This is a genomic window from Pseudomonas nitroreducens TX1 (genome assembly GCF_000313755.1).
Classification (GTDB): Bacteria; Pseudomonadota; Gammaproteobacteria; order Pseudomonadales; family Pseudomonadaceae; genus Pseudomonas; species Pseudomonas nitroreducens_A.
Genome location: NZ_AMZB01000122.1, coordinates 1 through 112,356, shown reverse-complemented (window position 1 = coordinate 112,356; position 112,356 = coordinate 1). Strand labels below are relative to the sequence as shown.

Genomic DNA, 112,356 nt, shown 5'->3' with positions numbered 1-112,356 from the left:
TTCGTCGCTGACGCCGAGCTGGCCGGTCAAGGCGCCGAGCAGGCCGCTGGTCTGCGGGGTAGAGGCAACGCGCGAGGTGTCGGAGCCGGTCGCGCCGGAAACCGCCTTGGCGGCATCGCCCAGGTTGAAGGCAAACGCCGAGGAAGCCGCCAGCAGGGCGGCCAGTGCGAGGGTGACGCGGGGCTTGACGGACATCGCTGGCTCCAGGTAGTTGCAACCGCCATATCGACCCAGCCAGGCGGGCATCGTTCCGCCGCCACAGCCGGCGCAATCGGAAAGCGCGGGCCGATCACGCCACGGTAAAGAACGGGAGCCAGCGCAGCGGCCAATGGAACCTTCCGCTCGATCCTCCGCCTCACTCGCAGGCCACTCGTACAATCCTTTGCGTCGGCCCCGAGCAAGAATGGCCCCACCGTCATTGCGGCGTTTTCTCCCGCGATTGGCAAAGATTCCCTAAGCTAGACGCATTCACGTCCAATGGACCGACCATGAGCGAACCCTTCATCCTCACGCCCCGCGTGGCCCGCCTCCTGCCCTGGCTGGTGGCCATCGCCTTCTTCATGCAGGCCCTGGACGGCACCATTCTCAACACCGCGCTGCCGAGCATGGCTCGCTCGCTGGCAGAGGACCCGCTGCGCATGCAGGGCGTGGTGATCGCCTACCTGCTCACCGTGGCGCTGCTGATTCCCTCCTCCGGCTGGATATCCGACCGCTTCGGCACGCGCCGGGTGTTCCTCTTCGCGATCTTCCTGTTCAGCCTCGGTTCGCTGCTCTGCGCCCTCTCGCCGAGTCTTGGCACCCTGATCGGCGCCCGCGTGGTGCAGGGCATCGGCGGTGCGCTGATGATGCCGGTGGGGCGGCTGGTGATCCTGCGCGTGTACCCGCGCACGGAGCTGGTGCGCATCCTCAGCTTCGTCACCATCCCCGGCCTGCTCGGCCCGCTGGCCGGCCCGACCCTGGGGGGCTGGCTGGTGGAATACGCCAGTTGGCACTGGATCTTCCTGATCAACCTGCCGGTGGGCCTGCTCGGCTTCATCGTCGCCCTGAGGCTGATGCCGGACCTGCGTGGAGTGCGCGCAACCCGCTTCGACTCGATCGGTTTCCTGCTGTTCGGCGGCGCCATGGTGCTGATCACCATCGCCCTGGAAGGCCTGGGCGAGTTGCACATGCCCCACGTGCGCGTGGTCCTGCTGCTGGTGGGCGGGCTGGTGCTGCTGGCGGCCTATTGGCTGCGCGCCCTGCGCATCGAGTCGCCATTGTTCCCGCCATCGCTGTTCACTACGCGCACCTTCGCCGTGGGCGTGCTTGGCAACCTGTTCGCGCGCCTGGGCAGCGGCTCCCTGCCCTTCCTCACGCCGCTGCTGCTGCAGGTCGGCCTGGGCTTCTCGCCTTCGCGGGCGGGCATGACCATGATCCCCATGGCGCTGGCGGCCATGGGGATCAAGTCACTGGCGCGCCCGCTGCTGGACCTGTTCGGTTACCGCAGGCTGCTGGTCGGCAACACGCTATTGCTGGGGGCGTTGATCGCCAGCCTCGGCCTGGTGGACCAGGACACCCCCTACGCGCTGCTGCTGGTTCAACTGGCGATACTGGGCGGGATCAACTCGCTGCAGTTCACCGCGATGAACACCCTTTCCCTGATCGACCTGCGTGATGACAACGCCAGCGCCGGCAACAGCCTGCTCTCGGTGGTCATGCAGTTGTCCATCGGCATGGGTATCGCCTGCGCAGCGGCGCTGCTGGGCGGTTTCAACGGCGATCAGGAAAGCGCCCAGGGCGACGTGCTGTCGGCCTTCCACGCGACCTACTTCAGTGTCGGCATCCTCTCCATGCTGGCGGCGGCGATCTTCTTCCAGCTCAACTCCGACGATGGCCGCACCACGCCACGACGGGTCGATCCGGAGCATGGTGTGGAGGAGCACTGATCAGGGCTTGCAGGTGGGCGCGACGGTCTGGGTCTTCGACGCGTCCACCGCGCCCAGGTGTTCCAGGGTGCGACGCCCCAGCAGTACCGGGTAGTCCAGGGTCTGGCGGTCACGCAGGGTGAACTGCTCGCGGTAGACCTTGCCGCCCAGGCACACGTCCATCAGCACCACCGGGCTGCGCTCGACGCCGCCGTCAGTCTTGAACTTGAGCACACGCTCGACGCGCCGCTCGAAGGGCAGGCGCTCTTCCTTGCCGGTGGCCGGGTCGGTGAGCATCACGTCGTACTGCACCCAGCGCTCGCCGTTCTTCTTGATCCGGACGATGTTGCGCGCATCCATCACCGACGTCTGCGCACCGGTATCCAGCTTCGCCTTGAGCGGCGCCTGTTCGGGCATCAGCGTGAGCGTTTCCACCCAGCCCCAGGTGGTGGGGGGCGCAGGCGCGTCGGCGGCGAGGGCGCTGCCCGAGGCGAGCAGGCCGGCGAACAGCAGGCGGAAGGCGGGCGATGGCATGGATGGCGGCTCCGGTTGTCATAGGCGGCACTGTAGGCAATAAAAAACCCCGGATGTTTCCACCCGGGGCTCTTTTGGCTGACGCCAGGGGATCTTAGATCACCTGTACGCGCTCGGCCTGCATGCCTTTCTGGCCCTGCACGACTTCGAAGCTGACTTTCTGGCCTTCGGCCAGGGTCTTGAAGCCGTTACCTTCGATAGCGCGGAAGTGTACGAACACGTCCGGACCGCTTTCCGGGGTAATGAAGCCGTAGCCTTTGGTCTCGTTGAACCACTTGACGGTGCCGTTCTGACGATTCGACATGGTGTTCTCCTTGGAACGTACTTTTTGAAATTAGCCACGAATGGCCAGGAACTGAGTTGCAAGGAGTTACAAGGAGTCGAGCAGGACGGGGTGGAATAACCGACCGCATCAGGTCACGATCGACGGCGACCCATGCAAACACAGTCCGGAAACTCTACGACAAAAATCTGCGGAAAGCGAATCTCTTGGAAAAACCGTTTATCGCGGCCTCGGCAAATTCGGACGAGTGGCCTCAAACCCTTGCCATATCGGCTTCTCAGCCCTGCTGAGGGTGCTCTCCTGCTACACTGCGCGGCCATATGGATTCACCCGGGCTCCCTTCGTGACCACCTCCGCATTTTCCAGCCTCGCGCTGTCGGCCGACCTGCTGGCCAACCTCGACTCTCTCGGCTATCGCGAGATGACGCCGATCCAGGCCGCCGCCCTGCCGGCGATCCTCAAGGGCCGCGATCTGATCGCCCAGGCCAAGACCGGCAGCGGCAAGACCGCTGCCTTCGGCATCGGCCTGCTGAGCCCGCTGAATCCGCGCTACTTCGGCTGCCAGGCACTGGTGTTGTGCCCGACCCGCGAGCTGGCCGACCAGGTGGCCAAGGAGATCCGCCGCCTGGCCCGCGCGGCCGATAACATCAAGGTGCTGACCCTGTGCGGCGGCACGCCCTTCGGCCCGCAGATCGGCTCGCTGGAGCATGGCGCCCACGTCGTGGTCGGCACGCCGGGACGTATCCAGGAACACCTGCGCCGCGGCACCCTCAAGCTCGACGGCCTCAACACCCTGGTGCTCGACGAGGCCGATCGCATGCTCGACATGGGTTTCTACGACAGCATCGCCGACATCATCGGCCAGGCGCCGGCGCGCCGGCAGACTCTGCTGTTCTCCGCTACCTATCCCGATGGCATCGACCAGCTCGCGGCGAAGTTCCTGAAGAACCCCGAGCGCATCGAAGTGGAAGCGCTGCACGACGACAGTCAGATCGAGCAGCACTTCTACGAGATCGACGCGAAGCAGCGCCTGGATGCCGTCGTCCGCCTGCTTCAGCATTTCCGCCCGCAATCCTGCGTCGCTTTCTGTCATACCCGCCAGCAGTGCATGGAAGTGGTGGAGCAGCTCAACGCCCGCAAGATTTCCGCGCTGGCCCTGCACGGAGACCTGGAACAGCGCGAGCGCGACCAGGTGCTGACGATGTTCGCCAACCGCAGCTGCAGCGTGCTGGTGGCCACCGACGTGGCCGCGCGCGGGCTGGATATCGCCGCGTTGGAAGCGGTGATCAACGTCGAGCTGTCGCGCGATGCGCAGGTCCACGTGCACCGCATCGGCCGCAGCGGCCGCGCCGGCGAGAAGGGCCTGGCGTTGTCGCTGGTGACTCCCGCCGAGGCCAGCCGCGCCCAGGCCATCGAGGACCTGCAGGGCGCGCCGCTGAACTGGGAGCGCATCGATTTCCTCAAGGCCAACGACACCCCGCTGCTCCCACCCATGACTACCCTGGCGATTGCCGGCGGGCGCAAGGACAAGCTGCGCCCCGGCGACATCCTCGGCGCACTGACCGGCGACGCCGGTCTCAAGGGCACGCAGGTCGGCAAGATCGCCATCTTCGACTTCCAGGCCTTCGTCGCGGTAGAGCGCGATGTGGCCAAGCAGGCGCTGAAGCATTTCAACGAAGGCAAGATCAAGGGCCGCTCCTTCAAGGCGCGCATCCTCTGAACTGATCTTCTGTAGGAGCGAGCTTGCTCGCGAACGGTGTTTGCCGGCGATACCGATGCCGTGCGGTTCGCGAGCAAGCTCGCTCCTACGAAAAGCCCCTCTGCGCAGCCAAGACAGCTGCGTGTCGCGCTCGCGATAGCAGCGCGGCAGACGTTCCGCTAGTCTGAGCGGCAGACATTCGGAAGTCCCGCACGCGCATGCTCTCCTCCCCACTGCTCCAGTCTCTGCGGCGCCTCTGGGCGCTGGACAAGTTCGCCTACAGCCTGCGGGTGTTCGTCGCCCTCAGCGGGGTCATGCTCGCGTGCTGGTTGCAGGGCCGCCCGGAGCTGGTGATCCCATTGTTCCTCGGCGTCATCGCCAGCGCCCTGGCGGAAACCGACGACCATTGGCTGGGCCGCCTGCAGGCGCTGCTGGTGACCCTGGCCTGCTTCACCATTGCCTCGCTGGCGGTGGAGTTGCTGTTCCCCTACCCGCTCGTCTTCGTCACCGGCCTTGCGCTCTCGACCTTCGCCATGACCCTGCTCGGCGCCCTGGGCGAACGCTATGCGGCGATTGCCTCGGCCACACTGATCCTGTCGATCTACACCATGATCGGCGTCGACCAGCGCGGCGGCACGCCCACCGACTTCTGGCGCGAACCGCTGCTCCTGGTGGCCGGCGCGGCTTGGTACGGATTGCTCTCGGTACTGTGGAACGCGCTGTTCGCCAACCAGCCGGTGCAGCAGAGCCTGGCGAAGCTGTTCCTCGAGCTGGGCGAGTACCTGAAGATCAAGTCGACGCTGCTGGAGCCGCTGCGCCAGCTCGACGTCGAGGCCCAGCGCCTGGCGCTGGCGCGGCAGAACGGGCGGGTCGTGGTGGCGCTCAACCAGGCCAAGGAAACCATCCTCGCGCGGTTGTCCCACGGCAGGGCGAGTCCGAAGATCAGCCGCTACCTGAAGCTCTATTTCATCGCCCAGGACGTCCATGAGCGCGCCAGCTCCTCGCACTATCCGTACAACCAGCTGGCCGAAGCCTTCTTCCATAGCGACGTGCTGTTCCGCTGCCAGCGCCTGCTGAACCAGCAAGGCAAGGCGTGCAAGGCTTTGGCAAAAGCGATCCAGCTGCGCCATTCGTTCGACTACAACGATAGCGAGCTGGCCCTGGCCGACCTCAACGCCTCGCTGGACTACCTGCGCCAGCAGGGCAACCCGTCCTGGCGCGGTCTGCTGCGCTCACTCGGCGCGCTGGCGGCCAACCTCACCACCCTGGATCGCAAGCTCAGCGGCGCGAGCAACCCCGACGCACTGGACGACGAGCAGGACAGCACCCTGCTGGACCGTTCCCCGCGCTCGTTCAAGGACGCCCTGGAGCGCATCCGCCTGCAGGTCTCACCGACCTCGCTGCTGTTCCGCCACGCCCTGCGCCTGTCGCTGGCGCTGGCCGCCGGCTACGGCATGCTGCACCTGATCCACCCGACCCAGGGCTACTGGATCATGCTCACCACGGTGTTCGTCTGCCAGCCGAACTACGGCGCCACGCGCATCCGCATGGTGCAGCGGATCCTCGGCACGCTGGTCGGCCTGGTGGCCGGCTGGGCGCTGATCGACCTGTTCCCCAATCCGCTGATCCAGTCGCTGCTGGCGGTGGTCGCCGGGGTCGCCTTCTTCGCCACGCGGAGCACGCGCTACACCCTGGCGACGGCGGCCATCACCCTGCTGGTGCTGTTCTGCTTCAACCAGGTGGGCGACGGCTACGGGCTGATCCTGCCGCGGCTGTTCGATACCCTGCTCGGCGCGCTGATTGCCGGCATCGCGGTGTTCCTGATACTGCCCGACTGGCACGGGCGCAGCCTGCACCGCCTGGTCGGCGGCACCCTGGCGTGCAACAGTCGCTACCTGCGGGAAATCATGCAGCAGTACGCCAACGGCAAGCGCGACGACCTCGCCTACCGCACCGCCCGGCGCAACGCACACAACGCTGATGCGACGCTCTCGACCACCCTGTCGAACATGCTGCTGGAGCCCGGCCACTTCCGTAAGGACGCCGAGATCGGCTTCCGCTTCCTGGTGCTGTCGCACACCTTGCTCAGCTACCTTTCCGCCCTCGGCGCGCACCGCAACCAGCTGCCGCCGGACGTCAACGACGACCTTATCGCCGAGGCTGCCGAGCGACTGACCAGCAGCCTCGACGACATCGCCACGCGCCTCAATGAACGACGCCCGGTGGCTATCTACAGCGACGAGGAGGACGCACTGGCCAAGCGCCTGGAAGAGCTCCCGGAGGAACAGGACGATGCCCACCGTCTGGTGCAGACCCAGCTGGCACTCATTTGCCGGCAGCTCACCCCGCTGCGCACCCTGGCGGCGCACCTGCTGAAGAAGGACATCGGCGCGGAGCAGGCCGAAGCCGCCTGATGCCTGGGTAGGAGCGAGCTTGCTCGCGAACGCATTGCACCGGATGGTCTGGCGTGAAACGGAGTTCGCGAGCAAGCTCGCTTCTACATAAAGCCCCAAACCCCGTCAAAGACCATGCTCGCGCATCAGCTCGTCGTAGCTGCCGTCTTCGCGCATCTCGCGGATCGCCTTGTTGAACGCCGCGACTATTTCGGCGTGGTTGCGCACATGCCGGCCGACCAGGATGTGCAGGCCATTCTCGGTCAGCGGCAGCGGCAGGAATTCCAGTTGCCCCTTGAGTTCGGCCAGATCGCCATTGAAGTGCATGCGCGCGGTGATCTCGTCTTCCAGCGTCAGGTCCACGCGGCCGGCCTGCAGCATGAGCGCCGCGTTGACGAAGCTGAACACCGGCACCCGCTGCAGTTTCGGGTCGTTGTTGAAGGCCTCGGAATAGGCATAGCCGCGCACCATGGCGATGCGGTACGGGTAGAGATCGGCCAGCTTGCCGAAGGTGATGGGTGAGCCCTGGCGCTTGATCAGGCGCACGCGGTTGACCAGGTAGGGCTCGGAATACTCAGCGAAGGCTTCGCGCTCCGGCGAATACCAGGCGTCCGCCACCAGGTCATATTCGCCGTTTGCCACGCCATGCAGCACCCGAGGCCAGGGCACTTCGACGTATTCGCTGGCATACCCGGCGCGCTTGAGCGCTGTCTGCACCAGGTGCACTGCCACCCCGTTGCCGGGCAACTGGCGGTCCGCATAGGGCGGCCAGCGGTCAGCTGCAACGCGCAGCACTTCCCCGGCCCGCGCCGCGCTGGCAGCGCACAGGAACAAGAGGATCAGCAGCAGGCGCAGCGGCATCGGCGATGTCGTCCAGGGAGAAGCCTTCAAGACTAGACGCTCCCCCCTGCGCCGCGCCAACTCAGAACAGCATCGCCGCGCGCAAACTCATGCCACCGCCGGTTTCCGGCACCACCGTGACGTTGTAGCGCTGGCTCGGCGGCCCTTCGAGGAACAGGTTGTAGGTGAAGTTGGCGAAGAAGTTGCCCACCGCCATCCCCACCAGTACGTCGGTGGGGTAGTGCTTGTCCCCTTCCACGCGCGACAGTGCAGTCAGCCCGTCGAGGGTATAGAGCCCGGCCTTGGCCGTGTAGCGCCAGGTCGGGTCCATGTCGATGTAGTCCAGATTGCGGCGGGTGAAGCTGGTGTGCACGGCCGTTACGGCGGTGTGCTTGGACGGGAAGGAGTCATCGGGAATCCCGTCCGGCCGTTCGCGCCCGGACCATTCCTTGGCTTCTTCGACGAAGCCGGTCACCGCGTAGCGGTCCGCCGCCAGCAGCGTCAGGTTGCGCCCCCGCCAGCTCCACTTCTCCTCGCTGCTCACGTCCTTGGGCGAGGCCACCAGGGCGGTGACGACGCTCAGGCCGGTGGCGAGGTTGAGCATGCGGTCGGCGGCCTGGTTGGCGTCGCCGCCGAAGAACCAGTCATGGTTGCTCGCCGACTTCTGCCACTTGTGGTCCCAGTTGCCCGCCGCGATCACCGCAGCGCCGGCCACCGGTCCCCAGACGTCGGCGCTGGTGACGGCGCGCTGCGCCGAATCCCCCACGCGGTCCCAACTCATTTGCGGTGCTCCTGCGCAACCGCTGAGCGCGGCGCCGGCCGCCAGGGTGGCGGCTACCTGCAAAGTCCGATTCATGACGTTCCCCCCATGCGCCCGGCCCGCTCCAGGGCAACGGACGCGTCAATGCATGAGCGGGGAAGGATAGTCCGGTGCGCTCTGAAGGCTCGTGCCTTCAGTCATTAATGGGTAACTCTTCGTTTCGTACATCGAAAAAAGAAAAACCCCGCCGAGGCGGGGTTTTCAGGTCAGACGGAATCAGCCCTTGAAGACGTCTTCGACCGACTGCAGCGGATAGTGCTTCGGATACGGCAGGGTCGCCACGCCGGTCTCGATGGCGGCCTTGGCCACGGCGTCGGAAACGACGGTGATCAGGCGCTTGTCCATCGGCTTCGGAATGATGTATTCGCGACCGAACTCGATGGCGCTGACGCCGTAGGCGTCGCACACGTCCTTGGGTACCGGCAGCTTGGCCAGGTCGCGCAGGGCCAGGGCGGCGGCGATCTTCATCTCTTCGTTGATGCGGGTGGCGCGCACGTCCAGGGCACCGCGGAAGATGAAGGGGAAGCCCAGCACGTTGTTGACCTGGTTCGGGTAGTCCGAACGGCCGGTGGCCATGATCACGTCGTCGCGGGTGGCGTGGGCCAGTTCCGGTTTGATTTCCGGATCCGGGTTGGAGCAGGCGAAGACGATCGGGTTCGGCGCCATGCGCTTGAGGTCTTCGGCGCTCAGCAGGTTGGCGCCGGACAGGCCGACGAATACGTCGGCGCCTTCCAGGGCGTCAGCCAGGGTGCGCTTGTCGGTCTCGGTGGCGAACACGGCCTTGTACTGGTTCAGGTCGTTGCGGCCGGCGTGAATCACGCCCTGGCGGTCGATCATGTAGATGTTCTCGACCTTGGCGCCCATGCTCACCAGCAGCTTCATGCAGGAGATGGCGGCAGCGCCGGCGCCCAGGCAGACGATCTTCGCGGTCTCCAGCTTCTTGCCGGCGATTTCCAGCGCGTTGAGCATGCCGGCGGCGGTCACGATGGCGGTGCCGTGCTGGTCATCGTGGAAGACCGGGATGTCGCACTGCTCGATCAGCGCGCGCTCGATCTCGAAGCACTCGGGTGCCTTGATGTCTTCCAGGTTGATGCCGCCGAAGGTGATGGAGATGCGCTTGACGGTATCGATGAAGGCCTGCGGGCTTTCGGCGTCGACTTCGATGTCGAACACATCGACACCGGCGAAGCGCTTGAACAGCACGCCCTTGCCTTCCATGACCGGCTTGGAGGCCAGCGGGCCGAGGTTGCCCAGGCCGAGGATGGCGGTGCCGTCGGAAATGACCGCGACCAGGTTGCCCTTGCCGGTGTACTTGAAGGCCAGTTCCGGATCACGCGCGATTTCGCGTACCGGTTCGGCGACGCCGGGGCTGTACGCCAGCGACAGGTCGCGGGCGGTGGCGGTCGGCTTGGTCAGCTCGACGCTCAGTTTACCGGGGCGGGGTTGGGCGTGATATTCGAGGGCAGCGGTCTTGAGATCAGACATTTGGGCACTTCCGCTTTTGTTGCTTGTTGGACAGACGGGGGTCCGAGCATACGCACAAACCCCGCACCTGCCAAGGTAGCCCAAGCCCCTGCTGTCAAGACCTCTAGCGTACGACTTTCAGCCAGCCGCCAGGTTTTGGCTGACCTGTTGGATACAAGTCATTCAATAAACGTATACGATTTATCGAGTCAGATTCCGGACCGGATTCGGCCTTCGCGAACTGTTCGACAGTCTGCCCGGATTGAACCTGAACAACGGCGATCCGGCGCGGTTGTGCGTATTTCTGTTCGTCAGCACGCATGGGTCGGAAGCTGCGGATGACCTGCATGAATTCGTCGTCCACGCTCTCCAGGGAGGCGCGGCCTTTGACCGCACCCACGAAGAGGTAGGCGCGGTCCTTCTGGTAGACCACCGCGACACGCCGCGCCGGTGACCCCGGCACCACACCGGTGGCCACCTGCAGGCCGGCCTGCTGGAAGCTTTCTTCGTTCGATAGCCGCCCACCGGTGCCCTTGCGCAGGTATTCCGCCGGGGTCAGCTGGCCTTCGCGCTGCACCAGCTTCATGCCGATGTAGGCCTGCTCGTCGGCGGTGAAGCCCACCAGCGCGGTCGGCTGGTTGAGGATGCCCCAGCCCGACGGGTAGGTCAGGGTGAAGTCCAGTTCGGAATGGTAGAAGCTCTGCCCGCGACGCACGCCGCTGGAGGCGGAGTCGCCGAAGGGCATGCCGTCGATGGCCTTGAGGTAGCGCTCGGCGCCGACCTCGTGCTGACTGTTGGCGGCCAGGGTCTGCGCGGGACCGATGACCTGCTTGAGGCGCTGGTCGTTGTCCGGGTGGGTATCGAACAGGCCGTGGTAGCCGACCGGCTGAGCGGCCTGGCCCTTGCGCGCGGCCTCGTCGCGGGCGAAGTCTTCCTGGTTCTTCAGCACCCGCACCACCTGGATCATGGCGGTCGGGTCGTAGCCGGCGCGGGCCAGGTACTTGGCGCCGAGGCCGTCGGCCTCCAGTTCCATGTCGCGGCCGTAGCCGCGCACGAACGCGGTGCCGAGCACGTTGGTGAGATCGGCGGCGGCGTTCACCCCGGTGCCAATAGCAACGGCCTGGCCGAGGATGTTCCAGGCACTGGACTGGCTCTGCTGGCGCACGCTGTGGCGCGCGGTGACGTGGCCGACCTCGTGGCCGAGCACCGCGGCGAGCTCCGCTTCGGAGCCCAGGTAGGCCATCAGCCCGCGGTGGATATAGATGTAGCCGCCGGGCAAGGCGAAGGCGTTGATGTCCGGAGTGTCGATGACCGTGAAGTGATATTGCAGGTTGGGCCGGTCGCTGGCGCGGGCGACGCGCTCGCCGACCTGCTGCACATAGGCCTGCAGCTTGCCGTCTTCGTAGCGCGGATACTGCTGGGCGATCTGCTGGCTGTACTTCTGCCCCATTTCCAGCTCGCTCTGCTCGCTCATCATCACGAAGTCGGACTTGCCGGTGGCCGGGTTGGTGGCGCAGCCGCCGAGGACGCTCAGCAGCGCCAGCAGGGCCAGGATTCCGAACGAGCGCATGCTCATGGCAATACCTCCATCATCGCCGGATCGGTCACAGGCAGCATCCAGCGCGCCTGTCCGGGTTTCACGCCACCACGCTCGGCGCGGTCGATGACCCAGCCGCGCGCCTCCACCTGTCGACCCTTGAGATCGCGCAGGGTTGCATCGTCGAAGCGCTTCACGAGTTTCGCCTCGATCCGCAGCACCAGCGGGCCGTCGAGATCGATCCACAGGCCGCCGCGATTGCGCTGTACCTGCTCGATGCGCCCGCGAACCACTGCGAATCCGCTTTCGTGAAGCTGTTCTGCCGTCTGTACCGGCGAGCGCTTCCACAAACCGAGCCCGGCGCTGCGCGCTTGCCGCTCGGCGGCCTGCTGGCAGGCGGTGAGGTCGGTATTCGGTGCGATAGCTACAAGGTAGCCCAGGCCTTCGGCGAGCAGGCGGGATTCGAGGTTGTTGCCCTGGGCGTCATAGGCATGGGCCAGGGTACGCCCGTACTTGTCCTTGCCCTGCTGGCCGGCGACCAGGCCGACCTCGCCGTCATTGGCTGCCACCAGTTCCTGCAGGCGACGCTGGGCGGCCACCGCGAAGGCTTCTTCGGAACGGCCGTGATGGGCCAGCTCCGGGGCGTTGACGCCGATCAGGCGGACGCTGCGGCCATCGGCCAGCTTGAGCGTGTCGCCGTCCACCACCCGAGCCACGCGCACCGTTTCGGGCGACGGAGGTTTCGGACAGGCAGCCGCGCTGGCCTCCAGGGAAAAAAGGACGGCCATAAAAAAGGCGCCCACAAGGGACGCCTTTTTCGAATTACCGTGAAAAACCATCGTCGGCCTTTCCCGGAAATCGATCTTACTTCTTGCCGCCGAACATGGCGAAGCGCTGGTTGAAGCGATCGATACGGCCGCCGGTGTCCAGGACTTTCTGCTTGCCGGTGTAGAACGGGTGGCATTCGGAGCAGACGTCCAGGTGGATAGCCTTGCACAGGGTCGAACGGGTCTTGATCACGTTGCCGCAGCTGCAGGTGGCTTCGATTTCTTCGTACGCGGGATGGATTTCCGGTTTCATGCTCTTTTCCTCTCGGTGGTGTGCCGCCACCCAGTCTCTGGCAGAAGCCGAGCCACGGCCATCAAGGACCGCGGGCGGGATCTTTTACCGGGCACCGCACGAAATTAAGGGCGTGGATCATATCAGAGATCGCTTTCAACGCAAGATCGGGCATGACCGACCGTCGCGTCGCCCATGCTACCATCCGACGCTCCTCGCCGCCCCGGAATCCGTCGCGTGCCGTCACCTGCCATCCTGCGTCTCGCCCTGCCCTCGCCGCTGCGCCGTCTGTTCGATTACCTGCCTCCCCGCGGGGTCGACGTGGCACGCCTGCAGCCAGGCGTACGCCTGCGCGTGCCGTTCGGCCGCCGCGAGATGGTCGGCGTGCTGGTGGACAAGGTGGAGACTTCCGACGTGCCGGCGGACAAGCTGCGCCCGGCGCTGGCCGTGCTCGACCGCGAACCGCCGATGCCGGCGCACCTGCTGGAGCTGTGCCGCTGGACGGCGCAGTACTACCAGCACAGCCTGGGCGACACCTTTTCCTGGGCGCTGCCCAACCTGCTGCGCCAGGGCGACCCGGCCGAGGCGCGCCAGCAGCGTTTCTGGCACGCCGAACCCGGCGCCCGCGAGGAAGACCCGCGCCTGGCCCGCGCGCCGCGCCAGCGCGAGACGCTGAGGATACTCAAGCAGCACCCGCACGGGGTCGCCCACGACCTGCTGAGCCAGTTGCAGATCAACAAGGACAGCCTCGACCTGCTGCAGGAAAAGGGACTGGTCACCCTGGAGGTGCGCGAACACCGTGTGTCGCCGCACCAGGGCCCGTGGCTGGCTCAGGCGGAACTGCCGCTCAACGCCGAGCAACGGGCCGCCTTCGAGGCCGTGCGCGCCGGCTTTGGCAGTTTCCACGGCTTCCTCCTGGCGGGCGTCACCGGCAGCGGCAAGACCGAGGTCTACCTGCAACTGATCCGCGAGACCCTGGAAGCCGGCAAGCAGGCGCTGGTGCTGATCCCCGAGATCAACCTGGGCCCGCAAACCCTTTCCCGCTTCGAGCGCCGTTTCAACGCACGTATCGCCCTGCTGCACTCCGCGCTGACCGACCGCGAGCGCCTCGACGCCTGGCTGGCCGCCCGCGATGGCGAGGCGGACATCGTCATCGGCACCCGCTCGGCGCTGTTCACCCCGCTGAAGAACCCGGGGCTGATCATCATCGACGAGGAGCACGATGCTTCCTATAAACAGCAGGAAGGCCTGCGCTACCACGCCCGCGACCTGGCCATGGTGCGCGCGCGCCTGGAAAACGTGCCGATCCTGCTGGGATCGGCCACCCCCGCGCTGGAAAGCCTGCACAACGCCCAGAACGGCCGCTATGGCCTGCTGCGCCTCACCCAGCGCGCTGGCGGCGCGCACCAGCCGACGTTCCACCGCCTGGACGTGAAGAGCCTGCCGCTGGATTCGGGTATCTCGATGCCGCTGCAGCGCTCGATCAAGGAAACCCTGGCCGCCGGCCAGCAGGTGCTGGTCTACCTGAACCGCCGCGGATTCGCGCCGACCCTGCTGTGCCACGACTGCGGCTGGATCAGCCAGTGCCCGCGCTGCGACGCGCGGATGACGGTGCACCAGGGCAGCGGCGAGCTGCGCTGCCACCACTGCGACCACCGCGAGCGGCCACCGCGCAACTGCCCGAAATGCGGCACGGTGGACCTGCGCCCGGTGGGCGCCGGCACCGAGCGCGCCGAGGAGCGCCTGCGCATCCTCTTCCCGGATTACCCGGTGCTGCGCATCGACCGCGACAGCACCTCGCGCAAGCACGCCATGCGTGACCTGTTCGCCACCATCAATAAAGGCGAGCCGTGCATCCTGGTGGGCACCCAGATGCTCGCCAAGGGGCATCACTTCCCGCGCGTCACACTGGTGGCCATTCTCGATGCCGACGGCGGGCTGTTCTCCGCCGACTTCCGCGCCAGCGAGCGCATGGCCCAGCAGATCGTCCAGGTCGCCGGCCGCGCCGGACGCGCCGAAGAGCCGGGCCGCGTGTTGATCCAGACCCACCTGGCCGACCACCCGCTGCTGGTACAACTCACCGAACAAGGCTACTTCGCCTTCGCCGACCAGGCCCTCACCGAGCGCCGCTCCGCCGGCCTGCCGCCCTTCTCGCACCTCGCCCTGCTGCGTGCCGAAGCGCACAAGCCGGGGCAGGCCGAAGGTTTCCTCGACGAAGCCTGCGCCGAGGCCGAGCGCTTGCAAGCCACGCTCGGCCACGACGTGGAACTCCTCGGCCCGGTACCGGCTCCCATGGAACGCCGCGCCGGCCGCTACCGCGCGCAGCTGCTATTGATGAGTGCCGCCCGCGCCCCCTTGCACCGCCTGCTGACACCCTGGCTGCAGACCCTCGAAGGCATGCCCAGCGGACGCCAGGTGCGTTGGTCGCTGGACGTCGACCCCATCGATCTGTTCTGACAAATCCCGCTGCGGCGACGGAACCGTCCTACATTGACTTCCATCAGCCGCGACGGATGGCACAGCGGCGAGACTGAACTTGGAGCGCTCCGCGGTTGGCAAGCCATGCCCGGCCACGGATAATGCGCGGTTCTGAGCCCGATAACCGGTCGCGCGCGCCGGATGCACGCGAGCACGGAGAAAACCATGAAAGACACGATTCGCCACCTGATCCAGCAAGCCCTTGTCCGCCTCACCGAAGACGGCACCCTGCCGGCCGGCCTGACGCCCGACATCCAGGTGGAGAACACCAAGGACCGAACCCACGGTGATTTCGCCAGCAACATCGCCATGATGCTGGCCAAGCCGGCCGGGATGAAGCCGCGCGACCTGGCGACCCATCTGGTCGCGGCGCTGCCGCAGAGCCCGGAAGTGGCCAAGGTCGAGATCGCCGGTCCTGGCTTCCTGAACTTCTTCCAGGACCAGGCCTGGCTCGCCGCCAGCCTCGACAAGGCCCTGGCCGACAGCCACATCGGCGTGCGCAAGGCCGGCCCCGCGCAGCGCGTGGTGGTGGACCTGTCGTCGCCGAACCTGGCGAAAGAGATGCACGTCGGCCACCTGCGCTCGACCATCATCGGCGACGGCGTCAGCCGCGTGCTGGAATTCCTCGGCGACACGGTGATTCGCCAGAATCACGTGGGCGACTGGGGCACCCAGTTCGGCATGCTGCTGGCCTACCTGGAAGAACAACCGGTGGACGCCCAGGCCGAGCTGCACGACCTGGAAGTCTTCTACCGCGCCGCCAAGAAGCGCTTCGACGAATCCCCCGAGTTCGCCGACCGCGCCCGCGAGCTGGTGGTCAAGCTGCAGGCCAACGATCCCAAGTGCATCGCCCTGTGGACCCGCTTCAACGACATCTCCCTGTCGCACTGCCAGAAGGTCTACGACCTGCTGGGCGTGAAGCTGACCATGGCCGACGTGAAGGGCGAGAGCGCCTACAACGACGACCTCGCACAGGTGGTGGCCGACCTCACCGCCAAGGGCCTGCTGGTCGAGAGCGACGGCGCCCTGTGCGTGTTCCTCGACGAATTCAAGAACGCCGAGGGCGAACCGCTGCCGGTCATCGTGCAGAAGGCCGGCGGCGGCTACCTCTACGCCACCACCGACCTCGCCGCCATGCGCTACCGCCACAAGGTGCTGCACGCCGACCGCGTGCTGTACTTCGTCGACCAGCGCCAGGCCCTGCACTTCCAGCAGGTGTTCGAAGTGGCCCGCCGCGCCGGTTTCGTCCCGGCCAGCATGGACCTGGAGCACATGGGCTTCGGCACCATGAACGGCGCCGACGGCAAGCCGTTCAAGACCCGCGACGGCGGCACTGTGAAGCTGATCGACCTGCTGATCGAAGCCGAGGAGCGCGCCTACACCCTGGTCAAAGGCCTCAACGAGAAGCGCATCGAGAAAGGCGAAACGCCCTTCGACGAGGAAGAACTGCGCCGCATCGGCCACGTGGTGGGCATCGACTCGGTGAAGTACGCCGACCTGTCCAAGCACCGTACCAGTGACTACAGCTTCAACTTCGAGCTGATGCTGAGCTTCGAGGGCAACACCGCCCCCTACCTGCTCTATGCCTACACCCGTGTGGCCGGCGTATTCCGCAAGCTGGGCAAGGGTTACGACGAGGTGGGCGGCAAGATCGTCCTGCAGCAGCCCCAGGAAATTGCCCTGGCCGCGCAGCTGGCGCAGTTCGCCGATGTGCTCAACAACGTCGCGGTGAAGGGTGTCCCGCACATCCTCTGCGCCTACCTGTACGAGCTGGCCGGCCTGTTCTCCAGCTTCTACGAGCACTGCCCGATCCTCACCGCCGAAGACCCGGCGCAACAGGAAAGCCGCCTGCGCCTCGCCGCGCTGACCGGCCGCACCCTCAAGCAGGGCCTGGAGCTGCTGGGCCTGGAAACCCTGGAGCGCATGTAAGCACCCATGGCGAAGAAGAAACCCGCTCCCAAGCGCGGCGCCAGCCGCTACCAGGCCCCGGCCAAGAAGAGTTCGGTCCCCGGCTGGGTCTGGCTGGTCGCCGGCCTGGCCATCGGCGGCTTCATCATGTTCCTGATGAAGCTGGAGCCGGGTCGCAACGACGTCAAACGCGAGAAGCCGGAGGCGCCCAGGACCGTGGTCGGCTCCAACAAGCCGTCCGGCACCGTGCAGCCGCAACAACCGGCCACCCCCACCGGGGTGAAGCCCAAGTACGACTTCTACACCCTGCTGCCCGGCTCGGAAGTCGCCGTGCCGCCGGAAGCCGTGCCGCCGCCAACCAAGCCGCAGCAGCCGGCGACCGTGGTCGCGACCAAGGAAGAAGCCGAGAAGATCGACACCCAGCGCGCCCTGGCGGCGCTGAGCGGGCAGAATCCGCCGCCGCCCGCGGTGGTCAAACCGGCGACACCCGCCACACCGCCTGCGACCCAGGTCGCCGGCGCGCAGAAGCAGGCGCTGCCGCAGGCTCCGGCCAGCGACACCGCGCCAGCCAAGCCAACACCGCCCCCCGCCGTGGCTGCGACCCAGTACTACCTGCAGGCCGGCTCGTTCCGCAAGCAGACCGACGCCGACCACCTGCGCGCGCAGATCATCATGATGGGCCAGAACGCCCGCGTGGAATCCGGCACCGTGCGTGACGAAACCTGGTACCGCGTGATGGTCGGCCCCTACGGCGACCGCGCCAAGGCCTCCGCCGCGCAGAAACAACTGGCCGGCAACGGTTTCAGCAACCTGCTGTTACAGCAGCGCCAGACCCGCTGAACCCCGGTCACTCCAAGGCTTGCGCCGACGGGCGGCGCGCGAAATGCGCGCTACTCGTCCGGCGCAGGACTTGAACCCCGCCGACCGAGTCCCCATCTGACTCTGCATTCGGGCACATCGCCCCGCTAGTGTGGAGTAAGACCCTTGACCACCATCGTATCTGTCCGCCGTAACGGCAAAGTCGTCATGGGCGGCGACGGCCAGGTTTCCCTGGGCAACACCGTGATGAAAGGCAACGCGAAGAAAGTCCGTCGCCTGTACCACGGTGAAGTGCTGGCCGGCTTCGCCGGCGCCACCGCCGATGCCTTCACCCTCTTCGAACGCTTCGAACAGCAGCTGGAAAAACACCAGGGCCACCTGGTGCGCGCCGCGGTCGAACTGGCCAAGGACTGGCGTACCGACCGCTCCCTGAGCCGCCTGGAAGCCATGCTGGCCGTAGCCAACAAGGACGCCTCGCTGATCATCACCGGCAACGGTGACGTGGTCGAACCCGAGCACGGCCTGATCGCCATGGGCTCGGGCGGCGGCTTCGCCCAGGCAGCAGCCCTGGCCCTGCTGCAGAAAGGCAGCGACGACATGAGCGCCCGCGAGATCGCCGAGACCGCGCTGAACATTGCCGGCTCCATCTGCGTGTTCACCAACCAGAACTTGACCCTTGAGGAGCTCGACAGCGCCGTCTGAGCGCTGTCGTTCCGGAGTAGCCCGTCCAATGTCCATGACTCCCCGCGAGATCGTCCACGAACTCAACCGCCACATCATCGGCCAGGACGACGCCAAGCGCGCCGTCGCCATCGCCCTGCGCAACCGCTGGCGGCGCATGCAACTGCCGGCAGAGCTGCGCGCCGAGGTAACGCCGAAGAACATTCTGATGATCGGCCCGACCGGCGTCGGCAAGACCGAGATTGCCCGGCGCCTGGCCAAGCTGGCCAACGCACCGTTCATCAAGGTGGAAGCGACCAAGTTCACCGAAGTCGGCTATGTCGGCCGTGACGTCGAGTCGATCATCCGCGACCTCGCCGATGCCGCGATCAAGATGCTCCGCGAGCAGGAAGTGCAGAAGGTGAAGTACCGCGCCGAAGACGCCGCCGAAGAGCGCATCCTCGATGCACTGCTGCCGCCGGCGCGCACCACCGGCTTCGGTGACGAGCCGCCGCGCGAGGATTCCAACACCCGCCAGCTGTTCCGCAAGCGCCTTCGCGAAGGCCAGCTGGACGACAAGGAAATCGACATCGAGGTCGCCGACATCCCCTCGGGCGTGGAAATCATGGCCCCGCCCGGCATGGAAGAGATGACCAATCAGTTGCAGAACCTGTTCTCCAACATGGGCAAGGGCAAGCGCAAGAGCCGCAAGCTGAAGGTCGCCGAGGCCATGAAGCTGATCCGCGACGAGGAAGCGCAGCGCCTGGTCAACGAAGAAGACCTCAAGGCCCGCGCCCTGGAAGCGGTCGAGCAGAACGGCATCGTCTTCATCGACGAGATCGACAAGATCGCCAAGCGTGGCAACGTCGGCGGCGCCGATGTCTCCCGCGAGGGTGTGCAGCGTGACCTGCTGCCGCTGATCGAGGGCTGCACGGTGAACACCAAGCTCGGCATGGTGAAGACCGACCACATCCTGTTCATCGCCTCGGGCGCGTTCCACCTGTCCAAGCCCAGCGATCTGGTACCCGAACTGCAGGGTCGCCTGCCGATCCGCGTCGAGCTCAAGGCCCTGAGCCCGAGCGATTTCGAGCGCATCCTGAGCGAACCGCACGCCTCGCTGACCGAGCAGTACACCGCGCTGCTGAAAACCGAAGGCCTGGACATCGAGTTCGCCGCCGACGGCATCAAGCGCCTCGCGGAGATCGCCTTTCAGGTCAACGAGAAGACCGAGAACATCGGTGCCCGTCGCCTGCACACCCTGCTCGAGCGCCTGCTCGAAGAAGTGTCCTTCGACGCCGCCGACCTCGCCAGCGAGCACAGCGACAAGGCCATCGTGATCGACGCGGCCTACGTCAACGGCCACCTGGGCGAACTGGCCCAGGACGAAGACCTGTCGCGCTACATCCTCTGAGCGATCCACATCGCTGCGACGGGGCGCCTCAGGGCGCCCCGCTGTTTTTCCGCCGGCGCTACAATGCCGGAATCGCCGTTCAGGAGACGTCCATGCGCATTCCTTCCGCCATCAAGCTGCACAAGGCCTCGAAGAAGCTTTCGCTGACTTATGGAGAGCAATCCTACGAGCTGTCCGCTGAGTTCCTGCGTGTGCATTCACCATCGGCGGAAGTCCAGGGCCACGGCAACCCGGTGTTGCAAGTGGGCAAGCTGAACGTCGGCCTGAACAACCTGGAGCCGGCCGGGCAGTATGCGCTCAAGCTGACCTTCGACGACGGCCACGACAGCGGCCTGTTCACCTGGGATTACCTGTACGAACTCTGCGTGCGCCACGACGAAATGTGGGCCGACTACCTGGCGCAGCTGGAGAAGGCCGGTAAGTCGCGCGACCCGTCGGAGTCCGTGGTCAAACTCATGCTGTAAGTTCATTTCGTAGGAGCGAGCTGGCTCGCGGACCGGTCCAGCGACTGCGCCGCCGGAAAGCTCGTTCGCGAGCCAGCTCGCTCCTACAAAAGCCCCCGCACCGCTCCTACAACTCCTTCGATCTATCCCTCCAGCTCGTCCTGCGCACCAACCTTCGTCGGGCACTCGCTCCAGGGCACGCCATTTGCAACATTCCCGATGCAGACTGCTGCCTGCGTGTTCGCCGTCAGGGAACTGGCGAGATGCCCCCGCTCTAGGGCGCGTTTTCTAACTTTTCCCGACATACTCCTAGGAGAAGGCCCACGCTGCACCAGCTTGCGCGGCGAAGGAAACTCGGGTAACCAAGGCAGTGCAATGTACGGAGTTACAGTGCACCGAGCGTGGTCACCTGAAGTTCCAGTGATGCCGCCAAGTAGATGAATCGCGTGGAGCTGTCTCCACGTTCCGCAACCCCGAGCAGTACTTGGCCTTACGTCACCCAGGTGAGCCCCGCCAGTATGCGTCTCAGGACAATGGAGCGTCGCCGATGACCCAGAAGAACAACAGCGATCTACCCCAGCAAGCCGCGGAAAATACCCTCGCCCTGAACCCGGTGATCGGCATTCGCGGCAAGGACCTGCTCACCTCTGCCCGGATGGTGCTGCTGCAAGCGATCAAGCAGCCCTTCCACAGCGCCAAGCACGTGACCCACTTCGGCCTGGAGCTGAAGAATGTCCTGCTCGGCAAATCCGAATTGAAGCCCTCGGATGACGACCGCCGCTTCAACGATCCGGCCTGGAGCCAGAACCCGCTCTACCGCCGCTACCTGCAGACGTACCTGGCCTGGCGCAAGGAGTTGCACGCGTGGATCGGCGACAGCGACCTTTCCGCCCAGGACATCAGCCGCGGCCAGTTCGTCATCAACCTGATGACCGAGGCCATGGCGCCGACCAACACGCTGTCCAACCCGGCGGCGGTCAAACGCTTCTTCGAGACCGGCGGCAAGAGCCTGCTCGACGGCCTGACCCACCTGGCCAAGGACCTGGTGAACAACGGCGGCATGCCCAGCCAGGTCAACATGGATGCCTTCGAGGTCGGCAAGAACCTCGCCCTGACCGAAGGCGCGGTGGTGTTCCGCAACGATGTGCTGGAACTGATCCAGTACAAGCCGATCACCGAGAGCGTGCATGAGCGCCCCCTGCTGGTGGTGCCGCCGCAGATCAACAAGTTCTATGTCTTCGACCTGTCGCCGGAAAAGAGCCTGGCGCGCTTTTGCCTGCGCAATCAGGTGCAGACCTTCATCGTCAGCTGGCGCAACCCGACCAAGGCGCAGCGCGAGTGGGGCCTGACCACCTATATCGAGGCGCTCAAGGAAGCCATCGATGTGGTCCTGGCCATCACCGGCGCCAAGGACCTGAACATGCTCGGCGCGTGCTCCGGCGGCATCACGACCGTCACCCTGCTGGGCCACTACGCGGCCCTGGGCGAGCACAAGGTCAATGCGTTCACCCAGATGGTCAGCGTGCTGGACTTCGAACTGGATACCCAGATCGCCCTGTTCGCCGACGAGAAGACCCTGGAAGCCGCCAAGCGCCGCTCGTACCAGTCCGGCGTGCTCGAAGGCAAGGACATGGCCAAGGTGTTCGCCTGGATGCGGCCCAACGACCTGATCTGGAACTACTGGGTCAACAACTACCTGCTGGGCAACGAGCCGCCAGCCTTCGACATCCTGTTCTGGAACAACGACACCACGCGCCTGCCAGCCGCCCTGCACGGCGAGTTGGTGGAGATGTTCAAGACCAACCCGCTGGGTCGCCCCGGCGCGCTGGAAGTCGGCGGCACGCCGATCGACCTCAAGCAGGTCACCTGCGATTTCTACTGCGTGGCCGGCCTCTCCGACCACATCACGCCCTGGGAGGCCTGCTACCGCTCCGCGCGCCTGCTGGGCGGCAAGTGTGAGTTCATCCTGTCCAACAGCGGTCACATCCAGAGCATCCTCAACCCGCCAGGCAACCCCAAGGCACGTTTCATGACCGGCCCGGAACTCTCGGCCGATCCGAAGACCTGGCAGGAAAACGCCAGCAAGCACGCCGACTCCTGGTGGCTGCACTGGCAGAACTGGCTGGCCGAGCGCTCGGGCAAGACGCGCAAGGCGCCGACCGTGCTGGGCAGCAAGGCCCATCCGGCTGGTGAAGCCGCTCCCGGAACCTACGTGCACGAACGATGAAAACAGAACTCCTCCCACAAGCCGGCGCCGTGGACGACGCCAACCCTCCTGAATCGCCGCAGGCCGTGGAAGTGGCCGCGCCGACGAGCCGGCGCGCGCGCAGCAAACGCAGCGCGGAGGAGATCCTGCCGAGCAAGGCGCCGGCGGCGCAGCCCTTCGAGTTCCGCACCATCGAACTCGACGGGCAGACCATCCGCACCGCCGTGCGTCCGGGCAAGAAGCACATGACGCCGCTGCTGATCTTCAACGGCATCGGCGCCAACCTGGAACTGGTGTTCCCCTTCGTCGCCGCGCTGGACCCGGATCTGGAGGTGATTGCCTTCGACGTTCCCGGCGTCGGCGGCTCGTCCACGCCCAGCACGCCGTACCGTTTCCCCGGCCTGGCCAAGCTGGCCGCGCGGATGCTCGACTACCTGGACTACGGCCAGGTGACGGCCATCGGCGTGTCCTGGGGCGGCGCGCTGGCGCAGCAGTTCGCCCATGACTACCCCGAGCGCTGCAAGAAGCTGATCCTCGCCGCCACCGCCGCCGGCGCGGTGATGGTGCCGGGCAAGCCGAGGGTGCTCTGGCGCATGGCCAGCCCGCGGCGCTACATCCAGCCGTCCTATGGTGTGCACATCGCCCCGGACATCTACGGCGGCGCCTTCCGCCGCGACCCGAAGCTGGCCATGGCCTTCGCCAGCAAGGTCCGCTCGTCCGGCAAGATGGGCTACTACTGGCAGCTGTTCGCCGGCCTCGGCTGGACCAGCATCCACTGGCTGCACAAGATCCGTCAGCCGACGCTGATCCTGGCCGGCGACGACGATCCGATCATCCCGCTGATCAACATGCGCATGATCGCCTGGCGCATCCCCAACTCCGAGCTGCACGTAATCGACGACGGCCACCTGTTCCTGGTGACCCGCGCGGAAACCGTGGCGCCGATCATCATGAAGTTCCTCCAGGAAGAACGGCAGCGCGCGGTCATTCACCCACGGCCTTTCGCCCCGAAGGCCAGCTGAAGCATCACAGCTTCGTCACAGTCGGCGGGCATCCTGCCTTGACCGATCGCTGCGCAGGCACTTTTTTATACAGAGCCGAACAACAAACAGGCGTGTTCACGGGTATCGACACGTAGCGCCTGATTCGGGACCGCCGCGGCCACCTTCGCAGGTGACCGCAGGGCAACCCGGCTGCTGATCCACTGCCCTGTTTTCGTGCAGTAGCCCTCTCGCGTCGATACCCGTGCACACCCTCGAACCGGCGACAAGCGTCTGGACCGGGCTCCTCCCGACTCCGGTACAGCCCTTGCTTCCGCCTTTGGCAGGTCGGACCCTTTACGGAGTGCTGTTCATGCGAGAGAAAGCTGAACCGGGTAGCGTCCCCGTCCCCACCCAATACATGAATGCGCAGAGCGCGATGGTCGGCCTGCGCGGCAAGGACATGCTGTCCACCCTGCACATGCTGGCGCTGCAGGGCGTGCGCCATCCGGTCCATTCGGCCAGGCACCTGGCGGCCTTCGGCAAGCAGGTGGGCAAGGTGCTGATCGGCGATTCACCGCTGCAGCCCAACCCGCAGGATGCGCGCTTCCAGGACCCGTCCTGGCGCCTGAATCCCTTCTACCGGCGCACCGTGCAGGCCTACCTGGCCTGGCAGAAGCAGTTGCTGGCCTGGGTCGACGAGAGCGACCTGAACAACGACGACCGCGCCCGCGCGCGCTTCCTGCTGTCGATTCTCTCCGACGCCGCCTCGCCATCGAATACCCTGCTCAACCCGCTGGCGGTGAAGGAGCTGTTCAACACCGGCGGACAGAGCCTGCTCAAAGGCGCGCAGCACCTGCTCGACGACCTCATGCACAACGGCGGCATGCCCAGCCAGGTCAACCGCAGCGCCTTCGAGATCGGCCAGAACCTGGCCACCACGCCCGGCGCGGTAGTGTTCCGCAACGAGGTACTGGAACTCATCCAGTACAAGCCGATGGGCGAGCACCTGCATGCCAGGCCGCTGCTGATCGTGCCGCCGCAGATCAACAAGTTCTACATCTTCGACCTGACGGCCGAAAAGAGCTTCGTCCAGTACGCCCTGAAAAATAACCTGCAATTGTTCATGGTGAGCTGGCGCAACCCCGACGCGCGCCATCGGGAGTGGGGCCTGTCGACTTATGTCACCGCGCTGGACGAGGCCATCGACGTGTGCCGCTCCATCAGCGGCAGCCGCAGCGTCAACCTGCTGGGCGCCTGCTCCGGCGGCCTGACCATTGCCGCGCTGCAAGGCCACCTGCAAGCGCGCCGGCAGTTGCGCAAGATTGCCAGCGCCACCTACCTGGTAAGCCTGCTGGATAGCCAGGTGGAAACTCCCGCCGCGCTGTTCGCCGACGAGCAGACACTGGAAACCAGCAAGCGCCGCTCCTACCAGCACGGCGTGCTGGATGGACGCGACATGGCAAAGATATTCGCCTGGATGCGCCCCAACGACCTGATCTGGAACTACTGGGTGAACAACTACCTGCTGGGCAGGCAACCCCCGGCCTTCGACATCCTCTACTGGAACAACGACAACACCCGCCTGCCCGCCGCGCTGCACGGCGACTTCCTCGACTTCTTCAAGCACAACCCGCTGGCCCGCCCCGGCGCGATGGAAGTCAACGGCACGGCCATCGACCTGAAGAAGGTGGCAGTGGACAACTTCCACGTGGCCGGCATCACTGACCACATCACGCCTTGGGACGCGGTGTACCGCTCGGCCCAACTGCTGGGCGGCGATACCCGCTTCGTGCTGTCCAACAGCGGCCACATCCAGAGCATCCTCAACCCGCCAGGCAACCCCAAGGCGTGCTACTTCGAGAACGGCAAGATCAGCTCCGACCCACGCGCCTGGTACTACGACACCAAGCGCCAGGAGGGCAGCTGGTGGCCGCTGTGGCTGGAATGGATCCAGGAACGATCGGGCGAACGCCGCCCGGTGAGTTTCGAGCTGGGCAACGCCGAATACCCGCCGAAAGAAGCCGCGCCAGGGACTTACGTGCACGTGCGTTGAGCCGTGATATCGGAGCTTTTGTAGGAGCGAGCAAGCTCGCTCCTACAGGCACGCCATGCGGAAGTTTGCCGCGAAACCATTGGCAGCCAACTCCCCCTGCGGCTATCGTCGGCCCACTGCGGCTGGAACAAGAGCACGGATGAAAACGCGCGACCGGATTCTCGAATGCGCCCTGCAGTTGTTCAACGAGCAGGGCGAGCCCAACGTTTCAACGCTGGAGATCGCCACCGAACTGGGCATCAGCCCCGGCAATCTCTACTACCACTTCCATGGCAAGGAGCCTCTGGTACTCGCGCTGTTCGAGCGCTTCCAGGACGAGCTGGCGCCGCTGCTCGACCCACCGGAAGACGTTCGCCTGGACGCCGAGGATTATTGGCTGTTCCTGCACCTGATCGTCGAGCGCCTGGCGCACTACCGCTTTCTCTTCCAGGACCTCTCCAACCTTGCCGGGCGTCTGCCCAGGCTAGCCCGCGGCGTGCGCGCCTGGCTCAACCAGCTCAAGCGCACACTGGCCACCCTGTTGGCGCAGCTCAAGGCGCAGGGCGAATTGCTCAGCGACACCGACTCCCTCGGCCAACTGGTGGAACAGATCACCCTGACCCTGCTGTTCTCCCTCGACTACCAGCGCATCCTCGGCCACGCCGGCGACGTCCGCCAGGTGGTGTTCCAGGTGATGATGCTGGTGGCACCGCACCTGCGACCGGACTCGCAGCTGATCGCCGAACGGCTCGCCAAACGCTACCTCACGCCCTGACGCCCCCGCGAGAGCTTTTTCCCAGGGAGAATGAAAACGCCCGGCGCAAGGCCGGGCGTGGGTATTGCAGCAGACCGATCAGGCCTGGGACGGCGGCGGCGTTGCCGGAGCAGCGGCGGACGGCGTCACGGCCGGCGCGGCGGCGGGAGCCGACGGTGCCGGAGTGGCGGCCGGAGCGGCTGCCGGTTTCGCAGCGGCCGGCTTGGCAGCGGCCTTGGTTGCAGCGGGTTTCTTCACGGCAGGCTTCTTCGCCGCGGCCGGCTTGGCTGCAGGTTTCGCAGCGGCAGGCTTGGCGGCAGCAGCCGGTTTTGCAGCCGGTTTTGCAGCGGGCTTGGCGGCAGGCTTCGCAGCAGTTTTCGCAGCAGCGGGCTTGGCAGCCGCTTTCGCGGCAGGCTTGGCCGCAGCCTTGGCAACCGGCTTCGCGGCAGCCTTGGCAACCGGTTTGGCGGCGGCTTTAGCGGCAGGCTTGGCGGCCGGTTTCGCAGCGGGCTTGGCGGCGGTTCTGGCAGCCGGTTTGGACGCCGCAGTCTTCACAGCGGGTTTCGCAGCCGGTTTGGCGGCGGCTTTCGCTGCGGGCTTGGCGGCCGGTTTGGCAGCAGTCTTGACGCTGACGCCAGTGAGTTTCTCGATCTGCTTGGTGAGGCTGTCGACCTTGCTGTGCAGGTCTTTCACTTCACGGCTGCTCGGTACCCCCAGGCGCGAGATCGCGCTGTTCAGGCGCTTGTCGAAAGCTTCCTCCAGCTCGCCCCACTTGCCGATCGCGGCGCCCTTGACGGCATCGACGCGCGCCTTCGCGGAACGGGTGGAGGTTTTCACCGCACCCTCGACTTCGGTCTTGGCCAGTTTCTCGGCCTTCTCGCCGTCCTTGACCAGGGTCTCGAACACCTTGCTGCCGTCCTTGCTGACCTTCGAGTAGGCCCCCAAGCCAGCCAGCCAGATCTGCCGCGAGTATTTCTCGATCTCGCCGATCCAACTGGACTCTTTTTTATCGGTAGTTTTTTTGCCAGCCATCCTGCTCTCCTTATTGGGTTCTCGCGACACGCTCGAGCACTGCGCTCAGCTCATCCAGCTTAGCAGAGAGCGCCTCCACATCACGCCTGGAGGGAATTCCGATTCGGTTGAGGGCAGAGGCGACACGCGCATCGAACACCGCTTCGATCTTCTCGAAGTTCAGCTTGGCCTTCACGCTGTGCAGGCGACCCTTGACGCTGTCGTTGGCGGCGTCGATCTGGGTACTCACCAGGTCGCGTCCCTTCTTCTCCACGGACTCGCCGGACTTGACCAGTTCCTTGAAGTATTCGCTGCCTTCGGCGCCCACGCGGGCATAGGTTCCCAGGCCTGCCAGCCAGATCTGCCGCGCATAGTGCTTGGCATCGGAATAGAGAGAGGATTCGAGTTCTACGACTTTCTTCTTGCTGACGGCCTTGGCCATGGTGGCACCTCACAGGGTTCAGATTCGATGATGTCGAACGCTGCCCGCATCCGGCGGGACTGTGAGCCAAGGTATCGGGGAAAATTAGAAAACACATACCAGGCTTTGCAGGAAAGCCGGCGCCGCCTGAAAACGGCATGGCCCCGCGGGGAGCGGGGCCGCAGGGAATCAGGCGAGGGCCTTGTCCAGCGCGCGTTCGATCTCGCCCTTGAGCAGGCCGCCCATGGCCGAGAGCATCAGGCCCAGCTTCACGTCCACCGCGACCTTGTCCGCGCCCACCTCGATGCGCCCGTCGACGCCACTGCGCTTGAACAGCAGGGTATCGCCCTGCCACTCGCTGTTCACACCGTGCTCGCGGGTGAGCTTGTCGGCGAGCTTCTGCGCCTTGGCGCGGGCGGCTTCCAGGCCCAGCGAGTGATGACGTTCGACGTGGATACGGGACATTCTTGAACTCCGCGAGTGACTGACTTGCCAAATGATACGCGCCGCGCCGTATCGCCGCACCCCGGCGGCGCCCTGACCAAGGCGGCGTTTTCTCTGCTTCCTGTTAGAATGCCCGCCACTGACTTCCAGGGTAGAAATGCCATGAGCGAACCGCGCAAGCCCCAAGCCGGCCAGGACAGCGCCGATCCCACCACGCACTTCGGCTACAAGACCGTGCGTGAGAGCGAGAAGGCCGAGAAGGTCGCCGAGGTATTCCACTCGGTCGCCGCCAAGTACGACCTGATGAACGACCTGATGTCCGGCGGCATCCACCGTCTGTGGAAGCGCTTCACCATCGAGCTGTCCGGCGTGCGCGCCGGCAACCGGGTGCTGGACATCGCCGGCGGCACCGGCGACCTGACCCGCCAGTTCTCCCGCCTGGTCGGCCCGACCGGCGAAGTGGTGCTGGCCGACATCAACGCCTCGATGCTCAAGGTCGGTCGCGACAAGCTGCTCGACAGCGGTGTCGCCGGCAACGTCAGCTTCGTCCAGGCCGACGCCGAGAAGCTGCCGTTCCCCGACAACCACTTCGACGCGGTGACCATCGCCTTCGGCCTGCGCAACGTCACCCACAAGGACGAAGCCATCCGTTCCATGCTGCGGGTGCTCAAGCCCGGCGGCCGCCTGCTCGTGCTGGAATTCTCCAAACCCACCAGCAGCCTGCTGTCCAAGGCCTACGACGCCTACTCCTTCACCCTGCTGCCGCTGATGGGCAAGCTGGTGACCAACGATTCCGAAAGCTATCGCTACCTCGCCGAATCGATCCGCATGCACCCCGACCAGGAAACGCTGAAGTCGATGATGGTGGAGGCCGGCTTCGACCGCGTCACCTACCACAACATGACCGGCGGCGTGGTCGCCCTGCACCGCGGCATCAAGCCCTGATGACCCTGCTCCTGCAGGCCGCCCTGGCCGGCGCCGAGGCAACCGTCAATCGCGTACTGCGGCTTGACGGCGTGGCGCTGAAACGCCTGGGCCGGCTTGCCGGCAAGGTGCTGGAGGTGGACTGCCAGGCGCCCGCGCTCAGGCTGTTCATCCTGCCCGACGCCGACGGCCTGCACCTGGCCGCGCACCATGAGGCGCCGGCGGACTGCACCCTCGTCGCCCCCGCCGGCAGCCTGTTGCAACTGGCCCTGGCCAAGGACAAGACCCGCGTCCTTCACAGCCCCGAAGTGACCATGGGTGGCGACAGCGCGATGCTGCTGGAGCTGGCTGACATCCTCCAGAGCCTGGAGCTGGACTGGGAATACGAAGTCTCCCGCTGGCTCGGCCCGGTGCCTGCGCACCTGCTCGGCGCACGCCTGCGCGGCGGCATGGCCTGGGCCGGCGACAGCCTGGAAAGCCTGCGCCTGAGCCTCGCCGACTACCTCGCCGAGGAAAGCCGCAGCCTGGTCGGCCAGCAAGAAGCCGAAGCCCGCTTCGCCGAGCTGGACCAGTTGAAGATTTCCCTCGACCGCCTCGACGCGCGGATCAACCGCCTGACCCAGAAGATCAAGCCCGACGCATGAAGCTGCTCGCCATCCGCCGCCTGCTGCGCATCCAGCGCATAGCCATCCGCTACCGACTGGACGACATGGTCCTCGACCTGCCCTTCCTGCCCTGGTGGCTGCGCCTGGCCGGCGGCCTGCTGCCGTGGCGCTGGTTGCCGCGCAAGCCGCTGGCGCTCAGCCGTGGCGCACGCCTGCGCCTGGCGCTGGAGGACCTGGGACCGATCTTCATCAAGTTCGGCCAGATTCTTTCCACCCGCCGCGACCTGCTGCCCGACGACATCGCCCTGGAGCTGGCCTTCCTGCAGGACAAGGTGCCGCCCTTCCCGCCGGAACTGGCCGTCGCGCTCATCGAGCAGCAGCTGGGCGCCAAGATCGAGCAGGTGTTCGCCCGCTTCGAACGCGAACCGCTGGCCTCCGCCTCGGTGGCACAGGTGCACACCGCGCAGCTGAAGACCGGCGAGGAAGTGGTGGTGAAAGTCATCCGGCCGAACCTGGAACCGGTGATCCGCTCCGACATCGCCTGGCTGCACATCCTCGCGCGCACCGCCGAGCGTATCTCCGCCGATGCCCGCCGCCTGCACCCGGCCGAAGTCGTCAGCGACTACGAGAAGACCATCTACGACGAGCTCGACCTGCTGCGCGAAGCCGCCAACTCCTCGCAGCTGCGGCGCAACTTCGAAGGCTCGCCGCTGCTCTACGTGCCCCAGGTCTACTGGGACTGGTGCCGCCCCAAGGTACTGGTGATGGAGCGCATCTACGGCATCCCGGTCACCGACCTGGAGACCCTGCGCGACCAACGCACCGACTTCAAGGCGCTGGCCGAACGCGGCGTGGAAATCTTCTTCACCCAGGTGTTCCGCGACAGCTTCTTCCACGCCGACATGCACCCCGGCAACATCTTCGTCAGCACCCGCACGCCCTGGAGCCCGCAGTACATCGCGGTGGACTGCGGCATCGTCGGCAGCCTCACCGACGAGGACCAGGACTACCTGGCGCGTAACCTGATCGCCTTCTTCAAGCGCGACTACCGCAAGGTCGCCCAACTGCACATCGACTCGGGCTGGGTGCCGGCGGAAACCAAGGTCAACGACTTCGAAGCGGCGATCCGCACCGTTTGCGAACCGATCTTCGAGAAGCCGCTCAAGGACATCTCCTTCGGCCAGGTGCTGCTGCGCCTGTTCCAGACCGCGCGGCGCTTCAACATGGAAGTGCAGCCGCAACTGGTGCTGCTGCAGAAGACCCTGCTGAACATCGAAGGCCTGGGCCGCCAGCTCTATCCCGAACTGGATCTGTGGACCACGGCGCAGCCCTATCTCGAACGCTGGATGCGCGAGCGCGTCAGCCCGGGCACCCTGCTGCGCAATGCCCAGCAGCACCTGGAGCAGATTCCCCACCTGGCGCAGATGACCCGCGAGACGCTGGAACGCCTGTCGCGCGATCCGGACCCGGACAAGCGCCTGGTCATCGAGACCCACGACTCCGGCGCAAGCGCCTGGCCGGCGCGACTGATCGGCGCAGTGCTGGTGGCCGGCGCCGCCGAAACCGGCCTCGCCACCCACAGCCTCGCCGCCTGGCCGGCGTGGGCAATGCTGGCCGGTGGTCTGTATCTGATTCTGCGCCGATAGCCAGTCGCCGCACTGGCTGGCACACTTAACCGCTGGACCAAGTGGCTTGCAAAGTGGCTCTGGGCGCTGCGTGCGCCCGCTGTACGGAACCCGAGATGAAAGACTGGCTGGACGAAATCAACTGGAATGCCGATGGACTGGTGCCGGCGATCGCCCAGGACCATCGCACCGGCCGCGTGCTGATGATGGCCTGGATGAACCGCGAGGCCCTGACCCTCACCGCCGCCGAAAACCGCGCCATCTACTGGTCGCGCTCGCGCGGCAAGCTCTGGCGCAAGGGCGAGGAGTCCGGCCACGTGCAGAAGCTGCACGAGCTGCGCCTGGACTGCGACGCCGACGTGGTGATCCTGATGGTCGAGCAACTGGGCGGCATCGCCTGCCACACCGGCCGCGAAAGCTGCTTCTACCGGGTGTTCGAGAACGGCGCCTGGCAGACCGTCGACCCGGTGCTGAAGGACCCGGATGCCATCTACTCCCACGTAGGTACAGGAAAACCCCATGAGCACTGATACCCTCGCCCGTCTGGCGGAAGTCCTCGAAGCGCGCAAGAATGCCGCACCGGACAGTTCCTACGTGGCCAGCCTGTATCACAAGGGCCTGAACAAGATTCTGGAGAAAGTCGGCGAGGAATCGGTGGAAACCATCCTGGCCGCGAAAGACGCCGCCAGCAGCGGTGACTGCACGGACCTGATCTACGAAACGGCCGACCTCTGGTTCCATTCCCTGGTGATGCTCGCCGCTCTCGGCCAGCACCCGCAGGCGGTACTGGACGAGCTGGACCGCCGCTTCGGCCTTTCCGGGCATGACGAGAAGGCCGCGCGCCAGCCGTCAGCCTGAACCCGACAACTTTGCGAGGAATACAAGATGGGCATCTTTGACTGGAAACACTGGGTCGTCATCCTGATCGTCGTGGTACTGGTCTTCGGCACCAAGCGCCTGAAGAACCTCGGTTCGGACGTCGGCGAAGCCATCAAGGGCTTCAAGAAGGCAATGAACACCGAGGAAGACGAGAAGAAAGACCCGAATGCCGCTGCCGGCAACCCGCCGCTGAACCAGCCGCACACCATCGACGCCCAGGCGCAGAAGGTCGAAGAGCCGGCGCGCAAGGACTGATTCATGTTCGGTATCAGCTTCAGCGAACTGCTGCTGGTGGGTCTCGTCGCCCTGCTGGTGCTCGGCCCCGACCGCCTGCCGGGTGCCGCGCGCACCGCCGGGCTGTGGATCGGCCGGCTCAAGCGCAGCTTCAACGCCATCAAGACGGAAGTGGAGCGCGAGCTCGGCGCGGATGAAATCCGTCGCCAGCTGCACAACGAACACATCCTGCAGATGGAACAGGAAGCCAAGAAGCTGATGGCGCCGCTGACCGACCTGCAAGACCAGGCTCGGGAAGCCTTCAATCCGCTGCAGCCTCCGGCCCAGCCGGAAGGCCAGGCCACTTCCACCGAGCCGCCCGCAGCGCCGGTCATCGCACCCAATAGCCGGCTGAACAGCCTGCCGGGTGCGGGCCTCGCGCCTGCCACTGCGGAGGCTCCTGCCGCTGCACCGCAGGCGCCGGAAGCCGGCCAGCCAAGCCCAACGACCGCCGCGAGCCAGCCGCCCGCTTCGTCCGAGACGCCGCGTACCCCATGAGCGCCGAAAAGCCCGACCAGCCCGAACATGACCAGGAAATGCCCCTGGTCTCGCACCTGACCGAACTGCGCAACCGCCTGCTGCGCTGCGTGATCGCGATCTTCGTGATCTTCATCGGCCTGCTGTACTTCTCGCAGAAGATCTACGCGCTGGCTTCCGAGCCGCTGCGCCGCTTCCTGCCCGAAGGCGCGACCATGATCGCCATCGACCCGGCTTCGGCCTTCCTCGCGCCGCTGAAGCTGACCATGATCGTCGCCGTGCTGTTCGCCATGCCGGTGATCCTCAGCCAGGTCTGGGGCTTCATCGCGCCGGGGCTGTACAAGCACGAGAAACGCGTCGCCCTGCCGCTGCTGGCCTCCAGCATCGTACTGTTCTACGCCGGCATGGCCTTCGCCTACTTCATGGTGTTCCCGTTGATGTTCCACTTCTTCCTCGGCTCGGCCCCGGAAGGCGTGACACCGATGACCGACATCAACAGCTACCTGGACTTCCTTACCCTGCTGTTCGCCTTCGGCGTGGCCTTCGAGATTCCCGTCGCCACCGTGCTGCTGGTCTGGATCGGGGTAGTCGACGTGGCTTACCTGAAGAAGATCCGTCCCTATGTGATCATCGGCTGCTTCGTCGTCGGCATGATCCTCACACCGCCGGACCCGCTGTCGCAGACCCTGCTTGCCGTGCCGATGTGGTTGCTGTTCGAGGCCGGCGTGCTGTTCAGCCACCTGATCCGCAAGCGCGGCACGGAAGAAGAAGAGTCCAAGGGCGACCAGCCGCCGGCCACCCGCCCGTGAACCTTCTGCTGCTCGACGACGCCGACTTCGTGGCGGCGGACCGCGTGATCCTGCGTGACCGCCGCCTGACCCACATGCAGGAAGTCCACCGCGCCGAAAGCGGCGACCGGATGCGCGTCGGCCGCCTCGGCGGACAGATGGGCGAAGGCCGCCTGCTGCGCCTGGAAGCCAACGAAGCCGAGCTGCAGGTCAGCTTCGAGCAGGCCCCGCCGGCCAAGCTGCCGCTCACCCTGCTGCTCGCCCTGCCCCGCCCGAAGATGCTCCGCCGTGTGCTGCAGACCGTCGCCGCCATGGGCGTGCCGCGCCTGGTGCTGCTCAACAGCTACCGGGTGGAGAAGAGCTTCTGGCAGACCCCCTTCCTCGATCCCGAAGCCATTCGCGAGCAACTGATCCTGGGCCTGGAACAGGCCCGCGATACCGTGCTGCCCGAGGTGATCATCGAGAAGCGCTTCAAGCCCTTCGTCGAAGACCGCCTGCCCGCGCTGGCCGCCGGCAGTCTCGGCCTGATCGGCCATCCCGGCCCCTGGCCCGAGTGCCCGCGCGCACTGAGCGAGCCGGTGACCCTGGCCATCGGCCCCGAGGGCGGCTGGATTCCCTATGAGGTCGACAAGCTGCGCGAAGCCGGACTGACCCCCGTGCAACTGGGCGATCGCATCCTACGCGTCGAGACCGCCGTGACCGCGCTTTTGGCACGCCTGTACTAACGAAAATGGCTAGAGGCCAGTAAACACGGGGCCTCCAGCGTGAACCACCAGTCAGAAAAATAACCCGAGACGCTTCAGTTCCCGCCAGCGAAGCCGATATCTGGGCTACCGGTCGTCCCCACTCTGCGCACTTCCTGCTCAGCCCTGCGTACCGGCCCTGTTCAACGCTGGAGCGCCCTCATGTTTCGCTGGTTCAACAACCTGACTGTCAAACTCAAACTCGCCTCGGGCTTCGGCCTGGTGTTGCTGCTTACTCTGCTGATCGCCCTCACCGGCTGGATCAACCTGAGCAACGTCATCAGCCGTGGCGACAAGCTCGGCGAGATTTCCGAGCTGATCGCGATTGCCAAGGACCTGCGCATCGCCCGCCTGAAGTTCCAGTCCACGCGCGCGCCGGAAGACGCCAAGCTGGTGCTGGATACCCTGGACAAGCTGGACCAGCGCCACCGCGCACTGAATGAACGGTTCACCGAAGCCGAGGACCGCCGCGTCATCAATCAACAGCATGAGCTGAGCGTCGAGTACCGCAAGCTGTATAGCCAGCTGCTGAAGTCCTTCGAAGAGCGCGACGCCGCCAAGCAGGTGTTGATCCAGGCTGCCAGCGCTGTCAGCGAAGGCATGCAGAAGGCCGAACAGAAGCTGGTGGACAGCGCCAGCACGGAAAGCCTGCAGCACCTGCAGGACCTCGCCGGCCTCGGCCGCTCCGTCATGCAGGCGCGCCTGCAGGTCATGGCCTACACCAGTACCGACGCGCAGAACCTCGAGCAGCCCGCCTTCGCCGGCCTGCAGAAGCTGATCGACGGCGTGAAGAGCGACATGAGCACCTCGCCGGCGGAGCTCGCCGGCGAATTCCGCGCCACCCTCGATGCGCTGGAGACCTACCGCAACGCGCTGACCAACTACCGCAACGAGGTCAACGACAGCCAGGCCGCCCGCGACCGCATGCGCGACGCCGGCCAGCAGATCGAGAAGCTCAGCGCCGAGCTGACCACCACCCAGACCGCCAAGCGTGACGCCGGTGTCGCCCAGGCCAAGACCCTGCTGGGCCTGGCCGCGGCGATCGCCCTGGTGCTGGGCAGCATCGCCGCCTGGATCATCACCGGGCAGATCGTCAATCCGCTGCGCGAGGTGCTGGGCCATGCCGAGCGTATCGCCGACGGCGACCTCAGCCGTGACATCCCCACCAACCGGCACGACGAACTGGGCCAACTGCAGAAGAGCATGCAGCGCATGAACCTGTCGCTGCGCGAACTGATCGGCCGTATCCACGACGGCGTGACGCAGATTGCCAGTGCCGCCGAAGAGCTGTCCGCGGTAACCGAGCAGACCAGCGCCGGGGTGAACAACCAGAAGACCGAGACCGACCAGGTCGCCACCGCCATGAACGAAATGGCCGCCACCGTACAGGAAGTCGCACGTAACGCCGAGGAAGCCTCCGAGGCCGCCTCCGCCGCCGACCGTCAGGCCCGCGATGGTGAAGGTGCGGTGAACGAGGCCGTGACCCAAATGGACCGCCTGGCCGGCGAAGTCGGCCGCACCAACGAGTCGGTGCTCAAGCTCAAGCGCGAAAGCGAGAAGATCGGCAGCGTGCTGGACGTGATCAAGGCCGTGGCCGAGCAGACCAACCTGTTGGCGCTCAACGCCGCTATCGAGGCCGCCCGAGCCGGCGATGCGGGCCGGGGCTTCGCCGTGGTGGCCGACGAGGTGCGCGGCCTGGCGCAGCGCACCCAGTCCTCCACCGAGGAGATCGAAGAGCTGATCGCAGGCCTGCAGAGCGGCACCCAGCAGGCCGTGCAGATGATGGAAACCAGCCGCGACCTGACCGTCAGCACCGTCGACCTGACCCGCCGTGCCGGCGAGCGCCTGGGCGCGATCACCCGCACCGTGTCGACCATCCAGTCGATGAACCAGCAGATCGCCGCCGCTTCCGAGCAACAGAGCGCCGTGGCCGAGGAGATCAACCGCAGCGTGATGAACGTGCGCGACATCTCCGAGCAGACCGCCGCCGCCAGCGAGGAAACCGCTGCGTCCAGCGTGGAGCTGGCGCGCCTGGGCAACGAGCTGCAGGTACTGGTCAGCCGCTTCCGCGTCTGACCCGGCCCCGCCACGAAGAAGGCCCGCGCACAGCGGGCCTTCTTCATACATTGCCAGCGCGCCGAAGGCGTGGGCTTTTCGTAGGAGCGAGCTTGCTCGCGAAGAAGACACGCTGCGAAATCGGTTCGCGAGCAAGCGCGCTCCTACACGAGCCACGGCTGCTGCGGATCGATGGGTATCGCTTCGCTCCACGCCACCCTACGAAGTGCGGCATGGCACTTCACCGCACCGCAAACGCTCGACCAATCCCACCTTCAGTTTCTCGATTTCCCGCCGATAGCCTCTGACGCACGAAGATGCGTCCCGACAATTCCACCTCGCCTCTGCACCTTTCGCTCTTGCCAGCCACGGGCCGTCGATCCCGCGGCGACGCCTGCCTGGAGTTTGCGACATGTACGATTGGCTAGTAGTACAGCTGGGACGCCTGAACGTCAGCCTGAAGCTGGTAGTGGGCTTCGGCATCCTTCTCTTCCTCACCCTGCTGGTGCTGCTAGGCGGCCTGCACAGCCTGGACAACCAGGCCGAACGCGGCAAGCAGATGGCGACCATCACCGAGCTCAACGACCTCAGCCAGCAGGCCAACCTCGCGCGCCTGCAATTCGAGCTGGGCGGTGATCGCAGCCAGGCTGAGCGCGTCGAACAGCACAGCACGAAGATGCTGGAGCTGATCGAACAGCGCCTGAAGGGAAGCGACATCGACGCCCGCCAGCTGGAAGCCGCGCGCCAGGCCGTCAGCCAGTACCGCGAAGCCTTCTCCGCGCTGACCCGCGCCGTGGACCAGCGCACCCAGGCCCGTGGCACCCTGGTCGGCAGCGCGCAGAGCGCCCTGCAGGCTTTCGAGGCGCTGGACAAGCAGCTCTTTGAGCTGCTCGCCGAGCAGCCCGGCGATGCACAACTCCTGCAAGGCGCCCAGGCTGTCGGCCAGCTGCACCAGCAGTTGCTGGTGGTGCGCTACCAGGTGCGCGGCTACGTCTTCGAGCAATCGGCCAGCGCCGAACAGGCCGCCTTCGCCGCCTTCGACAAGCTGCGCGACACTGGCACCGCCCTGCAGAGCCAACTGCCAGGCATCGCCGCGGAGGGCCTGAGCACGGCGCTGAAAGACCTGCAGAACTACCGCAGCGGCATTGAGCATTTCCGCGATGGCGTGAATGCTACCCAGCAGGCGCGCAAGGGCCTGAACGGCGCCAGCCAGGCACTGCTTTCGGCGAGCAATCGCCTGTACGACGACACCCTGAAACGCAACGATGCCGAGACCGCCGCCGCCAAGAACCGGCAGATCCTCATCGCGATCCTCGCGCTGGCGTTCGGCATGCTGTCCGGCTGGGCGATCAACCGGCAGATCGTCCGTCCGTTGCACGAGGCCCTGGAGCTGGCCGAGCGTATCGCCCAGGGCGACCTGTCCCAGGGCCTTTCCCGCGATCTCAACCTGCAACGCAGCGACGAGTTGGGCCAGCTGCAGCGGGTAATGCTGCGCATGCGCGAGAGTCTCTCCCAACTGCTGGGGCACATCGGCGGCAGTGTCAGCCAACTGGCCACGGCTGCCGAAGAGCTCTCCGCCGTCACTGAGCAGACCCGCGCCGGGGTGAACAGCCAGCGCGTGGAAACCGAGCAAGTTGCCAGCGCGATCCATGAAATGGCCGCTACCGTGCAGGAGGTCGCGCGCAACGCCGAGCAGGCTTCCGCCGCCGCCCAGCAGGCCGACCAACAGGCCCGCCAGGGCGACCAGGTGGTGAAGGATGCGGTGAACCAGATCGACCGCCTGGCCATCGAGGTGGATCGCTCCGCCGAGGCCATGGAACTGCTGCGCAAGGAAAGCGAGAAGATCGGCAGCGTGCTGGACGTGATCAAGTCGGTGGCCGAGCAGACCAACCTGCTGGCGCTCAACGCCGCCATCGAGGCCGCCCGCGCCGGCGAGGCCGGGCGTGGATTCGCGGTGGTCGCCGACGAGGTGCGCGGCCTGGCCCAGCGCACGCAGTCCTCCACCGCCGAAATCGAGGGCCTGATCGCTGGCCTGCAGCGCGGCGCCCAGGAAGCGGTGACGCGCATGGACGACAGCCGCCGCCTGACCGGCAGTTCGGTGGAACTGACCCGCCGCGCTGGCGAGGCGCTGGGCGGGATCGCCCGCACCGTGGCCGACATCCAGGGCATGAACCTGCAGATCGCCTCGGCGGCCGAGGAGCAGAGCAGCGTTGCCGAGGAGATCAACCGCAGCGTGGTGCAGGTCCGCGAGATCGCCGACCAGTCCGCCGCCGCCAGCGAGCAGACCGCCAGCTCCAGCACCGAACTGGCGCGCCTGGGCAACGAACTGCAACGGCAGGTGGGACGTTTCCGCCTGTGACGCGCCTGGCGATCGATACGCCCGCTCCGGCCGATAACGGCAGGACAGGTGTCATGCGCATGGCGTAGGATCGGACACTCGCCATGAAGGGAGAGTGACCATGCGCCCGCTGACCATCGATATCGACGAACTGGCCTTCGCGCTTGATACCCAGGGTATCGATCACTACCTCGACCTGTTCAGTGGCCAGGTGCTGCTGATACCAGAGGACGATCCCGACCCGGAGCTCGCCGAACTGCTGCACCGCGAGCCGGAGCGCCTGCTGCCCATCGAGCCGCTGAGCAGCGCTCAGTCGCTGGAGTTGATGCGCGACTTCCTGCGCGAAGTACCCGAACCCCACGCCTATTCCGCCCTGGCCAACGCCATCGAGGGACGCAAGCCGTTCAAGGCGTTCCGCCACGTGCTGATGGGTTATCCGGAGCTGCTGCAGGCCTGGTACGTCTACCAGGGCGAACGGCTGCGCGAGTGCGCGCTGGACTGGCTGGCGGACAACCATATCCAACCGGCGACACGCAGCGCGATGCTCTGATCCGCAGGTTCGCGAGCAAGCTCGCTCCTACAAGACCCCCCCCCTGTAGCATTGAGCTTGCTCGCGAACCGCCCCATGCTCCAGCGTAACGATGTGTGGCGCTTAACCTGTTCCGAGTTATGCGCCCTACGCTGCTGACGGGGGAGCGAGCTATCAGTGCCGGCTGGCGCACTGGGCTCGTCCGACACAGACCCAGTCCCTCTCCCAGCAGGGAAAGGGCTAGGGAGAGGGAGAGGTAGAGGTAGAGGTAGAGGTAGAGGTAGAGGTAGAGGTAGAGGGAAATCCTGGGCGAAGGGATCCAGAAGAAGACAGCTGCTTTGGCTCCCTATCCCAAACAAAAACGCCGCCCCGAGGGCGGCGTTTTTGTTTCCGATCAGAACAACCGGCCTTCGGGGGCCTCGCTGGAGATCGGCTTGGCTTGCGCCGCCGTGGCCTGCCATCCGCCGCCGAGGGCCTTGTACAGGTTGACCTCGCTGGTCAGCTGGTTGAGGCGGTCGGTGATCAGCTGCTGCTGGGCACTGAACAGCGAGCGCTGCGCGTCGAGCAGGGTGAGGTAGTTATCCACACCGGTGCGGTAGCGCTTGTCGGCCAGGCGGTAGTACTCGCTGCTGGCGTCCACCAGCGAGCGCTGCGCCTGCAGTTGCTCGTTGAAGGTGCCGCGCGCGGCGAGGCCGTCGGCGACTTCGGAGAAGGCCGTCTGGATGGCCTTCTCGTACTGCGCGATGTTGATGTCCTTCTGCACCCGGGCCAGGTCCAGGCTCGCCCGCAGGCTGCCGGCGTTGAAGATCGGCAAGGTGATCGAAGGCTGGAACAGCCAGGTGCCGGAGCCGCCGTCGAACAGGCCGGACAGGTCCGGGCTGAGGCTGCCGGCGTTGGCGGTCAGGCTGATGTTCGGGAAGAACGCCGCACGCGCCGCGCCGATGTTGGCGTTGGCCGCCTTGAGCTGGTGCTCCGCCTGGAGGATGTCCGGGCGGCGCTGCAGCAGGTCGGAGGGCAGGCCCGCCGGCACGGTGGCCAGCAGCTCGTCGGACAGCTGGCGGCCCTGGGGCAGGTCCGCTGGCAGACCGGAGCCAAGCAGCAACACCAGGGCGTTCTGGTCCTGCGCCACCAGGCGGGTGTATTGCGCCAGGGTGGCCCGCGCGCTTTCCACCTGGGTCTGCGACTGACGCAGGTCCAGCGCCGAGGCGACACCGACCTCGTAGCTGCGCTTGGTCAGGTCGTAGCTCTTCTGGTAGGTGCCCAGGGTATTGCGGGTCAGCTCCAGCTGGGCCTGGTCGGCGCGCAGCGTCAGGTAAGCGTTGGCGACGTTGGCCACCAGGCTGGTCTGGGTGCTGCGACGGGCCTCTTCGCTGGCGAAGTAGGTTTCCAGCGCCTGGTCACGCAGGGCGCGCAGACGGCCGAACAGGTCGAGCTCCCAGGCGGTCACGCCCAGGGTCGCGCCGTACTGGCTGCTGATCATCGAGCTGCCGGTCTGCGACAGGTCGGCTGGCAGGCGCTGGCGCGAGCCGGAGACGCTGGCATCCACCGCCGGGAACAGGTCGGCCCGCTGGATGCGGTACTGCGCCCGGTAGGCTTCGATGTTCAGCGCGGCAACGCGCAGGTCGCGGTTGTTCTCCAGCGACACTTCGATCAGCCGCTGCAGCTGCGGGTCCTTGAAGAACTCGCGCCAGCCGATATCGGCAGAGGCGTTGGCCGGCTGCGCCGCACCGTAGGCATCGCCCTGGGGATAGGCCGCGGCCACGGGCGCCTCGGGGCGCTCGTAGTCGGGGATCAGGGAACAGCCGGACAATACGACGGCGGCAACGGCCCACGACAAGGAGGGCAACAAAAAGGACTTTCTCATATCAATGCCCCTTCTCGGCGGCTTGCTGTTGCTTGGACGCCGGGTCCTTGAACAGCGTACTGACCACCACATAGAACAACGGCACCCAGAAGATCGCGAGGATGGTCGCAGTGACCATGCCGCCGATCACGCCGGTACCGATCGCATGCTGGCTGCCCGAGCCCGCGCCGGTGGAGATCGCCAGCGGCAGCACACCGAGGACGAAGGCCAGGGAGGTCATGACGATCGGGCGCAGACGCATCCGGCACGCCTCGATGGCCGCTTCGACTATGCCCTTGCCCTGCTCGTGCAGTTCCTTGGCGAACTCGACGATGAGGATCGCGTTCTTCGCCGACAGGCCGATGGTCGTCAACAGGCCCACCTGGAAGAACACGTCGTTGGACAACCCGCGCATGGACGTCGCCAGCAGCGCACCAATGACGCCCAGCGGCACCACCAGCATCACCGAGAACGGGATCGACCAGCTCTCGTACAGCGCCGCCAGGCAGAGGAACACCACGATCAGCGACAGGGCGTAGAGCGCGGGGGCCTGCGAACCGGACAGGCGTTCCTCGTAGGAAAGGCCGGTCCAGGCATAGCCGACACCCTTGGGCAACTGCTTGACGATGTCTTCCACTGCCGCCATTGCCTCACCGGTAGAACGGCCCGGGGCCGGTTCACCGAGGACTTCCATGGCCGGTACGCCGTTGTAGCGCGCCAGCTTCGGCGAGCCATAGCTCCACTCGCCGGTGGCGAAGGCACTGAATGGCACCATCTCGCCGGCGCTGTTGCGCACGTACCACTTGTCCAGGTCTTCCGGGCTCATCCGCGCGTTCGGGCGGCCTTGCAGGTAGACCTTCTTCACCCGACCACGGTCGATGAAGTCGTTGACGTAGTTCGAGCCCCAGGCGATGGACAGGGTGCTGTTGATATCCGCCAGCGAGATGCCCAGCGCACTGGCCTTCTCGTCGTCGATCAGCAGCTTGTACTGCGGTTCGTCGTTCAGGCCGTTGGGACGCACGCGTTGCAGCATCGGGTTCTGCGCGGCGAGGCCGAGGAACTGGTTGCGCGCCTGCATCAGCACTTCGTGGCCGACGCCCGCCTGGTCCTGGAGGAAGATGTCGAAGCCCACGGCGTTACCCAGTTCGAGTACCGCCGGCGGGGCGAAGGCGAACACCATCGCATCCTTGAAGCTGAAGAAGTGCTGCTGCGCACGCTGGGCCAGGGCGAACACGCTGTTCTCCGCGCCCGGACGCTCTTCCCAGGGCTTGAGCATGATGAACGCCATGCCCGAACTCTGGCCGCGGCCGGCGAAGTTGAAGCCGGTCACGGTGAACACCGAGGCCACCGAGCTGCTTTCCTTCTCCAGCAGGTACTCGCGCATGGAGTCCACCACCACCTGGGTGCGCTCGGCGGAGGAACCGGCCGGGGTCTGCACCTGGGCGAACAGCACGCCCTGGTCCTCGTCGGGGAGGAACGCTGTGGGGATGCGGGTGAACAGGTAGACCATGCCGGCCAGGATGATCACGTACATCAACAGGTACGGCGTGCGGTGCTTGAGGATCGAGGTGACGCCGCGCTCGTAGCCATGGGTGGTGGCGAGGAACTTACGGTTGAACCAGCCGAAGAAGCCGCGCTTGTGCTCGCCATGGTCGCCCTTCTCGATGGGCTTGAGCATGGTGGCGCAGAGCGCCGGGGTCAGCACCAGGGCCACCAGCACCGACAGGGCCATGGCCGAGACGATGGTGATGGAGAACTGGCGGTAGATCACCCCGGTCGAGCCGCCGAAGAATGCCATCGGCAGGAACACCGCCGAGAGCACCAGGGCGATACCGACCAGCGCGCCCTGGATCTGGTCCATCGACTTGCGCGCCGCCTCGCGGGGTGACAAGCCATCCTCGGCCATCACCCGCTCGACGTTCTCCACCACCACGATGGCGTCGTCCACCAACAGGCCGATCGCCAGCACCATGCCGAACATGGTCAGGGTGTTGATCGAGAAGCCGAAGGCGGCGAGCACGCCGAAGGTGCCCAGCAGGACCACCGGCACGGCGATCGTCGGGATCAGCGTGGCGCGGAAATTCTGCAGGAACAGATACATCACCAGGAACACCAGCAGGATCGCCTCGCCCAGGGTCTTCACCACCTCATGGATGGAGGCGGAGACCACCGGGGTGGTGTCGTACGGGTAGACGATCTTCATGCCCTGCGGGAAAAACGGCTCCAGGGTGCTCAGGGTTGCGCGGATCGACTTGGCGGTGTCCAGTGCGTTGGCGCCGGTAGCCAGCTTGATCGCGATACCCGAGGCCGGTTTGCCGTTGAACTGGGCGTTGATGCTGTAGTCCTGGCCACCCAGGGCGACGTCGGCGACGTCCTTGAGGCGAACCTGGGAACCATCGGCGTTGACCCTGAGCAGGATGTTCTTGAACTGCTCGGCGCTCTGCAGGCGGGTCTTGCCGATGATGGTGGCGTTGAGCTGCTGGCCCTTGACCGCGGGCAGGCCGCCCAGCTGGCCGGAGGAGATCTGCACGTTCTGCGCCTGGATCGCCGTCTTCACGTCGCCCGGAGTCATCTGGAAGCTGTTGAGCTTGGCCGGGTCGAGCCAGATGCGCATGGCGTACTGCGAACCGAACACCTGGAAGTCACCCACACCGGCGGTCCGCGACAGCGGGTCCTGGATGTTGGAGACAATGTAGTTCGACAGGTCTTCCTTGGTCATGCTGCCGTCGGTGGAGACGACGCCGACCACCATCAGGAAGTTCTTCACCGCCTTGGTCACGCGGATGCCCTGCTGTTGCACTTCCTGCGGCAGGAGCGGCGTGGCCAGCTGCAGCTTGTTCTGCACCTGCACCTGGGCGATGTCAGGGCTGGTGCCCTGGTCGAAGGTCACGGTGATGGTCATGCTGCCGTCGGAGTTGGACTCCGAGGAGATGTAGCGCAGATGGTCGAGACCGTTCATCTGCTGCTCGATGACCTGCACCACGGTGTCCTGCACCGTCTCGGCGGAGGCACCCGGGTAGCTCACCTGGATGGCGATGGCCGGCGGCGCAATGGCCGGGTACTGGTTCACCGGCAACTTGAGGATCGACAGACCGCCCGCCAGCATGATCACCAGGGCGATCACCCAGGCAAAGATGGGCCGGTCAATGAAAAACTTCGACATGACGAATCCCCTTGATTAACCCTGCTTGGCCGGCTCGGCGGCGGCGGGCTTGTCGGCGGCACCGGCGGTGGGCGCCACGTTCTTCGCGGGTACGGCCCTGGCCTGGGCGCCCGGCTGGACGTACTGCAGGCCTTCGGTGATCAGGCGGTCGCCCGGCTTGAGGCCATCGCTGACCAGCCAGTAGGCGCCGACGGTACGGTCGGCCTTGAGGGTGCGCAGCTCGACCTTGTCCTCGGCGTTGAGCACCAGCGCGGTCGCCATGCCACGGAAGTCACGGGTCACGCCCTGTTGCGGCGCCAGGATGGCCTGCTTCTTGATGCCTTCCTGCAGCTGCGCATGGACGAACATGCCCGGCAGCAATTCCTTGTTCGGGTTGGGGAAGATGGCGCGCACGGTCACCGAGCCGGTGCCCTGGTCAACCGAGACCTCGGAGAACTCCAGCTTGCCCTCGACCGGGTATTCGGAGCCGTCTTCCAGGTACAGCTTGACCTTGGCAGCGTTGTCGCCGGCCTTCTCCAGCTGCCCGGCGGCCAGCTCGCGGCGCAGGCGGATCAGCGAAGTGGAGGACTGGGTGACGTCGACGTAGATCGGGTCCAGCTGCTGCACGGTGGCCAGCGCGGTGCTCTGGCCGTTCTGCACCAGGGCGCCCTCGGTCACGCTGGAGCGGCCGATGCGGCCGGAGATGGGCGAATAGACCTTGGTGTAGCGCACGTTGATCCTGGCGTTGTCCACCGTGGCCTTGGCCTGCAGGTAGGCCGCCTGGGCGTCGGCGTATTGCTGCTTGCTCACCGCCTCGTCCTTGACCAGTTCCTTGTAGCGCTCGGCCTGCTGCTGGGTGGAGACCAGGTTGGCCTGGGCGCTCTGCAGCGTCGCTTCATAGGTAGCCGGGTCGATCTGGTACAGCTGCTGGCCTTCCTTGACGTCGCTGCCTTCCTTGAACAGGCGCTTGAGGATGATGCCGTTCACCTGCGGGCGAACCTCGGCGATGCGATACGCGGTGGTGCGACCCGGCAGCTCGGTGCTCAGGGTCACTTCCTGCGGTTGCAGGGTCACCACACCGACCTCGGGGATCTGCTTCTGCTGCGGGGCCTCGGTCTTGTCGCAGCCGGCAAGAGTGGCCATGGCGACGAGCAGGGCCGGAACCAGGGCGCGCATGGCTGGCTTTCGTTGCATATCGTTGTCCTCGTGAGCAAAGCATCCGGTTTGGCTGTGGGCTTGCCGGTCCGGAAAAGCTGGCAAAAATACTTACATTCAGCTGTGTTTGTAAACGTCCGAAAGCCCTGAGGGAAAACTACTGAAACGTTTTAGCCAATGGCCGATATCACAGTAGGTTTCCCACAAGGCAGTCGCGGCGGCGAACAAAGTTGATAACATCAACTAAAATACGAAAAAATGGTTGAGCCGATCAACCTGATTTACACAAGGTTTACCGTGACCGAGCCGATGACCCACAACGTGAATCCCGACTTGCCGCAGACCCTGATGAAGGTCCTCGACCACTTGCGCGAGAGCCTCCAGGACGAACTGTGCGCGCAGGGCATCGACCTCACGCCACCGGACATCCGCCTCCTCGAGCTGATCGGCGCCGATGCCGGCCAGAGCCTGCAGAGCCTGGGTCGCAAGATGTGCCGCGACAAGGCACTGGTGACCCGCAAGATCCGCGAGATGGAAACCCTCGGCCTGGTTCGCCGTGAACGCAACCCGATCGATCAGCGCAGCTTCCAGCTGTTCCTCACCGAGGCCGGGAGCCGCATCGACCAGCGCACCCAGGCCATCCTCGCACGGACCCATGACAGTCTGTTCGCGCCGCTGAACGACGAGGAGCAACGCACCCTTACCCAGCTCCTGCGGCAGTGCCTGCAAGGCCGCGCGGACTGACCGCACAAACGAAAACGCCGGCATTCGCCGGCGTTTTCGCTTCCTTGCGTCTTACTGACGCACCCCTTCTACAGACAGGGTCAGCTCGACTTCCTGGGAAGCCGGGCCGAGGTCGCGCTGAATGTTGAAGTCCTTCAGCTTGAGGGTGGTGGTGCCGAGGAAGCCGGCACGGTAGCCGCCCCACGGGTCATCGCCCTGGCCGATCAGTTCAGCCTTGATGGTGACCGGCTTGGTCACGCCGTTCAGGGTCAGGTTGCCGGTGATCTCGGCATTCTTGCCGTCGGCTTTCACGGCGGTCGACTCGAAGGTCGCGGTCGGATTCTTCGAGACATTCAGGAAGTCCGGGCTGCGCAGGTGCTTGTCACGCTCGGCGTGGTTGGAGTTCACGCTGTTGGTGTTGATGGTCACCTTGACCTTGTCGGCGGACGGGTTCTTCTCGTCGAAGGTGAAGGCACCGTCGAAGTCGTCGAAGCGGCCGTACAGCCAGCTGTAACCCAGGTGCTTGATGCGGAACTCGATGAAGGCGTGCTGGCCTTCCTTGTCGATCTTGTAGTCGGCGGCCATGGCCTGGCCAGCGGAGAACAGGGCGGTACCCAGCGCCAGAGCGGCGAACGTCTTCTTCAGCATTGAAGCAATCTCCCTTTGAGGTGAGGTGTTATTTCGCGGCACGACCGAGCATGCGCACGAGCGTCGCGTCTCGATCGAAGAAATGGTGTTTGAACGCCGCCAGGGCATGCAGCACGGCCAGCACCACCAGGGTCCAGGCCAGGTACAGGTGGATCGCGCCGGCAATGTCGGCCTGGTCGGTGAGGCCGCTCAGGGTGGCGGGCACGTCGAACCAGCCGAACACGCTGATGGGTTTGCCTTCGGCGGTGGAAATCAGGTAGCCGGCGATGATCACGGCGAACAGCAACGCGTAGAGCGCCAGGTGGCCAAGTTTGGAGGCCAGGCGGGTCATCTGGCCGTGGTTGGCCGGTGCCGGCGGTGCCGGGCTGATGAAGCGCCAGAGCACGCGCACGATCAGGGCGATGGCCAGCAGGATGCCGATGCTTTTGTGGATTTCCGGGGCACGGTGGTACCAGGTGTCGTAGTAGTCGAGCTCGCGCATCCACAGGCCCAGGCCGAACAGGCCGAACACCACCAGCGCACTGCCCCAGTGCAGGAACAGGCTGACCAGTCCGTAGCGAGCGGGGGAATTACGCCATTGCATCGATCGACATCCTTGAAAACGGGGAATTCAAGCCTAGCGGCAAATGCATCGAATAAAAGCAGAAAATCCTGCTTTGAAACATCGACTGACAAGATAAGTCCGCTCCGAAACGCCCGTCCCAGAGCCAGAAACGACAATGCCGGCTTTCGCCGGCATTGTGGATAGAACGGGTTCGATCAGAACGGCAGCCAGGACATGATGCCCTTCTTCTCGCTCTTCTCGGCCGGCTTGTCGCTGGCAGCCGGCTTGTTGTCAGCGATCATCGCCTTGCCTTCGAGCACCGGCGTCTTGCCGGCCTGCAGTTCGCGCACCTGGCTGGCAGCGCGCTTGCCGCTGCGCAGGGCGCCCTCGATGGTGCCCGGATAGAGCGCGTCGGTGTGCTCGCCGGCGAAGGCCACGCGGGACACCGGAGTCTCCCACACGCGCCAGAAGCGGCTGATCTGCCCCGGACCGTAGGCCAGGTAGGAACCGCCGGTGCCGACATCGGTGCTGTAGCGACGCATTTCATAGCCGTCATAGGCGCCGCGCATCTTCGGGTAGTACTTGTTCATGCGGATCAGCACCTGCTCGGAGAGCTGGCGGTCACCAAAGGCCTGCATGACGCGGGCGTTGTCGCCGGACAGGTTGATCAGCACGTTGGCGCCGCCCTTGGTCGCAGGCTCGACCCAGATCATGCCCAAACCCTGGTCGCTGTAGATCTCGCCGGACAGGCGCGACTTGTCGTCCCACACCGGGCGCTTGAACTTCATCAGGATCTGGTCGCGCCAGCCGTAGTTGGTGCCCTTGAGCGCCGCCAGCTGCTTCTCGTTCAGGCCCGGGGTCAGGGTGATGTTGCCCAGGGCGCGCAGCGGTACGGCCAGCACCAGGTAATCGGCGGTGTAGCCGGTGGGGCCGACCTTGACGGTCACGCCGTCCTTGTCCTGGTTGATCGCGGTGACCTTGGCGTTGGTCTTGATGGTCTTGATCTGCTTGACGAAGGCCTGGGCCAGCACCTGGCTGCCGCCGGGCAGGCGCGCGGCGCGCAGGTCGCGGTCATCGACGCCACGGTACACACGGCCCTGCTGGGCGAGGTAGAGCAGCGACAGGCGCGACGGTTCGTCGTAGTGCGAGCGGATGCGCTGGTTGACCAGCAGGCGCGCGGTGGGCGAAAGGTTCAGCTTGTCCAGCCAGCGTGCGGCGGTGAGCTGGTCGAGGGCGAACAGGGTCTTGTTCGCCAGCGGGTTGAGCGGGTCGTCGATGGACGCGGACAGCTCGTTCAGGGACTTCTCGAAGCGCTCCAGGTCCGCGGCGACGGCGGGCATTTTCGCCTTCAGGTCGGCGCTGGTGTAGTAGACGCCGTCGATCAGGTAGCTCGGGGTGCGGACGAACTCCGGCGCCGGCACCGAATTCACCTTCAGGGTGCTCAGGTAGCCGTTGAGGGTCGGCTGGACCTTGTTGTTGCCGATCCACTCGCTGGTGGCCAGGCCCGAACGGCCGCCCACCTGCGGCTTGGCTTCGAGCACGGTGACCTGCCAGCCCGCCTGCTGCAGCTCGTAGGCTGCGGAAAGACCGGCGAGGCCGCCGCCGACCACGATGGCGGTCGGTTGTTTGTCCTTGCCCAGCGCCACCGCGCTGAACACCCCCAGAGCAAGCAGCGCGGCAGCGCGCAGCCATCCCATTTTCATCGCCGGAATTCCCCGAATTGGTGCAAAGGCGCGAAGCATACGTGAGCGCCTGAAAGCCGAACAGCCGTCTTGGTCGGCTACCTGCGGCATGTGTCGTAGGACGTGTCCTTGTTCATCTCAGGTGCATTGAATAGGCTTGCCGACCAGAGCGAGCCGACAGTGACGAAGAGGAGTACCGCCATGGGCCTGAACGCCGAGTGGATGCAGCGCGATCTCGAGGTGCTGTGGCACCCCTGCACCCAGATGAAAGACCACGAGCGCCTGCCGGTGATCCCGATCCGCCGCGGCGAAGGCATCTGGCTGGAGGACTTCGAAGGCAAGCGCTACATGGACGCCGTCAGCTCCTGGTGGGTCAACGTCTTCGGCCACGCCAACCCGCGTATCAACCAGCGCATCAAGGACCAGGTGGACCAGCTGGAGCACGTGATCCTCGCCGGTTTCAGCCACCAGCCGGTGATCGAGCTCTCCGAACGCCTGCTGCGCCTGGCGCCAGCGGGATTCTCCCGGGTGTTCTACGCCGACAGCGGCTCGGCCGGCATCGAAGTCGCGCTGAAGATGAGCTACCACTACTGGCACAACCTCGGCCAGCCGGAGAAGAAGCGCTTCATCACCCTGACCAACAGCTACCACGGCGAGACGGTCGCGGCGATGTCGGTGGGCGACGTGGCACTGTTCACCGAAACCTACAAGTCGCTGCTGATGGACACCATCAAGGTGCCGACCCCCGACTGCTACCTGCGCCCCGAGGGCGTGAGCTGGGAGGAACATTCGCGGACGATGTTCGCCGCCATGGAGCAGGCGCTGGAGCAGCACCATAAAGAGGTCGCGGCGGTCATCGTCGAACCGCTGGTGCAAGGCGCCGGCGGCATGCGCATGTACCACCCGGTGTACCTCAAGCTGCTGCGCGAGGCCTGCGACCGCTACGGCGTACACCTGATCCACGACGAGATCGCCGTGGGCTTCGGCCGCACCGGCACGATGTTCGCCTGCGAGCAGGCCGGCATCACCCCGGACTTCCTGGTGCTGTCCAAGGCGCTGACCGGCGGCTACCTGGCGATGAGCGCAGTGCTCACCACCGACAAGGTCTACCAGGCCTTCTACGACGACTACGCCACCCTGCGCGCCTTTCTCCATTCGCACACCTACACCGGCAACCCGCTGGCCTGCGCCGCCGCCCTGGCGACCCTGGATATCTTCGAGCAGGACAACGTGATCGAGGCCAACAAGGCCCTGGCGGCCAGGATGGCCAGCGCCACCACGCACCTGGCCGACCACCCGCACGTCTCGGAAATTCGCCAGACCGGCATGATCCTCGCCATCGAGATGGTCCAGGACAAGGCCAGCAAAACCGCCTACCCCTGGCAGGAGCGCCGCGGCCTGAAGGTCTTCCAGCATGGCCTTACGCGCGGCGCGCTGCTGCGTCCGCTGGGCAGCGTGGTGTACTTCCTGCCGCCGTACATCATCACCCCGGAGCAGATCGACTTCCTCGCCGAGGTCGCCAGCGAAGGCATCGACATCGCCACCCGTGACAGCGTGAGCGTAGCGGTCAGCGAGCGCTTCCCCGAGCATCGCGATCCGGGCTGATCGGCTACAAGCGGCAGGCCGAAAGCTTTAAGCTTGCCGCTTCCCCCCATCAGTTCGACATCGCCATGCGCCTCTCCCGCTTCTTCATCGACGCCCCGCTCTCCCTCGGCCAGCACGAGCTGCCCGAAGCCCAGGCCCACTACATCGGCCGCGTACTGCGCCATAGCGCGGGTGACGCGGTGCAGCTGTTCGACGGCTCGGGCCGCGAATTCCTGGGCGAACTGATCGAGGTGGGCAAGAAGAACGTCCGCGTGGACCTGCGCGAAGCCTTCGACGGCCAGGCCGAATCACCGCTGCGCGTGCACCTTGGGCAGGGCCTGTCCCGTGGCGAGCGCATGGACTGGGCGATCCAGAAGGCCACGGAACTGGGCGCCAGCGAGATCACCCCGATCGTCAGCGAGCGCTGCGAAGTACGCCTGAAGGACGAACGCGCCGACAAGCGCATGGCCCATTGGCGCCAGGTAGCGATCAGCGCCTGCGAGCAATGCGGCCGCTCGGTACTGCCGCTGTTCAATGCGCCGGTTACCCTCGCCGAATGGCTGCAAAGCTGCGAGGCACAGCTCAAGCTGGTGCTGCACCCGGTGGCCGAGCCGCTGACCAGCCATGACAAGCCGGCAAGCCTGGCCTTCCTGATCGGCCCGGAAGGCGGTTTGAGTGATGCGGAAGTGGCGCAGGCCCAGTCGGCTGGATTCCATGCCGCGCGACTTGGGCCGCGCGTGTTGCGCACCGAGACTGCGCCGGTGGTGGCGTTGAGTGTGGCGCAGCAGCTGTGGGGGGATTTCTAACCGGTTCGGCGTGGGGCGGGTTCGCGAGCAAGCTCGCTCCTACAGGTGCCGGTGAGTAGGATGTGCTCTTCGTAGGAGCGAGCTTGCTCGCGAACAGCCCAGGCGCCCAGCCACTCAGATTCCCCGCAGCGCCAACCCCGCCAGCACCAGCAACACCACCCCACACGACGCATGGCTCACCCGATGCCAGCGCGGCGAGGCGTTGCGCCGCAGCCAGTCCACCAGCGCGGCGCAGAGGAAGCAGCAGAGCACCGAGGCGGTCATGAAGCCGGCGAAGAACACCAGTGAATCCGCCAGCGACGGCACGCCGTCCACCAGCCCGGCCATGGCGCCGCCCAGCGCGCCCCAGTAGACGATGTTCTTCGGATTCGACAGCGACAGCAGGGCCCCGGAAGCGAAGGCGCTGGCGTGGTGTTTCGCGCTGTCGCCCTCCTCTACCCCGCCAACCTGGCGCGCATCGCGCAGGCTCTGCACGCCCAGCCAGGCCAGGTAGGCGGCGCTGGCCAGGGTCAGCGGCAGGCGCAACGTCTCGTGGCCCAGCAGCAGCGCCAGCCCTGTCAGGCCGATCAGCGCCCACACCGCGTCACCGATCAGCGAGCCGAACTGCACCAGCAGCGCCGGGCGGAAGCCGCCCTTCAGGCCGCGGCGCAGGGTTTCGGCGAGGACCGCGCCGGGCGACAGGCAGAAGACGATGCCGAACAGCAGCGCGGCGAAAAACAGGGTCATGGGGCGGCTCCGGGCAGATGACGATGGGGCGATTCTGCCCGGGCGGCGACCGCCGGACTTGAACCGGATTGCTCAACGCAGGGCGCGCTGGAAGCTCCCCGGCGACACGCCGTAGGCCGCGCGGAAGTGCCGGTTCAGGTGGCTCTGGTCGGCAAAGCCGAGCGCATGAGCCACTTCCGTGGCTGGCAGGCCGGCGCGCAGCAGCGCCTGGGCGCGGCGGGTGCGCAGTTGCATCGCCCACTGCCGGGGGCTCAGGCCCACCTGTTTCTGGAAGCTGCGCAGCAAGTGGAAGCGCGACAGTCCGAGGTAGGCCGCCATCTCGTCGAGGCTGGGCTGGCGCGCCAGGTCGGCGGCCAGCCAGTCCTGCAGGTCGGCGATCCGCCCGCCCTGCGCGACCACCTCCTGCGGCAGGCGCACGCCCATGGCGCGGGCGATATCGGCCAGCAGCAGGGTCAGTCGCTCTTCGCCACGCTGACGAACGAAGCTGTCCTCGCCCAGCACACGCTCCACGGCGTCCGCCAGGGCAGCAGCCAGGGTCGGCAGGCGGCGGCTGGGGCGTTCGAATTCCAGGCGCTGAAGGCCGAGCATCGCCGCCAGCGGATCGGGCGCGACGTAGAGGCTGACGAATTGCCAGGGCTGGCCTTCGGCAACGCCGCCGCCCTGGATCTGCCCCGGGTTGTATGCGGTGATCGCGCCGGGGCCCGCATCGAAGGTTCGGCCGTCCAGCCAGACGCTTTCCTCGCCGCGCAGGTTGGCGCTGATGACGAACTCATCGTGGCTGTGGCGTTCGAAACGGTGGCCGCCGAGGGTGGCGCCGGCGACCTCGAAGCCGGGTGGGTCCCCCAGCTGGGCAAGGCGCAGGCCAGCACTCATGGCTGGCTCAGATCAGGCCGGAGTCGGCCAGTTTCTGCTCCAGCGCGGCCAGGTCGGGGATGCGCGCGTGGGCGTCACCCAGGTCCACCGCGTCCAGCTCCAGGGGCGCCAGCGGCACGTCCAGGCGCTTGAGGTCGTCGCCGACCTTCAGCGAGCGCGGGATACCCTGCACCAGCAGGGCGAAGAACTTCACGTTGGGCCTTCCCCCCAGGGCATTGACCACGATCACCCGCGCGCCGGGGCTGACTTCGGCCCGGCCGTTGGAAGCGGCCTCGAAGGACAGCAGCGGCAGGCGCAGGTCGCGCCAGGCCACCTGGCCCAGGTACCAGGACGGCAGGCCGTCCACCGGGTGCGGGGCACGGTAGGTGATCAGCTCGGCCACCGCCACGTTGGGCAGCAGCAGGTTGCGGTCGGCCAGCGGCACCAGCAGGCCGGTCAGGCTGCCGGGGGCGGCGTTGGCCACGGCGGTGTTGGCGGCGCTGGCATTGGCGACGGGGAGATCACTCATCGGGCCTTATCTCACTGCGTGACGACGCCGATACATTGCTCGGCGAGGTGATTGACCAGCGCCGCCGCGAGTTCTCGCGGGTCGCCGGAAAGGGTGCTGTAGCCGCCTTCGCGCAGGCTGTCGGGCATGCTGGAGCAGGCGCAGCTGTCGGCGCGCTGGGTCCAGATCGGCGCGCCCTGGCGGCGCACGTAGGCCGCGGCGGCGCTGCCGTCGCTGCACATGCCGCTGAACACGATCACGCCGCAGCGATCACCGTACTGCTGGGCGAGGTTGAGCATCATCTGGTCGATGGACGGGCTGTAGGGCTCCGGCCAGCTGCGTTCTTCCACGCGCATCCGCGCCGAATCGTCGAAGCCCAGTTCGCGGGCGATCGGCACGACCACGACTTCGCCGCAGCGCACCGGGTCGCCGTCGCGCACGGTGTTGACGTGCCACTGGCTATGCCGGCCCACCGCTTGCGGCAGATTGGCCTCGAAGGAAGCGTCGATGTGCTGGGCGTACAGGAAGCCCACCGGCAGGCCGCCGGGCAGCGCATCGAGGAAAGTCTTCACCGCCGCCGGGCCACCCAGCGAGGCGGCCAGCAGCCAGACCTGCGCCGCCGGTTCGCCGGCCTTGAGCGGGGATGCCGCGAGGTCATCGGGCAGCGCCACGCGTGTCGGGCGCTGGGCTTCGTCGAGCAGCGCCGCCAGGCTGCTGCCGACGCCGGCGCTGGGGTCGCCCACCAGCTTGCGCAGCTTGGACACCAGCCGCCGCTCCCAGCGCGGGTAATGTTCGGAATGCCGCTCCGGCGCATGACCTTCGCCGAACAGCACGGGCACCCGCGATTGTTCCAGCAGGTTGTCCACCAGCGGCGAATCCTCCTGCTGCGCCAGGTCCACCAGCCACAGGTCGGTCTCGCAGGCGTCCAGTTGCTCGCTCTCAAGGCGCGCAGGGTCGGCGTTGAGCACCACCTGGTAGCCGTGGCCCGCCAGGGCCTGGGCCAGTACGTGGCGCTGCAGCGAGGTGTCGGCGATCACCGCAATGCGCGGGGTGCTCTGTTCAGACATGGGTCTTCACCAGCTTGTGGATGTTCTCCAGCAGCTCGGATTCCTGGTACGGCTTGCCCAGGTACTGGTTGACACCGATGGCCAGGGCACGGTCGCGGTGCTTCTCGCCGGTACGGGAGGTAATCATGATGATCGGCAGGTCCTTCAGCTGTTCATCGTGGCGCACCAGGGTGGCCACCTCGAAGCCGTCCATGCGCGGCATCTCGATGTCCAGCAGCATGATATCGGGCTTGTGTTCCTGCAGTTGGGCAATGGCGTCCACCCCGTCCTTGGCGGTGAGTACGTTCATGCCGTTGCGTTCCAGCAGGCGGCTGGTGACCTTGCGCACGGTGACCGAGTCGTCCACCACCATGACCAGGGTCGGGCGCTGGTGCTCGATTTCCGCGGCAGCCGGGCCGGCCAACTGGCGGCGCGGCGCGTGCTGGACGTGCTGCGCATGGAGTACGCGGATGGTCGCCAGCAGGTCGAGAATCACCACCACGCGGCCGTCACCGAGGATGGTCGCGCCGGAAATGCCGCTGACGCCGGCGAACTGCGCACCGAGGCTCTTCACCACGATCTCGCGCGAGCCTGCCAGAGCATCCACCTGCACCGCCACGGCGTGGTCCGCCGAGCGCACGAGGATCACCGGCAACGGCAGCGACTGCCCGACCAGCTTGGGATGCTGGCCGTTGTTGAGCAGGTCACCGAGGTATTTCAGTTCATAGTTCTGGCCGGCGTACTCGAAACTCGGCGCAGCGCCGGCCTCATCGGCGGCAGCCTGCTCGTAGAGGGCTTCCAGTTCATACGGGGAGACCCGCACGATGCCTTCGATGGTGTTCAGCGGCAGGGCGTAGAGGTCTTCGCCGGAAAGCACCATGAGCGCGCGGTTCACCGACACGGTGAACGGCAGGCGGATGTCGAAGCGGGTGCCTTCGCCAAGACTGGAATGGATGCTCATGGAGCCGCCGAGCTGTTTCACCTCGGAGTTCACCACGTCCATGCCCACGCCACGGCCGGAAATCTGCGTGACTTTCTCGGCAGTACTGAAGCCGGCCTCGAGGATGAACTGCAGCACCTCGTGATCGTTCAGCTCGCTGTCGTCGGTCATCAGGCCGCGTTCGATGGCCTTGCGGCGCACCGCGTCCAGGCGAATGCCAGCGCCATCGTCGGCCAGACTCAGGAGGATATCGCCGCCCTCGCGGCCCAGGGTCAGGCGAATGGTGCCCTGCTCCGGCTTGCCGGCGATGCGGCGCGCCTCGCCGGACTCGATGCCGTGGTCGACCGCGTTGCGCAGCATGTGCTCCAGCGGCGCGACGATACGTTCGAGCACGGTGCGGTCCATCTCGCCTTCGGCGTTGCTGACTACGAACTCGACCTGCTTGCCCAGCTCGCTCGCCACCTGGCGGACGATCCGGCGCAGGCGCGGCACCAGGCGGTCGAAAGGCACCATGCGCGTGCGCATCAGGCCTTCCTGCAGTTCGGTGTTGACCCGCGCCTGTTGCAGCAGCAGGGTTTCGGCGTCGCGGTTCTTGGCGGCAAGGGTTTCCTTGAGGTCGAACAGGTCGGACGCGGACTCGAACAGCGCGCGCGAGAGCTGCTGCAGCTGCGAGTAACGGTCCATTTCCAGCGGGTCGAAGTCCTCGTAGCCGGCGCGCTCGGCGTCAGCCTGGTGGCGCGAGAGGATCTGCGCCTGGGTCTCGGTATCGAGGCGGCGCAGCTGATCGCGAACCCGCTCGATGGTGGCGTCCATTTCGCCCAGGGTCGAACCGACGTCGCTCACCTGCTGCTCGACGCGGCCACGGAAGATCGAGGTCTCACCGGCAAGGTTGACCAGGCCTTCGAGCAGTTGCGCGGGCACCTTCACCAGTTCCTGCGGCGCGCGGCGCGCGGCGGCTTCCTGGGCGGCTTCCTGGGCACGGCGAACGAAAGGCAGCACCACCGGCGCGTCGACGCGTTGCGGCACGGCCGCGGCCATGATGGCTTCGGGCAATGCCGGCAGGCTCACCGGGGCCGCCTGTTCGGCGATCGGCTCCTCGGCGAGGTCTTCGTGCTGGCTATCGGCAGTCCCTACTTCACCCAGGTGCAGGCGCAGCTGGTCGACTTCGGCCTGCAGGCCTTCGAAGCCGGACTGCGCGTCCATCAGCAGGCTTTCCGGCCAGGGCGCGCCCTGCTGCTGGGCTTCGCTCAGGTGCTGTTCGAGGTCATGGGCCAGGTCGCCCAGGCTGGTCTGGCCAGCCAGGCGCGCACCGCCCTTGAGGGTATGGAGAATGCGCAGCAGCTCGTCGAGCGCACCGTTCTCACGCTCGGCGTCCCAGCGGCCCAGGGCCTGTTCCATGCTTTCAAGCAGGTCGTCCGCCTCTTCCAGGAAGATATCCAGGATGTCGGCTTCCGGGCCTTCCGGCGCGGCAGCGGTGGGGCTGATCGCATGCAGGCTGACGCTGCTGGGGATGCTCAGTTGTTCTTCGGGGTTGGCACGAAATCGGTGGATCGCGTCAATCAGCGATTCACCTCCCGGAATCGGGCGATGCTGCTGGACCGCTTCGAGCATCTCGGCGAGACGGTCATGGCAGCGCTGCAGCAACTCGAAGAGTGTCGGGCTGGCGCGCAGGCGCCCGCCGCTGAGGCCTTCGTAGAGGAATTCCAGTTCGTGGGCAAGGTCGCCGATGGGGCGGATCTCGGCCATCCGCGCGCCGCCCTTGAGGGTGTGCAGGTCGCGTTGCAGCGCTTCCAGCTCCACGCCGTTGTCGGGGTTTTCCATCCAGCGATGCAGGGCACCGGAGGAGCTTTCCAGAATGTCGAAACCTTCCTCGAGGAAGATTTCCACCAGTTCCTGATCGCGGTCTTCGTCCAGCTCGTACTCGCTGTCCTGCACGCCCACGACTTCCGCGCCGGCGACCGGCGCAGCGGGCTCGATGACCTCCGGCCGGGCCTGCGACGACTCGCCGATTTCCGCTTCGGCCTGGTCGAGGACGGCCTGCAGGTCGAGGTCATCCGGGGCGGCTTGCTGCTGCGGCTCGACCGCGGCATCGGGAACGGCGCTCTCCAGGTCAACGCGGTCGGGTTCGAAAGCTTCCGGGATGAAAGCTTCGCCAGCTTGCGGCGTTGCCTCGGCGGGCAGCTCCAGCTCGATCTCGGCTTCGATGACTGGCGGCAGCTCGAGGGTTTCTTCCTGCTCAGCCACCGCTTCCTGCTGCGCCGCCAGGGCCTGCGGCAGGTTCAGGCCGGCGGCCGGGTTCTGGCGGAAGGTGCGGATGGTCTGCACCAGGTCGGCCGGGTCGGTCAGTGCCTGGCCGGCCTGCAGCTGGTCGAGCTGGGTGGCCAGGCGGTCGTGGCAGGTGCGCAGCAGGTCGCCCAGCGGCGGGCTGTGCTGGAAGCGATGATCCAGCAGGCCTTCGTAGAGCGATTCGAGCTCGTGGGACAGGTCGCCGATCTCGCGGATTTCCGCCATGCGCGCGCCGCCCTTGAGGGTGTGCAGGTCGCGTTGCAGGGTCGAGAGCGCGGCAAGGCCTTCGGGCGAGGCCAGCCATTGGTCCAGCGCCTGGCCGGCGTTGTCCAGGATGTCGACCGCCTCTTCGAGGAAGATCGCCACCATTTCCTCGTCCAGCGCCCGCGGCTGTTGCGGGGCGGGATGGGCATGCGGCGTCTCCGCGGTGATGACGTCATCCTCGTCATCGTCGGCGGCGCCGCGCGGGGCGCCATCGTTGTCATTGCGCGGCGACCAGCTCAGGCCGTCGGGCAGGTTGTCGTCGTCCACCGGGCGGCTGTCGAGGAGGAACTCCTCGTCTTCGGCCGGGAAGTCGTCGGCCGTCAGGCTTTCCAGGTCGACGAACTCGGTGCCCGAGGCGTCCTGCAGATCGGCCCCAGGTTCATCCAGTGCGGCGACCGGAGCGTCCAGCAGGCGGTGCAGCGCCTCGACCTGTTCGGGGCGGGCGCTGACCTGCAGGGCGGCAGCCACCTGGTCCATCATGCCGATCAGCGCCTCGTGGGCGGCCTCGGCAGCGGAGAAGAAGGCATCGCCGGTTTCCAGGCGCCCCTGGCGCACGGCGCCGTAGACGGCCAGCAGGGCGTCGGCGAGCTCCGCCATCTGCGGCAGCTCGGCCATCTGCGCGCCACGGCTCAAGGTTTCCAGCTCGTCGTACAGGGCACCCAGCTCCTGGCGCTCCTGCGGGTGCTCGCGCCAGCGGCGTAGCAGGTCCTCGGCGTCGAGCAGGATGTCCATACCCTCGGCGAGGAACATGCCGATCAGGTGCGGATCATTGCCACTGCCCTCGCCACTTTCACCACGACGCTTGGCCTCGGCGGCCTCCAGGCGCTCCTGGTGGATCTGCGCGATGCGCGCCAGCAATTCCTCGCTGCCCTCGATGGGCGCCAGTGGGCGGCCTTCGACGAGCTGGTCGAGACCGATGCGGAACAGGCCTTCGGCGGCGTGCAGCAGCTCGGCCTCGCGCAGGTCGACCTGCAACAGGTTGGTCTTGAATTCCTTCACCAGCCGCTCCAGCGGCGTGGCGATCTCGGCGATCGGCAGGATGCCGGCCATGTGCGCGCTGCCCTTGAGCGTGTGCAGGGCGCGCTGCAAGTCGTCGGTCACCGGCTGCGGCAGCTGCTGCGCGCAATCGGCGAGGAAGCCGACCAGGGTTTCCAGATGGGCTTCGGCCTCGTTGCGGAAGATCTCCAGCAGCTGCGGATCGAGGCTCTCGTCGAGACCTTCGTTGGCGGCCTGCGCGGCGATTTCCTCGACATCGGCCAGCTCGGGCGTGATGTCCTCGACCGGCGGCGCCGACTCAGGCAGACCACCATCGGGCGGAGGCACCGGCTGCCCCTTGGCCAAGGCGTGGGCGGTGGCGGCCAGGCGGTCGACATCGTCACGCTGGCGCTGGGCGCTGGCGGCATACTCGTCGACCAGCTCGGGCATCAGCCCGACCACGTCCTGGACCACCTGCAACACGGCAGGCGAGGCGGCGATGCTGCGGTCGAGCACGCGGTTGAGCAGGTTCTCGATGGACCAGGCCAGCTCGCCGATGACCAGCGCGCGGACCATCCGGCCACTGCCTTTGAGGGTGTGGAAGGCACGGCGGATCTCGGTCAGCGAATCCCGGTCATCGGTATTGGCCAGCCAGGTCGGCAGGTGCTCGCCGATGGTTTCCAGCACTTCGCCGGCTTCTTCGATGAAGACTTCACGCAGCTCCTCGTCGATCGGTTCTTCGTCGGCGGGCGGTGGCAGCAGGCTGGGCGGCACATCCTGGGCAGGCGGGTTGATCGCCTGGACCGGTGCAGCCATGACTTCGGCCAGGGACAGCGGCTTGGCCGGTGCCTCGGCGACCGGCTCGGGCTCGGCCGGCGGGCTGGGCAGCTCGACTTCCGGCAGTTCCAGGTCGGCGATGTTCTCGTCGCTCCAGGCTTCGGCCTGGAAAGCGGGGGTTTCGGCTTCGGCCAGCGGCTCCAGCTGCAGCGGCGCGTCGAGGCTGAAGTCGACGCCTGCATCCAGCGCGTGCGGTTCGCTCAGTTCGCCCAGGGTCCAGTTGTCGTCGCTGACCAGCGAGGCTTCCGGCTCGGGCTGCTCGACGGTCACTGCAGGGGCGTCGAAGCTCAGGTCGTCCAAAGACTCCAGAGTCACCAGCGGGGCGGGTTCGAGGGTTTCCAGGCTGGCGAAGTTTTCGTCCAGTTCCAGGGTCGGCGCGGGCGATTCGGCGGCCGGCTGGCTCAGGTCGACGCTGAACCAGTCTTCCTCGGCAGGCTTCTCGCCGGCCGGGGTGAGCGATTCCATGTCCCAGCTCAGCTCGTCCACCGAAGCCGGGGCGGCCTCCAGAGACGGCAGGCTGGCGAAGTCTTCGGGCAGTTCCGCGGTTGCCGGGGCTTCGCTCGGCGCGACGGTCAGGTCCAGGGCTTCCCAGGACTGCTCGGCAACGGCGGTCTGCGCCTGAGCCGGTTCCTCGAAGCGCGGTGCCTCGGCCAGCGGGGCAGCGTCGTCCAGGCTCCAGCTCAGTCCATCGGCCAGCGGTTGCGCGGGGGCTTCTTCCAGCGTTTCGAGGCTGAACTCGATGCTGTCGGCCTTATGGCTGTCGTCCAGCGACCAGCCCTCGTCGGCCAGGGTGGTATCGGTGATCGGTGCAGCCGGTTCCAGTTCGATATCCCAGCTGAGGCTGTCCGGCTCCAGGGTGGCAGTCGGCGCGCTCGATTCGGCAGAGGCGGCCAGCGGCTCGACCTCGTCCAGGGTCCAGGCACCCAGTTCGGCGGTGGGCTCGGCGGCAGGCAGGCCGGAGTCCAGCTGCAGCGGCTCGAAGGTAAAGCTCGCTTCGGCTTCGCCGGCGGGCTGGGCCTCGGATTCGGCGGGAAGCTCGAAGTCGGCCAGGTCCAGGAGCGGTTCATCGACCAGTTGCGGCTCTTCGACGGGAGCCGGCTCTTCCAGAGGAGCCGGTTGGGAAGGCTGCTCGACCGACGGCTCGACGCTGTCGGCGACTTCTACCGGCGCGCCCGGTTCCGTGACTTCGTCCACTGGCGCTGCTTCGGTCGGCTCGTCCAGCGGCTGGGCGGCCAGCACGTCGATTTCGTCGAGCGGATTATCCAGAGGTGCGGGCAGAGGCGCCGGCGCATGGGTTTCCGGCGCGGCGTCGAGGATCGACGGACGTGGCTTGAGCGAGTAGCCCAGGCTGTCCAGGCTCTCCTCGGCCACATCGAGGATCAGGTCGCCCTGGGTGTTGTGGTCTTCCGACAGGCGCTCGAGGTAATACTCCACGCTGGTGATGGCGTCGGCGAGGGTGTCCAGGCTGTGCCAGTCCGGCACGGCCTGGCGCACCAGCAGTTGTTCCTGGATGTAGCGATTGCAGTTTTCCAGCAGTTTCGCCGCACGTTCCTGGGAGATCATCGCCAGGCCGCCGCGAACCTGCGTCAGCAGTTCCGGCACGCGGGCCAGGTGCTCGTGGTTCCACTGCGAGGCGATGAACTCGATGATCGCGTCCTTGGCCAGTTCCAGGCCGTTGCGCGCTTCCTTGATCACCACCTGGTGGATCTGCTCGACGTCGGTGGTCGGCAGCACGTTCTCTTCGCGGCCCGGCTCCTCGCTCGGGCCGACCATGCCGGCCAACGTGGCTTCGACATACAGCAGGGCACCGGCGACATCCATCAGGGTCGCGTCGTTGGGCTGGCGCTGGCCGTGGGCGAGCCCGCTGACCACCTCGATCTGGTCGAGGATGACCTTGCGCGGCTGGCCGAAACCCAGCACGGCGAGGGTGTCGGCGATCTGCTTGAGCGGCGCCAGCAGGCTGCCCAGTTCGTTGACGCCGCTGCGGTCGCTGCGCACGAAGAGGTCGAGGCTGTCCTTGACCCTAACCAGCTCCTCGCACAGCGCGCCGACGACCGAGCGCATGGCGTCGCGGTCGGGGCCGGCAAGGCGGGCGCGTTCCTCGTCCACCAGGGCCGCGCCCGGCAGGGCGTCGTCCAGACGGTACTCGTCCTTCACCGCGCGCACGCGCGGCGACTGGTCGGAGGCCTTGGCCACGTAGAACAGCAGGTTCTTGATCAGTTCGTCGGGCGCCGGCTGGTTCATGGCGTCGGCGCCCTGGTCGACCAGGCGCTTGAACTCACGGTCGACCTGGCGCAGCAGGTTACGCACCGAGGTGCCGTTGGCGATGCTGCCGTTGGCCAGGCCTTCGATCATCGCCGAGGCGATCACCCACAGGCGGCCCAGCGGGGCGTCCTTGCACAGGGACTCGAGACGGGCGAAGACGCGCGCCAGATAGCCCAGGTTGGTCGGCAGGTCCTGGTTGCGGATGACGCCGACCAGAGCAACCTGCAGCATCTGCCGCAGCTTGCGCAGCAGTGCCGGCAGTTCGGCGGTACGCAGGCGCGCCAGGGCGTCCACCGGCAGCACCGGCGATTCCTGGGACAGGTCGGGGGCGAACAGGCTGGTTTCCGACAGCAGCTTCTCGCCACGGGCGGTGCGCAGGTCGTTGAGTAGCGGCAGCACGACCAGCGGCAGGTCGCGCCGGGCGCTCTGGATCCGTTCGAGGTACGCCGGCAGTTGCAGGATGGCCTGCATCAGCACTTCCAGCGCCTCGCTCTGGCTGGAGGCCTTGCCGTCGATCAGGGCCTGGGTCAGGTACTCCATTTCCTCGGCGAGCAGGGCCGCGCCGTAGAACTCCACCATCTGCAGCGTGCCGCGCACCTGGTGGATATAGGCCAGGCAAAAGCCCATCCGCGTCGGGTCCTGGGGATTTTCGACGTAGGATTCGAGGGCTTGCCGCGCCTGCTTGAGCGTTTCGGCAATCTCGCCTTTTACCCATTCCAGGGCGACATAATCGTGCCGATCACCCATAGCCACTCCACTCATGTGTCTGTGTCATCCCTTCCGGGTAAAGGCCAGAACGCGCTCATCGGCGACCGGTTCGAGCAGCGGGTGGTGCCAATCGGCGACCTCGCCCACTCCGATCACCAGCAATCCCCCGGGCGCCAGGCGCTCGGCCAGGCGATTGAGGATTTCCCGCCGCCGCCAGCGGCGGAAATAGATCAGCAGGTTCTGGCAAAAAATCACGTCCATGCCGGACATTGGCGCCTTGGCCAGTTCCAGCACATTCAGCCGCGCGCAACAGACGCGCCCGGCGAGATCGGGTATCACACGGTATCGACCGTCATCCTGCGCGCTGAAATAGCGCGTGGCCAGTTCCGGGTCGATATCCTCCAGCTTGCGTGCCGCATAGATCGCCTCGCGCGCCCGGTTCAGCGCATTGAGGCTGATGTCGGTGCCGGTCACGCCGAACAGCGGCGCCAGACCTGCGTCTTCGAGAACCTTGGCGGCCACCATGGCGAGGGAGTAAGGCTCCTCGCCGCTGGAACAGCCGACGCTCCACAGCGCCAGCGGCCGGCTCGGGCCGACCTGCTCCAGACGCTGGCGCAGGTAACGCTCCAGCACCTCGAAAGAGGCCTTGTGGCGAAAGAAACGGGTTTCCTGGACGGTGAGGCGGTCCAGCAGGTTCGACCACTCGACGGCGCCGCGCGGGCCATCGGTGACCTGGCGGTAGTAGGTGCCATAGTCGGCGATGCCCAGCTCGCGCATCCGCGCGCCCAGGCTGGTCTGCAGGAAGGCGCGGCGCTGTTCGTTGACGACGACGCCGGTCCGGTCTTCCAACAGTGCCTGCCAGTCGCGGAAGTCCGCGGCCGACATGTCGGCCAACGGCTGCAACGACCAGACGCCACTTGCCTGCATGTCGCGCCCCTCGCTCAAGATTGTCGTGCGCTACCCGGTCAGGAGCCGCGCACCTCCTCTGCTCAGGCCTGTTCGGCGGTGTCCGGCAGTTTGAAGCCGGATACGGAGTGGCGCATCTCGCCGGCCATCTTGGCCAGGTTACCAATGCTGCGTGCCGTAGCGGTGGTACCGGCGGAGGTCTGCGAGGTGATCTCCTGGATCACGTTCATGGTGTTGGAAATATGGCCGGCGGAAGAGGCCTGCTGACGGGCGGCGTTGGAAATGTTCTGGATCAACGCGGCCAGGGTCTTGGATACCTTCTCGATCTCTTCCAGAGACACACCGGCGTCCTGCGCCAGGCGGGCACCGCGTACCACCTCGGAGGTGGTCTGTTCCATCGAGATCACCGCTTCGTTGGTGTCGGTCTGAATGGTCTTAACCAGCGCCTCGATCTGCTTGGTCGCTGCGGAAGAACGCTCTGCCAGACGCTGTACTTCGTCCGCTACCACGGCGAAGCCGCGGCCCGCGTCGCCCGCCATGGACGCCTGGATCGCGGCGTTCAGGGCGAGGATGTTGGTCTGGTCGGCAATGTCGTTAATGAGGCTTACGATGTCACCGATCTCCTGGGACGATTCACCCAGGCGCTTGATCCGCTTGGAGGTGTCCTGGATCTGCTCACGGATGTTGTCCATGCCGGTGATGGTGTTGTGCACCACCTCGTTGCCCTTGTTGGCGATGGCTACGGAACGTTCCGCTACCGCCGAGGATTCGGAGGCGTTCGCCGATACCTGGTCAATGGACACGGCCATTTCGTTGATCGCAGCGGAGGCGCCGGCGATTTCCTGGGCCTGGTGCTCGGAAGCCTCGGCCAGGTGCATGGCGGTGGCCTGGGTTTCCTGGGCGGCGGCGGCCACCTGCACGGCGGTCAGGTTGATGGTTTCCACCAACTCGCGGAGCTGGTCGATGGAGTAGTTGATGGAGTCCGCGATCGCACCGGTGAAGTCCTCGGTTACCGTCGCGGCCACCGTCAGGTCACCGTCGGCGAGGTCGGCGATCTCGTCGAGCAGTCGCAGAATCGCCGCCTGGTTACGCTCGTTCTTCTCGGCGGTCTCGGCCAGCCGGCGGTTGGTCTCACGCACCATCACCAGGCCGATGAGGATGATCGCGCCCAGGGCGATGATACCCAGCGCGGCGCTGGCGACCTGGTTGAACACACGGCCTTCGGCCAGGTTCTCGAAACCGTTGGCGAGGTTGGACGCCTTGTCCAGCAGGGTCTGCGAACCGCCGAAGATGGTGTTGGCGGCCTCACGGACCTGGAACAGCTCCGGGGAGGTCTCGAGGATCTCGTCCACCGAGCCGGAAACGAATTCGAACAGCTCGGCGATCTCGTTGAGGCGATCCACCGCTTCGGCGTTGGTCACCTTGGAGATGCTCATCGCCGCGTTGCCTTCCTTCATGCCCTTGAGTACGCGGCCGAACAGGCTGGCGTCACGGCCGAAGCTGTCCGCGGCCTGCACCGAGTTCTCGTCACCGGCCAGCACCTTGTTCACCGAGCCGAGGATACGTTCGGCCAGCAGCGACTGGCGCTGGGCTACCGCGACCTGGTCGGCCGGGGCGCCGTTTTCCAGCAGGATGTCGACGACCTCTTCGTACTCCACCTGCAGCTGCGGGATGGTTTCGGCGAGGGTCGCGGCCACCTGGTGCAGGGACAGTACGGTCTGTTCGCTGGCGAGGATGGAGTCGGCGTTCTTGCGCAGGGTGTCCCAGTCCTTCTGTACATCCGCCATCTGCGGTTGCACGGCATCCGGGCTCGGCGGCAGGCCGGTGCTTTCGTCACCCTTGGTCAGGATGTTCCAGCGCTTCTCGAAGTCGTTGCGCGCTTCTTTGAGCAGCTTGAACGCCTCCGCCTTGCCCGCCGCGGCTTCCGTGGCGTTCTTGGCGATACGCTGGGACAGCACGCGCAGCTCGCCGGCATGGCCGATGTACTGCTTGTCGTGGTTCGCCTGGGTGTTGAGGTAAGCGAAGTTGGCGAACAGCAAGACGATCGCCACGATCAGGACCACGAAGAGTCCGAGGATCAGCGAACTGCTGCGCGCACCCGAAAAAAGACTGCCTGCCTTTATATTTTTCATATTCGGCCCCCGCCTGGACCCACCACGATTACGAATTCCATGTCACAACAAGGGCCGGCAACGCCGGCCCAACCGGTCAAACGCTAGCTGGCGACATCCAGGAACCCCGGGTGCTGAGCCAGCGCATGCGGGCTGAACACGAGCCAGGGTTGCTCCCGATGGAAGACGCCATGGATAAAGGGCTGCAGGACCGCTTCCAGCGGTGGCAACTGCTCGGAGAAGGTGTCCACCGGGAAGTGCTGCATGCCGAACACCTCATCGACGATGAGGCCGGCGAAGACTTCCTGGTGCTCCACGACGAGCACGCGCCGCTGTTTGCGCAGAGGCGAAAGCTCCGCGCCGAGGAAGCCGCACAGGTCCATGATCGGCAACAGGCGGCCGCGCACGTTGGCGACCCCCTTCACCCAGTCACGGACACCGGGCAGCAGTGTGTAGCGCGGTTCGTGAAGAACCTCGCCGACCTCCCCCATGGGCGCCACGAACAGGCGCCCAGCCATGCGAAAGCCGATGCCGTTCCAGCTCTGCACCACTTCGCGCTGGGCGGGCAGACCCGCGGCCAGCTGACGACAGCGCTGATCGATCTGGACGAGAACCTCGAAAGGACTCTGGACTTCCGCCATGCCGGCCCTGGCCTTCTCTAATAATTATGTTCGGGTGTGCAGCAACGGCTGGATCAGCCGGCCAGCACCGAATTGATGGTCTTGAGCAGTGTTTCCTCGTCCACCGGCTTGGTCAGGTAGTCACGCGCGCCCTGGCGCTTGCCCCAGACCTTGTCGGTCTCCTGGTCCTTGGTGGTGACGATGATCACCGGAATCGCGCTGGTTTCCGGGTCCTTGGACAGCTGACGGGTCGCCTGGAAGCCGTTCAGGCCGGGCATGACGATATCCATCAGGACGACGTCGGGCTTTTCCTGGCGAGCCAGGGCCACGCCATCGGCGCCATTTTCGGCCTTGAGTACCTGGTGCGAGTGCTTTTCCAGCATCGCGGTCAGCTTGTACATCTCGGTCGGCGAGTCATCAACAATCAGAATTCGAGCCATTGTGGTCCCCATACGGAATAGGCGTCACCGGCGCTCGCGCCGGACTTCAGGAAGCGTGCTCCACCGGGGTGAAGTCGGGCACATGGGTCTTGATCGCGCCGAGCAGTTCTTCCTTGCTGAAGGGCTTGGTGAGGTACTGATCGGAACCGACGATGCGACCCTTGGCCTTGTCGAACAGGCCGTCCTTGGAGGACAGCATGATCACCGGCGTGGATTTGAATGCACTGTTGTTCTTGATCAGGGCGCAGGTCTGATAGCCATCCAGGCGCGGCATCATGATGTCGACGAAGATGATGCTGGGATGGGTATCGGCGATCTTGGCCAGCGCGTCGAAGCCGTCGATGGCCGTAATGACATCGCAGCCGACTTTCTTCAGCAGGGTTTCAGCCGTGCGACGAATCGTCTTGGAATCGTCGATCACCATTACTTTCAAACCGTCGGAATGCTGTTCCATGTTCGCCCTTACCATCTCGGTGAGTCGTTTTTCCGCTTTTTATTTCAGTGCGCACGCGCCCTGCCACCGTCGGGCTGCGACCCAATCGTGGGAACCTTTTACCACAATCGTCAGAATCTTTACCACGCCCAGCAAATTCAGGCCATAAGACCCGGAACACGCAGGCTTTTTCCTTGACCGAGCGCACATCCAGCGCCACCCTGAGCGTCCATTTTCAGCCTTTGCGGCGCGGCCTGATGCCGCAGCCCCCCGCCGACGAATTTCCCCCAGGAGGACATCCCATGAGCGTACGCCTCGGGATCGTGATGGACCCCATCGCGCAGATCAGCTTCAAGAAGGACAGCTCGCTGGCCATGTTGCTCGCCGCCCAGGCCCGCGGCTGGCAGCTCTTCTATATGGAACAGCAGGACCTCTACCAGAAAGAGAACGTCGCCCGCGGTCGCATGCGCCCGCTCAAGGTGTTCTACGACCCGGCCCACTGGTTCGAGCTGGAGGAGGAAGTCGACCAGCCGCTGTCGGACCTGGACGTGATCCTGATGCGCAAGGACCCGCCCTTCGACAACGAATTCGTCTACTCCACCTACCTGCTGGAACAGGCTGAAACCGCCGGTACGCTCATCGTCAACAAGCCGCAGAGCCTGCGCGACTGCAACGAGAAGTACTTCGCCACGCTGTTCCCGCAATGCGCGCCGCCGACGGTGGTGAGCCGCCGGTCCGACATTCTCCGCGAATTCGCCGCGGAGCATCGTGACATCATTCTCAAACCCCTGGATGGCATGGGCGGCTCGATGATCTTCCGCCACCGCGAAGGCGACCCGAACCTCTCGGTGATCCTCGAGACCCTGACCCGCCACGGCCAGGAACAGGTCATGGCGCAACGCTACCTGCCGGCCATCAAGGACGGCGACAAGCGCATCCTGATGATCGACGGCGAACCGGTGGAATACTGCCTGGCGCGCATCCCCGCCCAGGGCGAGACCCGCGGCAACCTCGCCGCCGGCGGCCGGGGCGTGGCCCAGCCGCTGACCGAGCGCGACCGCTGGATCGCCGCGCAGGTCGGCCCGGAACTGCGCAAGCGCGGCCTGCTGTTCGTCGGCCTGGACGTGATCGGCGAGAACCTCACCGAGATCAACGTCACCAGCCCGACCTGCATCCGCGAGATCGATGCGGCCTACGACACGCGCATCGGTGAGAGACTGATGGCAGTCATCGACGAAAAGCTCAAGGCGCGTAGTGCGTCATAGACTTTTATAAGCCTCGTCGGCAGACTTCCGCCCCACCCTGGCCCGTGCGATCCGCAATGAACGCTGCAACCCACCAAGACTTCCCCATGTCCTCCGGCGTACGTCCGGCGGACCGTCTGGGTTTCACCCTGTTCGTTGCGGCCATCCTGCACGTGGCCGTGCTGCTGGGGGTGGGCTTCACCATGCCCAGCCCCAGCCAGCTGAGCAAGACGCTGGAAATCACCCTCGCCAGCTTCAAGAGCGACAAGGCGCCGGAGAAGGCGGACTACCTTGCGCAGATGAACCAGCAGGGCAGCGGCACGCTGGAACACAAGGCGATCCCCAAGACCACCGAGCAGGCGCCGTTCCAGGACACCGAGGTCAAGAAGGTCTCCCCGCCGGCCACGCCGCGCCAGGCCAAGAGCCCGGAAGCGCCCAAGGCCGCCGTCGCCACCCGCACCCCGCGCCCGGACAAGGTGCAGACCAAGCAGCAGACGCCCAAGGCCGAAACCGTCGCCAAGCCAGCGCCGCAGTTCGATTCAAGCCAGCTTTCGGCGGAAATCTCCAGCCTGGAGGCCGACCTCGCCCGCGAACAGCAGGCCTACGCCAAGCGCCCGCGCATTCACCGCCTGAGCGCCGCCTCGACCATGCGCGACAAGGGCGCCTGGTATAAAGAGGAATGGCGCAAGAAGATCGAGCGCATCGGCAACCTCAACTACCCCGACGAGGCCCGCCGCCAGCGCATCTACGGCAGCCTGCGACTGCTGGTGTCGATCAACCGCGACGGTTCGCTCTACGAAGTGCAGGTGCTGGAATCCTCCGGCCAACCCCTGCTCGACCAGGCCGCCCAACGCATCGTGCGACTGGCCGCCCCCTTCGCGCCCTTCTCGGGCGACCTGAACGACATCGACCGTCTGGAAATCATCCGCACCTGGCGCTTCGAGCGCGGCGACCGCCTGTCCAGCAACTGACCCGACTCGCCCGACGGCGCCCGTGGTGCGCCGGTGCGCTTTCAAGTCTTGTCCCTTTGACCCGCAGGCCTGAAACTAGCCGGCATGAAAAGCACAGCCGCCAGCTACCTCAAGCACCATTTCCTCATCGCCATGCCGCACATGGCGGATGCCAACTTTGCCCAGACCGTCACCTACATCGTCGAACACAACGAGCAGGGTGCCATGGGCCTGATCATCAACCGCCCCAGCGGCCTGAGCCTGGCCGACGTGCTCGAACAGTTGCGCCCGGACGAACTTCCGCCGGTGCGCTGCCAGGGCATGACCATCTACAGCGGCGGCCCGGTGCAGACCGACCGCGGCTTCGTCCTGCACCCTGCCGGGCGCAGCTACCAGGCCACCCTGGAAATGGGCGAGCTGTCGCTGTCCACTTCCCAGGACGTGCTGTTCGCCATCGCCGACGGCAGCGGCCCGGCACAGCACCTGATCACCCTCGGCTACGCGGGCTGGGAAGCCGGCCAACTGGAAGCGGAACTGACCGACAACGCCTGGCTGACCTGCCCCGCCGACCCGGCGGTGCTCTTCGAGGTACCGGCCGAGCAGCGCCTGTCGGCGGCCGCCGAGCGCCTGGGGGTCAACCTCAGCCTGCTCACCGCCCAGGCCGGGCACGCCTGATGAGCAGCAAACCGCTGCGCCTGCTCCTGGGGTTCGACTACGGCACCAAGCAGATCGGCGTCGCCGTCGGCCAGGCCATCACCGGCCAGGCCCGAGAGCTCTGCGTGCTCAAGGCACAGAACGGCGTCCCGGACTGGAGCCGCGTCGAAGCCCTGATCAAGGAGTGGCAGCCCGACGCCATCGTCGTCGGCCTGCCGCTGAACATGGACGGCACCCCCAGCGACATGAGCGAGCGCGCCGAGAAATTCGCCCGCCGCCTGCATGGCCGCTACAACCTGCCGGTACACACCCACGACGAACGCCTGACCACCTACGCCGCCAAGGGCGAGCGCCTGGCCCAGGGCCAGCGCGACGGCTACCGCGAGCGCCCGGTGGATGCCCTGGCCGCCGCCCTGCTGCTGGAGGGTTGGCTGGCGGAAAACGCCCCTGCCTGATCCCAGGCCCCTGCCTGCCATGGCCGCAGTGTCCTTGACCTGAGGCAGCGCCAGCGCAGCGAAAGCCACTAAGCTTGCCGGACCACTCCTTCCCGGAACGGTCCGCCCCGATGGCCGCCCGCGCCGGGTGGCCTCGCCAACCGAACCGGAGACGTCATGACCCTGCCCAGCCCCGCCGAACTCATCACCCGCATGGCCACCGATCTGCGCAACTACCTGGCGCAGCGCGGCATCGACTCGCCGCGCTTCGTCGGCATCCACACCGGCGGCATCTGGGTCGCCCAGGAACTGCTCAAGGAACTGGGCAGCGACGAGATCCTCGGCATCCTCGACGTCTCCTTCTACCGCGACGATTTCAGCCGCAGCGGCCTGCACCCGCAGGTCCGTCCGTCGGAACTGCCCTTCGAGATCGACGGCCAGCACCTGGTGCTGGTAGACGACGTGCTGATGAGCGGCCGGACCATTCGCGCCGCGCTCAACGAGCTGTTCGACTACGGTCGGCCGGCCAGCGTGACCCTGGTCAGCCTGGTGGACCTGAACAAGCGCGAGCTGCCAATTCGCCCGGATATCGTCGGCGAAACCCTGTCCCTGGCACCCAACGAGCGGGTAAAATTGCGCGGTCCCGCACCACTTGTCCTCGAGCGCACGCTTCTCAGCACCGCGCTGTGACCCCGCGCGCCCGGACCTCCACTCCCAACTTTCAGGGCCTGCCACATGCCGACCGACGCCAAGCGCCCGCTGCAGCTCAACGACCTGGGCCAGCTGCGCCACTTCCTCTCGCTCGACGGGTTGTCCCGCGAACTGCTGACTGAAATCCTCGACACTGCCGACTCCTTCCTCGAAGTCGGCGCCCGCGCGGTGAAGAAAGTCCCGCTGCTGCGCGGCAAGACCGTGTGCAACGTGTTCTTCGAAAACTCCACGCGCACCCGCACCACCTTCGAGCTGGCGGCCCAGCGCCTGTCCGCCGACGTCATCTCGCTGAACGTGTCGACCTCCTCGACCAGCAAGGGCGAAACGCTCACCGACACCCTGCGCAACCTGGAGGCCATGGCCGCCGACATGTTCGTCGTGCGTCACAGCGACTCGGGCGCCGCGCACTTCATCGCCGAGCACGTCAGCCCCAATGTCGCCGTGATCAACGGCGGCGACGGCCGCCACGGCCACCCGACCCAGGGCATGCTCGACATGCTCACCATCCGCCGCCACAAGGGCAGCTTCGAGAACCTCTCGGTGGCCATCGTCGGCGATATCCTGCACTCGCGCGTAGCCCGCTCGGACATGCTGGCGCTCAAGAACCTGGGCTGCCCGGACATCCGCGTCATCGCCCCGCGCACCCTGCTGCCGGTGGGCCTGGAAGAACAGTACGGGGTGAAGGTGTTCACCGACGCCAACGAAGGCCTGAAGGACGTCGACGTGGTGATCATGCTGCGCCTGCAGCGCGAGCGCATGGCCGGCGGCCTGCTGCCCAGCGAAGGCGAGTTCTTCAAGCTCTACGGCCTGACCCAGAAACGCCTGAAGCTGGCCAAGCCCGACGCCATCGTCATGCACCCCGGCCCGATCAACCGCGGCGTGGAGATCGACTCCGCCGTGGCTGACGGCGAACAGTCGGTGATCCTCAACCAGGTCACCTACGGCATCGCCATCCGCATGGCCGTGCTGTCCATGGCCATGAGCGGCCAGAACGCCCAACGCCAGCTGGAACAGGAGGACGCGCAATGACCGTCAGTATTCGTGGCGCCCACCTGATCGACCCGGCCAGCGGCCTGGACAAGGTCTGCGACCTGCATATCGAGGCCGGCCGCATTGTCGCCATCGGCGACGCTCCCGCAGACTTCCACGCCGCCCAGGAAATCGACGCCGCCGGCCTGATCGCCGCGCCCGGCCTGGTGGACCTGAGCGTCGCCCTGCGCGAGCCGGGCTACAGCCGCAAGGGCAGCATCGAAAGCGAAACCCGCGCCGCCGCAGCCGGCGGCGTCACCAGCCTGTGCTTCCCGCCGCAGACCAAGCCGGTGCTGGACACCTCGGCGGTCGCCGAGCTGATCCTCGACCGCGCCCGCGAGGCCGGCAACGCCAAGGTCTTCCCCATCGGCGCGCTGACCAAGGGCCTGGCCGGCGAGCAGCTGTCCGAGCTGGTCGCCCTGCGCGACGCCGGCTGCGTGGCCTTCACCAACGGCCTGGCGCCGATGGCGAGCAACCGGGTACTGCTGCGCTCGCTGGAATACGCGGCGACCTTCGACCTCACCGTGATCTTTACCTCCCAGGACGCCGAGCTGGCCGAAGGCGGCCTCGCCCACGAAGGCCCGACCGCCAGCTTCCGCGGGCTCGCCGGCATCCCGGAAACCGCAGAGACCGTAGCACTGGCGCGCAACCTGCTGCTGGTGGAGCAGTCCGGCGTGCGCGCGCACTTCAGCCAGCTGACCAGCGCCCGTGGCGTCGAGCTGATTGCCCAGGCCCAGGCCCGTGGTCTGCCGGTCACCGCCGACGTGGCGCTGTACCAGCTGATCCTCACCGACGAGGCGCTGGCGGACTTCTCCAGCCTGTACCACGTGCAGCCGCCGCTGCGCTCGCACAAGGACCGCGACGCCCTGCGTGACGCGGTGAAGAGCGGCGTGATCCAGGCCATCGCCAGCCACCACCAGCCCCACGAGCAGGACGCGAAGAACGCCCCGTTCGCCGCGACCGACCCGGGCATCAGCAGCGTCGAGTTGCTGCTGCCGCTGGCCATGACCCTGGTACAGGACGGCCTGCTCGACCTGCCGACCCTGCTCGCACGCCTCTCCAGTGGCCCGGCCGCCGCCCTGCGCCTGCCGGCCGGCAAGCTGGCGGTGGGCGCCGCGGCGGACGTGGTGCTGTTCGAAGCCGACGGCCAGACCCTGGCGGGCGAGACCTGGCACTCCCGTGGCCAGAACTGCCCGTTCCTCGGCCACTGCCTGCCGGGCGTGGTGCGCTGCACCCTGGTGGACGGGCATATCGTCCACGCGGTGTAACGCCCTACCCGCCCATGAAGAAGCCCGCCGATTGGCGGGCTTTTTCCTGATGCCGCAACAGTCCGCCATGAGCAAAGGAGCAGCTCCCTCTCCCTTCAGGGAGAGGGTTGGGGAGAGGGTGGAACCTACCATACAGCTCCATCGCTGACCTGGGCCACGCTCCCCCTCCCTAGCCCTCCCCCTGAAGGGAGAGGGAACAGTTCGGCGGGATAGCGGATTCACAGGCAGCCGGATATTTCAGAAAGGATCAGATCATCGCCAGCGCCTTCGCCAGATCAGCGCGCAGGTCCTCCACGTCTTCCACACCCACCGACAGGCGTATCAGCGAGTCACCGATGCCCAGCGCCGCGCGGTTCTCCGGCGGGATGCTGGCATGGGTCATGATCGCCGGGTGCTCGATCAGGCTTTCCACGCCGCCCAGGCTCTCCGCCAGGGCGAATAGCTGGACGTTTTCCAGGAAGCGCCGCGAACCGGCGAGGTCGGTGTCCAGGTCCAGCGAGATCATCCCGCCGAAGCCCTTCATCTGCGTGCGTGCCAGCGCATGCTGCGGGTGGGAAGGCAAACCGGGGTAATAGACGCGCTTCACCTGCGGCTGCTGCTCCAGCCACTTCGCCAGTTCCAGCGCATTGGCGCAGTGCCGCTCCATGCGCAGCGCCAGGGTCTTCACCCCACGCAGGGTGAGGAAAGCGTCGAACGGGCCGGCGATGGCGCCCACCGAGTTCTGCAGGAAGCCCAGGCGCTCGGCGAGGTCGGGGTTGTCGCCGACGATGGCGATGCCGCCGATGACGTCGGAGTGGCCATTCAGGTACTTGGTAGTGGAGTGCACGACGATGTCGAAGCCCAGGTCCAGCGGGCGCTGCACATAAGGGCTGGCGAAGGTGTTATCGGCCACGCAGAGGATGCCGCGCGCGCGGCAGGTGCGGGCGATGGCGGCGAGGTCGGTCAGGCGCAGCAGCGGGTTGCTCGGGGTTTCCACCCAGACCATGCGGGTCTTGTCGGTCAGCGCTGCTTCCAGCGCGCCGGGCTGGGCCAGGTCGGCGAAGTGGAAGTCATGGCCGGCGCTGCGCCGACGCACTCGTTCGAACAGGCGGAAGGTGCCGCCGTAGAGGTCGTTGCCGGAAACGATGTGCGAGCCGGCGTCGAGCAGCTCCAGCACCGCCGAAATCGCCGCCAGCCCCGAGGCGAAGGCGAACGCCTTGCTGCCGCCCTCCAGGTCCGCCACGCAGCGCTCCAGCGCCCAGCGCGTGGGGTTGTGCGAGCGGCCGTAGTCCAGGCCCTTGTGCACGCCGGGGCTGTCCTGGCGGTAGGTGGAGTTGGCGTAGATCGGCGGCATGATCGCCCCGGTGGAGGGGTCCGGCGCCTGCCCGGCGTGGATCACGCGGGTGGCGAAACCGAGGCGGTCGTGGTGCTTGCTCATGCGAGGGTCCTCCGTAGATGGTTGAGCAGGTCGAAACGGGTGATCAGGCCGTGGAAGCCCGAGGCGTCGGCGATGATGGCCACCAGTCCGCGCGCCAGCACGGCTTCCAGCTCGCCCAGGCTGGCGCCGGGGGCAAGGGTTTCCGGGGCGTCGCTCATGGCGCTGGCGACATCGCGGCGGTAGTGTGCGGGGTCGTCATGCACGCCCATGAGGATGTCGGATTCGTCGATCACGCCGACCAGCCGCGGGCCATCCAGCACGGGCAGTTGCGAGACATCCGCCAGGCGCATGCGCTGGAAGGCGGTCAGCAGGGTGTCGCCGGGGCCGACGCTGACCACGCGCCCTTCCTCGAAACGCCGCGCGATGATGTCGCGCAGGTCGCCGTAGCGCTTGCGTTGCAGCAGGCCCTGGTCGGTCATCCACTGGTCGTTGTAGATCTTCGACAGGTAGCGCGTGCCGGTGTCGCAGACCAGGCTGACCACGCGCTTGGGTGCTGTCTGCTCGCGGCAGAAGCGCAGCGCGGCGGCCAGCAGCGTGCCGGTGGACGAACCGGCAGCGATGCCTTCGTTGCGCAGCAGTTCGCGGGCCGTGGCGAAGCTCTCCTCGTCACTGATCGAGTAGGCATGGCGCACGCTGGAGAGGTCGGCAATCGACGGCACGAAGTCTTCGCCGATGCCCTCCACCGCCCAGGAACCGGGCGTGCCGATGGCGCCGGAGCGCGAGTATTCGGCCATGATCGAGCCCACCGGGTCGGCCAGGACCATTTCCAGCCTGGGCTGGACCTTCTGGAAGAAGCGCGTGAGGCCGGTGAGCGTGCCGGCGGAACCGACGCCGACCACCACGGCATCGAGGTCATGGCCGGTCTGTGCCCAGATTTCCGGGCCGGTGCCGGTCTCGTGGGCCAGCGGGTTGGCGGGGTTGTTGAACTGGTCGGCGAAGAAGGCGTTCGGCAGGTCTTTCGCCAGCCGCGCGGCGACGTCCTGGTAGTACTCCGGGTGCCCCTTGCCGACATCGGAGCGAGTGATGTGCACCTCGGCGCCCATGGCGCGCAGGTGCAGGACCTTCTCGGTGGACATCTTGTCCGGCACCACCAGCACCACCCGGTAACCCTTGGCGCGCCCCACCAGCGCCAGGCCCAGGCCGGTGTTGCCGGCAGTGGCTTCGACGATGACACCACCGGGCTTGAGTCGGCCGTCCCGCTCGGCCGCCTCGATCATGGCGACGCCGATGCGGTCCTTGATGGAGCCGCCGGGGTTCTGCGATTCGAGCTTGAGGAACAGGGTGCAGGGTCCGGTATAGAAGCGCGTGACGCGGACCATGGGGGTATTGCCGATCAGGTCGAGTACGGCAGGGCGGGATTCGTTGCTCATGGCAGCCACTCCTTCTGGGCGAGCCGGGGATCGCCCGGCGGCGCCTGCTACTGTCCTCCTGACCTTAGGCGCGGGGCACAGCTCGCGCCAGGCGGCGCGACGAAAGACGGCAGAGCAGGAGGTACGTCAGAGCGTGCGGCATCGCCTGCAGGAGCGATCTTGCTCGCGAACCGCATGGCACGGCGCCTGTTCCCGAGCCACAGGGAAGGATCGGCGCGAGAGCCTGCCCTCTCCCCAGCCCTCTCCCTGAAGGGAGAGGGAGCCGTTCGGTGTGCTCGGCCAGTTCCATGCTCGCCGGTATCGCAGAAGGGCACGCCTGGCACGGATATCCCCTCTCCCTTCGGAGCGGGGCGCGCAGCCAGGGTTAGGGAGAGGGAAATCCAAAGCACGGGCCATCAAGGAATGACAACAGCCCGGCAGAGAGTGACATCCCGTCAGATCCGCTGCGGCCCGTTGCGCTCGGATATCTGGCTGTTCAGCGTCCAGAAGTCATAGAGCACGCCGATGAAGAACAGCCCACCGGTGAACAGGTAGAGGATGCCGGTGAGCCACTTGCCCATGTACATGCGGTGTACGCCGAACACGCCCAGGAAGGTCAGCAGGATCCAGGCGACGTTGTAGTCCACGCCGCCGGAGCGGTAACGCTGGTCCGCCGCGTCGTCCATCGAGGGGATGAGGAACAGGTCGATGATCCAGCCGATGAAGAACAGCCCGAGGGTGAAGAACCAGATGGTGCCGGTAATCGGCCGGCCGTAGTAGAAGCGGTGCGAGCCGGTGAAGCCGAAGATCCACAGCAGGTAGCCGATGACCTTGCTGTGGGTATCAGGGTTGGCGGACATGCCTTTCTCCCGTTGCGTGACAAGGCCCTGAGCATAAACGAAAAGCCCGCATGGAGCGGGCTTCTCGAGAGCTGTCCGTTCGCAGGACGGGCTTAGCGGAAACGCCGATTGGGATCGTCGTCGCTCATCTCCAGGGTCAGGCCCTGGGTCATGGTACTCAGGTGATCGGCATCGGTCTCCGAGCCCAGCTTGATCATCAGGCGCAGGTCGTTCGCCGAGTCGGCGTAGGCCAGTGCATCCTCGTAGGTGATTTCGCCCTGGGTGTAGAGCTGGTACAGCGCCTGGTCGAAGGTCTGCATGCCCTGCTCGGTGGAGCGCTTCATCAATGGCTTGAGCTCGTGGACCTCGCCCTTGCGGATCAGGTCGGCGGCCAGCGGGGTGTTCAGCAGCACCTCGATCACCGCGCGGCGGCCCTTGCCGTCCGGGGTCGGCACCAGTTGCTGGGCAACGATGGCCTTGAGGTTCAGCGAAAGGTCCATCCACACCTGCCCATGCCGGTCGGCCGGGAAGAAGTGGATGATCCGCTCCAGCGCCTGGTTGGCGTTGTTGGCGTGCAGGGTCGCCAGGCACAGGTGGCCGGTTTCGGCGAAGGCCACGGCATGGTCCATGGTCTCGCGCGAGCGCACCTCGCCGATCATGATCACGTCCGGCGCCTGGCGCAGGGTGTTCTTCAGGGCCACCTCGAAGGTATCGGTATCCAGGCCCACCTCGCGCTGGGTGACGATGCAGCCCTGGTGCTGGTGGATGTACTCGATGGGGTCTTCGATGGAGATGATGTGGCCGGTGGAGTTCTTGTTGCGGTAGCCGATCATCGCCGCCAGGGAGGTGGACTTACCGGTACCGGTGGCACCGACGAAGATCACCAGGCCGCGCTTGGTCATCGCCAGCTTCTTGAGGATTTCCGGCAGCTTCAGGTCATCGATGGTCGGGATGTTGGTCTCGATGCGGCGCAGCACCATGCCCACCAGGTTGCGCTGGTAGAAGGCGCTGACACGGAAGCGACCGACGCCACGGGCGCTGATGGCGAAGTTGCACTCGTGGTTCTCGGCAAAGTCGCGGCGCTGCTGCTCGTTCATCACCGACAGCACGGTCTCGCGGGTCTGCTCCGGCGACAGCGCGGTCTTGGTCACCGGCAGTACCTTGCCGTTGACCTTCATCGAAGGCGGCACGCCTGCCGTGATGAACAGGTCGGAGGCACCCTTTTCCACCATCAGGCGCAACAGCTTCTCGAATTCCATGATCTTTCTCGCGCAGGTTCACGCTGACTACGACGGGGCTGTCGGATCACGAAGCGAGTGCGTGTGGCGCGCTCCGTGCGCCGGGCCACGAGGGCCCGGTGGGGTTAGAAGTTTTCCGGGATCTTGGCTTTTTCTTTCGCCGCGTCGCGGGTGACCAGTCCCTTGGCGACCAGGCCCTTGAGGCACATGTCGAGGGTCTGCATGCCGATCGCGCCGCCGGTCTGGATGGCGGAGTACATCTGCGCCACCTTGTCCTCGCGGATCAGGTTACGGATTGCCGGGGTGCCGATCATGATCTCGTGGGCCGCGACCCGGCCGCCGCCGATCTTCTTCAGCAGGGTCTGGGATATCACCGCCTGCAGGGATTCGGAGAGCATGGAACGAACCATGGATTTCTCTTCGGCGGGGAACACGTCGACGATACGGTCGATGGTCTTGGCCGCGGAGGTGGTGTGCAGGGTGCCGAAGACCAGGTGGCCGGTTTCCGCGGCGGTCAGCGCCAGGCGGATGGTTTCCAGGTCGCGCATCTCACCCACCAGGATGATGTCCGGGTCTTCACGCAGGGCCGAGCGCAGGGCCTCGTTGAAGCCGAGGGTGTCGCGGTGCACCTCGCGCTGGTTGACCAGGCACTTCTTCGACTCGTGGACGAACTCGATCGGGTCTTCGACGGTGAGGATGTGGCTGTACTTGGTGTTGTTCAGGTAGTCGAGCATCGCCGCCAGCGAGGTGGACTTGCCCGAGCCGGTCGGGCCGGTCACCAGCACCAGGCCGCGCGGCACGTCGGAGACGCGCTTGAACACCTCGCCCATCCCCAGGTCCTCCATGGTCAGGACCTTGGAGGGAATGGTCCGGAATACAGCGCCAGCGCCGCGGTTCTGGTTGAAGGCGTTGACCCGGAAGCGGGCGACGCCCGGCACTTCGAAGGAGAAGTCGGTTTCCAGGAACTCTTCGTAATCCTTGCGCTGCTTGTCGTTCATGATGTCGTAGATCAGCGCGTGAACCTGCTTGTGCTCCAGCGGCGGCAGGTTGATGCGGCGAACGTCGCCGTCAACGCGGATCATAGGCGGCAGGCCAGCCGAGAGGTGCAGGTCCGAAGCGCCCTGCTTGGCGCTGAAGGCGAGCAGCTCGGTAATATCCATGGGACTCCCCAATCAAGAGCAAGCAGGTAGAATGCCGCAGAACACGCAGCAGCCGGGCGGAAAAGCGACGGTAATGTCCACGATAGCAGAGAATATTGCAAAGGTTCGCGTACGAATCCGTGAGGCGGAACAAGCGAAAAATCGCACGCCTGGCTCGGTGCAGTTGCTGGCCGTGAGCAAGACCAAACCCGCCGCCGACATCCGCGAGGCGTTCGCCTGCGGCCTGGCCGATTTCGGTGAGAACTACCTGCAGGAAGCCCTGGCCAAGCAGGCCGAGCTGGCCGACCTGCCGCTGACCTGGCATTTCATCGGCCCCATCCAGTCGAACAAGACCCGGCCCATCGCCGAGCACTTCGACTGGGTGCACTCGGTGGACCGCCTGAAGGTCGCCCAGCGCCTCTGCGAACAGCGCCCGGCGAACCTGCCGCCGCTGAACGTGCTGCTGCAGGTGAACGTCAGCGGCGAGGACAGCAAGTCCGGCTGCTCCCCGGCCGAACTGCCCGCCCTTGCCCAGGCGGTGGCGCAACTGCCACAGCTGAAACTGCGCGGCCTGATGGCCATTCCCGAGCCCACCGAAGACGTTGCGGCGCAGCACGCTGCATTCGCCCGCCTGCGCGAACTGATGCAAGCCCTCAATCTCGGCCTGGACACCCTGTCCATGGGCATGAGCCACGACCTCGAAGCCGCCATCGGCGAAGGCGCCACCTGGGTGCGGATCGGTACCGCCCTGTTCGGCGCCCGCGACTACGGCGCTTCGCATTAATAAAGGAAGAGACTCCATGAGCAGCACCCGCATTGCCTTCATCGGCGCCGGCAATATGGCCGCCAGTCTCATCGGCGGCCTGCGCGCCAAGGGCGTTGCCGCCGGCGACATCCGCGCCAGCGATCCGGGTGCCGAGCAGCGCGCGAAAATCGCCGCCGAGCACGGCATCGAAGTGGTCGGTGACAACGCCAGCGCCGTGGCCAATGCCGACGTGGTGGTGCTGGCCGTCAAGCCGCAGGTCATGAAGGACGTCTGCCTGGCGCTGGCGCCGGCGCTGACCGAGAACGCGCTGATCGTTTCCATCGCCGCCGGCATCCCTTGCGCCAGCCTCGAGCGCTGGCTGGGCAAGGTGAACGGCCAGCCGCGCGCCATCGTCCGCTGCATGCCCAACACCCCGGCGCTGGTCGGCCTGGGCGCCAGCGGCCTGTACCCCAACGCCAGCGTCAGCGCCGCCCAGCGCGGGCAGGCGCAGCAACTGCTGAGCGCCGTGGGCATTGCCCTGTGGCTGGACGACGAGCGCCAGATCGACGCGGTTACCGCCGTCTCCGGCAGCGGCCCGGCCTACTTCTTCCTGCTGATGGAAGCCATGACCGCCGCTGGCGAGAAGCTCGGCCTGTCCCGCGAAGTCGCCGGCCAACTGGCCCGCCAGACCGCCCTGGGCGCCGCGCAGATGGCGACCACCAGCGATGTCGACCCGGCCGAGCTGCGCCGCCGCGTGACCTCGCCCAAGGGCACCACCGAAGCGGCTATCACCACCTTCCAGGCCAACGGCTTCGAGGCGCTGGTGGAGAAGGCGGTCAACGCTGCCGATCATCGTTCCGCCGAACTGGCCGAGCAGCTGGGCCGCTGATTGCGATGACCCACGCCGCCCGGCGACCACGGAAGGTCGCACCGCCCCTCGCCGCCTGCCTCCTGCTGGCCAGCGCCGTCGCCCAGGCGGCGCAATGCCCGGTTGCCCCGCCCATCGACGAGGCGGCGCTGACGGCCTATCAGGTCATGCAGCAGGCGATGGCCAGCGGTTTCAACGACGACGCGGACAACACCGTCACACCCGCGCTCAGCCAAGCCATCGAGCACTATAAGAAGACGCTGGCCGACGCCTTCGACGCCCATCTCGCCTGCGCCCAGGCCAGGCCGGACCTCGATGCCCTGCAGGCCGAGCTGCGCCAGCGCCTGCTGCCCGCACCAAAGCCTGTCAGCGACAGCGAAGTTTCCTTGCCCGACCAGAACGAAATCCTCGTCAGCCTGAGCGACAGCCCCACCGCGCTGCTGCTGGTCAGCGGCGGCTTCGCCATTCCCTGCGGCACCGACAACGTCTTGCGCGGTTACCGCCGCGAAGGCAACGCCTGGGTGCGCGCGCTGGACTGGCAGAGCGGCCCTTACACGGACATCTCCGGCGCCTACGGCGACCTGTTCATGCTCAGCCGCCTCGCCAGCGGTGACGTGGCGCTGATGCACGGCACGCCCTGGTGCACCTCGCGCTGGAGCCACCTGGCACTGGAAGTGGTACGCCCGGCCACGGCGGACCAGGCCCAGCGAACCCTGCTGCATACCGAGCACGATTATGTTCGCGATGAACAGGAGGTCCAGCTCAAGGCCCGCCCCGACGGTTTCGAGTGGCGCGCCGAGGTCGGCAGCCTGGACGGTGACCTGCTGACCCGCCCGGGTATCTTCCGCTACCGCCAGGACGGTGAAGCCTTCCAGCGCATCCAGCCGGCCGCGTCCAATGGCCGCGGCTTCGTCGATGAATGGTTGCGAATAGACGCCGGCCTCGCCCGCGCCTGGGCGGAACCGGCTGGCGCCGACGCTGCTCTGATGGCACGCGATGAACTCATCGGTCTGAACAAGCGCGCCGGCGTCACTTTGACCTACACCGCCGTGCGCGCCTGCAAACAAGACCCCGCGCGCTTCCAGGTGGACATCGAGCTGGACAGCCCGCAGCCCCTGGCCGAGGGCAACCAGCGCTATGTCAGCATCCGCCAGGAATCCAACGGCTTCACCCTGCTGGGCCTGGACCGGAGCGCCGACCCGGCCTGCAACAGCCCGGATCTGATGGCCAAGCGGGGTTGAATTTGCACGTGACGAAACACACTTACACGCGACCGGCGACGATGAATTCCCTACAGTATGGCGTGACAGCGCCGTCGTTGACCGACCGCCCGATTCGCCCGGCCCCCTGCGCCGGCGCCCAACGTTCACCAAGGACCGCCCCATGACCGGACTTTCCACAGCCGCCATCTATGTGATCCAGACACTTGGCAGCCTGTACCTGCTGATCGTGCTGCTGCGCTTCATCCTGCAACTGGTCCGCGCCGACTTCTACAACCCGCTCAGCCAGTTCATCGTGCGCGCCACCAAGCCGCTGCTGAACCCACTGCGCCGCGTCATCCCCGGTTTCGGCGGCATCGACTTCGCCTCGCTGGTGCTGGCCATCCTGATCCAGCTGGTGCTGATGATCATCACCCTGACCCTGATGGGCTACGGCGTCGGCGGCTACATCCTGCAGCTGCTGGTGTGGTCGATCATCGCGGTGACCTCGCTGTTCCTGAAGATCTTCTTCTTCGCCCTGATCATCAGCGTGATCCTCTCCTGGGTGGCTCCGGGCAGCTACAACCCCGGCGCCCAGCTGGTGAACCAGATCTGCGAGCCTTTCCTGGCGCCTTTCCGCAAGCTGCTGCCAAACCTGGGCGGGCTGGACATCTCGCCGATCTTCGCGTTCATCGCGCTGAAGCTGATCGACATGCTGGTGATCGGCAATCTGGCGGCCATGACCGGAATGCCGCAAATCCTCTCGCCCTTCATGTAATCCGGCATGCCGTTCTATCACTGGGACGGCGAGGACCTGATCCTCGACTGCCACCTGCAGCCCAAGGCGAGCCGCGACGAGTTCGCCGGGCTGCACGGTGAGCGCCTGAAGATCCGCCTCACCGCGCCACCGGTGGAAGGCAAGGCCAACGCCCACCTGCTGGCCTTTCTCGGCAAGGCCTTCGGCGTGCCGAAAAGCGCGGTGAAACTGGAAAGCGGCGAGCTCAACCGCCAGAAACGCGTGCGCATTCCCCGGCCGGCGAAACTTCCGGCAGAACTTGGGATAGCCGCTCGGTAGCCTTGGCCGACCTTACGTGTAGGAATGTGCTGTAGGCCAATTGCTATTCCTACACTCGGCCGCATAATCCACGCCATCCATTTCCCGCGCAGGACGCGCCAGCCCAAGGACCGCCCGGATGAGCATGGAACGTCTCAGTCAGCAGATCGATGCCTACGTCACCTGGAAGCGCGAGCTGGTCCGCGAGATCACCCGCTATCGCAGTTGGCTGGTGCGCGCGCGGCTGAATACCCCGGAAATCGAGAGCCGTCTTGAGCGCACCCTGCGCCTGTTGCGCGTCGACCACATCACCCTGGCCTTCGTCGGCGAGTACTCGCGCGGCAAGACCGAGCTGATCAACAGCCTGTTCTTTTCCGGCTACGGCCGGCGCATGCTGCCGTCCCAGGCCGGGCGCACCACCATGTGTCCCACCGAGCTGTTCTTCGACCCGCGCTCCGAGCGCCCCTATATCCGCCTGCTGCCCATCGAGACCCGCGTCGCCGATGCCAGCGTGGCGCAGTTCAAGCGCATCCCGCGGCACTGGGTGAACATCCCGCTGGATACCTCTGATCCGGCGAACATGGCCGAGGCCTTCGCCCAGGTTGCCAAGACCAAGCCGCTGCCGGTGGAACAGGCGATCCAGCTGGGCTTCCACCCGGACATGCTCGAAGCCACCGACAAGCCCGGTCTCGTGCTGGTGCCGGCGTGGCGTCACGCACTGGTCAACTTCGACCATCCGCTGCTGCGCCAGGGCCTGCGCATCCTCGATACTCCCGGCCTGAATGCCCTGGGCAGCGAGCCGGAACTGACCCTGTCGATGCTGCCCAGTGCGCAGTCGATCCTCTTCCTGCTGGCCGCCGACACCGGCGTCACCGCCTCCGACATGGCGATCTGGCAGGACCACGTGCGCCAGCTCGGCGAAGACGGCCACACCACCCTCTACGCGATACTGAACAAGATCGATGTGCTCTGGGACGACCTGGCCGGCGAAGCCTTCGTGCAGAACGCCATCCGCCACATCCAGGACACCACCGCGCGCCATTTGGGCATTGCCCGCGAGGACGTGCTGCCGCTGTCGGCCAAGCAGGCGCTGCTGGCCAAGGTGCGCGGCGATCGCGAACTGCTCGCGCGCAGCCAGATGGAGTCCCTCGAAGAGCTGCTCTGCGAGCGCATCGTCGCGCAGAAGGAACGTCTGCTGGAGACGGCCGTGGTCGGCCAGGTGCTGGCACTGGTCAACAACAGCCAGCACAGTCTGCGCGTACGCCTGGACAAGGTGAAGGAGCAGCAGGCGCTGCTCAACGACCAGCAACAGGACAGCGGCCAGTTGCTGTTCGAGCTGACCGCGCGGACCAAGGATGACCACACCCTGCACCACAAGCGCCTGCTCAGCCTGAAGACCAACCAGCGCCTGCTGCGCCATCAGGGCGAGCAGTTGCGCGAGGCGGTGCGCGCCGAGCGCCTGGAACAGCACCTGAAGAAGGTACACGACAAGCTGCGCGGCAGTTGGACCACCGTTGGCATCAATCAGGCCATCCTGCAGTTCTTCCGCACCGTGGAAGGCGACCTGGTCGCCATGGAACATGAAGCGGAAACCGCCAACCGCATGGTCGCGGCCATCTACCAGCGGCACAACGAAGAGAATCCGCTCAACGCCCTGGATGCTCCGCAGTTCCGCGTGCAGCGCTACCTGCGCGACCTCGCCAAGCTGCAGGAGAAGGCCGATCGCTTTCGCCTGCACCTGAAGACCTTGCTCACCGAGCAACGCCTGCTGACGCGGCGCTTCTTCGCCACCGTCGCCCAGGAAGTCATCGGCCTGCACCAGCGCCTGCGCGAGGAAGCCGAGCAATGGGCCGCCGACGCCCTGATGCCGCTGATGCAGTACAGCCTGGAGCACAAGCAGATGCTGGAAACCCACATGCTGCGCCTCAAGGCCCTGGCCCAGGAAACCCAGCAGGCACGGCAGCGCTCGCTGCTGCTGGGGCGCTATACCGCGGAGCTGGAACAGCAGCTCACCGAGGCCACCGACATCCTCCGCCAGCTACGCCGCCCGGCGCCGCTGCAGCGCCAGGCCAAGGTCGTCACCCTGCCCACCTCCCAGCGCGCCTGAAAGCCGCGCCACGCCCGCCCCGCCGCTTCCAAGTACGCTTGCCGCAGGGGGCGGCGCTCTTTAGACTGGCCGTCCTTTTTTATTCATGAGCTGGGTCGATGCCAACAGTCTTCCCCGAAGATTCCGTCGGTCTGGTCACCCCCCAGACGCTGCAGTTCAACGAACCGCTGCCCCTGGCCTGCGGCAAGACGCTGCCCGAATACCAGCTGGTGATCGAGACCTACGGCGAGCTGAACGCCACGGCGAGCAATGCCGTACTGATCTGCCATGCCCTCTCCGGCCATCACCATGCCGCCGGTTACCACAGCGAAGATGAACGCAAGCCGGGCTGGTGGGACAGCTGCATCGGTCCGGGCAAGCCCATCGACACCCGCAAGTTCTTCGTCGTTGCGCTGAACAACCTGGGCGGCTGCAACGGCTCGACCGGGCCGACCAGCCCCAACCCCGCCACCGGCAAGGCCTACGGGGCGGACTTCCCCGTCGTCACCGTGGAAGACTGGGTGCACAGCCAGGCGCGCCTGGCCGACCGCCTCGGTATCCAGAGCTGGGCCGCCATCGTCGGCGGCAGCCTGGGGGGCATGCAGGCGCTGCAGTGGACGATCAGCTACCCGGAGCGCGTGCGCCACTGCCTGTGCATTGCCAGCGCACCCAAGCTGTCGGCGCAGAACATCGCCTTCAACGAAGTGGCGCGCCAGGCGATCCTTTCGGACCCGGAGTTCTGCGGCGGCCATTTCCAGGAACACGACGTGATCCCTCGACGCGGCCTGCGCCTGGCGCGGATGGTCGGGCACATCACCTACCTCTCCGATGACGCCATGGGCGCCAAGTTCGGCCGCGACATGAAGTCGGAGAAACTCAACTACGACCTGCACAGCGTCGAGTTCCAGGTGGAAAGCTACCTGCGCTACCAGGGCGAAGAGTTCTCAACCCGTTTCGACGCCAACACCTACCTGCTGATGACCAAGGCGCTGGACTACTTCGACCCGGCCGCCGCCCACGGCGACGACCTGGCGCGCACCCTGTCCGGGGTGAAGGCGGACTTCTGCGTGATGTCCTTCACCACCGACTGGCGCTTCTCCCCGGCGCGCTCGCGGGAGATCGTCGACGCGCTGCTGGCGGCGAAGAAGAACGTCAGCTACCTCGAAATCGACGCACCACAGGGCCACGACGCCTTCCTGATGCCGATTCCGCGCTACCTGCAAGCCTTTGGCGGTTACATGAACCGCATCATCGTATAAGGATCACCATGCGCGCCGACCTGGAAATCATCCAAGACTGGATCCCCGCCGGCAGCCGCGTGCTCGACCTGGGCTGCGGCGACGGCGAACTGCTCGCCTGGCTGCGCGACCACAAGCAGGTCGGCGGCTACGGCCTGGAGATCGATGCGGACAAGATCGCCAAATGCATCGAACGTGGCGTCAACGTGATCGAACAGGACCTGGACAAGGGCCTGGGCAACTTCGCCGGCAACAGCTTCGACGTGGTGGTGATGACCCAGTCGCTGCAGGCCCTGCGCTACCCGGACAAGGTGCTGGCGGAGATGCTGCGCGTCGGCAAGACCTGCATCATCACCTTCCCCAACTTCGGCCACTGGCGCTGCCGCTGGTACCTCGCGCGCAATGGCCGCATGCCGGTCTCGGATTTCCTTCCGTACACTTGGTACAACACGCCGAACATTCACTTCTGCACCTTCCGCGACTTCGAGGCGCTCTGCCACGAGCAGCACGCGAAGGTGCTGGACCGCCTGGCGGTAGACCACGAGCACCAGCATGGCTGGGCCTCGCGAATCTGGCCTAATCTGTTGGGTGAGATCGGCATCTACCGGATCAGCGGCGCTGGCGTGCAAGACCACCGCATCGCCGTCTGATCGCGGCTATCTGATAGAGCCCGGGAGAAACATCATGCGCCGCCTGCTTACCTTCTTCGCCTGCCTGGTCCTCGCCCTGCCCGCCTTCGCCGAACAGGTGAAGCGCCTGGGTGACCTGCAGGTTCACTACAGCGTGTTCAACTCCAGCTTCCTCCAGCCCAATGTCGCGCAAGCGGTGGGCGTGGTGCGCAGCAAGGCCCAGGGCGTGGTCAACATCGTGCCGCTGGACGCCAGCGGCAAGCCGGCCAACGCCACCGTCGCCGGCTCCGCCAAGAACCTGATGGGCCAGACCATTCCTTTGACCTTCAAGCGCGTGGTCGAGGAAGGCGCCGTCTACAACCTGGCGCAATTCCCCATCGAAGGCCGCGAAACCCTGACCTTCTCCATCCAGGTCCAGTCCGGAAGCGAAGCCCCGCAAAGCTTCGACTTCATGCAGGAAATCTTCCCAGACGAATGATCAAGCTCGAACAACTGGTGCTGGCCAGTCACAACGCCGGCAAGCTCAAGGAACTCCAGGCCATGCTCGGCGCCCACGTCAAGGTGCGCTCCATCGGCGAGTTCAGCGATGTGGAACCGGAAGAGACCGGCCTGTCCTTCGTCGAGAACGCCATCCTCAAGGCCCGCAACGCCGCGCGCATCTCCGGCCTGCCGGCGCTGGCCGACGACTCCGGCCTGGCAGTGGACTTCCTCGGCGGCGCGCCGGGCATCTATTCCGCGCGCTACGCTGACGGCAAGGGCGACGCGGCAAACAACGCCAAGCTGCTGGACGCCCTCAAGGACGTGCCGGACGAGGCGCGCGGCGCCCAGTTCGTCAGCGTGCTGGCCCTGGTCCGCCACGCCGACGACCCACTGCCGATCCTCTGCGAAGGCCTCTGGCACGGCAGCATCCTGCGCGAAGCCCGCGGCGAACACGGCTTCGGTTACGACCCCCTGTTCTGGGTGCCGGAAGCCGAGTGCTCCAGCGCCGAACTGGCGCCCGAGCGCAAGAACCAGATCAGCCACCGCGCCCGCGCGATGGCCCTGCTGAAGCAGCGGCTGGGTCTATGAGCCAGGCAGGACGCCACGGGCTCGACGCCGGGCCGGTGGTTTCCGGCTTCCGCCTGCCACCGCTGTCGGCGTACGTGCACATCCCCTGGTGCGTACGCAAATGCCCCTATTGCGACTTCAACTCCCACGCGGCCGGCCCGGAGCTGCCCGAGGACGCCTATGTCGAGGCGCTGCTGGCGGACCTGGCGGCAGATCGCGGCTACGTGCACGGCCGCAAGCTGACCTCGATCTTCTTCGGCGGGGGCACGCCCAGTCTGTTCTCGGCCAACGCCCTGGCCCGCATCCTGGATGGCCTGGAGCGGCAAGTCGGGTTCCAGAGCGATATCGAGATCACCCTGGAAGCCAACCCGGGCACCTTCGAGCAGGCCAAGTTCGCCGACTATCGAAAGCTCGGCATCAACCGGCTGTCCATCGGCATCCAGAGCTTCCAGGCCGAGAAGCTCAAGGCGCTGGGTCGCATCCACGATGGCGACGAAGCGGTACGCGCCGCCGAAATGGCCCGCCGCGCCGGCTTCGACAACTTCAACCTGGACCTGATGCACGGCCTGCCGGAGCAGAGCGTCGCCGACGCCCTGGCTGACCTGCGGCAGGCCATCGCCCTGGCGCCGACGCACCTGTCCTGGTACCAACTGACCATGGAGCCGAACACGGTGTTCTGGAGCCAACCGCCGGAGCTGCCCGAGGACGACCAGCTGTGGGAAATCCAGGAAGCCGGCCAGGCGCTGCTCGCCGAGGCGGGCTACGTCCAGTACGAAACCTCCGCCTATGCCCGCGACGGCAAGCGCGCACGGCATAACCTGAACTACTGGACCTTCGGCGACTTCCTCGGCATCGGCGCCGGCGCCCACGCCAAGCTGAGCACGCCGCAAGGCCGCATCCTGCGCACCTGGAAGACCCGCCTGCCGAAGGACTACCTGAACCCGGAGAAGCCCTTCCAGGCCGGTGAGCGTGCCCTTGAGCCGGACGACCTGCCCTTCGAGTTCATGATGAACGCCCTGCGCCTCACGGACGGCGTGCCAGCGGCGACCTTTGCCGAGCGCACCGGCCTGCCGCTGGTCGCCATCGACGAAGCCTTTCGCCTGGCCTGCAAGGACGGCCTGCTGGTCAACGATCCGCAGCGCCTGGCCCCGACCGAGCGCGGCCAGCTGTTCCTCAACGACCTGCTGCAGCGCTTCCTGCCCTGAGAACCGGCGGGCGACTCTGCCGGCGTCGCCCGTGTACACTCCCCGGCGACTCTCGATCCCAAGGAGCCCCAATGGACTTCGCGCTCGACCTGATTGCCAACGTCTCCCGCTGGTGCCGCGGCCACCTGTCCGACATCGCCCTGGCGATCATGGCCACCGTGCTGGTGCTGTTCGGCCCGGCGATCAACGCCTGGGTACAGCAGCGCATCGGCAGCCTGAACTTCGTCTTCCGCACCCTGCTGTTCGTGCTGATCTGTGCCGTGGGCTACGGCCTGGCGATGGTCTTCGTCACCCCCTGGCTGGCCAAGGGCCTGGGTTACTTCAACAACTACACCCTGGCGCCCGTCCTGCTGCTAGTGTTCTTCGTGATTGGCATGATCGCCGACCGCAGTTGAGCTGCGTTCCTCCGGCGGTTGGCCAGCCACCCGCCGGAGGACACATGAAGCCGATCAAGCATCTCTACCTGCACTTCTCCGATGGCCAGCGCCTGGCGCTGCGCTTCCCGCAACAGAGCGACGACCCCGCCGAAGTCGCCCGCGGCATCCGCAAGCAGATGGAATCGCCAGTCATCAGCATCGAGGTGGACGGCGACCTGCTGATCATCCCCCGCACCAGCATCAAGTACCTGCAGATCAGCCCGGCGCCGATGCGCATGCCGGAGACTACGGTGCTAGGGGCAGAACTGATCGAGTGATGTCCCATTGCGCTTCGTAGGAGCAACTGTCTTCTTCTGGAAGTACTGCGCCAGGCATTGCCCTCTCTCCAGCCCTCTCCCTGAAGGGAGAGGAAGCCGTCCGTGCCGGCTGACGCATCGGTTTCAGCCGGTTGCGATCCAGTCCCCTCTCCTGCTTGCGGGAGAGGGTTAGGGAGAGGGGCTCTTGATCTTGCAGGAACGGGCCAGCTCGCCCCACCCGTATCTCGAAGAGGCACAAAGGCCGCCAATCGGCGGCCTCTGCCGGACTCAGTTACCTTCGCGGCGCAACGCCTGCGGGGTGAAGTCGCGCGGACCCAGCGGGACCTTGAAGTCGTACATCGGCTCGTTGTTGTCCAGGCCGTCGACGAAGTAGCGCTTGCCCTCGAAGTCGTACAGCGCTTCCAGGGTGCTGAGCACCATGGGCACGTCGTAGTAGTTGATCGGGTGCACTTCCTGGGCGCGGATCAGCTTGCCGTCGGCGTTGTAGATGTCCGAGGCAAGGATCTGCCAGCTGTCTTCATCCAGGTAGAAGCGGCGCTTGGCGAACGGATGGCCCATGCCCTTGCGCAGGGTCGCCTCGACCACCCAGACGCGGTGCGGCTCGTAGCGCAGCAGTTCGGGATTGAGGGTCTTGGTCTTGAGGATGTCCGCGTAGGGAATACCCTTCTGGTGCACGGCATAGCTGTTGTACGGCACCAGCATCTCGCGCTTGCCCAGCAGTTGCCACTCGTAGTGGTCCGGCGCGCCGTTGTAGACGTCCACGGTGTCGGCGGTGGCCAGGCCGTTGGTGTCCGGCTGCAGCGTGTCGTAGGCCAGGCTCGGCAGGCGGCGCACCCGACGCTCACCGCTGTTGAAGCGCCAGGCCTTGCGGATCGACAGCACCTGGTCGATGGTCTCCTGCACCACCAGCGCGGAGCCGGCGAGCTTGGCCGGGGCGACGATGTTGTACTTGTAGTAGAACAGCGTGTTGTTCAGGTCCTGCGGGGTCATGCCCTCGCGGCCGTAGTTGAAGTACACGAAGCGGTCGAGCTTGAGCAGGTTGTAGCTGCCGCTGGCGAGCACGGCGGCCTGATTGGTCACCATGTGAATCTGCTCGCCACGGTAGCGCATAGTGTGGTTCCAGATGGCTTCCAGACCGTTCTTCGGCATCGGGAACGGCACGCCGGCGGCGGCGCCCTGCACGCCGTTACCATCGGCGATCAGCTCGGCATTCTCGGCGTTGAAACGGGTGGCGTCATAGATGCGCTGGGGCAGGGATGCGCTGCGGCGGCTGGGGAAGACGCGCAGGTAGTAGTCCGGGTTTTCCTGCAGCAGCGCCTGGGTGCCGGGAGTGAGCAGCGCCTGGTATTGCGCCAGGTTCTTGCTGTCGATCTTGTACTGCACGGCATCGGCGGCGTATGGATCGAGGTGGTGGGTGCCGGGCTGGTAGCCCGCCGGGACGCTGGTGATACCGCCGGTCCACGCGGGGATGGTGCCACTGGCGTTGCCGGCCATTTCCGCCCCCATCGGCGTCAGGTCGCGGCCCAGTCGAGCGGCCTCGGCGGCATCGACCTTCGCCTGCGCCGGCAGGGTCCATACGCCCGCCATCAGCAGTACAGCAAGTTTCTTCAACACAGCAGACTCCTTTGCGACGGACTCCTGTCCATCACTCTTATTTTCGTCCGCGGCGGATGCCGCTTTTTATTCAGGAGGTGAGGGTGGCCTTGGCGGCCTGCCGGGTGGTCCCGGTCTGTAGGATGTTCCTGCGTGAAAAAGGCCCGCATGGCAGGCCTTTTTCCGGTGAATCAGTCGACGCGTTCGAACTTCAGGTCCCAGACGCCATGCCCGAGCCGCTCCCCGCGACGTTCGAACTTGGTGACGGGGCGCTCTTCCGGGCGCGGCACATAGGTATTGTCCGCCGAAAGGTTGCGATAGCCGGGTGCGGCATTCATAACTTCCAGCATGTGCTCGGCATATTGCTCCCAGTCGGTGGCCATGTGCAGCACGCCGCCGACCTTCAGTTTCTGCCGCACCAGCTCGGCCCAGGCCGGCTGCACGATGCGACGTTTGTGGTGGCGTGACTTGTGCCAGGGGTCCGGGAAGAACAGCAGCAGGCGGTCGAGGCTGGCATCGGCGACGCAGTCGCGCAGCACCTCGATGGCGTCGCAGCTGTAGACACGGATGTTGGTGAGGTTCTGGGTCAGCATGCCGTTGAGCAGTGCGCCGACGCCCGGACGGTGCACTTCCACACCGATGAAGTCCTGTTCCGGCGCAGCGGCGGCCATCTCCAGGGTGGCGTGGCCCATGCCGAAGCCGATTTCGAAGGTACGCGGCGCCTGGCGCCCGAATACCTGGTCGAAGTCCCGCGCGCCGTCGGCCAGTTCCAGGCCGTACTTCGGCCAGCCCTGATCGAGGCCGCGCTGCTGGCCTTCGGTCATGCGCCCGGCGCGCATCACGAAACTCTTGATGGCGCGCATCGGCCGGTTGTCGGCGTCGGGCTGGTTCTCAGGCTGATTCTCGGGAATGTCACTCATGACTCGGACCTTGCGGGTAAATGCACACGCGGGCCGGCTGCCTTCGGCAAACCGGCCCGCGCGTCAGGATGGAAATACTTAGTTGATCAGACCGGTCATCGGCGACGACGCGCTGGCGTACAGCTTGCGCGGCATGCGACCAGCCAGGTAAGCCAGGCGGCCGGCGACGATGGCGTGCTTCATGGCCTCGGCCATCATCACCGGGTTCTGCGCGTGGGCGATGGCGGTATTCATCAGCACGGCCTCGCAGCCCAGCTCCATGGCGATGGTGGCGTCGGAGGCGGTGCCCACGCCAGCGTCCACCAGCACCGGAACGGTGGCTTCTTCGAGGATGATGCGCAGGTTGTACGGGTTGCAGATGCCCAGGCCCGAGCCGATCAGGCCAGCCAGCGGCATCACCGCGATGCAGCCGATCTCGGCCAGCTGGCGCGCGATGATCGGGTCGTCACTGGTGTACACCATGACGTCGAAGCCATCCTTGACCAGCACTTCGGCGGCCTTGAGGGTTTCGACGACGTTGGGGAAAAGGGTCTTCTGGTCGGCCAGGACTTCCAGCTTGACCAGGTTGTGGCCATCCAGCAGCTCGCGGGCCAGGCGGCAGGTGCGTACTGCCTCGACGGCGTCGTAGCAGCCAGCGGTATTCGGCAGGATGGTGTAGCGATCCGGCGGGATCACATCCAGCAGGTTCGGCTCGCCCGGGTTCTGGCCGATGTTGGTGCGGCGCACGGCAACAGTGACGATCTCGGCGCCCGAGGCCTCGATGGCGACGCGAGTCTCCTCGAGGTCCTTGTACTTGCCGGTGCCGACCAGCAGCCGCGAATTGTAGGTACGGCCAGCCAGGGTGAAGGGCTTGTCGACCGGCAGGTTGGAGTTGGGTTGGCTCATCGGATCACTCCTGAAAGGAAGGCGGGCGGGGCCTGAAAGTCTGGGAGGCGGCTGCTAGCCGCCGCCGATGGCATGCACCACTTCCACCTGGTCGCCTTCGCTCAAGGCGGTGGCGGCGTGCTGGCTGCGCGGCACGATGTCCTGGTTGAGCTCGACCGCGACACGCTTGCCGGTGAGGTCGAGACGCTCGAGCAGATTGGCGACGCTGTGGCCGTCGGGCAGCTCGAAGGGTTCGCCGTTCAACTGAATACGCATGGGCGGGACGGTCGTTGTTGGAGGGGGTCGCATTCTAGCCCGATCGCGCCGGATGACCAAGTTACCGGAGCGTCGCACTCGGGCTTTTCTGACGTCCGGGTCAACCCAGGCGGAAGGCCGCCACCAGCAGCAGCGCCCAGCCGATCAGGAAGAACAGACCGCCGATCGGGGTGATGATGCCCACGCCCAGGCCAGCCAGGGTCAGCAGGTAGAGGCTGCCGGAGAACAGCAGGATGCCGACAGTGAAGGCCCAGCCGGCCAGGCTGACCAGGGTGCCGCCGATATGCGCCGAGAGCAGCGCCACGCCGAATAGCGCCAGGGCGTGCAGCATCTGGTAGTGCACGCCAGTCTGGAACACCGCCAGGTACTCGGGTGTGAGCTTGTTCTTCAGGCCATGGGCGGCAAAGGCGCCGAGGGCGACCCCGGTGAAACCGAAGAAGGCGGCGAGCATCAGGAAAGTGCGCAGCATCGGGAAACTCCAGACAGGTGAGTGCCGCTATAATGGCCCGCTCATCCGCCCAGTCAAAGCCTCGCATGCGCAACGTCCTCCGCCGCCTGTTCAAGATCGCGCTCTGGTTCGTCGCCATCAGCGTGGCGCTGGTCGTCATCCTGCGCTGGGTGCCGCCGCCGGGCACCATGGTCATGGTCGAGCGCAAGGTCGAGTCCTGGTTCAACGGCAAGCCCATCGACCTGCAGCGCAGCTGGCGCTCCTGGGACGAACTGCCGGACAGCCTCAAGCTCGCAGTGATCGCCAGCGAGGACCAGAAGTTCGCCGAACACCACGGCTTCGATGTGCCGGCGATCCAGAAGGCCCTGGCGCACAACGAGCAGGGCGGCAAGGTTCGCGGCGGCAGCACCATCAGCCAGCAGGTGGCGAAGAACGTCTTCCTCTGGACCGGGCGCAGTTGGGTGCGCAAGGGCTTCGAGGCTTGGTTCACCCTGCTGATCGAGACCTTCTGGTCCAAGCAGCGGATTCTCGAGGTGTACCTCAACAGCGTGGAATGGGATGCCGGCGTGTTCGGTGCCCAGGCGGCCGCCCAGCACCACTTCGGCGTCGATGCCAAGCGCCTGTCGCAGCAGCAGGCCAGCCTGCTGGCCGCCGTGCTGCCCAACCCGCGCAAGTGGAGTGCCGGCAAGCCCGGCCCTTACGTGCGCCAGCGCGCCTCGTGGATCCGCCAGCAAATGTGGCAGTTGGGCAGCGAGTATTTGCAGCGGCTGTAGAGACCTCCTGGCGGTGTTGGAAGCATCACCGCCAAGCACCCTCTCCCCAGCCCTCTCCCTGAAGGGAGAGGGAGCTGCCCTCTGCAATGTCCTGCCCCGCACTTATCCTGCAGCACCAGGAAGGCTCAATACTCGAAATCAGCGCCGAACGATCCCCTCTCCCTTCAGGGAGAGGGTTAGGGAGAGGGGCGTTTTGCTCCGCCCCCGACCAATAGAATACGAACAAGCGCTAGGGCGCCTCGCCAGCCTTGAACGTACTGCGCGGCACCACCCGCACCCATTGCAGCGTGCCGTCGCGATGCAGCACGGTCATGCCCTTCTCCGGGTAGACCCAGGCCTCACCGCCATCCACCTGCAGGCGCAGGCGCGGGTCGCCCAGGCTCACCGCCAGACGCCCGACCGCCAGGTCTTCCTGCGGCGCAAGTGCCAGCTCCGAGACCGGCTTGTTGCCCAATTGGCCCATCAGCTCGGCGCTCAGCGGCTGGTCCTTGCTGCTCGGCTGCATGCCGGTGGCCTTGGCCAGGCTGGCATGCTCGGCCTCGCTCAGGGCCAACTCCGCCTCGACGTGCCAGGGCCCCTCTTCCGACACCAGCCTGCCGCGGTAATGCAGTTGCGGACCGTCCTGGCTGGCGGTCAGCCACAGCTCGCCGGGTTGCTGGTCCTGCAGGTCATTCAGCGTGAGCCTGTCGTCGGCCAGCGGCTCGAAGACCTTTTCCTTCCAGTCGCTGAACCATTGCGGTGGCTTGGGCGGTGCCGAAGTGCGGGCGACCCAGGAGCCGAGCCCGAAGGCCAGCAGGGCGATGACCAGGAAGAACATCCCGTGGACGGGACGCAGGCGCGGCATGGGGCTCTCCAGACACAGACAAACGGACAGAAAAAAACCGCACCAGGGTGCGGTTCGCGACTCGCAGGGCGCGTCGAAGCCGGTCAGGCTTCGATGCGACCCTTGAGCTTGTTCATCGCGTTCTTTTCCAGCTGACGGATCCGCTCGGCGGACACGTTGTACTTGGCCGCCAGGTCGTGCAGCGTCGCCTTCTCCTCGGCCAGCCAACGCTGGTAGAGGATGTCGCGGCTGCGCTCGTCCAGGCCTTCCAACGCCTCGTGCAGGCTGGCAGTGGAGCTGTCGCTCCAGTCCGCTTCCTCCAGCTGGCGCGCCGGGTCGTAGCGATGGTCTTCAAGATAATGCGCCGGGGACTGGTAGGCGCTCTCGTCGTCGGCATCCGCGGCCGGGTCGAAGGCCATGTCCTGTCCGGTGAGACGGCTCTCCATCTCGCGGACTTCGCGGGCCTCGACGCCGAGGGTCTCCGCGACGCGGTGCACTTCGTCATTGCTCAGCCAGGCCAGTTTCTTCTTCTGGCTGCGCAGGTTGAAGAACAGCTTGCGCTGCGCCTTGGTGGTCGCGACTTTCACGATCCGCCAGTTGCGCAGGATGAACTCATGGATCTCGGCCTTGATCCAGTGGACGGCGAACGACACCAGGCGCACACCCATTTCCGGGTTGAAACGCTTTACGGCCTTCATCAAGCCGACGTTGCCTTCCTGGATCAGATCGCCTTGTGACAGGCCATACCCGGAATAACTCCGGGCGATGTGCACGACGAAGCGCAGGTGCGCCAGAACCATTTGCCGTGCCGCTTCCAGATCTTGCTGGTAGAAGAGGCGTTCGGCCAGTTCGCGCTCCTGCTCCGGCGTCAACAGCGGAATGCTGTTCACCGAGTGCACGTAGGCTTCCAGGTTCGCACCGGGAGCCAGGGCATAGACAGGTTGCAGGGAAGTGGTCATGCGAATCCTCCGATTCACGAAACTCGCGCAGTGTAGCACTGCGAAATCTGACTGCAAGCGGGTGTAAAAGTTCCTTTACACCCACCCAACCCCTAGGAAAATCAGGGGGTTTCAGCGCGGCGCCAGCTCACGCAGGTGACGCGCCACGGCCAGCCAGGCGCCGATCCAGCCCAGCAGCACAGCGCCTACCGTGAGCGACAGGCCGTCGTCGACCGGTACGCCCGCCAGGCCGAAATCACTGCCGTACAGCCCGGCCAGGTTGACCACCGAGCTGTTCAGCCAATCCAGGCCGAAGGCCAGCAGGGCCCAGGACAGGATGCCCGCGCCCAGGCCGTAGAGCGCGCCCATATAGAGGAAGGGGCGACGCACGTAACCATCCGTCCCGCCGACCAGCTTGATGACTTCGATTTCGTTACGGCGGTTTTCGATGTGCAGGCGAATGGTGTTGCCGATCACCAGCAGGAGCGTCAGCACCAGCAGGAGGGTCAGGCCGAAGACGAAGCGGTCGCCCAGCTTGAGGATCGCCGACAGCCGCTCGACCCAGACCAGGTCCAGCTGCGCCTGTTGTACACCCGGCAGCTCCGACAGCCTTTGACGCAAGGCATCCAGCTGGGCCTTGTCGATCTGCTTGGGTGTCACCGAGATCACCGCCGGCAGCGGGTTATCCGGCAATTCCTTCAATGCTTCACCAAGTCCGGACTGCTCCTGCAGCTCTTTCAGCGCATCGTCGCGGCTGATCAGCTGCGCCTCGATCACATCGGGCATTTTCTCGATCTGTTCGCGCAGGTCCTGGCCCTGGGCCTCGCTGGCCTTCAGATCGAGGAACAGGGAAATCTGCGCGGCGCGCTGCCAGGAGCCACCGAGGCGCTCGACGTTGTTCAACAACAGCGACAGCCCCATGGGCAGGCTCAGGGTGATGCCCATCACCAGACAGGTGAAGAAGCTGCCGAAGGGGTGGCTGACCAGGCGGTGCAGGCTGTCCATCAGGCTGGCGCGGTGGTTCTCCACGTAAGCCGAGAGGGAGGCGCTGTGGTCCTGGTGTTCGTTGTCGTCCGGGCGCTCCCGCGTGTTACGCGTCGGGGTACCCTCTTCCTGGCCGCGGGGCAGGTCATTGGCACTCATCAGGCGTTCTCCTCGCGGTCGGCGATGATGCGGCCGCGCTGCAGGGTGATCATCCGGTGGCGCATGCGCGCGATCAGCGCCAGGTCGTGGCTGGCGATCAGTACGGTGGTGCCCAGGCGGTTGATGTCTTCGAATACGGACATGATTTCCGAGGCCAGGCGCGGGTCGAGGTTGCCGGTCGGTTCGTCGGCGAGCAGCAGTGCCGGACGGTGTACCACCGCACGGGCGATGCCGACGCGCTGCTGCTGGCCGGTGGAGAGGTCGGAGGGCCGGTCTTCGGCCTTCTCCTTGAGGTTCACCCGGTCCAGCGCGGCTTCCACGCGGTAGGCGATATCCGCCTTGGGCAGGCCGAGGATCTGCATCGGCAGGGCAACGTTCTCGAATACGCTGCGATCATCGAGCAACTGGTGATTCTGGAACACCACGCCGATCTGCCGGCGCAGGAAAGGAATCTGCGCGGTGGAGATGCGCGAGACGTCCTGACCGCCCAGCAACAATTTGCCGGAGGTCGGCCGCTCCATCGCCAGGATCAGGCGCAGCAGGGTGCTCTTGCCCGCGCCGGAGTGGCCGGTGACGAACATGATCTCGCCGCGCGGCACGCGGAACGAGATCTCGTGCAGGCCGACATGGCCGTTGGGGTAGCGCTTACCAACCTGCTCGAAACGGATCATGCGATTTCCCGGGTCTCGAAGAGTGCACGGACGAAGGCATCGGCCTCGAAGGTTCGAAGATCGTCGATCCCTTCGCCGACACCGATGTAGCGGATCGGCAGCCCGAACTGCTTGGCCAGGGCGAAGATCACCCCGCCCTTGGCAGTGCCGTCCAGTTTGGTCAGGGCCAGGCCGGTGAGTTCCACAGCATTGTTGAACTGCTTGGCCTGGTTGATGGCGTTCTGCCCGGTGCCGGCATCCAGCACCAGCAGGACTTCGTGGGGAGCCGTCTCGTCCAGCTTGCCGATCACGCGGCGCACCTTCTTCAGCTCTTCCATCAGGTTGTCCTTGGTGTGCAGGCGACCGGCGGTGTCGGCGATCAGCACATCCACGCCACGGGCCTTGGCGGCCTGCACGGCGTCGAAGATCACCGAGGCGGAGTCCGCGCCGGTGTGCTGGGCGATCACGGCGATGTTGTTGCGCTCGCCCCAGACCTGCAGCTGCTCGACCGCGGCGGCGCGGAAGGTGTCGCCGGCGGCCAGCATGACTTTCTTGCCATCGAGCTGCAGCTTCTTCGCCAGCTTGCCGATGGTGGTGGTCTTGCCGACGCCGTTCACGCCGACCACGAGGATCACGTAGGGCTGCTTGTCGCGGGTGATGGTCAGCGGTTGCTCGACGGGGCGCAGCAGGCTGGCGAGTTCTTCCTGCAGGGCCTTGTACAGCGCTTCGCTGTCGGCCAGTTCCTTGCGCGCCACACGCTTGGTCAGGTTCTGCACGATGGTGGTGGTCGCCTCGACGCCGACGTCGGCGGTCAGCAGGCGAGTCTCGATCTCGTCCAGCAGGTCGTCGTCGATGGCCTTCTTGCCCAGGAACAGGCTGGCCATGCCTTCGCCGAGACTGGCGCTGGTCTTCGACAGGCCCTGCTTGAGGCGCGCGAAGAAGCCGAGCTTGGCCGGTTCGCTGGCGGCAGGCCTGGCCTGCGGCTCGGGTTCCGTTGCGGGCGGCGCGGCAGGCTCGGGCTCAGGCTGGGCGACCACGACAGGCGCTTCGGCAGCCGGTTCGAGCTGCACAGGCGCGGCAACGGGGGCCTGCGCGACCGCCGGGACGACCGGCTGCGGTGCCTCGGCAATGACCGGCTGCGCAACGGGTTGCGGCTCAGGTTGTGCGGCGGGTTGCGGCTCAGGTTGAGGAACCGGCTGCGCCAACGGCTCGACCGGCACGCTGGCCGGCACCACATCGACTATCGGTTCGGGCGTGGGCTCGGCAGTCGGCTCGGCGCGCGGCGCCACCGGCCCGGCCTGGGCGGCGGGAGCCTGCTCGGAGACCGGAGCCGGTTCGGCGGCGGCAGGCTGTTCATCCTGCGGCTCGGTTTCGGCTACGGGTTGCTCCTCGGCCTGGGGCTTCTTGCGCCACCAGCCGAACAGACCCTTCTTCTCCCCCGCTGGCGGGGCCTTCTTGTCGTCGTTGGAACCAAACATGTAGGGATCGAATCTCTAGGGGACGCCACGGAAACAGGCGGCAAAAAAGCCTCGAAACAGCTTTGCGAAGCCCTGAACGTGGCCGCCCGGAAAACGGATGGGTATCCTAGCATCTCCTCGCCCGCCGGGGTTAAGAGGCTGGCCGCCAGCCTGCATAGACCCCGCGGACAGCCCGAAAGGTTCAGTCCACGATGAAAACCCTTGCACGCCGCCATGCCGGCCTGCTGCTCGGCTCCCTGTTGCTGCCGCTGATGGCGAGCGCCGCGGAACCACAGCCCACCCACGAATACACCCTGGACAACGGCCTGAAGGTCGTCGTCCGCGAGGACCACCGCGCCCCCGTGGTGGTCTCCCAGCTCTGGTACAAGGTGGGCTCCAGCTACGAGACACCCGGCCTCACCGGGCTCTCCCACGCCCTGGAGCACATGATGTTCAAGGGCAGCCGCAAGCTCGGTCCCGGCCAGGCGTCGCTGGTGCTGCGCGACCTCGGCGCGGAAGAGAACGCCTTCACCACCGACGACTACACCGCCTACTACCAGGTGCTGGCCCGCGACCGCCTGCCGGTGGCTCTGGAGCTGGAAGCCGACCGCATGGCGCACCTCGCCCTGCCAGCCGACCAGTTCAAGAGCGAAATCGAGGTGATCAAGGAAGAGCGCCGCCTGCGCACCGACGACAAGCCCAGCGCGCTGGCCTTCGAGCGCTTCAAGGCCGCCGCCTACCCCGCCAGCGGCTACCGCACGCCGACCATCGGTTGGATGGCCGACCTGCAGCGCATGACCATCGATGACCTGCGCCACTGGTACCAGGCCTGGTATGCGCCCAACAACGCCACCCTGGTAGTAGTCGGCGACGTGACTGGCGAGGAGGTGAAGGCGCTGGCGCAGAAGTACTTCGGCGAGATTCCCAGACGCGACCTGCCCGCCGCGCGCAAGCCGCTGGAACTGGCCGAGCCGGGTGAGCGCCGCCTGAAGCTGCATGTGCGCACCCAGCTGCCCAGCCTGATCATGGGCTTCAACGTGCCGACGCTGGGCAGCAGCAACGACGCCAGGTCGATCAACGCCCTGCGCCTGGTCTCGGCGATCCTCGACGGTGGCTACAGCGCGCGCCTGTCCGCTCGCCTGGAACGCGGCGAGGAAATCGTCGCCGGGGCCTCGGCCTCCTACGATGCGTTCTCCCGCGGCGACGGCCTGTTCTTCCTCTCGGCCACGCCCAACGTGCAGACCGGCAAGACCCTCGACCAGGTCGAGGCCGCCCTGTGGAAGCAACTGGAGGACCTCAAGCAGAACCCACCGAGCCAGGACGAGCTGGAGCGCGTGCGCGCCCAGGTCATCGCCGGGCTGGTCTACGAGCGAGATTCCATCGCCGGACAGGCCAGCACCATTGGCGAGCTGGAAAGCGTCGGCCTCGGCTGGCGCCTGGCGGACAAGGACCTGGAAGCCATCCAGGCGGTCACCGCCGAGGATATCCAGCAAGCCGCCCGCACCTATTTCACCCGCTCCCGCCTGACCCTCGCCCAGGTCCTGCCGGAAGTCGCCACCGACAAGGAGCCCAGCCATGAGTGAACGCAATGGCCTGCGCTACGGTCTGGTCGGGCTGATCGTCATCGCGCTGATCGCCGGACTGGTGTTGTTCGTTTCCCGTCCTGCCGCCGAGACAGCGGCAGCTGCGCCCGCACTTGCGCAACCGGCCGCCGCCGGGGCCGCCGCACCCACCGGCCTGCAATCGCTGGCCGAGGCAGCCGGCAAGACGCCCAGCCACCGCAAGCTGAACATCCAGCAATGGCAGACTGCCGAAGGTGCCCGCGTGCTCTTCGTCGAAGCCCATGAGTTGCCGATGTTCGACCTGCGCCTGACTTTCGCCGCCGGCAGCAGCCAGGACGGCGACAGCTACGGCCTGGCCATGCTGACCAACGCCATGCTCAACGAAGGCGTGCCCGGCAAGGACACCAGCGCCATCGCCGCCGGCTTCGACGACCTGGGTGCCAACTTCAGCAACGGCTCCTACCGCGACATGGCCGTAGCCGGCCTGCGCAGCCTGAGCGAGCCGAGCAAGCGCGAGACCGCGCTGGCGCTGTTCGACCAGGTGATCGGCCAGCCGACCTTCCCCGAGGACGCCCTGGCGCGTATCAAGAACCAGGTCATGGCCGGCTTCGAGTACCAGAAGCAGAACCCCGGCAAGCTGGCGGGCCTGGAGCTGTTCAAGCGGCTCTATGGCGACCATCCCTATGCCCACTCCAGCGACGGCAACGAGCAGTCCGTGCCCAGGATCAGCGTCGCCCAGCTGCGCGCCTTCCACCAGAAGGCCTACGCCGCCGGCAACGTGGTCATCGCACTGGTCGGCGACCTGACCCGCGAGCAGGCCGAAGCCATCGCCGGCAGCGTCTCCAAGTCCCTGCCCAAGGGCCCTGCTTTGCCCGCGCCGGGCGAACCGCAGACGCCCAAGGCCGGCGTCACCCACATCGAGTTCCCCTCCAAGCAGACCCAACTGATGCTGGCGCAACTGGGCATCACCCGTAACGACCCGGACTACGCCGCGCTCTACCTGGGCAACCAGATCCTCGGCGGCGGCGGCTTCGGCACCCGCCTGATGGACCAGGTGCGCGAGAAGCGCGGCCTGACCTACGGCGTCTACTCCGGCTTTACCGGCATGCAGTCGCGCGGGCCGTTCACCATCGGCCTGCAGACCCGCGCCGAAATGAGCGAAGGCACCCTCAAGCTGGTCCAGGACATCGTTCGCGACTACCTCGACAAGGGCCCGACGCAGAAGGAACTGGACGACGCCAAGCGCGAGCTCGCCGGCAGCTTCCCGCTGTCCACCGCGAGCAACGCCGACATCGTCGGCCAGCTGGGCGCCATCGGTTTCTACAACCTGCCGCTGGATTACCTGGAAACCTTCCTCAGCCAGGTCCAGGGCCTGAGCGCGGAACAGGTGAAGCAGGCCATGCGCCGCCACCTCGACCCGGACGCCTTCGTCATCGTCACCGCCGGCCCCACCGTGCCGCAGCAACCGCTGCCGCCGCCCACCGACAAACCCGCCGCGCAACCCGCCGGCGTACCGGAGCACTGATGAGCAAACGACCCGGCGGCGCCCCGCGCGCCGCACAGAAGCCCCACGGCGGCCAGGGCCAGCTGCGCATCATCGGCGGCGAATGGCGCAGCCGGCGCTTTGCCTTCCCCGATGGCCCGGGCCTGCGCCCGACGCCGGACCGGGTGCGCGAGACCCTGTTCAACTGGCTTGCCGCCTACGTCCCCGGCGCCCGCGTGCTAGACCCCTTCGCCGGCAGCGGCGCGCTGTTCCTCGAGGCATTGTCCCGTGGCGCCAGCGCCGGTCTTGCGCTGGACACCAACGGCGAAGCCGTGGCCGCCCTGCGCGGCACCCTCGATACGCTCAAGTGCGGCAACGGCCAGTTGTTGATGACCGACTCGCTGCGCTATCTCGACACTCCGGCCTCCCAGGCCTTCGACCTGGTCTTCCTCGACCCGCCCTTCCACCAGGACCTGCTGCAGAACACCTGCCGCCTGCTGGAAGAACGCGGCTGGCTGGCCAAGGACGCGTGGATCTACACCGAAAGCGAAACCGTGCCCTCCAGCCTCGGCCTGCCGGGCAACTGGCGGCTGCACCGGGAGAAAACGGCGGGCTCGGTGCATTACGCATTGTGGCAGCGGGGAAGCTGACGGATGTCGGACGCCCTGCGCGAACAACTGCTGGCGCTGGACGAACACTGTTTCGAACAGCCTGCCAGCGACTGGGCCGGCGACATCGCCCTGCCGGCAGAACTGGCACGCTTCTACCGCGAAGTCGGTCCGTGCGACTGCACCCTGGACACCGCTGGCAATCCGTTCTTCATTCCCTCGCTGGCGAAGCTGTGGAAGCAGCAGGCCGGCTATCGCTGGCACGGCCTGACCGGCGAGCGGCTGGCGGGATGGAGTGATGACTGGATAGTGGTGGCAGACCAGGGTGCCGATCCCTTCATCCTCGAATGCTCCACCGGCCGTATCCTCTTCGACCAGCACGGCGGCCCCTGGGACCCCGCGCCGATGTTCGATGATCTCTGGCAGATGACCGCCTGCCTCGCCACCTTCGCCCGGGTGTGGCGTGGGGCTGGCGAAGACATCTTCGCCGAGGACTACAGCGTCAACCCGCTCTACCGCCGCGGACTGATCGGCGAACTGACGCTGTTGCTCGGCGACGCCCGCCGCGCGGAAGACCTGGCCGACGAGTTCGGCTGGTAGCGAGCCTTACTGGCTCGCGGGTTGTGCCGCGTCTACTGCCTCTGCTGCCTCGGCCGCACCGGCTTCCACGGCTTCGGGCTCGGACGATGCACTTTCCACCGCGCGATTGGCATGACGACGATCCGCCGCCCCCGAGCAATCGGCGGTGCCGGACAGCTCGCCATCCAGCGCGGCGTGGGTCCAATTCTCCAGTCGGGTGTACCAGGCCGTTTCCCCGGCACTCTTCAGCCAGGCGATGGCTTCCGCGTCCTGTTGCTGCGCGGCCTTTTCCAGCCACAGACGCGCCTGCAACTTGTTCATGCCCGCACCGGAGCCGTTCCAGTAGGCCTCGCCGACCTTGAACTGGGCACGGGCATTGCCCTGGCTCGCCGCCTTGCAGAACCACTGAAAGGCCTTTTCGCGGCTGGCGGAGTAGCGCTCCAGCAGGGCGGCTTCTTCGTCGCTGGCGGCGTCGTACACTCCCTGCGAATCGTCCAGGTAGAACCATCCCAGGTTGGTTTCGGCGTCTTCGCTGCCGGCTTCGGCCGCGCGTTCGAACCAGGTGCCTGCCTTCACCCGGTCCTTGTCGACGCCTTCGCCGCTCCAGTAGAGGACGCCCATCTCGTTCTGCGCGCCGACGTCGCCCTGCTCCGCGGCCTTGCGGAACCACCGAGCCGCCGCGGCCTTGTCCTCGGGGCCGCCGTCACCGTCGCGATAGAGCATGGCCAGCTGGATCTGTGCACGAGCCATCCCCGCTTCGGCCGCCTTGCCCCACCATTTGCGCGCGCTCGCGTAGTTCTGCTGCTGGTAGAAGTACACGCCGAAATCGAACAGGGCCTGCGGTGCGCCCGTCTCGGCGGCCTGCTGAAGGCGGGTGAATTCGGCGAACAGTTGCTCGCCCTGCTCGGTGCCGGAGGGCGCCTCACTGAAGTCGGACGAAGCACCCTCGGCGCAGGCCAATGTGGGCAGTGCAAGAGAAAGTGCGGACAGGAAAAACCAGCGGCTGAACATTCGTGACAATCCTCATGTCGGTTGAAGCGGTCGGCCATCCCGGCGCGACCTGTTACAGCAGTTGGAGATATCAGATCGACTTGCCGACATCCACGGTGCTGGTGCGCACCAGCTCCACGTCGTCGACCACCATTTTCCATTGGTTGCCGTCCTGGTAGGGCGGTTTGGAGACCTTGAAGTGCGTGTCGAACGGGCCGAAGCCCACGGTGAAGCCGTCGGCTTCGTAGCGCTTGATCGGCGCCTCGATGGACTTCGACGTACTGCCCGACACCCGCTTATAGGCGACACGACCGTCCGCTGTGACCAGCAGGCTCATCTGCGGCGCGGTCCATAGCCCAACATAGGACTTGTGCTCCTGCGGCACCGGTTCGCCGCACGCGGCGAGCCAGAGCAGCAGGCCCAACGCCGCGATTTTCTTCCACATTCCATCCCCTCCTTTGCGTGGGTTTTCCTGACAGCGGATGCATGGGCATCCATCGTACGGCCGACTTGGCGTTACTATCACAACTCGTCAGCCCCATTCGATCCGTGATGACTATACCCTCCCCATTCAAACCCGCCTGGTGGCTACCCGGCCCGCACCTGCAGACACTGTATGGCTCGCTCGCACGCAAGGCACCCAGCCTCGAGCGCACCCGCGAACGCCTGTGGCTGGAAGATGGCGACTTCATCGACCTCGACTGGCACGGCCCGCATGAAGCGGACGCACCACTGGTGCTGGCGCTGCACGGGCTGACCGGCTCGTCCTCCTCGCACTACATCCTGGGCCTTCAGCAACAGCTGGCGGCGCAGGGCTGGGCCAGCGTGGCGTTGAACTGGCGCGGCTGCTCGGGCGAATCGAACCTGCTGCCGCGCGGTTATCACTCGGGCGTCAGCGAGGACCTCGCCTCGGTCGTCGCCCACGTCCGCGCCAAGCGGCCGATGGCCCCGCTGCATGCGGTGGGTTACTCGCTGGGTGGCAACGTGCTGCTCAAGTACCTGGGCGAATCCTCGCAGAGCTGCCCGTTGAAGGGCGCGGTGGCAGTGTCGGTGCCCTTCCGCCTGGACCAGTGCGCCGATCGCATCGGCATTGGTTTCTCCCGGGTTTACCAGGCGCATTTCATGCGCGAGCTTACTGCCTATGTGCAGACCAAGCGCCAAGCGTTCGCCGCCGGCGGCCACGCGGAAAACCTTGCCGCGCTGGAACGCCTCGGGCCGCTGGACGGCATGCGCACCTTCTGGGACTTCGACGACCGGGTGACCGCGCCGCTGCACGGTTTCGCCGATGTGCACGATTACTACCGGCGCGCCTCCAGCCGCTATTACCTGGGCGGCATCCGCGTGCCGACGCTGATCATCCAGTCCAGCGACGATCCGTTCATCCACGCCCACAGCGTGCCGCAGCTGGACGAGCTGTCCGCTTCGACGCAGATGGAGCTGTTGCCCCATGGTGGCCATGTCGGCTTCATCGGCGGCTCGCCCGGCCGCCCGGATTACTACCTGGAGCGCCGCATCCCGCAGTGGCTGCGCGAGCGGCGGGAGTCCTGACTGCGCTGGGTCAGCCGGCGGGCGCGGGAATGAGGCAGACTGGAGCTGCACCGGAAGCAAACGCCAGGAAGGAGCGCCGCCATGCACGACACGCCGCTGACGATTCTGCACAACCCACCCCTGAGCGATACCCATTGCGCGGGCATTGCCGCGCTGTATCGCGCCGTAGGCTGGGGCTCGCCCGGTACCCGGGCTGAACTGCGCGATCTCTACGAATTTTCCAGCTACTTCCTGCTGGCCGTGGACGGCGAGCAGGTGCTCGGCCTGCTGCGCGCGGAAAGCGAGACGGCGCAGACCACATGGCTGGCCGAAATTGCCGTGCTGCCGGGCTTCCAGTCACGCGGGATCGGCCTGGCGCTGATGGCACGCTTTCTCGCCGATCACCCGAACCGTACGCTCTATACCGATGCCACCGAGGGCGTGGAGGACTTCTTCCTGCGCCATGGCATCGCCCTGCGCCGGCCGCGGGTACCGGGGCCGCGCCAGGTGGATGCTTAACCTCGCCGGGCAGAGCAGTCGGCGGACAACGCTGGCGCGTTACGCGCCCTGCGTAATGGCATGGCGGATACCGTTGACGGTCCGCCTGAAGGTCAACCTTCCAGCGGCACGTACAACCGGTCGAATACCGCCGCCACCGCCTCGCGAAAGGCCGGGGCGATGTGCCCGCTCTCCAGCGCCAGCACCTGGTAGATGCCGCGCCGCATCAGCGCTTCGCTGAGGTCGCCGGCCACTTCGCGGGTGGTGCACAGGTAACGCACCCAGGAAGTGAGGATGATCCAGGCGTTGAGGGTCAGGGCTTCGAGCTGGGGCTCGTCCATCTGCAGGATGCCGGCGTCGACGAAGCCCCGGTAGATCGCCTTGGCGTTGTCCATCGCGCGACGGGCGAAGGCACGGTAGGCCGCGGCCAGCTCCGCATCCGAATCCAGCAGGTGTTCCAGGTCGCGGTGCAGGAAGCGGTAGTGCCACATCGCGGCGAGCAGGGCTTCGAGGTAGAAGGTCTTGTCCTCCACCGTCAGCGTACGGCCCTCGGGCAGATGCAGGAACTGGTCGACGTGGCTTTCATACTCGGCGAACAGCTGGGCGATGATCACCTGCTTGTTGCGGTAGTGGTAGTACAGGTTGCCCGGCGAGATGCCCAGGTGTGCGGCGATGTGGTTGGTGGTGACGCTGCGTTCCCCCTGGGCGTTGAACAGCTCCAGGCTGGCCTGGGCGATACGGTCACGGGTGTTGATGCGTGGTGCCATTGCCAAAACTCATCGAAGCGGATTGCGCGGACGCAAAGGTACACCGATTGCTACCGCCTGACACAACTGTCGGGCTCGCCCAACTTTTCGTTGGCTGGGCCCGGCGGCGCGGACACGGCATGCTGATTGACACTCTAGAGCATTTGCTCTAAAAAACCAGCGACAGCATAAAAACGCGAAGCATCCGGGCTCCTTGCGTGAATCACCGGAGAGCTTCCTCATCCGCTTCCGCCCAGGAGCCCGTCATGGTTGCCGATATCGCCTACCTGCAGCAGACCCAGCAGCAGATCAGTCAGCTGGAAACCCTTCTCGAACGCCAGCGCCAGGCGTATCGCGCCAATCCGATGCCCGATGCCGACCAGCGCATCCAGTGGCTGAAGAGCCTCGCCAACCTGCTGGTCACCGAGCAGAAGGCAATCATCGACGCGATCAACGCCGACTTCAGCAACCGCTCCGCCGACGAGACCCTGCTGGCAGAAGTACTGCCCAGCCTGCACGGCGTGCACTACGCCACCAAGCGGGTGAAGAAGTGGATGAAGCCGTCCCGGCGCAGCGTCGGCATGCAGTTCATGCCGGCCTCGGCCAAGGTCATCTACCAGCCGCTGGGCGTGGTCGGCGTGATCGTGCCGTGGAACTACCCGCTGTTCCTCGCCATCGGCCCGCTGACCGGTGCGCTGGCTGCCGGCAACCGGGTGATGATCAAGATGAGCGAATCCACCCCGGAAACCGCCCGCGTGCTGAAAGAGCTGCTGGGCAAGGTGTTCCCTGAGGACCTGGTCGCCGTGGTGCAGGGCGAAGTGGATGTCGGCGTGGCCTTCTCCAAGCTGCCCTTCGATCACCTGCTGTTCACCGGCGCGACCAGCGTCGGCAAGCACGTGATGCGCGCCGCCGCCGAGAATCTCACCCCGGTTACCCTGGAGCTGGGCGGCAAGTCGCCGGCCATCATCTCCGCCAGCGTACCGATGAAGGACGCCGCCGAGCGCATCGCCTTCGGCAAGTCGCTCAATGCCGGCCAGACCTGCGTCGCGCCGGACTATGTGCTGGTGCCGCAGAACCGTGTCGACGAGTTCGTCGAGAGCTATCGCCAGGTGGTCCAGGGCTTCTTCCCGAAACTGGAGAACAATCCCGACTACACCGCGATCATCAACGAGCGCCAGCTCGCGCGCCTGAACAGCTACCTCGCCGACGCCCAGGCGCGCGGTGCCACCGTCGTGCCGCTGTTCCCGCAGGCCCAGGGCCGCCGCCTGCCGCAGGCACTGGTGCTGAACGTGAGCGACGAGATGAAGATCATGCAGGAGGAGATCTTCGGCCCGCTGCTGCCGGTAATCCCCTACCAGAGCCTCGACCAGGCGCTCAGCTACATCAACGAGCGCGACCGCCCGCTGGCGCTGTACTACTTCGGCTACGACAAGCGCGAGCAGGACCATGTACTGGCGCAGACCCATTCGGGCGGTGTGTGCCTGAACGACACCCTGCTGCACGTGGCCCAGGACGACATGCCCTTCGGTGGCGTAGGCCCGTCCGGCATGGGCCACTACCACGGCCACGAGGGCTTCCTGACCTTCTCCAAGGCCAAGGGCGTATTCAGCAAGCCGCGCTTCAACGCCGCGCGGGTGATCTACCCGCCCTACGGCAAGTCGCTGCAGAAACTCGTCTACAAGCTGTTCATCCGCTGACCGCCCCCTCAATAACAGGTGACAGAACAAGAATGACAGACACCACCCTCACCGCGCCGGGCCTCTCCCGGCGCGGCGTGCTCAAGATCGGCCTGCTGGGCGGGGCCTTCCTCGCCACCGCGGGCGTCACCGCCAGCCTGAGCGGCTGTTCGGCCAGTACTCCGGCCAACGGTTTCGCCGTGCTGCGCGACTCCGACATGCCCTTCCTGCGCGCACTGATCCCGGTAATGCTGGCCGGCGCCGTGCCCACCGAGCGCATGGCCGACGCCGTCAAGGGCACCCTCTCAAGCCTGGACAACAGCCTCGACCATCTCTCCCCGGAGATGCTCAAGCTCACCGTGCAGCTGTTCGACGTGCTCGCGCTGCCGATCACCCGCGGTCCGCTCACCGGCGTCTGGGGCAGCTGGGATAACGCCAACGCCGAAGACGTGAAGCACTTCCTCGACCGCTGGCAGAACAGTTCCCTCTCGCTGCTGAAGATGGGCCACAGCTCGCTGCTGCAACTGGTGCTGATGGCCTGGTACGGCCGCACGGAATCCTGGGGCCACTGCGGCTACCCCGGCCCGCCGAAAATCTGATTTCGCCAGAACAACAAGAACTCGCCGAAAGAGATATCCCGATGCCTGTACCCGATCTGTTCGCCGAGGGCCTGGCCCGCGGCTGGAAAGTCCACAACGGCTCGCGCCTGGACAAGGACCTGACCCTGGAGGCCGACGTGGTCATCGTCGGCACCGGCGCCGGTGGCGGCACCACTGCCGAAGCCCTGAGCGCCGCCGGCTACAAGGTACTGCTGGTGGAAGAAGGCCCGCTCAAGACCAGCACCGACTTCAAGATGCAGGAGTCCGACGCCTACCCCAGCCTTTACCAGGAAGGCATCGGCCGCATGAGCAAGGATGGCGCCATCACCATCCTCCAGGGCCGTGCCGTGGGCGGCACCACCCTGGTCAACTGGACCTCCAGCTTCCGCACCCCCGAGCCGACCCTGGAACACTGGGCCAAGGAACACGGCGTGAAGGGCCACAGCGTCGCCGAGATGGCACCCTGGTTCGAGAAGATGGAGCAACGCCTGGGCGTCGCGCCCTGGATCATGCCGCCCAACGCCAACAACGACGTGATCCGCAACGGCTGCGAGAAGCTCGGCCTGCACTGGAAGGTCATTCCACGCAATGTTCGCGGCTGCTGGAACCTCGGTTACTGCGGCATGGGCTGCCCGACCAACGCCAAGCAGTCGATGCTGGTGACCACCCTCCCGGCGACCCTGGAAAAGGGCGGCGAGCTGCTGTACCTCGCTCGCGCCGACCGCCTGCTGCATGACGGCAGCAAGGTCAGCGGCCTGGAATGCTCGGCCATGGATGAGCGCTGCGTCGCTCCCACCGGCCGCAAGATCACCATCAAGGCCCGCCATTACGTGCTCTCCGGCGGCGGCATCAACACCCCGGCGATCCTCCTGCGCTCCAAGGCCCCGGACCCGAACGGCCGCGTCGGCCAGCGCACCTTCCTGCACGTGGTGAACTTCAGCGCCGCGCTGTTCGACGAGGTGATCAACCCCTTCTACGGCGCACCGCAGTCGATCTATTCCGACCACTTCCAGTGGGACGACGGCGCCACCGGGCGCATGTCCTACAAGCTCGAAGTTCCGCCGCTGCAGCCGGCGCTCAGCGCCACCCTGCTCGGCCGCTTCGGCGAGGACAACGCGCTGCGCATGGAGCAGCTGCCGCACACCAACGTGATCCTGGCGCTGATGCGTGACGGCTTCCATCCCGACAGCGCGTCGGGTTCGGTCAGCCTGCGCGGCGACGACACCCCGGTGCTCGACTACCAGATGACCGACTACACCTGGGACGGCATCCGCCGCGCCTTCCACACCATGGCCGACATCCAGTTCGCCGCCGGCGCCAAGGCTGTGCTGCCGCTGCATGCCGATGCCGGCTACGTAAAAAGCGCCAAGGAGGCACACGAACTCATCGATGGCCTGAGCCTGGAGCTTTATCGCACCCGCCTGGGCAGTGCCCACGTGATGGGCGGCTGCGCCATGGGCGAAGACGCGAAGCAGTCGGTGTGCGACAGCCTCGGCCGCCACCACCAGCTGGAGAACCTGTCGATTCACGACGGCTCGCTGTTCCCCACCAGCATCGGCGCCAACCCGCAGCTCTCGGTCTACGGCCTCACCGCGCAACTGGCTGATGCCCTGGCCAGGCGCCTGGGCAAGACCTGAGCCCCCGTAGGGCGCATAGCACGCCAACGTTCAACGCCGCAGGTTGGCCGGCGGATAACCCGTTCCGGGTTATCCGCCCTACAAAACTGAAGCGATTCCCCGTCCATCCGCACGAGATGGCTCTTTGTAGGAGCGAGCTTGCTCGC

The 112,356-nt window shown here is 66.2% G+C and carries 104 protein-coding genes and 2 pseudogenes (1 of these 106 only partly in view); 60 read left to right on the top strand and 46 right to left on the bottom strand.

Translation table 11 applies throughout. The features are described 5' to 3' along the window. Positions 1-195 carry the beginning of a DUF2780 domain-containing protein gene (locus C167_RS0120545; protein ID WP_017520185.1) on the bottom strand. Its footprint begins 348 nt before the window's first position, so 195 of the gene's 543 nt are visible here — the first part of the coding sequence; its start codon is at positions 193-195; its stop codon lies beyond the left edge, outside the window. A gap of 293 nt (positions 196-488) precedes the next feature. On the opposite strand from C167_RS0120545, the gene mdtD reads away from it, so the two are divergent. Further along, entirely contained in the window at positions 489-1,925 is a 1,437-nt protein-coding gene (mdtD, locus tag C167_RS0120540) for a multidrug transporter subunit MdtD (protein WP_017520184.1), read from the top strand. Here the strand turns inward: mdtD and C167_RS0120535 are convergent, their stop codons facing one another. Together C167_RS0120535 and C167_RS0120530 are read right to left on the bottom strand one after the other, a co-directional pair. Continuing rightward, entirely contained in the window at positions 1,926-2,438 is a 513-nt protein-coding gene (locus C167_RS0120535; protein WP_017520183.1) for an ATP-dependent zinc protease, read from the bottom strand. A 94-nt stretch (positions 2,439-2,532) separates the two neighbouring features. Then, on the bottom strand, positions 2,533-2,742 hold the full coding sequence (locus tag C167_RS0120530) for a cold-shock protein (RefSeq protein ID WP_017520182.1): 210 nt from the start codon (positions 2,740-2,742) through the stop codon (positions 2,533-2,535). 322 nt (positions 2,743-3,064) lie between these two features. Here C167_RS0120530 and dbpA point away from each other — a divergent pair, with 322 nt between their 5' ends. Both dbpA and yccS read left to right on the top strand, forming a co-directional pair. Then, positions 3,065-4,441: an ATP-dependent RNA helicase DbpA gene (gene dbpA / locus C167_RS0120525; RefSeq protein WP_017520181.1), complete on the top strand. Its 1,377-nt coding sequence runs from the start codon at positions 3,065-3,067 to the stop codon at positions 4,439-4,441. A 197-nt stretch (positions 4,442-4,638) separates the two neighbouring features. After that, positions 4,639-6,834, top strand: a complete 2,196-nt coding sequence (yccS, locus tag C167_RS0120520; protein ID WP_017520180.1) for a YccS family putative transporter — start codon at positions 4,639-4,641, stop codon at positions 6,832-6,834. A gap of 105 nt (positions 6,835-6,939) precedes the next feature. Here yccS and C167_RS0120515 read toward each other — a convergent pair whose 3' ends face one another. The 6 genes from C167_RS0120515 to rpmE all read right to left on the bottom strand — a co-directional run bounded on the left by C167_RS0120515 (position 6,940) and on the right by rpmE (position 12,554). After that, a complete protein-coding gene (locus tag C167_RS0120515) occupies positions 6,940-7,674 on the bottom strand; it encodes a substrate-binding periplasmic protein (RefSeq protein WP_017520179.1) in 735 nt (244 codons plus the stop codon). A 61-nt stretch (positions 7,675-7,735) separates the two neighbouring features. Beyond that, the gene (locus C167_RS0120510; protein ID WP_017520178.1) at positions 7,736-8,434 is read right to left on the bottom strand and encodes a phosphatase PAP2 family protein; all 699 of its coding nucleotides are present in this window, start codon (positions 8,432-8,434) and stop codon (positions 7,736-7,738) included. Between the two features lie 255 nt (positions 8,435-8,689). Then, the gene (locus tag C167_RS0120505) at positions 8,690-9,958 is read right to left on the bottom strand and encodes a malic enzyme-like NAD(P)-binding protein (protein ID WP_017520177.1); all 1,269 of its coding nucleotides are present in this window, start codon (positions 9,956-9,958) and stop codon (positions 8,690-8,692) included. A 103-nt stretch (positions 9,959-10,061) separates the two neighbouring features. After that, positions 10,062-11,507: a M48 family metalloprotease gene (locus tag C167_RS0120500; RefSeq protein ID WP_026079171.1), complete on the bottom strand. Its 1,446-nt coding sequence runs from the start codon at positions 11,505-11,507 to the stop codon at positions 10,062-10,064. 2 nt (positions 11,508-11,509) lie between these two features. After that, positions 11,510-12,262 carry a thermonuclease family protein gene (locus C167_RS0120495; protein WP_017520175.1) on the bottom strand — a complete coding sequence of 251 codons (753 nt, stop codon included), beginning with the start codon at positions 12,260-12,262 and terminating at the stop codon, positions 11,510-11,512. A gap of 76 nt (positions 12,263-12,338) precedes the next feature. Further along, positions 12,339-12,554, bottom strand: a complete 216-nt coding sequence (gene rpmE, locus C167_RS0120490) for a 50S ribosomal protein L31 (RefSeq protein ID WP_017520174.1) — start codon at positions 12,552-12,554, stop codon at positions 12,339-12,341. A gap of 174 nt (positions 12,555-12,728) precedes the next feature. Between rpmE and C167_RS0120485 the strand changes: the two genes are divergently transcribed. The 10 genes from C167_RS0120485 to C167_RS0120440 all read left to right on the top strand — a co-directional run bounded on the left by C167_RS0120485 (position 12,729) and on the right by C167_RS0120440 (position 26,248). Next, entirely contained in the window at positions 12,729-14,990 is a 2,262-nt protein-coding gene (locus C167_RS0120485) for a primosomal protein N' (RefSeq protein WP_085988856.1), read from the top strand. Positions 14,991-15,176: 186 nt separating this feature from the next. Next, positions 15,177-16,940, top strand: coding sequence for an arginine--tRNA ligase (gene argS / locus C167_RS0120480; protein WP_017520172.1), 1,764 nt, complete (start codon positions 15,177-15,179; stop codon positions 16,938-16,940). A 6-nt stretch (positions 16,941-16,946) separates the two neighbouring features. Then, positions 16,947-17,759: an SPOR domain-containing protein gene (locus C167_RS0120475; RefSeq protein ID WP_017520171.1), complete on the top strand. Its 813-nt coding sequence runs from the start codon at positions 16,947-16,949 to the stop codon at positions 17,757-17,759. Positions 17,760-17,903: 144 nt separating this feature from the next. Next, positions 17,904-18,440, top strand: a complete 537-nt coding sequence (gene hslV / locus C167_RS0120470) for an ATP-dependent protease subunit HslV (protein WP_017520170.1) — start codon at positions 17,904-17,906, stop codon at positions 18,438-18,440. 28 nt (positions 18,441-18,468) lie between these two features. Further along, positions 18,469-19,809 (top strand): ATP-dependent protease ATPase subunit HslU, encoded by a 1,341-nt coding sequence (hslU, locus tag C167_RS0120465; RefSeq protein ID WP_017520169.1) that lies wholly within the window; start codon positions 18,469-18,471, stop codon positions 19,807-19,809. Positions 19,810-19,901: 92 nt separating this feature from the next. Further along, positions 19,902-20,273: a gamma-butyrobetaine hydroxylase-like domain-containing protein gene (locus C167_RS0120460; RefSeq protein WP_017520168.1), complete on the top strand. Its 372-nt coding sequence runs from the start codon at positions 19,902-19,904 to the stop codon at positions 20,271-20,273. Between the two features lie 526 nt (positions 20,274-20,799). Further along, positions 20,800-22,479 carry a class II poly(R)-hydroxyalkanoic acid synthase gene (gene phaC / locus C167_RS0120455; RefSeq protein ID WP_017520167.1) on the top strand — a complete coding sequence of 560 codons (1,680 nt, stop codon included), beginning with the start codon at positions 20,800-20,802 and terminating at the stop codon, positions 22,477-22,479. Continuing rightward, positions 22,476-23,480 (top strand): poly(3-hydroxyalkanoate) depolymerase, encoded by a 1,005-nt coding sequence (gene phaZ, locus C167_RS0120450; RefSeq protein WP_017520166.1) that lies wholly within the window; start codon positions 22,476-22,478, stop codon positions 23,478-23,480. The genes phaC (C167_RS0120455) and phaZ overlap by 4 nt, the downstream gene beginning before the upstream one ends. Positions 23,481-23,811: 331 nt before the next feature. Beyond that, the gene (phaC, locus tag C167_RS0120445) at positions 23,812-25,494 is read left to right on the top strand and encodes a class II poly(R)-hydroxyalkanoic acid synthase (RefSeq protein WP_026079168.1); all 1,683 of its coding nucleotides are present in this window, start codon (positions 23,812-23,814) and stop codon (positions 25,492-25,494) included. Positions 25,495-25,633: 139 nt separating this feature from the next. Continuing rightward, on the top strand, positions 25,634-26,248 hold the full coding sequence (locus C167_RS0120440) for a TetR/AcrR family transcriptional regulator (protein ID WP_017520164.1): 615 nt from the start codon (positions 25,634-25,636) through the stop codon (positions 26,246-26,248). 78 nt (positions 26,249-26,326) lie between these two features. On the opposite strand, the gene C167_RS0120435 is transcribed toward C167_RS0120440, so the two are convergent. The 3 genes from C167_RS0120435 to C167_RS0120425 form a co-directional block, all read right to left on the bottom strand. Next, positions 26,327-27,259, bottom strand: coding sequence for a phasin family protein (locus C167_RS0120435; protein ID WP_017520163.1), 933 nt, complete (start codon positions 27,257-27,259; stop codon positions 26,327-26,329). Positions 27,260-27,269: 10 nt separating this feature from the next. After that, positions 27,270-27,680, bottom strand: a complete 411-nt coding sequence (locus C167_RS0120430; RefSeq protein ID WP_017520162.1) for a phasin family protein — start codon at positions 27,678-27,680, stop codon at positions 27,270-27,272. Between the two features lie 168 nt (positions 27,681-27,848). After that, entirely contained in the window at positions 27,849-28,124 is a 276-nt protein-coding gene (locus C167_RS0120425; RefSeq protein ID WP_017520161.1) for a polyhydroxyalkanoic acid system family protein, read from the bottom strand. A 141-nt stretch (positions 28,125-28,265) separates the two neighbouring features. On the opposite strand from C167_RS0120425, the gene ubiE reads away from it, so the two are divergent. The 14 genes and pseudogenes from ubiE to C167_RS0120365 all read left to right on the top strand — a co-directional run bounded on the left by ubiE (position 28,266) and on the right by C167_RS0120365 (position 39,360). After that, positions 28,266-29,048: a bifunctional demethylmenaquinone methyltransferase/2-methoxy-6-polyprenyl-1,4-benzoquinol methylase UbiE gene (gene ubiE, locus C167_RS0120420; RefSeq protein WP_017520160.1), complete on the top strand. Its 783-nt coding sequence runs from the start codon at positions 28,266-28,268 to the stop codon at positions 29,046-29,048. Then, complete coding sequence (locus tag C167_RS0120415) at positions 29,045-29,671, top strand: ubiquinone biosynthesis accessory factor UbiJ (protein WP_026079177.1); 627 nt, start codon at positions 29,045-29,047, stop codon at positions 29,669-29,671. Before ubiE ends, C167_RS0120415 begins: the two co-directional genes overlap by 4 nt. Further along, entirely contained in the window at positions 29,668-31,278 is a 1,611-nt protein-coding gene (gene ubiB, locus C167_RS0120410; RefSeq protein WP_017520158.1) for a ubiquinone biosynthesis regulatory protein kinase UbiB, read from the top strand. The genes C167_RS0120415 and ubiB overlap by 4 nt, the downstream gene beginning before the upstream one ends. A 95-nt stretch (positions 31,279-31,373) precedes the next feature. After that, the gene (gene hisI / locus C167_RS0120405) at positions 31,374-31,787 is read left to right on the top strand and encodes a phosphoribosyl-AMP cyclohydrolase (RefSeq protein WP_017520157.1); all 414 of its coding nucleotides are present in this window, start codon (positions 31,374-31,376) and stop codon (positions 31,785-31,787) included. Continuing rightward, positions 31,777-32,115, top strand: a complete 339-nt coding sequence (locus C167_RS0120400) for a phosphoribosyl-ATP diphosphatase (RefSeq protein ID WP_017520156.1) — start codon at positions 31,777-31,779, stop codon at positions 32,113-32,115. The genes hisI and C167_RS0120400 overlap by 11 nt, the downstream gene beginning before the upstream one ends. Positions 32,116-32,142: 27 nt before the next feature. Continuing rightward, positions 32,143-32,391: a twin-arginine translocase TatA/TatE family subunit gene (locus tag C167_RS0120395; RefSeq protein ID WP_017520155.1), complete on the top strand. Its 249-nt coding sequence runs from the start codon at positions 32,143-32,145 to the stop codon at positions 32,389-32,391. A 3-nt stretch (positions 32,392-32,394) separates the two neighbouring features. Then, a complete protein-coding gene (gene tatB, locus C167_RS0120390) occupies positions 32,395-32,907 on the top strand; it encodes a Sec-independent protein translocase protein TatB (protein ID WP_017520154.1) in 513 nt (170 codons plus the stop codon). Further along, positions 32,904-33,695, top strand: a complete 792-nt coding sequence (gene tatC / locus C167_RS0120385; RefSeq protein ID WP_017520153.1) for a twin-arginine translocase subunit TatC — start codon at positions 32,904-32,906, stop codon at positions 33,693-33,695. Before tatB ends, tatC begins: the two co-directional genes overlap by 4 nt. Next, complete coding sequence (locus C167_RS0120380; protein ID WP_017520152.1) at positions 33,692-34,399, top strand: 16S rRNA (uracil(1498)-N(3))-methyltransferase; 708 nt, start codon at positions 33,692-33,694, stop codon at positions 34,397-34,399. The genes tatC and C167_RS0120380 overlap by 4 nt, the downstream gene beginning before the upstream one ends. A 180-nt stretch (positions 34,400-34,579) precedes the next feature. Then, positions 34,580-35,620, top strand: a pseudogene (locus C167_RS35500) (methyl-accepting chemotaxis protein); the annotation flags it as partial. Then, a complete protein-coding gene (locus tag C167_RS35495) occupies positions 35,621-36,493 on the top strand; it encodes a methyl-accepting chemotaxis protein (protein ID WP_419146531.1) in 873 nt (290 codons plus the stop codon). A gap of 391 nt (positions 36,494-36,884) precedes the next feature. Next, positions 36,885-37,973: pseudogene (locus C167_RS35490) on the top strand (methyl-accepting chemotaxis protein); the annotation flags it as partial. Further along, positions 37,959-38,831 (top strand): methyl-accepting chemotaxis protein, encoded by an 873-nt coding sequence (locus tag C167_RS35485; protein ID WP_419146530.1) that lies wholly within the window; start codon positions 37,959-37,961, stop codon positions 38,829-38,831. The pseudogene C167_RS35490 and the gene C167_RS35485, both read left to right, overlap by 15 nt. Positions 38,832-38,931: 100 nt before the next feature. Next, positions 38,932-39,360, top strand: coding sequence for a UPF0158 family protein (locus C167_RS0120365; protein ID WP_017520149.1), 429 nt, complete (start codon positions 38,932-38,934; stop codon positions 39,358-39,360). A gap of 373 nt (positions 39,361-39,733) precedes the next feature. Here the strand turns inward: C167_RS0120365 and C167_RS0120360 are convergent, their stop codons facing one another. Genes C167_RS0120360 through mexA form a run of 3 tightly spaced genes read right to left on the bottom strand, consistent with a single transcriptional unit; the run spans position 39,734 to position 45,518 of the window. Beyond that, positions 39,734-41,203, bottom strand: coding sequence for an AdeC/AdeK/OprM family multidrug efflux complex outer membrane factor (locus C167_RS0120360; protein WP_026079167.1), 1,470 nt, complete (start codon positions 41,201-41,203; stop codon positions 39,734-39,736). Between the two features lies 1 nt (position 41,204). Further along, complete coding sequence (locus tag C167_RS0120355) at positions 41,205-44,345, bottom strand: efflux RND transporter permease subunit (RefSeq protein ID WP_017520147.1); 3,141 nt, start codon at positions 44,343-44,345, stop codon at positions 41,205-41,207. A 15-nt stretch (positions 44,346-44,360) separates the two neighbouring features. Beyond that, the gene (gene mexA, locus C167_RS0120350; RefSeq protein WP_026079166.1) at positions 44,361-45,518 is read right to left on the bottom strand and encodes a multidrug efflux RND transporter periplasmic adaptor subunit MexA; all 1,158 of its coding nucleotides are present in this window, start codon (positions 45,516-45,518) and stop codon (positions 44,361-44,363) included. 270 nt (positions 45,519-45,788) lie between these two features. Here mexA and C167_RS0120345 point away from each other — a divergent pair, with 270 nt between their 5' ends. Further along, entirely contained in the window at positions 45,789-46,223 is a 435-nt protein-coding gene (locus C167_RS0120345) for a MarR family winged helix-turn-helix transcriptional regulator (RefSeq protein WP_026079165.1), read from the top strand. A gap of 51 nt (positions 46,224-46,274) precedes the next feature. On the opposite strand, the gene C167_RS0120340 is transcribed toward C167_RS0120345, so the two are convergent. The 3 genes from C167_RS0120340 to C167_RS0120330 form a co-directional block, all read right to left on the bottom strand. Further along, complete coding sequence (locus C167_RS0120340; protein ID WP_017520144.1) at positions 46,275-46,850, bottom strand: YceI family protein; 576 nt, start codon at positions 46,848-46,850, stop codon at positions 46,275-46,277. Positions 46,851-46,878: 28 nt separating this feature from the next. Beyond that, positions 46,879-47,433: a cytochrome b gene (locus tag C167_RS0120335; protein ID WP_017520143.1), complete on the bottom strand. Its 555-nt coding sequence runs from the start codon at positions 47,431-47,433 to the stop codon at positions 46,879-46,881. Positions 47,434-47,609: 176 nt separating this feature from the next. Next, positions 47,610-49,097 carry a flavin monoamine oxidase family protein gene (locus C167_RS0120330; protein ID WP_017520142.1) on the bottom strand — a complete coding sequence of 496 codons (1,488 nt, stop codon included), beginning with the start codon at positions 49,095-49,097 and terminating at the stop codon, positions 47,610-47,612. A 180-nt stretch (positions 49,098-49,277) separates the two neighbouring features. Here C167_RS0120330 and C167_RS0120325 point away from each other — a divergent pair, with 180 nt between their 5' ends. Then, on the top strand, positions 49,278-50,681 hold the full coding sequence (locus C167_RS0120325) for an adenosylmethionine--8-amino-7-oxononanoate transaminase (protein WP_017520141.1): 1,404 nt from the start codon (positions 49,278-49,280) through the stop codon (positions 50,679-50,681). A 65-nt stretch (positions 50,682-50,746) separates the two neighbouring features. Continuing rightward, positions 50,747-51,466 (top strand): 16S rRNA (uracil(1498)-N(3))-methyltransferase, encoded by a 720-nt coding sequence (locus C167_RS0120320; protein ID WP_017520140.1) that lies wholly within the window; start codon positions 50,747-50,749, stop codon positions 51,464-51,466. A gap of 114 nt (positions 51,467-51,580) precedes the next feature. Here the strand turns inward: C167_RS0120320 and C167_RS0120315 are convergent, their stop codons facing one another. The 10 genes from C167_RS0120315 to pilG form a co-directional block, all read right to left on the bottom strand. Further along, complete coding sequence (locus C167_RS0120315) at positions 51,581-52,192, bottom strand: LysE family transporter (RefSeq protein ID WP_017520139.1); 612 nt, start codon at positions 52,190-52,192, stop codon at positions 51,581-51,583. Between the two features lie 72 nt (positions 52,193-52,264). After that, positions 52,265-53,065: an AraC family transcriptional regulator gene (locus C167_RS0120310; protein ID WP_017520138.1), complete on the bottom strand. Its 801-nt coding sequence runs from the start codon at positions 53,063-53,065 to the stop codon at positions 52,265-52,267. 7 nt (positions 53,066-53,072) lie between these two features. Then, positions 53,073-53,573 carry a chemotaxis protein CheW gene (locus C167_RS0120305; protein ID WP_017520137.1) on the bottom strand — a complete coding sequence of 167 codons (501 nt, stop codon included), beginning with the start codon at positions 53,571-53,573 and terminating at the stop codon, positions 53,073-53,075. 11 nt (positions 53,574-53,584) lie between these two features. Next, a complete protein-coding gene (locus tag C167_RS0120300; RefSeq protein WP_017520136.1) occupies positions 53,585-54,619 on the bottom strand; it encodes a chemotaxis protein CheB in 1,035 nt (344 codons plus the stop codon). Next, positions 54,612-62,912, bottom strand: a complete 8,301-nt coding sequence (locus C167_RS0120295) for an Hpt domain-containing protein (RefSeq protein WP_017520135.1) — start codon at positions 62,910-62,912, stop codon at positions 54,612-54,614. The genes C167_RS0120300 and C167_RS0120295 overlap by 8 nt, the downstream gene beginning before the upstream one ends. Before the next feature lie 24 nt (positions 62,913-62,936). Continuing rightward, the gene (locus C167_RS0120290; protein WP_017520134.1) at positions 62,937-63,800 is read right to left on the bottom strand and encodes a protein-glutamate O-methyltransferase; all 864 of its coding nucleotides are present in this window, start codon (positions 63,798-63,800) and stop codon (positions 62,937-62,939) included. 62 nt (positions 63,801-63,862) lie between these two features. Beyond that, entirely contained in the window at positions 63,863-65,911 is a 2,049-nt protein-coding gene (locus C167_RS0120285; protein WP_017520133.1) for a methyl-accepting chemotaxis protein, read from the bottom strand. A gap of 83 nt (positions 65,912-65,994) precedes the next feature. Continuing rightward, entirely contained in the window at positions 65,995-66,531 is a 537-nt protein-coding gene (locus C167_RS0120280; RefSeq protein WP_017520132.1) for a chemotaxis protein CheW, read from the bottom strand. 53 nt (positions 66,532-66,584) lie between these two features. After that, on the bottom strand, positions 66,585-66,950 hold the full coding sequence (pilH, locus tag C167_RS0120275; RefSeq protein ID WP_024766237.1) for a twitching motility response regulator PilH: 366 nt from the start codon (positions 66,948-66,950) through the stop codon (positions 66,585-66,587). Positions 66,951-66,996: 46 nt separating this feature from the next. Continuing rightward, positions 66,997-67,404 (bottom strand): twitching motility response regulator PilG, encoded by a 408-nt coding sequence (gene pilG, locus C167_RS0120270; RefSeq protein WP_015475142.1) that lies wholly within the window; start codon positions 67,402-67,404, stop codon positions 66,997-66,999. A gap of 281 nt (positions 67,405-67,685) precedes the next feature. On the opposite strand from pilG, the gene gshB reads away from it, so the two are divergent. The 7 genes from gshB to C167_RS0120235 all read left to right on the top strand — a co-directional run bounded on the left by gshB (position 67,686) and on the right by C167_RS0120235 (position 73,673). After that, a complete protein-coding gene (gshB, locus tag C167_RS0120265) occupies positions 67,686-68,648 on the top strand; it encodes a glutathione synthase (protein WP_017520129.1) in 963 nt (320 codons plus the stop codon). A gap of 56 nt (positions 68,649-68,704) precedes the next feature. Then, positions 68,705-69,598, top strand: a complete 894-nt coding sequence (locus tag C167_RS0120260) for an energy transducer TonB (RefSeq protein ID WP_026079163.1) — start codon at positions 68,705-68,707, stop codon at positions 69,596-69,598. 84 nt (positions 69,599-69,682) lie between these two features. After that, entirely contained in the window at positions 69,683-70,252 is a 570-nt protein-coding gene (locus C167_RS0120255; RefSeq protein ID WP_017520127.1) for a YqgE/AlgH family protein, read from the top strand. Then, entirely contained in the window at positions 70,249-70,686 is a 438-nt protein-coding gene (gene ruvX, locus C167_RS0120250; protein ID WP_026079176.1) for a Holliday junction resolvase RuvX, read from the top strand. The genes C167_RS0120255 and ruvX overlap by 4 nt, the downstream gene beginning before the upstream one ends. Before the next feature lie 156 nt (positions 70,687-70,842). Beyond that, entirely contained in the window at positions 70,843-71,355 is a 513-nt protein-coding gene (gene pyrR, locus C167_RS0120245) for a bifunctional pyr operon transcriptional regulator/uracil phosphoribosyltransferase PyrR (protein WP_017520125.1), read from the top strand. 45 nt (positions 71,356-71,400) lie between these two features. Continuing rightward, positions 71,401-72,405, top strand: coding sequence for an aspartate carbamoyltransferase catalytic subunit (locus C167_RS0120240; RefSeq protein ID WP_017520124.1), 1,005 nt, complete (start codon positions 71,401-71,403; stop codon positions 72,403-72,405). Continuing rightward, positions 72,402-73,673 (top strand): dihydroorotase, encoded by a 1,272-nt coding sequence (locus C167_RS0120235; protein ID WP_017520123.1) that lies wholly within the window; start codon positions 72,402-72,404, stop codon positions 73,671-73,673. The genes C167_RS0120240 and C167_RS0120235 overlap by 4 nt, the downstream gene beginning before the upstream one ends. Positions 73,674-73,920: 247 nt before the next feature. On the opposite strand, the gene C167_RS0120230 is transcribed toward C167_RS0120235, so the two are convergent. The 5 genes from C167_RS0120230 to pilT form a co-directional block, all read right to left on the bottom strand. Then, the gene (locus C167_RS0120230) at positions 73,921-75,090 is read right to left on the bottom strand and encodes a trans-sulfuration enzyme family protein (RefSeq protein ID WP_017520122.1); all 1,170 of its coding nucleotides are present in this window, start codon (positions 75,088-75,090) and stop codon (positions 73,921-73,923) included. Next, positions 75,087-76,460 (bottom strand): pyridoxal-phosphate dependent enzyme, encoded by a 1,374-nt coding sequence (locus C167_RS0120225; RefSeq protein ID WP_017520121.1) that lies wholly within the window; start codon positions 76,458-76,460, stop codon positions 75,087-75,089. Before C167_RS0120225 ends, C167_RS0120230 begins: the two co-directional genes overlap by 4 nt. A gap of 434 nt (positions 76,461-76,894) precedes the next feature. Continuing rightward, positions 76,895-77,299, bottom strand: a complete 405-nt coding sequence (locus C167_RS0120220) for an NINE protein (RefSeq protein WP_017520120.1) — start codon at positions 77,297-77,299, stop codon at positions 76,895-76,897. Positions 77,300-77,391: 92 nt separating this feature from the next. Next, a complete protein-coding gene (gene pilU / locus C167_RS0120215; RefSeq protein ID WP_017520119.1) occupies positions 77,392-78,537 on the bottom strand; it encodes a type IV pilus ATPase PilU in 1,146 nt (381 codons plus the stop codon). Between the two features lie 104 nt (positions 78,538-78,641). Continuing rightward, positions 78,642-79,676 carry a type IV pilus twitching motility protein PilT gene (gene pilT, locus C167_RS0120210; protein WP_017520118.1) on the bottom strand — a complete coding sequence of 345 codons (1,035 nt, stop codon included), beginning with the start codon at positions 79,674-79,676 and terminating at the stop codon, positions 78,642-78,644. Positions 79,677-79,749: 73 nt separating this feature from the next. Here pilT and C167_RS0120205 point away from each other — a divergent pair, with 73 nt between their 5' ends. The 13 genes from C167_RS0120205 (at position 79,750) to C167_RS0120145 (ending at position 90,420) form a co-directional block, all read left to right on the top strand. Beyond that, positions 79,750-80,439, top strand: coding sequence for a YggS family pyridoxal phosphate-dependent enzyme (locus tag C167_RS0120205; RefSeq protein ID WP_026079162.1), 690 nt, complete (start codon positions 79,750-79,752; stop codon positions 80,437-80,439). Positions 80,440-80,455: 16 nt separating this feature from the next. After that, the gene (proC, locus tag C167_RS0120200) at positions 80,456-81,289 is read left to right on the top strand and encodes a pyrroline-5-carboxylate reductase (RefSeq protein WP_017520116.1); all 834 of its coding nucleotides are present in this window, start codon (positions 80,456-80,458) and stop codon (positions 81,287-81,289) included. Between the two features lie 5 nt (positions 81,290-81,294). Then, the gene (locus tag C167_RS32830; protein ID WP_017520115.1) at positions 81,295-82,509 is read left to right on the top strand and encodes a hypothetical protein; all 1,215 of its coding nucleotides are present in this window, start codon (positions 81,295-81,297) and stop codon (positions 82,507-82,509) included. A gap of 142 nt (positions 82,510-82,651) precedes the next feature. Further along, a complete protein-coding gene (locus C167_RS0120190) occupies positions 82,652-83,245 on the top strand; it encodes a YggT family protein (RefSeq protein ID WP_017520114.1) in 594 nt (197 codons plus the stop codon). A 6-nt stretch (positions 83,246-83,251) separates the two neighbouring features. After that, positions 83,252-83,542: a DUF167 domain-containing protein gene (locus C167_RS0120185; RefSeq protein WP_017520113.1), complete on the top strand. Its 291-nt coding sequence runs from the start codon at positions 83,252-83,254 to the stop codon at positions 83,540-83,542. Positions 83,543-83,660: 118 nt separating this feature from the next. After that, positions 83,661-85,628: a dynamin-like GTPase family protein gene (locus C167_RS0120180; protein ID WP_017520112.1), complete on the top strand. Its 1,968-nt coding sequence runs from the start codon at positions 83,661-83,663 to the stop codon at positions 85,626-85,628. Between the two features lie 98 nt (positions 85,629-85,726). Then, positions 85,727-86,866 carry a homoserine O-succinyltransferase MetX gene (gene metX, locus C167_RS0120175; RefSeq protein ID WP_017520111.1) on the top strand — a complete coding sequence of 380 codons (1,140 nt, stop codon included), beginning with the start codon at positions 85,727-85,729 and terminating at the stop codon, positions 86,864-86,866. A gap of 8 nt (positions 86,867-86,874) precedes the next feature. Continuing rightward, positions 86,875-87,495, top strand: coding sequence for a methionine biosynthesis protein MetW (gene metW, locus C167_RS0120170; RefSeq protein WP_017520110.1), 621 nt, complete (start codon positions 86,875-86,877; stop codon positions 87,493-87,495). 34 nt (positions 87,496-87,529) lie between these two features. Then, positions 87,530-87,952 carry a DUF4426 domain-containing protein gene (locus C167_RS0120165; protein WP_017520109.1) on the top strand — a complete coding sequence of 141 codons (423 nt, stop codon included), beginning with the start codon at positions 87,530-87,532 and terminating at the stop codon, positions 87,950-87,952. After that, a complete protein-coding gene (gene rdgB / locus C167_RS0120160; RefSeq protein ID WP_017520108.1) occupies positions 87,949-88,542 on the top strand; it encodes an RdgB/HAM1 family non-canonical purine NTP pyrophosphatase in 594 nt (197 codons plus the stop codon). Before C167_RS0120165 ends, rdgB begins: the two co-directional genes overlap by 4 nt. After that, entirely contained in the window at positions 88,539-89,726 is a 1,188-nt protein-coding gene (gene hemW, locus C167_RS0120155; protein WP_017520107.1) for a radical SAM family heme chaperone HemW, read from the top strand. Before rdgB ends, hemW begins: the two co-directional genes overlap by 4 nt. Before the next feature lie 71 nt (positions 89,727-89,797). Then, positions 89,798-90,121: a DUF3392 domain-containing protein gene (locus tag C167_RS0120150; protein WP_017520106.1), complete on the top strand. Its 324-nt coding sequence runs from the start codon at positions 89,798-89,800 to the stop codon at positions 90,119-90,121. Between the two features lie 44 nt (positions 90,122-90,165). Next, the gene (locus C167_RS0120145) at positions 90,166-90,420 is read left to right on the top strand and encodes a hypothetical protein (RefSeq protein ID WP_017520105.1); all 255 of its coding nucleotides are present in this window, start codon (positions 90,166-90,168) and stop codon (positions 90,418-90,420) included. A 267-nt stretch (positions 90,421-90,687) separates the two neighbouring features. Here C167_RS0120145 and C167_RS0120140 read toward each other — a convergent pair whose 3' ends face one another. From C167_RS0120140 to C167_RS0120120, 5 genes are all read right to left on the bottom strand, one after another. Then, a complete protein-coding gene (locus tag C167_RS0120140) occupies positions 90,688-92,034 on the bottom strand; it encodes a DUF1329 domain-containing protein (RefSeq protein WP_017520104.1) in 1,347 nt (448 codons plus the stop codon). A 170-nt stretch (positions 92,035-92,204) separates the two neighbouring features. Further along, positions 92,205-92,876: a tRNA (guanosine(46)-N7)-methyltransferase TrmB gene (trmB, locus tag C167_RS0120135; protein WP_218939096.1), complete on the bottom strand. Its 672-nt coding sequence runs from the start codon at positions 92,874-92,876 to the stop codon at positions 92,205-92,207. A 135-nt stretch (positions 92,877-93,011) separates the two neighbouring features. After that, complete coding sequence (locus tag C167_RS0120130) at positions 93,012-93,818, bottom strand: thiazole synthase (protein ID WP_017520102.1); 807 nt, start codon at positions 93,816-93,818, stop codon at positions 93,012-93,014. Between the two features lie 54 nt (positions 93,819-93,872). Beyond that, positions 93,873-94,073: a sulfur carrier protein ThiS gene (gene thiS / locus C167_RS0120125; protein WP_017520101.1), complete on the bottom strand. Its 201-nt coding sequence runs from the start codon at positions 94,071-94,073 to the stop codon at positions 93,873-93,875. Positions 94,074-94,173: 100 nt separating this feature from the next. Next, positions 94,174-94,542, bottom strand: a complete 369-nt coding sequence (locus C167_RS0120120; RefSeq protein WP_017520100.1) for a DUF423 domain-containing protein — start codon at positions 94,540-94,542, stop codon at positions 94,174-94,176. Between the two features lie 32 nt (positions 94,543-94,574). On the opposite strand from C167_RS0120120, the gene mtgA reads away from it, so the two are divergent. Beyond that, positions 94,575-95,294 (top strand): monofunctional biosynthetic peptidoglycan transglycosylase, encoded by a 720-nt coding sequence (gene mtgA / locus C167_RS0120115; protein ID WP_026079160.1) that lies wholly within the window; start codon positions 94,575-94,577, stop codon positions 95,292-95,294. A 229-nt stretch (positions 95,295-95,523) separates the two neighbouring features. On the opposite strand, the gene C167_RS0120110 is transcribed toward mtgA, so the two are convergent. From C167_RS0120110 to ftsY, 5 genes are all read right to left on the bottom strand, one after another. Further along, positions 95,524-96,138, bottom strand: coding sequence for a hypothetical protein (locus tag C167_RS0120110; RefSeq protein ID WP_017520098.1), 615 nt, complete (start codon positions 96,136-96,138; stop codon positions 95,524-95,526). 83 nt (positions 96,139-96,221) lie between these two features. Continuing rightward, positions 96,222-97,076: an RNA polymerase sigma factor RpoH gene (gene rpoH, locus C167_RS0120105; protein WP_017520097.1), complete on the bottom strand. Its 855-nt coding sequence runs from the start codon at positions 97,074-97,076 to the stop codon at positions 96,222-96,224. A 111-nt stretch (positions 97,077-97,187) separates the two neighbouring features. Next, positions 97,188-98,198 (bottom strand): permease-like cell division protein FtsX, encoded by a 1,011-nt coding sequence (gene ftsX, locus C167_RS0120100; protein ID WP_017520096.1) that lies wholly within the window; start codon positions 98,196-98,198, stop codon positions 97,188-97,190. Further along, positions 98,198-98,869 (bottom strand): cell division ATP-binding protein FtsE, encoded by a 672-nt coding sequence (ftsE, locus tag C167_RS0120095; protein ID WP_017520095.1) that lies wholly within the window; start codon positions 98,867-98,869, stop codon positions 98,198-98,200. Before ftsE ends, ftsX begins: the two co-directional genes overlap by 1 nt. After that, positions 98,866-100,326, bottom strand: coding sequence for a signal recognition particle-docking protein FtsY (gene ftsY / locus C167_RS0120090; protein WP_017520094.1), 1,461 nt, complete (start codon positions 100,324-100,326; stop codon positions 98,866-98,868). Before ftsY ends, ftsE begins: the two co-directional genes overlap by 4 nt. 191 nt (positions 100,327-100,517) lie before the next feature. Here ftsY and C167_RS0120085 point away from each other — a divergent pair, with 191 nt between their 5' ends. The 4 genes from C167_RS0120085 to C167_RS0120070 are packed head-to-tail and all read left to right on the top strand — an operon-like array spanning position 100,518 to position 104,558. Next, positions 100,518-101,888: a M16 family metallopeptidase gene (locus C167_RS0120085; protein ID WP_017520093.1), complete on the top strand. Its 1,371-nt coding sequence runs from the start codon at positions 100,518-100,520 to the stop codon at positions 101,886-101,888. After that, positions 101,881-103,392, top strand: coding sequence for a M16 family metallopeptidase (locus C167_RS0120080; RefSeq protein ID WP_017520092.1), 1,512 nt, complete (start codon positions 101,881-101,883; stop codon positions 103,390-103,392). The genes C167_RS0120085 and C167_RS0120080 overlap by 8 nt, the downstream gene beginning before the upstream one ends. Next, a complete protein-coding gene (rsmD, locus tag C167_RS0120075; RefSeq protein WP_017520091.1) occupies positions 103,392-104,000 on the top strand; it encodes a 16S rRNA (guanine(966)-N(2))-methyltransferase RsmD in 609 nt (202 codons plus the stop codon). Before C167_RS0120080 ends, rsmD begins: the two co-directional genes overlap by 1 nt. A gap of 3 nt (positions 104,001-104,003) precedes the next feature. After that, the gene (locus tag C167_RS0120070; RefSeq protein ID WP_017520090.1) at positions 104,004-104,558 is read left to right on the top strand and encodes a hypothetical protein; all 555 of its coding nucleotides are present in this window, start codon (positions 104,004-104,006) and stop codon (positions 104,556-104,558) included. A 6-nt stretch (positions 104,559-104,564) separates the two neighbouring features. Here C167_RS0120070 and C167_RS0120065 read toward each other — a convergent pair whose 3' ends face one another. Both C167_RS0120065 and C167_RS0120060 read right to left on the bottom strand, forming a co-directional pair. Further along, on the bottom strand, positions 104,565-105,548 hold the full coding sequence (locus C167_RS0120065; RefSeq protein WP_017520089.1) for a tetratricopeptide repeat protein: 984 nt from the start codon (positions 105,546-105,548) through the stop codon (positions 104,565-104,567). Positions 105,549-105,618: 70 nt separating this feature from the next. Then, a complete protein-coding gene (locus C167_RS0120060; RefSeq protein WP_017520088.1) occupies positions 105,619-105,972 on the bottom strand; it encodes a hypothetical protein in 354 nt (117 codons plus the stop codon). Positions 105,973-106,079: 107 nt separating this feature from the next. Between C167_RS0120060 and C167_RS0120055 the strand changes: the two genes are divergently transcribed. Next, the gene (locus C167_RS0120055) at positions 106,080-107,075 is read left to right on the top strand and encodes a hydrolase (RefSeq protein WP_017520087.1); all 996 of its coding nucleotides are present in this window, start codon (positions 106,080-106,082) and stop codon (positions 107,073-107,075) included. A gap of 81 nt (positions 107,076-107,156) precedes the next feature. Then, positions 107,157-107,573, top strand: coding sequence for a GNAT family N-acetyltransferase (locus C167_RS0120050; protein ID WP_017520086.1), 417 nt, complete (start codon positions 107,157-107,159; stop codon positions 107,571-107,573). A gap of 92 nt (positions 107,574-107,665) precedes the next feature. On the opposite strand, the gene C167_RS0120045 is transcribed toward C167_RS0120050, so the two are convergent. After that, positions 107,666-108,319: a TetR/AcrR family transcriptional regulator gene (locus tag C167_RS0120045; RefSeq protein ID WP_017520085.1), complete on the bottom strand. Its 654-nt coding sequence runs from the start codon at positions 108,317-108,319 to the stop codon at positions 107,666-107,668. Positions 108,320-108,564: 245 nt separating this feature from the next. Here C167_RS0120045 and C167_RS0120040 point away from each other — a divergent pair, with 245 nt between their 5' ends. The 3 genes from C167_RS0120040 to C167_RS0120030 are packed head-to-tail and all read left to right on the top strand — an operon-like array spanning position 108,565 to position 112,210. After that, positions 108,565-109,995, top strand: coding sequence for a coniferyl aldehyde dehydrogenase (locus C167_RS0120040; protein WP_017520084.1), 1,431 nt, complete (start codon positions 108,565-108,567; stop codon positions 109,993-109,995). Between the two features lie 32 nt (positions 109,996-110,027). After that, positions 110,028-110,573, top strand: coding sequence for a hypothetical protein (locus C167_RS0120035; RefSeq protein WP_017520083.1), 546 nt, complete (start codon positions 110,028-110,030; stop codon positions 110,571-110,573). A 41-nt stretch (positions 110,574-110,614) separates the two neighbouring features. Continuing rightward, complete coding sequence (locus C167_RS0120030) at positions 110,615-112,210, top strand: GMC family oxidoreductase (RefSeq protein ID WP_017520082.1); 1,596 nt, start codon at positions 110,615-110,617, stop codon at positions 112,208-112,210. The last annotated feature ends 146 nt before the right edge of the window (positions 112,211-112,356 follow it).

Coding starts and splice junctions, on each gene's coding strand:
- mdtD (WP_017520184.1), top strand. CDS start 489: ATGAGCGAACCCTTCATCCTCACGCCCCGCGTGGCCCGCCTCCTGCCC.
- C167_RS0120495 (WP_017520175.1), bottom strand. CDS start 12,262: ATGGCCGTCCTTTTTTCCCTGGAGGCCAGCGCGGCTGCCTGTCCGAAA.
- C167_RS0120425 (WP_017520161.1), bottom strand. CDS start 28,124: ATGTCCCGTATCCACGTCGAACGTCATCACTCGCTGGGCCTGGAAGCC.
- mexA (WP_026079166.1), bottom strand. CDS start 45,518: ATGCAACGAAAGCCAGCCATGCGCGCCCTGGTTCCGGCCCTGCTCGTC.
- C167_RS0120530 (WP_017520182.1), bottom strand. CDS start 2,742: ATGTCGAATCGTCAGAACGGCACCGTCAAGTGGTTCAACGAGACCAAA.
- C167_RS0120535 (WP_017520183.1), bottom strand. CDS start 2,438: ATGCCATCGCCCGCCTTCCGCCTGCTGTTCGCCGGCCTGCTCGCCTCG.
- rdgB (WP_017520108.1), top strand. CDS start 87,949: ATGATCAAGCTCGAACAACTGGTGCTGGCCAGTCACAACGCCGGCAAG.
- C167_RS35485 (WP_419146530.1), top strand. CDS start 37,959: ATGCTGCGCATGCGCGAGAGTCTCTCCCAACTGCTGGGGCACATCGGC.
- yccS (WP_017520180.1), top strand. CDS start 4,639: ATGCTCTCCTCCCCACTGCTCCAGTCTCTGCGGCGCCTCTGGGCGCTG.
- C167_RS0120515 (WP_017520179.1), bottom strand. CDS start 7,674: ATGCCGCTGCGCCTGCTGCTGATCCTCTTGTTCCTGTGCGCTGCCAGC.
- C167_RS32830 (WP_017520115.1), top strand. CDS start 81,295: ATGACCCACGCCGCCCGGCGACCACGGAAGGTCGCACCGCCCCTCGCC.
- C167_RS0120345 (WP_026079165.1), top strand. CDS start 45,789: ATGACCCACAACGTGAATCCCGACTTGCCGCAGACCCTGATGAAGGTC.
- tatC (WP_017520153.1), top strand. CDS start 32,904: ATGAGCGCCGAAAAGCCCGACCAGCCCGAACATGACCAGGAAATGCCC.
- C167_RS0120055 (WP_017520087.1), top strand. CDS start 106,080: ATGACTATACCCTCCCCATTCAAACCCGCCTGGTGGCTACCCGGCCCG.
- C167_RS0120165 (WP_017520109.1), top strand. CDS start 87,530: ATGCGCCGCCTGCTTACCTTCTTCGCCTGCCTGGTCCTCGCCCTGCCC.
- ubiE (WP_017520160.1), top strand. CDS start 28,266: ATGAGCGAACCGCGCAAGCCCCAAGCCGGCCAGGACAGCGCCGATCCC.
- C167_RS0120430 (WP_017520162.1), bottom strand. CDS start 27,680: ATGGCCAAGGCCGTCAGCAAGAAGAAAGTCGTAGAACTCGAATCCTCT.
- rpoH (WP_017520097.1), bottom strand. CDS start 97,076: ATGACCACTTCCCTGCAACCTGTCTATGCCCTGGCTCCCGGTGCGAAC.
- proC (WP_017520116.1), top strand. CDS start 80,456: ATGAGCAGCACCCGCATTGCCTTCATCGGCGCCGGCAATATGGCCGCC.
- C167_RS0120130 (WP_017520102.1), bottom strand. CDS start 93,818: ATGAGCCAACCCAACTCCAACCTGCCGGTCGACAAGCCCTTCACCCTG.
- phaZ (WP_017520166.1), top strand. CDS start 22,476: ATGAAAACAGAACTCCTCCCACAAGCCGGCGCCGTGGACGACGCCAAC.
- metW (WP_017520110.1), top strand. CDS start 86,875: ATGCGCGCCGACCTGGAAATCATCCAAGACTGGATCCCCGCCGGCAGC.
- hisI (WP_017520157.1), top strand. CDS start 31,374: ATGAAAGACTGGCTGGACGAAATCAACTGGAATGCCGATGGACTGGTG.
- C167_RS0120030 (WP_017520082.1), top strand. CDS start 110,615: ATGCCTGTACCCGATCTGTTCGCCGAGGGCCTGGCCCGCGGCTGGAAA.
- C167_RS0120360 (WP_026079167.1), bottom strand. CDS start 41,203: ATGAGAAAGTCCTTTTTGTTGCCCTCCTTGTCGTGGGCCGTTGCCGCC.
- C167_RS0120435 (WP_017520163.1), bottom strand. CDS start 27,259: ATGGCTGGCAAAAAAACTACCGATAAAAAAGAGTCCAGTTGGATCGGC.
- C167_RS0120235 (WP_017520123.1), top strand. CDS start 72,402: ATGACCGTCAGTATTCGTGGCGCCCACCTGATCGACCCGGCCAGCGGC.
- C167_RS0120045 (WP_017520085.1), bottom strand. CDS start 108,319: ATGGCACCACGCATCAACACCCGTGACCGTATCGCCCAGGCCAGCCTG.
- ftsY (WP_017520094.1), bottom strand. CDS start 100,326: ATGTTTGGTTCCAACGACGACAAGAAGGCCCCGCCAGCGGGGGAGAAG.
- C167_RS0120310 (WP_017520138.1), bottom strand. CDS start 53,065: ATGAGTGCTGGCCTGCGCCTTGCCCAGCTGGGGGACCCACCCGGCTTC.
- metX (WP_017520111.1), top strand. CDS start 85,727: ATGCCAACAGTCTTCCCCGAAGATTCCGTCGGTCTGGTCACCCCCCAG.
- C167_RS0120040 (WP_017520084.1), top strand. CDS start 108,565: ATGGTTGCCGATATCGCCTACCTGCAGCAGACCCAGCAGCAGATCAGT.
- hslU (WP_017520169.1), top strand. CDS start 18,469: ATGTCCATGACTCCCCGCGAGATCGTCCACGAACTCAACCGCCACATC.
- C167_RS0120230 (WP_017520122.1), bottom strand. CDS start 75,090: ATGAGCAAGCACCACGACCGCCTCGGTTTCGCCACCCGCGTGATCCAC.
- pyrR (WP_017520125.1), top strand. CDS start 70,843: ATGACCCTGCCCAGCCCCGCCGAACTCATCACCCGCATGGCCACCGAT.
- C167_RS0120285 (WP_017520133.1), bottom strand. CDS start 65,911: ATGAAAAATATAAAGGCAGGCAGTCTTTTTTCGGGTGCGCGCAGCAGT.
- C167_RS0120440 (WP_017520164.1), top strand. CDS start 25,634: ATGAAAACGCGCGACCGGATTCTCGAATGCGCCCTGCAGTTGTTCAAC.
- gshB (WP_017520129.1), top strand. CDS start 67,686: ATGAGCGTACGCCTCGGGATCGTGATGGACCCCATCGCGCAGATCAGC.
- C167_RS0120180 (WP_017520112.1), top strand. CDS start 83,661: ATGAGCATGGAACGTCTCAGTCAGCAGATCGATGCCTACGTCACCTGG.
- C167_RS0120255 (WP_017520127.1), top strand. CDS start 69,683: ATGAAAAGCACAGCCGCCAGCTACCTCAAGCACCATTTCCTCATCGCC.
- C167_RS0120475 (WP_017520171.1), top strand. CDS start 16,947: ATGGCGAAGAAGAAACCCGCTCCCAAGCGCGGCGCCAGCCGCTACCAG.
- C167_RS0120205 (WP_026079162.1), top strand. CDS start 79,750: ATGTCCACGATAGCAGAGAATATTGCAAAGGTTCGCGTACGAATCCGT.
- pilU (WP_017520119.1), bottom strand. CDS start 78,537: ATGGAATTCGAGAAGCTGTTGCGCCTGATGGTGGAAAAGGGTGCCTCC.
- C167_RS0120290 (WP_017520134.1), bottom strand. CDS start 63,800: ATGCAGGCAAGTGGCGTCTGGTCGTTGCAGCCGTTGGCCGACATGTCG.
- argS (WP_017520172.1), top strand. CDS start 15,177: ATGAAAGACACGATTCGCCACCTGATCCAGCAAGCCCTTGTCCGCCTC.
- thiS (WP_017520101.1), bottom strand. CDS start 94,073: ATGCGTATTCAGTTGAACGGCGAACCCTTCGAGCTGCCCGACGGCCAC.
- C167_RS0120070 (WP_017520090.1), top strand. CDS start 104,004: ATGTCGGACGCCCTGCGCGAACAACTGCTGGCGCTGGACGAACACTGT.
- C167_RS0120150 (WP_017520106.1), top strand. CDS start 89,798: ATGGACTTCGCGCTCGACCTGATTGCCAACGTCTCCCGCTGGTGCCGC.
- ftsX (WP_017520096.1), bottom strand. CDS start 98,198: ATGAGTGCCAATGACCTGCCCCGCGGCCAGGAAGAGGGTACCCCGACG.
- C167_RS0120085 (WP_017520093.1), top strand. CDS start 100,518: ATGAAAACCCTTGCACGCCGCCATGCCGGCCTGCTGCTCGGCTCCCTG.
- C167_RS0120305 (WP_017520137.1), bottom strand. CDS start 53,573: ATGAGTGATCTCCCCGTCGCCAATGCCAGCGCCGCCAACACCGCCGTG.
- C167_RS0120065 (WP_017520089.1), bottom strand. CDS start 105,548: ATGTTCAGCCGCTGGTTTTTCCTGTCCGCACTTTCTCTTGCACTGCCC.
- C167_RS0120355 (WP_017520147.1), bottom strand. CDS start 44,345: ATGTCGAAGTTTTTCATTGACCGGCCCATCTTTGCCTGGGTGATCGCC.
- C167_RS0120260 (WP_026079163.1), top strand. CDS start 68,705: ATGAACGCTGCAACCCACCAAGACTTCCCCATGTCCTCCGGCGTACGT.
- C167_RS0120330 (WP_017520142.1), bottom strand. CDS start 49,097: ATGAAAATGGGATGGCTGCGCGCTGCCGCGCTGCTTGCTCTGGGGGTG.
- C167_RS0120060 (WP_017520088.1), bottom strand. CDS start 105,972: ATGTGGAAGAAAATCGCGGCGTTGGGCCTGCTGCTCTGGCTCGCCGCG.
- C167_RS0120240 (WP_017520124.1), top strand. CDS start 71,401: ATGCCGACCGACGCCAAGCGCCCGCTGCAGCTCAACGACCTGGGCCAG.
- pilT (WP_017520118.1), bottom strand. CDS start 79,676: ATGGATATTACCGAGCTGCTCGCCTTCAGCGCCAAGCAGGGCGCTTCG.
- pilG (WP_015475142.1), bottom strand. CDS start 67,404: ATGGAACAGCATTCCGACGGTTTGAAAGTAATGGTGATCGACGATTCC.
- C167_RS0120395 (WP_017520155.1), top strand. CDS start 32,143: ATGGGCATCTTTGACTGGAAACACTGGGTCGTCATCCTGATCGTCGTG.
- C167_RS0120365 (WP_017520149.1), top strand. CDS start 38,932: ATGCGCCCGCTGACCATCGATATCGACGAACTGGCCTTCGCGCTTGAT.
- C167_RS0120035 (WP_017520083.1), top strand. CDS start 110,028: ATGACAGACACCACCCTCACCGCGCCGGGCCTCTCCCGGCGCGGCGTG.
- C167_RS0120340 (WP_017520144.1), bottom strand. CDS start 46,850: ATGCTGAAGAAGACGTTCGCCGCTCTGGCGCTGGGTACCGCCCTGTTC.
- C167_RS0120335 (WP_017520143.1), bottom strand. CDS start 47,433: ATGCAATGGCGTAATTCCCCCGCTCGCTACGGACTGGTCAGCCTGTTC.
- C167_RS0120460 (WP_017520168.1), top strand. CDS start 19,902: ATGCGCATTCCTTCCGCCATCAAGCTGCACAAGGCCTCGAAGAAGCTT.
- C167_RS0120120 (WP_017520100.1), bottom strand. CDS start 94,542: ATGCTGCGCACTTTCCTGATGCTCGCCGCCTTCTTCGGTTTCACCGGG.
- C167_RS0120300 (WP_017520136.1), bottom strand. CDS start 54,619: ATGTCTGAACAGAGCACCCCGCGCATTGCGGTGATCGCCGACACCTCG.
- trmB (WP_218939096.1), bottom strand. CDS start 92,876: ATGCGCGCCATCAAGAGTTTCGTGATGCGCGCCGGGCGCATGACCGAA.
- hemW (WP_017520107.1), top strand. CDS start 88,539: ATGAGCCAGGCAGGACGCCACGGGCTCGACGCCGGGCCGGTGGTTTCC.
- C167_RS0120510 (WP_017520178.1), bottom strand. CDS start 8,434: ATGAGTTGGGACCGCGTGGGGGATTCGGCGCAGCGCGCCGTCACCAGC.
- C167_RS0120145 (WP_017520105.1), top strand. CDS start 90,166: ATGAAGCCGATCAAGCATCTCTACCTGCACTTCTCCGATGGCCAGCGC.
- ftsE (WP_017520095.1), bottom strand. CDS start 98,869: ATGATCCGTTTCGAGCAGGTTGGTAAGCGCTACCCCAACGGCCATGTC.
- C167_RS0120280 (WP_017520132.1), bottom strand. CDS start 66,531: ATGGCGGAAGTCCAGAGTCCTTTCGAGGTTCTCGTCCAGATCGATCAG.
- rpmE (WP_017520174.1), bottom strand. CDS start 12,554: ATGAAACCGGAAATCCATCCCGCGTACGAAGAAATCGAAGCCACCTGC.
- phaC (WP_017520167.1), top strand. CDS start 20,800: ATGACCCAGAAGAACAACAGCGATCTACCCCAGCAAGCCGCGGAAAAT.
- C167_RS0120110 (WP_017520098.1), bottom strand. CDS start 96,138: ATGCCGCGCCTGCGTCCCGTCCACGGGATGTTCTTCCTGGTCATCGCC.
- tatB (WP_017520154.1), top strand. CDS start 32,395: ATGTTCGGTATCAGCTTCAGCGAACTGCTGCTGGTGGGTCTCGTCGCC.
- C167_RS0120485 (WP_085988856.1), top strand. CDS start 12,729: ATGCTACCATCCGACGCTCCTCGCCGCCCCGGAATCCGTCGCGTGCCG.
- ubiB (WP_017520158.1), top strand. CDS start 29,668: ATGAAGCTGCTCGCCATCCGCCGCCTGCTGCGCATCCAGCGCATAGCC.
- mtgA (WP_026079160.1), top strand. CDS start 94,575: ATGGCCCGCTCATCCGCCCAGTCAAAGCCTCGCATGCGCAACGTCCTC.
- C167_RS0120505 (WP_017520177.1), bottom strand. CDS start 9,958: ATGTCTGATCTCAAGACCGCTGCCCTCGAATATCACGCCCAACCCCGC.
- rsmD (WP_017520091.1), top strand. CDS start 103,392: ATGAGCAAACGACCCGGCGGCGCCCCGCGCGCCGCACAGAAGCCCCAC.
- C167_RS0120500 (WP_026079171.1), bottom strand. CDS start 11,507: ATGCGCTCGTTCGGAATCCTGGCCCTGCTGGCGCTGCTGAGCGTCCTC.
- C167_RS0120185 (WP_017520113.1), top strand. CDS start 83,252: ATGCCGTTCTATCACTGGGACGGCGAGGACCTGATCCTCGACTGCCAC.
- C167_RS0120220 (WP_017520120.1), bottom strand. CDS start 77,299: ATGTCCGCCAACCCTGATACCCACAGCAAGGTCATCGGCTACCTGCTG.
- C167_RS0120295 (WP_017520135.1), bottom strand. CDS start 62,912: ATGGGTGATCGGCACGATTATGTCGCCCTGGAATGGGTAAAAGGCGAG.
- C167_RS0120050 (WP_017520086.1), top strand. CDS start 107,157: ATGCACGACACGCCGCTGACGATTCTGCACAACCCACCCCTGAGCGAT.
- C167_RS0120320 (WP_017520140.1), top strand. CDS start 50,747: ATGCGCCTCTCCCGCTTCTTCATCGACGCCCCGCTCTCCCTCGGCCAG.
- phaC (WP_026079168.1), top strand. CDS start 23,812: ATGCGAGAGAAAGCTGAACCGGGTAGCGTCCCCGTCCCCACCCAATAC.
- C167_RS0120315 (WP_017520139.1), bottom strand. CDS start 52,192: ATGACCCTGTTTTTCGCCGCGCTGCTGTTCGGCATCGTCTTCTGCCTG.
- pilH (WP_024766237.1), bottom strand. CDS start 66,950: ATGGCTCGAATTCTGATTGTTGATGACTCGCCGACCGAGATGTACAAG.
- C167_RS0120400 (WP_017520156.1), top strand. CDS start 31,777: ATGAGCACTGATACCCTCGCCCGTCTGGCGGAAGTCCTCGAAGCGCGC.
- C167_RS0120190 (WP_017520114.1), top strand. CDS start 82,652: ATGACCGGACTTTCCACAGCCGCCATCTATGTGATCCAGACACTTGGC.
- C167_RS0120325 (WP_017520141.1), top strand. CDS start 49,278: ATGGGCCTGAACGCCGAGTGGATGCAGCGCGATCTCGAGGTGCTGTGG.
- C167_RS0120080 (WP_017520092.1), top strand. CDS start 101,881: ATGAGTGAACGCAATGGCCTGCGCTACGGTCTGGTCGGGCTGATCGTC.
- C167_RS35495 (WP_419146531.1), top strand. CDS start 35,621: ATGCAGCGCATGAACCTGTCGCTGCGCGAACTGATCGGCCGTATCCAC.
- C167_RS0120225 (WP_017520121.1), bottom strand. CDS start 76,460: ATGAGCAACGAATCCCGCCCTGCCGTACTCGACCTGATCGGCAATACC.